Origin of the sequence: Paracoccus sp. SJTW-4 (genome assembly GCF_047716885.1) — a bacterium.
GTDB classification, from domain to species: domain Bacteria; phylum Pseudomonadota; class Alphaproteobacteria; order Rhodobacterales; family Rhodobacteraceae; genus Paracoccus; species Paracoccus solventivorans.
In genome coordinates this window covers 222,628-334,033 of sequence record NZ_CP136681.1, presented here as the reverse complement: position 1 = coordinate 334,033, position 111,406 = coordinate 222,628, and the positions used below count along the sequence as shown (strand labels likewise).

General features: G+C 67.4%; 110 protein-coding genes, 3 tRNA genes, 4 pseudogenes and 1 CRISPR repeat array (2 of these 118 running past the window's edge). Of the genes and pseudogenes, 41 read left to right on the top strand and 76 right to left on the bottom strand.

Annotated elements, in window-relative coordinates:
• A protein-coding gene (gene gloB / locus RSP45_RS01665) for a hydroxyacylglutathione hydrolase (RefSeq protein ID WP_415392971.1) crosses the window boundary here: on the top strand, nt 1-439 show its 3' portion. It extends 299 nt beyond the left edge of the window; only the last 439 of its 738 coding nucleotides appear in the window; its start codon lies beyond the left edge, outside the window; the stop codon is at nt 437-439.
• A gap of 187 nt (nt 440-626) precedes the next feature.
• Nucleotides 627-2,945 (top strand): ATP-dependent Clp protease ATP-binding subunit ClpA, encoded by a 2,319-nt coding sequence (gene clpA / locus RSP45_RS01660; protein WP_415392970.1) that lies wholly within the window; start codon nt 627-629, stop codon nt 2,943-2,945.
• Nucleotides 2,946-3,778: 833 nt separating this feature from the next.
• On the opposite strand, the gene RSP45_RS01655 is transcribed toward clpA, so the two are convergent.
• Nucleotides 3,779-4,213: a hypothetical protein gene (locus RSP45_RS01655; RefSeq protein ID WP_415392969.1), complete on the bottom strand. Its 435-nt coding sequence runs from the start codon at nt 4,211-4,213 to the stop codon at nt 3,779-3,781.
• A gap of 174 nt (nt 4,214-4,387) precedes the next feature.
• Between RSP45_RS01655 and RSP45_RS01650 the strand changes: the two are divergent.
• The 5 genes and pseudogenes from RSP45_RS01650 (at nt 4,388) to RSP45_RS01630 (ending at nt 7,197) form a co-directional block, all read left to right on the top strand.
• A pseudogene (locus RSP45_RS01650) lies at nt 4,388-5,481 on the top strand (recombinase family protein).
• Between the two features lie 63 nt (nt 5,482-5,544).
• Nucleotides 5,545-6,060 carry a hypothetical protein gene (locus RSP45_RS01645; protein ID WP_415392968.1) on the top strand — a complete coding sequence of 172 codons (516 nt, stop codon included), beginning with the start codon at nt 5,545-5,547 and terminating at the stop codon, nt 6,058-6,060.
• Nucleotides 6,061-6,080: 20 nt separating this feature from the next.
• Nucleotides 6,081-6,230, top strand: coding sequence for a hypothetical protein (locus tag RSP45_RS01640; RefSeq protein WP_415392967.1), 150 nt, complete (start codon nt 6,081-6,083; stop codon nt 6,228-6,230).
• Between the two features lie 345 nt (nt 6,231-6,575).
• Nucleotides 6,576-6,821, top strand: a complete 246-nt coding sequence (locus RSP45_RS01635; RefSeq protein ID WP_415392966.1) for a hypothetical protein — start codon at nt 6,576-6,578, stop codon at nt 6,819-6,821.
• Nucleotides 6,822-6,903: 82 nt separating this feature from the next.
• Nucleotides 6,904-7,197, top strand: a complete 294-nt coding sequence (locus RSP45_RS01630) for a hypothetical protein (protein WP_415392965.1) — start codon at nt 6,904-6,906, stop codon at nt 7,195-7,197.
• A 109-nt stretch (nt 7,198-7,306) separates the two neighbouring features.
• On the opposite strand, the gene RSP45_RS01625 is transcribed toward RSP45_RS01630, so the two are convergent.
• Nucleotides 7,307-7,396 (bottom strand) — tRNA-Ser (locus RSP45_RS01625).
• Between the two features lie 60 nt (nt 7,397-7,456).
• On the opposite strand from RSP45_RS01625, the gene RSP45_RS01620 reads away from it, so the two are divergent.
• Nucleotides 7,457-7,522 (top strand): hypothetical protein, encoded by a 66-nt coding sequence (locus RSP45_RS01620; protein ID WP_415393970.1) that lies wholly within the window; start codon nt 7,457-7,459, stop codon nt 7,520-7,522.
• A gap of 84 nt (nt 7,523-7,606) precedes the next feature.
• Here the strand turns inward: RSP45_RS01620 and RSP45_RS01615 are convergent, their stop codons facing one another.
• From RSP45_RS01615 to RSP45_RS01595, 5 genes are all read right to left on the bottom strand, one after another.
• Nucleotides 7,607-7,993, bottom strand: coding sequence for a hypothetical protein (locus tag RSP45_RS01615; protein ID WP_415392964.1), 387 nt, complete (start codon nt 7,991-7,993; stop codon nt 7,607-7,609).
• 266 nt (nt 7,994-8,259) lie between these two features.
• A tRNA-Glu gene (locus RSP45_RS01610) sits at nt 8,260-8,334 on the bottom strand.
• A 97-nt stretch (nt 8,335-8,431) separates the two neighbouring features.
• The gene (gene recJ, locus RSP45_RS01605) at nt 8,432-10,195 is read right to left on the bottom strand and encodes a single-stranded-DNA-specific exonuclease RecJ (RefSeq protein ID WP_415392963.1); all 1,764 of its coding nucleotides are present in this window, start codon (nt 10,193-10,195) and stop codon (nt 8,432-8,434) included.
• A 150-nt stretch (nt 10,196-10,345) separates the two neighbouring features.
• Nucleotides 10,346-11,314 (bottom strand): class II fructose-bisphosphatase, encoded by a 969-nt coding sequence (glpX, locus tag RSP45_RS01600; RefSeq protein ID WP_073065660.1) that lies wholly within the window; start codon nt 11,312-11,314, stop codon nt 10,346-10,348.
• A gap of 141 nt (nt 11,315-11,455) precedes the next feature.
• Nucleotides 11,456-11,716, bottom strand: a complete 261-nt coding sequence (locus tag RSP45_RS01595; protein ID WP_303730610.1) for a BolA family protein — start codon at nt 11,714-11,716, stop codon at nt 11,456-11,458.
• 73 nt (nt 11,717-11,789) lie between these two features.
• Here RSP45_RS01595 and RSP45_RS01590 point away from each other — a divergent pair, with 73 nt between their 5' ends.
• Entirely contained in the window at nt 11,790-12,416 is a 627-nt protein-coding gene (locus RSP45_RS01590; protein ID WP_415392962.1) for a DnaJ domain-containing protein, read from the top strand.
• Nucleotides 12,417-12,510: 94 nt separating this feature from the next.
• Here RSP45_RS01590 and RSP45_RS01585 read toward each other — a convergent pair whose 3' ends face one another.
• Nucleotides 12,511-13,458 carry a pirin family protein gene (locus RSP45_RS01585; RefSeq protein ID WP_415392961.1) on the bottom strand — a complete coding sequence of 316 codons (948 nt, stop codon included), beginning with the start codon at nt 13,456-13,458 and terminating at the stop codon, nt 12,511-12,513.
• 39 nt (nt 13,459-13,497) lie between these two features.
• The gene (locus RSP45_RS01580) at nt 13,498-14,163 is read right to left on the bottom strand and encodes a protein-L-isoaspartate(D-aspartate) O-methyltransferase (RefSeq protein WP_415392960.1); all 666 of its coding nucleotides are present in this window, start codon (nt 14,161-14,163) and stop codon (nt 13,498-13,500) included.
• A 177-nt stretch (nt 14,164-14,340) separates the two neighbouring features.
• On the opposite strand from RSP45_RS01580, the gene RSP45_RS01575 reads away from it, so the two are divergent.
• Together RSP45_RS01575 and grxD are read left to right on the top strand one after the other, a co-directional pair.
• Nucleotides 14,341-14,583 carry a BolA/IbaG family iron-sulfur metabolism protein gene (locus RSP45_RS01575; protein ID WP_073065647.1) on the top strand — a complete coding sequence of 81 codons (243 nt, stop codon included), beginning with the start codon at nt 14,341-14,343 and terminating at the stop codon, nt 14,581-14,583.
• Between the two features lie 30 nt (nt 14,584-14,613).
• The gene (gene grxD, locus RSP45_RS01570) at nt 14,614-14,976 is read left to right on the top strand and encodes a Grx4 family monothiol glutaredoxin (RefSeq protein ID WP_303731320.1); all 363 of its coding nucleotides are present in this window, start codon (nt 14,614-14,616) and stop codon (nt 14,974-14,976) included.
• A gap of 103 nt (nt 14,977-15,079) precedes the next feature.
• Here grxD and RSP45_RS01565 read toward each other — a convergent pair whose 3' ends face one another.
• The 6 genes from RSP45_RS01565 to RSP45_RS01540 all read right to left on the bottom strand — a co-directional run bounded on the left by RSP45_RS01565 (nt 15,080) and on the right by RSP45_RS01540 (nt 22,003).
• A complete protein-coding gene (locus RSP45_RS01565; RefSeq protein ID WP_415392959.1) occupies nt 15,080-15,838 on the bottom strand; it encodes a phage holin family protein in 759 nt (252 codons plus the stop codon).
• A 4-nt stretch (nt 15,839-15,842) separates the two neighbouring features.
• Nucleotides 15,843-16,274: a glycine zipper domain-containing protein gene (locus RSP45_RS01560; RefSeq protein WP_415392958.1), complete on the bottom strand. Its 432-nt coding sequence runs from the start codon at nt 16,272-16,274 to the stop codon at nt 15,843-15,845.
• A gap of 98 nt (nt 16,275-16,372) precedes the next feature.
• Entirely contained in the window at nt 16,373-18,814 is a 2,442-nt protein-coding gene (locus tag RSP45_RS01555; RefSeq protein WP_415392957.1) for a DUF3772 domain-containing protein, read from the bottom strand.
• Between the two features lie 4 nt (nt 18,815-18,818).
• Entirely contained in the window at nt 18,819-19,859 is a 1,041-nt protein-coding gene (locus RSP45_RS01550; RefSeq protein WP_415392956.1) for a cysteine synthase A, read from the bottom strand.
• A 153-nt stretch (nt 19,860-20,012) separates the two neighbouring features.
• Nucleotides 20,013-21,098 carry an NUDIX domain-containing protein gene (locus RSP45_RS01545; RefSeq protein ID WP_415392955.1) on the bottom strand — a complete coding sequence of 362 codons (1,086 nt, stop codon included), beginning with the start codon at nt 21,096-21,098 and terminating at the stop codon, nt 20,013-20,015.
• Nucleotides 21,092-22,003, bottom strand: a complete 912-nt coding sequence (locus tag RSP45_RS01540; RefSeq protein WP_415392954.1) for a hypothetical protein — start codon at nt 22,001-22,003, stop codon at nt 21,092-21,094. The genes RSP45_RS01545 and RSP45_RS01540 overlap by 7 nt, the downstream gene beginning before the upstream one ends.
• Nucleotides 22,004-22,419: 416 nt before the next feature.
• Here RSP45_RS01540 and RSP45_RS01535 point away from each other — a divergent pair.
• Nucleotides 22,420-22,509: transfer RNA gene (locus tag RSP45_RS01535), tRNA-Ser, on the top strand.
• Here the strand turns inward: RSP45_RS01535 and RSP45_RS01530 are convergent.
• The 32 genes and pseudogenes from RSP45_RS01530 to RSP45_RS01375 form a co-directional block, all read right to left on the bottom strand.
• Entirely contained in the window at nt 22,471-24,126 is a 1,656-nt protein-coding gene (locus RSP45_RS01530) for a recombinase family protein (protein ID WP_415392953.1), read from the bottom strand. The genes RSP45_RS01535 and RSP45_RS01530 overlap by 39 nt on opposite strands.
• The gene (locus RSP45_RS01525) at nt 24,123-24,512 is read right to left on the bottom strand and encodes a transcriptional regulator (RefSeq protein ID WP_242221581.1); all 390 of its coding nucleotides are present in this window, start codon (nt 24,510-24,512) and stop codon (nt 24,123-24,125) included. The genes RSP45_RS01530 and RSP45_RS01525 overlap by 4 nt, the downstream gene beginning before the upstream one ends.
• Nucleotides 24,500-24,862, bottom strand: coding sequence for a toxin-antitoxin system TumE family protein (locus tag RSP45_RS01520; protein ID WP_242221579.1), 363 nt, complete (start codon nt 24,860-24,862; stop codon nt 24,500-24,502). Before RSP45_RS01520 ends, RSP45_RS01525 begins: the two co-directional genes overlap by 13 nt.
• On the bottom strand, nt 24,859-25,179 hold the full coding sequence (locus RSP45_RS01515; RefSeq protein WP_029074222.1) for a hypothetical protein: 321 nt from the start codon (nt 25,177-25,179) through the stop codon (nt 24,859-24,861). Before RSP45_RS01515 ends, RSP45_RS01520 begins: the two co-directional genes overlap by 4 nt.
• A gap of 135 nt (nt 25,180-25,314) precedes the next feature.
• Nucleotides 25,315-25,536: a DUF2274 domain-containing protein gene (locus tag RSP45_RS01510; RefSeq protein WP_029074221.1), complete on the bottom strand. Its 222-nt coding sequence runs from the start codon at nt 25,534-25,536 to the stop codon at nt 25,315-25,317.
• A gap of 2 nt (nt 25,537-25,538) precedes the next feature.
• Entirely contained in the window at nt 25,539-26,675 is a 1,137-nt protein-coding gene (locus RSP45_RS01505) for a TrbI/VirB10 family protein (protein ID WP_029074220.1), read from the bottom strand.
• Nucleotides 26,672-27,673, bottom strand: coding sequence for a P-type conjugative transfer protein TrbG (gene trbG, locus RSP45_RS01500; RefSeq protein ID WP_029074219.1), 1,002 nt, complete (start codon nt 27,671-27,673; stop codon nt 26,672-26,674). The genes RSP45_RS01505 and trbG overlap by 4 nt, the downstream gene beginning before the upstream one ends.
• Complete coding sequence (trbF, locus tag RSP45_RS01495) at nt 27,670-28,359, bottom strand: conjugal transfer protein TrbF (RefSeq protein ID WP_029074218.1); 690 nt, start codon at nt 28,357-28,359, stop codon at nt 27,670-27,672. Before trbF ends, trbG begins: the two co-directional genes overlap by 4 nt.
• Nucleotides 28,356-29,717, bottom strand: a complete 1,362-nt coding sequence (trbL, locus tag RSP45_RS01490; protein WP_029074217.1) for a P-type conjugative transfer protein TrbL — start codon at nt 29,715-29,717, stop codon at nt 28,356-28,358. Before trbL ends, trbF begins: the two co-directional genes overlap by 4 nt.
• A gap of 2 nt (nt 29,718-29,719) precedes the next feature.
• Complete coding sequence (gene trbK-alt / locus RSP45_RS01485) at nt 29,720-29,986, bottom strand: putative entry exclusion protein TrbK-alt (protein WP_029074216.1); 267 nt, start codon at nt 29,984-29,986, stop codon at nt 29,720-29,722.
• A 14-nt stretch (nt 29,987-30,000) separates the two neighbouring features.
• The gene (trbJ, locus tag RSP45_RS01480) at nt 30,001-30,777 is read right to left on the bottom strand and encodes a P-type conjugative transfer protein TrbJ (protein ID WP_029074215.1); all 777 of its coding nucleotides are present in this window, start codon (nt 30,775-30,777) and stop codon (nt 30,001-30,003) included.
• Nucleotides 30,774-33,266, bottom strand: coding sequence for a conjugal transfer protein TrbE (gene trbE / locus RSP45_RS01475; protein ID WP_415392952.1), 2,493 nt, complete (start codon nt 33,264-33,266; stop codon nt 30,774-30,776). Before trbE ends, trbJ begins: the two co-directional genes overlap by 4 nt.
• A 13-nt stretch (nt 33,267-33,279) precedes the next feature.
• Nucleotides 33,280-33,561: a VirB3 family type IV secretion system protein gene (locus RSP45_RS01470; RefSeq protein ID WP_029074213.1), complete on the bottom strand. Its 282-nt coding sequence runs from the start codon at nt 33,559-33,561 to the stop codon at nt 33,280-33,282.
• Nucleotides 33,561-33,893 carry a TrbC/VirB2 family protein gene (locus tag RSP45_RS01465; protein ID WP_029074212.1) on the bottom strand — a complete coding sequence of 111 codons (333 nt, stop codon included), beginning with the start codon at nt 33,891-33,893 and terminating at the stop codon, nt 33,561-33,563. The genes RSP45_RS01470 and RSP45_RS01465 overlap by 1 nt, the downstream gene beginning before the upstream one ends.
• Nucleotides 33,890-34,885, bottom strand: coding sequence for a P-type conjugative transfer ATPase TrbB (gene trbB / locus RSP45_RS01460; protein WP_242221577.1), 996 nt, complete (start codon nt 34,883-34,885; stop codon nt 33,890-33,892). The genes RSP45_RS01465 and trbB overlap by 4 nt, the downstream gene beginning before the upstream one ends.
• A 321-nt stretch (nt 34,886-35,206) precedes the next feature.
• On the bottom strand, nt 35,207-36,049 hold the full coding sequence (locus RSP45_RS01455; protein WP_271114565.1) for an APH(3'') family aminoglycoside O-phosphotransferase: 843 nt from the start codon (nt 36,047-36,049) through the stop codon (nt 35,207-35,209).
• A 79-nt stretch (nt 36,050-36,128) separates the two neighbouring features.
• Nucleotides 36,129-36,596 (bottom strand): CopG family transcriptional regulator, encoded by a 468-nt coding sequence (locus RSP45_RS01450; protein ID WP_242221574.1) that lies wholly within the window; start codon nt 36,594-36,596, stop codon nt 36,129-36,131.
• 10 nt (nt 36,597-36,606) lie between these two features.
• Entirely contained in the window at nt 36,607-38,595 is a 1,989-nt protein-coding gene (locus RSP45_RS01445) for a conjugal transfer protein TraG (protein WP_029074209.1), read from the bottom strand.
• Between the two features lie 131 nt (nt 38,596-38,726).
• A complete protein-coding gene (locus tag RSP45_RS01440) occupies nt 38,727-39,407 on the bottom strand; it encodes a LysR family substrate-binding domain-containing protein (protein ID WP_261271202.1) in 681 nt (226 codons plus the stop codon).
• Between the two features lie 3 nt (nt 39,408-39,410).
• Nucleotides 39,411-39,710, bottom strand: a pseudogene (locus RSP45_RS01435) (LysR family transcriptional regulator); the annotation flags it as partial.
• 27 nt (nt 39,711-39,737) lie between these two features.
• Complete coding sequence (floR, locus tag RSP45_RS01430) at nt 39,738-40,952, bottom strand: chloramphenicol/florfenicol efflux MFS transporter FloR (protein ID WP_415392951.1); 1,215 nt, start codon at nt 40,950-40,952, stop codon at nt 39,738-39,740.
• A 315-nt stretch (nt 40,953-41,267) separates the two neighbouring features.
• On the bottom strand, nt 41,268-42,230 hold the full coding sequence (locus tag RSP45_RS01425) for a LysR family transcriptional regulator (protein ID WP_029074207.1): 963 nt from the start codon (nt 42,228-42,230) through the stop codon (nt 41,268-41,270).
• Nucleotides 42,231-42,242: 12 nt separating this feature from the next.
• Nucleotides 42,243-43,253: a 23S rRNA (adenine(2503)-C(2))-methyltransferase RlmN gene (rlmN, locus tag RSP45_RS01420; protein WP_232231057.1), complete on the bottom strand. Its 1,011-nt coding sequence runs from the start codon at nt 43,251-43,253 to the stop codon at nt 42,243-42,245.
• 354 nt (nt 43,254-43,607) lie between these two features.
• On the bottom strand, nt 43,608-44,030 hold the full coding sequence (locus RSP45_RS01415) for a TetR/AcrR family transcriptional regulator (protein WP_415392950.1): 423 nt from the start codon (nt 44,028-44,030) through the stop codon (nt 43,608-43,610).
• Nucleotides 44,031-44,083: 53 nt separating this feature from the next.
• A complete protein-coding gene (locus tag RSP45_RS01410) occupies nt 44,084-45,205 on the bottom strand; it encodes a DUF3363 domain-containing protein (protein ID WP_230999696.1) in 1,122 nt (373 codons plus the stop codon).
• Nucleotides 45,206-45,538: 333 nt separating this feature from the next.
• Nucleotides 45,539-45,991 (bottom strand): annotated as a pseudogene (locus RSP45_RS01405) (hypothetical protein); the annotation flags it as partial.
• Between the two features lie 460 nt (nt 45,992-46,451).
• On the bottom strand, nt 46,452-47,384 hold the full coding sequence (locus RSP45_RS01400; protein WP_278070709.1) for a lytic transglycosylase domain-containing protein: 933 nt from the start codon (nt 47,382-47,384) through the stop codon (nt 46,452-46,454).
• Nucleotides 47,381-47,716: a DUF736 domain-containing protein gene (locus RSP45_RS01395; protein WP_262922472.1), complete on the bottom strand. Its 336-nt coding sequence runs from the start codon at nt 47,714-47,716 to the stop codon at nt 47,381-47,383. The genes RSP45_RS01400 and RSP45_RS01395 overlap by 4 nt, the downstream gene beginning before the upstream one ends.
• Before the next feature lie 35 nt (nt 47,717-47,751).
• Nucleotides 47,752-48,297 (bottom strand): S26 family signal peptidase, encoded by a 546-nt coding sequence (locus RSP45_RS01390; protein WP_278070708.1) that lies wholly within the window; start codon nt 48,295-48,297, stop codon nt 47,752-47,754.
• Nucleotides 48,294-48,812 (bottom strand): DUF2840 domain-containing protein, encoded by a 519-nt coding sequence (locus RSP45_RS01385; RefSeq protein WP_278070707.1) that lies wholly within the window; start codon nt 48,810-48,812, stop codon nt 48,294-48,296. Before RSP45_RS01385 ends, RSP45_RS01390 begins: the two co-directional genes overlap by 4 nt.
• A gap of 58 nt (nt 48,813-48,870) precedes the next feature.
• A pseudogene (locus RSP45_RS01380) lies at nt 48,871-49,829 on the bottom strand (replication initiator protein A).
• A gap of 117 nt (nt 49,830-49,946) precedes the next feature.
• Complete coding sequence (locus tag RSP45_RS01375) at nt 49,947-50,216, bottom strand: helix-turn-helix transcriptional regulator (RefSeq protein WP_258124062.1); 270 nt, start codon at nt 50,214-50,216, stop codon at nt 49,947-49,949.
• A gap of 460 nt (nt 50,217-50,676) precedes the next feature.
• On the opposite strand from RSP45_RS01375, the gene RSP45_RS01370 reads away from it, so the two are divergent.
• A complete protein-coding gene (locus RSP45_RS01370) occupies nt 50,677-50,964 on the top strand; it encodes a DNA -binding domain-containing protein (protein ID WP_253120560.1) in 288 nt (95 codons plus the stop codon).
• A gap of 105 nt (nt 50,965-51,069) precedes the next feature.
• Nucleotides 51,070-51,882: an APH(3')-I family aminoglycoside O-phosphotransferase gene (locus tag RSP45_RS01365; protein ID WP_258124095.1), complete on the top strand. Its 813-nt coding sequence runs from the start codon at nt 51,070-51,072 to the stop codon at nt 51,880-51,882.
• A gap of 291 nt (nt 51,883-52,173) precedes the next feature.
• Here RSP45_RS01365 and RSP45_RS01360 read toward each other — a convergent pair whose 3' ends face one another.
• From RSP45_RS01360 to RSP45_RS01350, 3 genes are all read right to left on the bottom strand, one after another.
• Nucleotides 52,174-52,695, bottom strand: coding sequence for a DUF2285 domain-containing protein (locus RSP45_RS01360; protein ID WP_253120562.1), 522 nt, complete (start codon nt 52,693-52,695; stop codon nt 52,174-52,176).
• Between the two features lie 46 nt (nt 52,696-52,741).
• On the bottom strand, nt 52,742-52,957 hold the full coding sequence (locus RSP45_RS01355; RefSeq protein WP_231771260.1) for a transcriptional regulator domain-containing protein: 216 nt from the start codon (nt 52,955-52,957) through the stop codon (nt 52,742-52,744).
• A 193-nt stretch (nt 52,958-53,150) separates the two neighbouring features.
• Nucleotides 53,151-53,678, bottom strand: coding sequence for an antirestriction protein ArdA (locus tag RSP45_RS01350; protein ID WP_258124068.1), 528 nt, complete (start codon nt 53,676-53,678; stop codon nt 53,151-53,153).
• Between the two features lie 420 nt (nt 53,679-54,098).
• Between RSP45_RS01350 and RSP45_RS01345 the strand changes: the two genes are divergently transcribed.
• The 3 genes from RSP45_RS01345 (at nt 54,099) to RSP45_RS01335 (ending at nt 56,380) form a co-directional block, all read left to right on the top strand.
• Nucleotides 54,099-54,968 carry a DUF4231 domain-containing protein gene (locus RSP45_RS01345; RefSeq protein ID WP_231771262.1) on the top strand — a complete coding sequence of 290 codons (870 nt, stop codon included), beginning with the start codon at nt 54,099-54,101 and terminating at the stop codon, nt 54,966-54,968.
• 10 nt (nt 54,969-54,978) lie between these two features.
• Nucleotides 54,979-55,473 (top strand): TIR domain-containing protein, encoded by a 495-nt coding sequence (locus RSP45_RS01340; RefSeq protein ID WP_075657195.1) that lies wholly within the window; start codon nt 54,979-54,981, stop codon nt 55,471-55,473.
• A gap of 67 nt (nt 55,474-55,540) precedes the next feature.
• Nucleotides 55,541-56,380 carry a hypothetical protein gene (locus RSP45_RS01335; protein WP_253120565.1) on the top strand — a complete coding sequence of 280 codons (840 nt, stop codon included), beginning with the start codon at nt 55,541-55,543 and terminating at the stop codon, nt 56,378-56,380.
• A gap of 84 nt (nt 56,381-56,464) precedes the next feature.
• Here the strand turns inward: RSP45_RS01335 and RSP45_RS01330 are convergent, their stop codons facing one another.
• The 3 genes from RSP45_RS01330 to RSP45_RS01320 all read right to left on the bottom strand — a co-directional run bounded on the left by RSP45_RS01330 (nt 56,465) and on the right by RSP45_RS01320 (nt 60,611).
• Entirely contained in the window at nt 56,465-57,823 is a 1,359-nt protein-coding gene (locus tag RSP45_RS01330; protein WP_415392949.1) for a hypothetical protein, read from the bottom strand.
• Nucleotides 57,824-57,877: 54 nt separating this feature from the next.
• Nucleotides 57,878-59,563, bottom strand: a complete 1,686-nt coding sequence (locus tag RSP45_RS01325; protein WP_253120570.1) for a PIN domain-containing protein — start codon at nt 59,561-59,563, stop codon at nt 57,878-57,880.
• Nucleotides 59,564-60,116: 553 nt separating this feature from the next.
• A complete protein-coding gene (locus RSP45_RS01320) occupies nt 60,117-60,611 on the bottom strand; it encodes a hypothetical protein (RefSeq protein WP_415392948.1) in 495 nt (164 codons plus the stop codon).
• A gap of 329 nt (nt 60,612-60,940) precedes the next feature.
• Between RSP45_RS01320 and RSP45_RS01315 the strand changes: the two genes are divergently transcribed.
• Nucleotides 60,941-61,174: a hypothetical protein gene (locus tag RSP45_RS01315; RefSeq protein ID WP_415392947.1), complete on the top strand. Its 234-nt coding sequence runs from the start codon at nt 60,941-60,943 to the stop codon at nt 61,172-61,174.
• A gap of 133 nt (nt 61,175-61,307) precedes the next feature.
• Here RSP45_RS01315 and RSP45_RS01310 read toward each other — a convergent pair whose 3' ends face one another.
• The 17 genes from RSP45_RS01310 to RSP45_RS01230 form a co-directional block, all read right to left on the bottom strand.
• Nucleotides 61,308-62,459, bottom strand: a complete 1,152-nt coding sequence (locus tag RSP45_RS01310) for a hypothetical protein (RefSeq protein WP_415392946.1) — start codon at nt 62,457-62,459, stop codon at nt 61,308-61,310.
• A gap of 439 nt (nt 62,460-62,898) precedes the next feature.
• A complete protein-coding gene (locus RSP45_RS01305) occupies nt 62,899-65,586 on the bottom strand; it encodes a DNA primase family protein (protein WP_415392945.1) in 2,688 nt (895 codons plus the stop codon).
• A complete protein-coding gene (locus RSP45_RS01300) occupies nt 65,583-66,149 on the bottom strand; it encodes a hypothetical protein (RefSeq protein WP_415392944.1) in 567 nt (188 codons plus the stop codon). Before RSP45_RS01300 ends, RSP45_RS01305 begins: the two co-directional genes overlap by 4 nt.
• 165 nt (nt 66,150-66,314) lie before the next feature.
• On the bottom strand, nt 66,315-66,515 hold the full coding sequence (locus RSP45_RS01295) for a helix-turn-helix transcriptional regulator (RefSeq protein WP_415392943.1): 201 nt from the start codon (nt 66,513-66,515) through the stop codon (nt 66,315-66,317).
• Between the two features lie 91 nt (nt 66,516-66,606).
• The gene (locus tag RSP45_RS01290; RefSeq protein ID WP_415392942.1) at nt 66,607-67,479 is read right to left on the bottom strand and encodes a hypothetical protein; all 873 of its coding nucleotides are present in this window, start codon (nt 67,477-67,479) and stop codon (nt 66,607-66,609) included.
• 35 nt (nt 67,480-67,514) lie between these two features.
• Nucleotides 67,515-68,816, bottom strand: coding sequence for a tyrosine-type recombinase/integrase (locus RSP45_RS01285; protein ID WP_415393969.1), 1,302 nt, complete (start codon nt 68,814-68,816; stop codon nt 67,515-67,517).
• A gap of 872 nt (nt 68,817-69,688) precedes the next feature.
• A CRISPR array of direct repeats spans nt 69,689-73,786; the repeat unit is 32 nt; unit sequence GTTTCGACCCACGCCCCCGCGCGGGGGGCGAC.
• Nucleotides 73,787-73,975: 189 nt separating this feature from the next.
• The gene (gene cas2 / locus RSP45_RS01280) at nt 73,976-74,266 is read right to left on the bottom strand and encodes a CRISPR-associated endonuclease Cas2 (RefSeq protein WP_415392941.1); all 291 of its coding nucleotides are present in this window, start codon (nt 74,264-74,266) and stop codon (nt 73,976-73,978) included.
• A 1-nt stretch (nt 74,267) separates the two neighbouring features.
• Nucleotides 74,268-75,302, bottom strand: coding sequence for a type I-C CRISPR-associated endonuclease Cas1c (gene cas1c / locus RSP45_RS01275; protein WP_415392940.1), 1,035 nt, complete (start codon nt 75,300-75,302; stop codon nt 74,268-74,270).
• Entirely contained in the window at nt 75,299-75,931 is a 633-nt protein-coding gene (gene cas4 / locus RSP45_RS01270; protein ID WP_415392939.1) for a CRISPR-associated protein Cas4, read from the bottom strand. Before cas4 ends, cas1c begins: the two co-directional genes overlap by 4 nt.
• Nucleotides 75,932-76,169: 238 nt before the next feature.
• Nucleotides 76,170-76,337, bottom strand: coding sequence for a YegP family protein (locus RSP45_RS01265; RefSeq protein WP_415392938.1), 168 nt, complete (start codon nt 76,335-76,337; stop codon nt 76,170-76,172).
• 224 nt (nt 76,338-76,561) lie between these two features.
• On the bottom strand, nt 76,562-77,473 hold the full coding sequence (gene cas7c / locus RSP45_RS01260) for a type I-C CRISPR-associated protein Cas7/Csd2 (RefSeq protein ID WP_415392937.1): 912 nt from the start codon (nt 77,471-77,473) through the stop codon (nt 76,562-76,564).
• 7 nt (nt 77,474-77,480) lie between these two features.
• Nucleotides 77,481-79,343, bottom strand: coding sequence for a type I-C CRISPR-associated protein Cas8c/Csd1 (gene cas8c, locus RSP45_RS01255; RefSeq protein ID WP_415392936.1), 1,863 nt, complete (start codon nt 79,341-79,343; stop codon nt 77,481-77,483).
• Nucleotides 79,340-80,038, bottom strand: coding sequence for a type I-C CRISPR-associated protein Cas5c (cas5c, locus tag RSP45_RS01250; protein WP_415392935.1), 699 nt, complete (start codon nt 80,036-80,038; stop codon nt 79,340-79,342). Before cas5c ends, cas8c begins: the two co-directional genes overlap by 4 nt.
• A gap of 400 nt (nt 80,039-80,438) precedes the next feature.
• Entirely contained in the window at nt 80,439-82,667 is a 2,229-nt protein-coding gene (locus RSP45_RS01245) for a CRISPR-associated endonuclease Cas3'' (RefSeq protein WP_415392934.1), read from the bottom strand.
• A gap of 116 nt (nt 82,668-82,783) precedes the next feature.
• The gene (gene ssb / locus RSP45_RS01240) at nt 82,784-83,302 is read right to left on the bottom strand and encodes a single-stranded DNA-binding protein (RefSeq protein WP_415392933.1); all 519 of its coding nucleotides are present in this window, start codon (nt 83,300-83,302) and stop codon (nt 82,784-82,786) included.
• 66 nt (nt 83,303-83,368) lie between these two features.
• The gene (gene aroB, locus RSP45_RS01235; RefSeq protein ID WP_415392932.1) at nt 83,369-84,469 is read right to left on the bottom strand and encodes a 3-dehydroquinate synthase; all 1,101 of its coding nucleotides are present in this window, start codon (nt 84,467-84,469) and stop codon (nt 83,369-83,371) included.
• Nucleotides 84,469-85,017: a shikimate kinase gene (locus tag RSP45_RS01230; RefSeq protein ID WP_415392931.1), complete on the bottom strand. Its 549-nt coding sequence runs from the start codon at nt 85,015-85,017 to the stop codon at nt 84,469-84,471. Before RSP45_RS01230 ends, aroB begins: the two co-directional genes overlap by 1 nt.
• 198 nt (nt 85,018-85,215) lie before the next feature.
• On the opposite strand from RSP45_RS01230, the gene RSP45_RS01225 reads away from it, so the two are divergent.
• The 8 genes from RSP45_RS01225 (at nt 85,216) to accC (ending at nt 95,080) form a co-directional block, all read left to right on the top strand.
• The gene (locus RSP45_RS01225) at nt 85,216-85,446 is read left to right on the top strand and encodes a hypothetical protein (RefSeq protein WP_415392930.1); all 231 of its coding nucleotides are present in this window, start codon (nt 85,216-85,218) and stop codon (nt 85,444-85,446) included.
• Complete coding sequence (locus tag RSP45_RS01220) at nt 85,433-87,052, top strand: hypothetical protein (protein WP_415392929.1); 1,620 nt, start codon at nt 85,433-85,435, stop codon at nt 87,050-87,052. The genes RSP45_RS01225 and RSP45_RS01220 overlap by 14 nt, the downstream gene beginning before the upstream one ends.
• Nucleotides 87,053-87,068: 16 nt before the next feature.
• Nucleotides 87,069-88,373, top strand: coding sequence for a tyrosine recombinase (locus RSP45_RS01215; protein WP_415392928.1), 1,305 nt, complete (start codon nt 87,069-87,071; stop codon nt 88,371-88,373).
• A gap of 166 nt (nt 88,374-88,539) precedes the next feature.
• Nucleotides 88,540-90,561 carry a transketolase gene (gene tkt / locus RSP45_RS01210; RefSeq protein ID WP_415392927.1) on the top strand — a complete coding sequence of 674 codons (2,022 nt, stop codon included), beginning with the start codon at nt 88,540-88,542 and terminating at the stop codon, nt 90,559-90,561.
• Between the two features lie 655 nt (nt 90,562-91,216).
• On the top strand, nt 91,217-92,086 hold the full coding sequence (locus RSP45_RS01205) for a DMT family transporter (protein ID WP_415392926.1): 870 nt from the start codon (nt 91,217-91,219) through the stop codon (nt 92,084-92,086).
• The gene (locus RSP45_RS01200) at nt 92,083-93,087 is read left to right on the top strand and encodes a lysophospholipid acyltransferase family protein (RefSeq protein ID WP_415392925.1); all 1,005 of its coding nucleotides are present in this window, start codon (nt 92,083-92,085) and stop codon (nt 93,085-93,087) included. Before RSP45_RS01205 ends, RSP45_RS01200 begins: the two co-directional genes overlap by 4 nt.
• Before the next feature lie 123 nt (nt 93,088-93,210).
• Nucleotides 93,211-93,720, top strand: a complete 510-nt coding sequence (gene accB, locus RSP45_RS01195) for an acetyl-CoA carboxylase biotin carboxyl carrier protein (protein ID WP_073066285.1) — start codon at nt 93,211-93,213, stop codon at nt 93,718-93,720.
• 13 nt (nt 93,721-93,733) lie between these two features.
• Nucleotides 93,734-95,080: an acetyl-CoA carboxylase biotin carboxylase subunit gene (gene accC / locus RSP45_RS01190; protein WP_415392924.1), complete on the top strand. Its 1,347-nt coding sequence runs from the start codon at nt 93,734-93,736 to the stop codon at nt 95,078-95,080.
• Nucleotides 95,081-95,709: 629 nt separating this feature from the next.
• Here the strand turns inward: accC and RSP45_RS01185 are convergent.
• Both RSP45_RS01185 and gmk read right to left on the bottom strand, forming a co-directional pair.
• Nucleotides 95,710-96,231, bottom strand: a complete 522-nt coding sequence (locus RSP45_RS01185; RefSeq protein ID WP_415392923.1) for a gamma carbonic anhydrase family protein — start codon at nt 96,229-96,231, stop codon at nt 95,710-95,712.
• Nucleotides 96,228-96,857, bottom strand: coding sequence for a guanylate kinase (gene gmk / locus RSP45_RS01180; RefSeq protein ID WP_415392922.1), 630 nt, complete (start codon nt 96,855-96,857; stop codon nt 96,228-96,230). The genes RSP45_RS01185 and gmk overlap by 4 nt, the downstream gene beginning before the upstream one ends.
• 116 nt (nt 96,858-96,973) lie before the next feature.
• On the opposite strand from gmk, the gene ispH reads away from it, so the two are divergent.
• The 3 genes from ispH (at nt 96,974) to RSP45_RS01165 (ending at nt 99,184) form a co-directional block, all read left to right on the top strand.
• Complete coding sequence (ispH, locus tag RSP45_RS01175; protein WP_415392921.1) at nt 96,974-97,945, top strand: 4-hydroxy-3-methylbut-2-enyl diphosphate reductase; 972 nt, start codon at nt 96,974-96,976, stop codon at nt 97,943-97,945.
• A 142-nt stretch (nt 97,946-98,087) separates the two neighbouring features.
• Entirely contained in the window at nt 98,088-98,537 is a 450-nt protein-coding gene (gene rnhA, locus RSP45_RS01170; protein WP_415392920.1) for a ribonuclease HI, read from the top strand.
• The gene (locus RSP45_RS01165) at nt 98,534-99,184 is read left to right on the top strand and encodes a trimeric intracellular cation channel family protein (RefSeq protein ID WP_415392919.1); all 651 of its coding nucleotides are present in this window, start codon (nt 98,534-98,536) and stop codon (nt 99,182-99,184) included. The genes rnhA and RSP45_RS01165 overlap by 4 nt, the downstream gene beginning before the upstream one ends.
• A 336-nt stretch (nt 99,185-99,520) precedes the next feature.
• Here RSP45_RS01165 and tgt read toward each other — a convergent pair whose 3' ends face one another.
• Both tgt and RSP45_RS01155 read right to left on the bottom strand, forming a co-directional pair.
• Nucleotides 99,521-100,648, bottom strand: a complete 1,128-nt coding sequence (gene tgt / locus RSP45_RS01160) for a tRNA guanosine(34) transglycosylase Tgt (RefSeq protein ID WP_415392918.1) — start codon at nt 100,646-100,648, stop codon at nt 99,521-99,523.
• Nucleotides 100,649-100,761: 113 nt separating this feature from the next.
• Nucleotides 100,762-101,526: a GNAT family N-acetyltransferase gene (locus RSP45_RS01155; protein ID WP_415392917.1), complete on the bottom strand. Its 765-nt coding sequence runs from the start codon at nt 101,524-101,526 to the stop codon at nt 100,762-100,764.
• A 154-nt stretch (nt 101,527-101,680) separates the two neighbouring features.
• Here RSP45_RS01155 and msrB point away from each other — a divergent pair, with 154 nt between their 5' ends.
• Nucleotides 101,681-102,079, top strand: a complete 399-nt coding sequence (gene msrB / locus RSP45_RS01150) for a peptide-methionine (R)-S-oxide reductase MsrB (protein ID WP_415392916.1) — start codon at nt 101,681-101,683, stop codon at nt 102,077-102,079.
• A gap of 34 nt (nt 102,080-102,113) precedes the next feature.
• Here the strand turns inward: msrB and RSP45_RS01145 are convergent, their stop codons facing one another.
• Complete coding sequence (locus RSP45_RS01145; RefSeq protein ID WP_073066310.1) at nt 102,114-102,572, bottom strand: outer membrane protein assembly factor BamE; 459 nt, start codon at nt 102,570-102,572, stop codon at nt 102,114-102,116.
• 252 nt (nt 102,573-102,824) lie between these two features.
• Between RSP45_RS01145 and RSP45_RS01140 the strand changes: the two genes are divergently transcribed.
• The 11 genes from RSP45_RS01140 (at nt 102,825) to RSP45_RS01090 (ending at nt 111,274) form a co-directional block, all read left to right on the top strand.
• Nucleotides 102,825-103,373 (top strand): YceD family protein, encoded by a 549-nt coding sequence (locus RSP45_RS01140; RefSeq protein WP_415392915.1) that lies wholly within the window; start codon nt 102,825-102,827, stop codon nt 103,371-103,373.
• A gap of 152 nt (nt 103,374-103,525) precedes the next feature.
• Nucleotides 103,526-103,732: a 50S ribosomal protein L32 gene (gene rpmF, locus RSP45_RS01135; RefSeq protein ID WP_073066315.1), complete on the top strand. Its 207-nt coding sequence runs from the start codon at nt 103,526-103,528 to the stop codon at nt 103,730-103,732.
• A 19-nt stretch (nt 103,733-103,751) separates the two neighbouring features.
• The gene (gene plsX / locus RSP45_RS01130) at nt 103,752-104,945 is read left to right on the top strand and encodes a phosphate acyltransferase PlsX (protein WP_415392914.1); all 1,194 of its coding nucleotides are present in this window, start codon (nt 103,752-103,754) and stop codon (nt 104,943-104,945) included.
• On the top strand, nt 104,945-105,916 hold the full coding sequence (locus RSP45_RS01125) for a beta-ketoacyl-ACP synthase III (protein WP_073066321.1): 972 nt from the start codon (nt 104,945-104,947) through the stop codon (nt 105,914-105,916). The genes plsX and RSP45_RS01125 overlap by 1 nt, the downstream gene beginning before the upstream one ends.
• Nucleotides 105,917-106,328: 412 nt before the next feature.
• Nucleotides 106,329-107,090, top strand: a complete 762-nt coding sequence (hisF, locus tag RSP45_RS01120) for an imidazole glycerol phosphate synthase subunit HisF (protein WP_073066325.1) — start codon at nt 106,329-106,331, stop codon at nt 107,088-107,090.
• Nucleotides 107,087-107,401: a phosphoribosyl-ATP diphosphatase gene (locus tag RSP45_RS01115; RefSeq protein ID WP_415392913.1), complete on the top strand. Its 315-nt coding sequence runs from the start codon at nt 107,087-107,089 to the stop codon at nt 107,399-107,401. The genes hisF and RSP45_RS01115 overlap by 4 nt, the downstream gene beginning before the upstream one ends.
• A 34-nt stretch (nt 107,402-107,435) precedes the next feature.
• Nucleotides 107,436-107,969 (top strand): MgtC/SapB family protein, encoded by a 534-nt coding sequence (locus RSP45_RS01110; RefSeq protein ID WP_415392912.1) that lies wholly within the window; start codon nt 107,436-107,438, stop codon nt 107,967-107,969.
• A gap of 67 nt (nt 107,970-108,036) precedes the next feature.
• Complete coding sequence (locus RSP45_RS01105) at nt 108,037-108,693, top strand: sulfotransferase family 2 domain-containing protein (RefSeq protein ID WP_415392911.1); 657 nt, start codon at nt 108,037-108,039, stop codon at nt 108,691-108,693.
• A gap of 57 nt (nt 108,694-108,750) precedes the next feature.
• Nucleotides 108,751-109,479 (top strand): 5-oxoprolinase subunit B family protein, encoded by a 729-nt coding sequence (locus tag RSP45_RS01100; protein WP_415392910.1) that lies wholly within the window; start codon nt 108,751-108,753, stop codon nt 109,477-109,479.
• Complete coding sequence (locus RSP45_RS01095; protein ID WP_415392909.1) at nt 109,476-110,504, top strand: biotin-dependent carboxyltransferase family protein; 1,029 nt, start codon at nt 109,476-109,478, stop codon at nt 110,502-110,504. Before RSP45_RS01100 ends, RSP45_RS01095 begins: the two co-directional genes overlap by 4 nt.
• On the top strand, nt 110,501-111,274 hold the full coding sequence (locus tag RSP45_RS01090; RefSeq protein WP_415392908.1) for a LamB/YcsF family protein: 774 nt from the start codon (nt 110,501-110,503) through the stop codon (nt 111,272-111,274). The genes RSP45_RS01095 and RSP45_RS01090 overlap by 4 nt, the downstream gene beginning before the upstream one ends.
• 63 nt (nt 111,275-111,337) lie before the next feature.
• Here RSP45_RS01090 and RSP45_RS01085 read toward each other — a convergent pair whose 3' ends face one another.
• Nucleotides 111,338-111,406: the 3' portion of a Fur family transcriptional regulator gene (locus RSP45_RS01085; RefSeq protein ID WP_073066350.1), read on the bottom strand. 363 nt of this gene lie beyond the right edge of the window; only the last 69 of its 432 coding nucleotides appear in the window; its start codon lies off the right edge, out of view; it ends in the stop codon at nt 111,338-111,340.

The window sequence follows — 111,406 nt, the reverse complement described above, 5'->3', positions numbered from 1 at the left end:
CCAGCCGCTGCAGGTCATCGACGTGCCGGGCCATACCGTCGGCCATGTCGCCTATCACCTGCCGCAGGCGGGGCTGGCCTTTACCGCCGACAGCCTGATGGCGATGGGCTGCGGGCGGCTGTTCGAGGGCACGCCCGCGCAGATGTGGGAATCGCTTTCCCGGCTGGCGGCGCTGCCCGACGACACGCTGATCTGTTCGGGCCACGACTATGCGCGCGGCAACGGCGGTTTTGCCCTGGCGGTGGACCCGGGGAATCAGGCGCTCAAGGACCGGCTGGACGCGACGCTTTCCGGGCAGCGCCCCGCGGCGCCCGCGACGCTGGCCGAGGAAAAGGCCACGAATCCCTTTCTGCGCGCGCAGGCGCTGGCGCGGCCGGGCGAGGACGCGCTGGCCAGTTTCACCCGGCTGCGGGCCGAAAAGGATGCGTTCCGGGGCTGAGCGGCGCTTGAAACCGGGGCCGGTCGTGATCACATCCCGCTCAACCGCCGCAACTTCGGCCCCAACCTCGACGTTACCCCCTTGCGTCGCGCCGAAATGCACCAATTCTTAATGGTATCGTGACAGTCTGGTCAGGTGGGTCGAAACGCCCGGCCCAGACCGCCAGCCGACTGACAGGAGCAGTGAAGTGCCGTCCTTTTCGACCACCCTGGAACAGGCGATCCATGCCGCCTTGTCGCTGGCCAACCGACACCGCCATGAACTGGCGACGCTGGAACACCTGCTGCTGGCCCTGACCGAGGAACCCGACGCCCTGCGCGTGATGCGCGCCTGCAACGTCGATCTAGACCGGCTGCGCCAGATGCTGAACGACTTCATCGAGGACGACCTGTCCACGCTGATCACCGACGTCGACGGCTCCGAGGCCGTCCCCACCGCCGCCTTCCAGCGCGTGATCCAGCGCGCCGCCATCCACGTGCAAAGCTCGGGCCGCAACGAGGTCACGGGCGCAAACGTGCTGGTCGCGATCTTCGCGGAACGGGAATCGAATGCCGCGTTCTTCCTGCAGGAACTCGACATGACCCGCTATGACGCGGTGAACTTCATCGCCCATGGCGTCGCCAAGAATCCCTCGTTCTCCGAATCGCGCCGGGTGCAGGGGGCGGAAACCGAGCAGCCCGCCGCCGACGAGCGCCCGGGCGGGAAAGAGGATTCGGCGCTGGCGAAATACTGCGTCGACCTGAACGTCAAGGCGGCGCGCGGCGACGTCGACCCGCTGATCGGCCGCGCCGACGAGGTCGAGCGCTGCATCCAGGTGCTGTGCCGCCGGCGCAAGAACAACCCGCTGCTGGTCGGTGACCCCGGCGTCGGCAAGACCGCGATTGCGGAAGGTCTGGCGCTGAAGATCGTGCGTGGCGAGACGCCGGACGTGCTCAAGGGCGCCACCATCTATTCGCTGGACATGGGGGCGCTGCTGGCCGGCACCCGCTATCGCGGCGATTTCGAGGAGCGGCTGAAGGCCGTGGTGAAAGAGCTTGAGGACCACGACGACGCCATCCTGTTCATCGACGAGATCCACACCGTGATCGGCGCCGGCGCCACCTCGGGGGGGGCGATGGACGCCTCGAACCTGCTGAAACCGGCGCTGGCGGGCGGCAAGCTGCGCTGCATGGGCTCGACCACCTACAAGGAGTTCCGGCAGCATTTCGAAAAGGACCGCGCCCTGTCGCGGCGGTTCCAGAAGATCGACGTGAACGAACCCTCGGTCCCCGACGCGATCAAGATCCTGATGGGGCTGAAGCCCAGCTTCGAAAAACACCACGAGCTGCGCTATACCGCCGAGGCGATCCGCACCGCCGTCGAACTGGCCTCGCGCTATATCAACGACCGCAAGCTGCCCGATTCGGCGATCGACGTGATCGACGAGGCCGGGGCGGCCCAGCATGTCGTAGCCGAAAGCCGACGCAAGAAGGTGATCTCGCCCAAGGAGATCGAGGCCGTGGTGGCCAAGATCGCCCGCATCCCCCCGAAAAGCGTCAGCAAGGACGACGCCGAGGTGCTGCGCGACCTGGACAGGAACCTCAAGCGGCTGGTGTTCGGCCAGGATGCGGCGATCGAGGCGCTGGCCTCCTCGATCAAGCTGGCGCGCGCCGGGCTGCGCGAGCCGGAAAAGCCCATCGGCAACTACCTGTTCGCGGGCCCGACCGGCGTCGGCAAGACCGAGGTCGCCAAGCAGCTGGCCAACACCCTGGGGGTGGAGCTGCTGCGCTTCGACATGTCCGAATACATGGAGAAACACGCGGTCTCGCGCCTGATCGGGGCGCCCCCGGGTTATGTCGGCTTTGACCAGGGCGGCCTTCTGACCGACGGCGTCGACCAGCACCCGCATTGCGTGCTGCTGCTGGACGAGATCGAAAAGGCGCATCCGGATGTCTACAACATCCTGCTGCAGGTGATGGACCACGGCAAGCTGACCGACCACAACGGACGGCAGGTGGATTTCCGCAACGTGATCCTGATCATGACCTCGAACGCCGGCGCCGCCGACCAGGCCCGCGCGGCGATCGGCTTCGGCCGCGAACGCCGCGAGGGTGAGGACAAGGAGGCGATCGAGCGCACCTTCACGCCCGAGTTCCGCAACCGGCTGGACGCGGTGATCTCCTTCGCGCCGCTGTCGCGCGAGGTGATCGTGCAGGTGGTCGAAAAGTTCATCCTGCAGTTGGAAGCGCAGCTGATGGACCGCGGCGTCCATATCGAGCTGACCCCCGAGGCCGCCGACTGGCTGGCGCATCGCGGCTACGACGACCGCATGGGCGCCCGCCCGCTGGCCCGGGTGATCCAGGAGACGATCAAGAAACCCTTGGCCGAAGAGCTGCTGTTCGGCCGTCTGATCAAGGGCGGCATCGTCAAGGTCCGCATCGAGGACGACAAGCCGGTCTTCGACATCCAGGGCCCCGGCACCCCGCGGCTGGGCAAGGACAAGACCCCGCTGCTGACCGCGGAATGACCAAGGGGGCGCCACAAGCGCCCCTTTTTCATTGCCTTGGGTGAAGGGCGCTTGGGCAAAAGAGGAATGCCCCCGCCCTGCCAGGTCCGCAAAGCTTCGCAAAAAGCCCGGAGGGAGCCAACCTCGCACCCAACTCTCTCCTGGTGAAACCGCGCAGTTGCGGGCGCTCAAGCGAATGGCCGCGCACTCATTTTCAAGGGCATCGCTACGCCACTCGGCGGTCGGCGGCGCCGTCATCGCGTGTCTCGGCGGGGTCGTGATGGCACCGTCCGATCTCCCGCCGGGGCATCCTGACGGTCATCTTCCGCCCCACGCGCTTTTGGGTCTTCCTGACCGGGGTGCCAAAATGTAGGCACGTCTCATCGCATTGACATGACGGCAATTTTTTAAGGGCCGTGGTGGAGTCCGACAAGATGAATTCGACGTTCTCCCTCCTTCTGGTCTTTCTGGCCCGCTTCTTCATGCCCCGGCACGGCGCCTGCGCCATCCGATCAACCGGCAGAAATCGAAAACCACGAGCCTGCGCCAGATTGCGCGCAGCCTCGTACCGCTGCCTCGTGGGCGTCGCCCTGCTTCTGCAGCAACGCCGCGTCTTTACTGTCTTCGCGCGGGTCCGGTCCGAATGTCGGTCCTGAGAGACCGCTTCCGGGCCTTCTGGCACCAGGGCAGTGTTCAGCCCCACCCGCATAATCCCAGAAAACAACGGGAGAATCCGGCCGCAGCCGGACCCTGAGAACGCTTTTCAAGGGCAAGTGGCGGAGCGGCTGACTCAAGCGCCCAACTCTCTCCCGTGCCAAATCAAATGGCACGGGAGCGTCGCGAAATCCTGCGCGTCACTGGCGGATGGTAAAATCCGCCTCGTCGGGCGATGCCTCGGCGTCGTCGGGTTCATCGTCAACCGCCAGCCGGCGGACCGCCGCCAGTAGCTCCTCAATCGCCTGCTCTGCGGCCGCGAGCTTCACGGCCACCATCAGTTCCTCCCGCCCGGTCATTGCAAGGAACATCCCCAACACATCATCGGAGTGTCGCGCCAAGGCGATCAGATGCTCTCCGCTCGGACCGTATCTGCCGGCGAACCAGTTCTTCAACGTCTTCTCGTTGGCGCCGGTCCAGGAGGCGACGATCTTTGCCCCCGCCCGACTGTCTCCGAGTGATCGCTTCAGGGTTGATGCAATCTCAGCGGCGAACCAGTTGTCCGGCTCGTGACGACCATTCCCAGCATACCCGTTTTCTTTCGGAAAGAACTTGCCCTTTTTCGGAAACGACATTCCGGCCTCCCTCGCTTTACATGGACGAGGGGATTCAGCCGCAGCTTCACGCGGATTGGACGAATTTGCCTGGAATGACGAGGAGATGCGTGCTTGGGCGGTCGATGGACGACCAATTCGGATAGGAGCGACGGGCCACCCGAGAAGGACGTGCCTGCGGTCGCCTATGTCCGGATGTCGACCGACCACCAGAAATACTCGACCGAGAACCAGCTCGACGTCATCCGCAAATATGCATCGGATCGCGGTCTTGAGATCCTGCGCGTCTTCGAGGATTCCGGTCGGAGCGGGCTACGCCTCGACGGCCGCGAGGCGCTGCAGAGCCTGATGGCAGAGGTCGAATCCGGCAAGGCGGATTTCAAGGCGATCCTCGTCTACGACGTCAGCCGCTGGGGCCGGTTTCAGGATGCTGACGAAGGCGCCTATCACGAGCATGTCTGCTCGCGCGCCGGGATCCGCGTCCACTACTGCGGCGAGCAGTTCGAGAATGACGGCAGTATCGGCTCGAACCTGCTGAAGACCGTCAAGCGGGTCATGGCTGGCGAATACAGCCGCGAACTCTCGGTGAAGGTCTTTGCTGGCCAGTGCCGCCTCGTCGAACTCGGCTTCCGCCAGGGCGGTGCGCCCGGATACGGGCTGCGCCGGGTGCTGATCGACGAGCACGGCAATCCCAAGGGCGAGCTGTCACGCGGCGAGCAGAAGAGCCTTCAGACCGACAGGGTCATTCTCGTCCCCGGTCCCGAGGGCGAACAGGACGTCGTTCGGCGCATGTATCGCATGTTCGTGGAGGACGGCCGATCCGAGCGGGAGATCGCGGATGCCCTGAACGCCGACGGACTGCGCACAGATCTCGGACGGCTCTGGACGCGGGCGACGGTCCATCAGGTGCTGACCAACGAGAAATACATCGGCAACAACGTCTTCAACAAGATCTCGTTCAAGCTGAAGCAGCGTCGGGTCGTGAACCCGCGCGAGATGTGGATCCGGTCCGAGGGCGCCTATCCGGCCATCGTCGATGAGGCTCTGTTTCAGTATCGGTCGTGCTGTCGCGATACTTCGAGACCGCGGCGGGCTCGCTGCGCTGGCGCATTCGCCTCGACAGGGGGCTCTTGCCGGACATCACCATCGCCATACGCATGGACGAGCTGAACGCGGCGCCGCGCGACTATTACGTCCTCCCAAGCATCGACATGACCGCCGATCGGCTGCGGCTACCTTCAGCAGCTCATGCTTCGGGAGGGATGGAAGCCCGAAGACATCTTCCGTGACATCCTCGACAAGCTGTTTCAGAATTCCGACCGGCGCAATGCAAGGGTGACGACCGGACCGACATGGAGCGGCTGGCGCGGGGGGAGAAGCGCAAGCCACGCCGTGTTGCCAAAGAGCTGCGGGCATGTGCTACCTGCGGAGAGCCTCTGCCGCTCACCCTGCGCGAGGGCGCGATCTACTGTGGGCTGGCCTGCATGCAGCGGGCCAGCCGCACCCGTGGGCTCAAGACTGCTGTCGCCATCGAATGCGAATGCTGCGGGCAAGTGTTCAGTCCTGACAAGCTAAGCCGGCGCTTCTGCTCGCAGATGTGCTCTATCAATGCCCGGCGCCGGCGCCAGCACATCGCCTGTGCTCAGTGCAGCACGGTTTTCTATCCCCCGACGCACACGGCCTTGTTTTGCTCCCTGTCCTGTGCCGCCAAGGCAAAGCATGCGGCCGGGGTGCTGCGGCACTTCCCTCTCAAGCTGACGGCCCGCCGGGCTGACCAAATGTTCGAGAGGATGCGGCCAAAGCGGCGCTATCGGCGACGGCTCTCCGCAGCCCGCTTTGATGCCATGTTTATCGTGCAGGGACGATAAAGGTATCAGTCGCCTAAGCGATGACGACCCAATTCGGTGATGGCGATCCGGCGATCCCGTCCTTTGCCGAAATACTCAATCATTCCGGCAGCGTGAAGCTGATCAAGAACGATCCAGCCGATACCTGCACCGAGTTGGCCCTTGTCGAAGCTATCGAGGCCAACAACTGATGCCCATATCGGTTTCGACGCGAACCGCCTGCAATGCTTTTATCTGCCTAGGTGTCAGCATGCAGATAGCCTTTAGAACGCAGGTCAGCCGACAGAACCCGCTCGACATAAGACGCGACTGAACGTCCGTCGGCCTCGGCAGCCTTTTCAGCCGCCCGCTTTACCTTGTCCGACACGCGAACGGAAATTGCGGAAGTTTTTGCCATGTCTCTCAATGTGTGCAGTTAACATTCTTTAGCGATGAATGCATCATGCACTCAGTTGCACGCAATTGCCACGGGCCGAAGCGCAGTTGGCGCTGCGTCTCGGCCCTAACCGAAACCCTGATCTACGGAGGATCAGCGAATGGCTAACCATCGCCATAACACCCCCGGCTATCCTGACGCCACCCTGACGAGCGACCGCCGCCCTGCCGTCCTGACGCAAGACGAGTGGGACGAGCTGCACGATGCCTTGGAGCTGGCGCTGGACGCGCTGGGCGACGGCCCCCAGGCCGTGCACATGCCGTATCTGATCACCTCCATGATCCACCAGCGTGTCGCCCTGCGCCTCACCCACAGCAAGGCCCGCGACAACGGGAGGCCGTGCTGATGAACCGCCGCGCTTTCATCACCGCCGCGCCCTCTCTCGCGCTGTCCGCATCAGTGGCGACGAAATCGTCGGCACAACGGCTGTGGCTGCCGAGGCCGAAACCCCGGTCGCTACGCTGTTCAGGGAGTGGGAGCGGCTGCGTCAAGTGGCTCGCGCCCACTACCTGGCGAAAGAGGATGATGAATTCGAGCGTGCGCACGACGCGCGCTGGGCGCATGAGCAAATCCTGATCCACGTGCCCAGTCAGTGTGAACGCGACCTGTTGCTCAAGATCCTGGCATGGACCGACTACGGCGAAACCGATCTTGAGGCCGAGCGGGACAACTCGCACCTGTCCACCATCTGGGCCGAGGCCCGCGCGATGGATGCGGCATGAGTCGCTGACAGTCCCAAACTGTCCCGTTCACAGTGGGGAAGCAACGGCGGAACGGCGGGCTGCGGCTCGCCGTTTTATCTTTAAACTTCAATATCTTAAGCGGAATTAATGGCGGAGACGAAGGGATTCGAACCCTCGAGGCGGTTTCCCGCCTGCACCCTTAGCAGGGGTGTGCCTTCGACCACTCGGCCACGTCTCCGCGGCGGGGTCTAGCAGCAAGAAGGCAGGGGAAACAAGGGGAAATCGTGAACCAACGCCGATGGCTTACGGCGAAGTCTATTCCGCGCTGGAAACCGGGACGCTGGATGCGGTCGAGATAACCTGACCTCGATCGAAAGCGAGAAATATTATGAGATCGGCAAGGGCGTGACCCTGACCGGCCATTACTTCTGGCCTGGCTTCCTGCTGATCAACAGGCGAGGTTCACCGGCGTCGCGCTGGATCCGTCGAAATTGACCCGCGCGCGGCAGGCATAGACCGGCGCACCAGCCGCAATACCCAGAGCCGCCCGCACCGCCGCCGGGGTGACGGCCGCCGGCACCGTGGACACCCCAGCCCGCCACGTCGCATCGTCCGCCGTGTCCGCACTGGTCAGCAGCCAGCGCCACGGCCCCCCACGCGCCGTCATAGACCCGCTGCCACACTCGCCCGCCAGTTGCTGCAACAGCCGCGTGCTGGTCTGCCGCCAGAGCACCCCGCCGTCAGCCGCCACCACGCCCGCCGGGAACGTGCCCGCCGTGGCGCCGTCGTAGCGGCAGAAGCCGAAGAACACGCCATCCGCCGCCGCTTGGGCCATGTTGTTGCCGAATCCCTACCCCTCGGGCTGCGCTTTCGCCTGCTGGGCTGCCAGCTCACGCTTGGCGCGCTCGAGCAGCGCGGCTTTCAGAGGGACACTCGTCATTGTCCGAGGTCGAGCACTACACCAAGGCCGCGGAGAAGAAACGTCTGGTCGGCAAGCGGACCGGTCGCAACAGGTGGACATGCCGGGAACGTTGTATCACTCGGCTGTCTGATACAGTTTCACCCGTTAAGGGGATGTAATCACGGATGAAAAAATGAAATTGGCAGCCCGTAGGGGAGTCGAACCCCTCTTTCCAGGTTGAAAACCTGGCGTCCTAACCGATAGACGAACGGGCCACCTTTTGCGCTTGCAGCGTTGCTGCGTGGCGTGGAGCGGTATCTAGGCAATGCGCGCGGGGACCGCAAGCAGAAAATTTCGGCGCGCGCGATTTCTTCAATCGGCCCGGGGCGTTCCGTTGCCCGCGGGCTCGGCGGCGTCGTCTAGGCGCAGGCGCACCCGCTGGCGGCCGCCCCACAGCGACAGCTCCAGCCGGCCGGCCAGGTGGAAGCGCCGCCCGCGCGCGCGCAGCAGCGCCGGGCCAAGCGCGCCCTGCATCGCCCCCCAGGCGACCGCATCCAGCGCCCCGGCCCCGCTGCGGGCGCGCAGGCGCAGGTGGCCCTCGCCCATGGTGTCCACCTGTTCGAGAATCAGGTCGCTCAGCGCAAAGCGCGGCGCGGGGGCGCCGGCGCCGAAGGGACCGGCGCGCTCCAGCGCCTCGATCATCTCGGGGGTGGCGGCGCGCGCGTCGAGCAGGCCCGAGATTCGCAGCGCCCCGGCCGCCCTTCCCGCCAGCGCCGCCGCCGCCAGCTCGGACAGCCGCGCCATGGCGGGGGCGATCTGCGCGGGCTCGACCGTCAGCCCTGCGGCCATGGCGTGGCCGCCGCCGCGGGTGACCAGCCCCTCAGCCTGAAGCCGCTGCACCGCGCGGCCGATGTCGAAGCCGGGGACCGAGCGGGCCGAGCCCTTGCCTACGCCGCCCGCGACGCCGATCACCACCGACGGCCGGCCGGTTGCCTCTTTCAGCCGTGCCGCGACGATGCCGACGACGCCGGGGTGCCAGCCCTCGCCCGCGGCCCAGGACAGCGCCGGATCGCCATGCGATTCCGCCTGGGCAAAGGCGGCGTCGCGGACCAGCGCCTCGATCTCGCGGCGCTCTCGGTTCAGCGCATCCAGCTGGGCGGCCAGCGCCTCGGCCTCGGCGCGGTCGGTGGCCGAGAGGCAGCGCGCGCCCAGATCGGCGCGGCCGACGCGGCCGCCGGCGTTGATCCGCGGCCCCAACAGGAAGCCGAGGTGAAAGGCCGAGGGCGCCGAATCGAGCCGCGCCACGTCGGACAGCGCCACCAACCCGGGCCGGGCGCGGCGCGCCATGATCGCCAGCCCCTGCCGGACAAAGGCGCGGTTGACGCCCAGCAGCGGCGCCACGTCGGCCACCGTCGCCAGCGCCACCAGATCCAGCATCCCGATCAGGTCCGGCTCGGCCAGCCCACGCGCACGCAGGCCGCGGTTGGCCTGCACCAGCGTCAGGAACACCACCCCCGCGGCACAGAGATGCCCCAGCGCCCCGTCCTCATCGGCGCGGTTGGGGTTCACCACCGCCAGCACGGGGGGCAGGGTCTCGCCGCCCTGGTGGTGGTCCAGCACGATCACGTCGGCGCGGCCCTCGGCCACCGCCAGCGCCTCGTGGCTCAGCGTGCCGCAGTCGACGCAGACGATCAGCGCATGGTCGCGCGCAAGCTGCTCGATCGCGGCGGGGTTGGGGCCGTAGCCCTCGTCGATGCGGTCGGGGATATACAGCGTCGCCTCGCGCCCCTGCGCGCGCAGCCAACCCAGCAGCAGCGCCGCCGAGGCGCCGCCGTCCACGTCGTAATCGGCGAACACGGCAATCCGCTCGCCCCCAACCACGGCGGCGACCAGCCGCTCGGCCGCAAGCTCCATGTCGCGCAGGCGCAGCGGGTCGGGCAGCAGGTCGCGCAGCTTCGGCTCCAGATGACCCGCGGCCTCTTCGGCAGCCACGCCGCGCGCGGCCAGCACCCGCGCCACCGGCAGGGGCAGCAGCGCGGCCTGCGCCAGCCCCTCGGCCAGCCGCTCTTCCATGGGATCGGGACCGGCCCAGCGGCGGCCGGTCAGCGAGGATTCGACGTTCAGGAAAGCAGACATGGGCGCCTTGTCGCCACAGCCCGCCGCAAGGGCAAGATGCGAAAAGGCCGCCCACGCGGCGGACGGCCCCTCTTTGGTGGAAAATATCTTTGGTGGAAAAATATCCCGGGGGAGTCCCGAAGGGACGGGGGCAGCGCCCCCCCCCTGCCCTTACGCGCGAACCGGGTTGCGATAGATCATCCGCCGGACCGAGCCGGTCTTGGAGCGCATCAGGATGGTTTCGGTTTCAACGAAATGCGGCTCGCGGCGCAGGCCCTTGACGATCGAGCCGTTGGTGACCCCGGTCGCCGAAAAGATCACGTCGGCGGTGACCATCTCGTCGCGGGTATAGATGCGGTTCAGGTCGGTGATCCCGGCCTTGGCAGCACGGCCGCGTTCGTCGTCGTTGCGGAACAGCAGCCGGCCCCACATCTGCCCGCCCATGCATTTCAGCGCCGATGCCGCCAGCACGCCCTCGGGGGCGCCGCCCGAGCCCATGTACATGTCGATGCCGGTCTTGTCCGATTCGGCGACATGGATCACCCCGGCCACGTCGCCGTCGGTGATCAGCCGGATCGCGGCGCCGGTGGAACGCACCTCGGCGATCATCTCCTCGTGGCGGGGGCGCTCGAGGATGCAGACGGTGATGTCATAGGGCTTGACGCCGCCGGCGGCGGCCAGCGCCAGCACCCGCTCGCGCGGGGACATCTCCAGGCTGACCACGTCCTTGGGATAGCCCGGACCCACGGCCAGCTTGTCCATGTAGACGTCGGGCGCGTGCAGCAGGGTGCCGCGCGGGGCCATGGCGATCACGGTCAGCGCGTTCGGCATGTCCTTGGCGGTCAGGGTGGTGCCTTCCAGCGGGTCCAGCGCGATATCCACCTCGGGGCCGTTGCCGGTGCCGACCTCTTCGCCGATGAACAGCATCGGCGCCTCGTCGCGCTCGCCCTCGCCGATGACGACCGTGCCCTTGATGTCCAGCATGTTCAGCTGGTCGCGCATCGCGTTCACCGCCGCCTGGTCGGCGGCCTTTTCGTCGCCGCGCCCGACCAGCCGGGCCGAGGCATGGGCCGCGGCTTCGCTGACCCGGGCCAGGCCCAGCGAGAGCATGCGGTCGTTGAAATCCCTGGTGTCGGTCATCGGTCGATCCCTTGCTTGCAGCAGCCGTCCTGCCGGCTCTTAGGCCCCGCCCCGGGTGGCGTCCAGACTGTGTGCGCTAACGGCGGTTGCGCCCGCGCACCGCGGGGTTGAACCCGGGCGCCCGCGCGCCCACATCGGCGCTTACGGTTCCGACAGTTCCAGCGCCAGCGCGTGGATGCGCGGCACGATATCGCCCAGCGTGCGGTTGACCAGCCGGTGCCGCTCGACCCGGCTCAGCCCGGCAAAGACCGGGGCGGCCATGCGGATGCGGAAATGCGTCTGCCCGCCCTCGCGCCAGCCGGCATGGCCGCGGTGCAGTTCGCTTTCGTCGATCACCTCCAGCGCGGTCGGCGACAGTTCCGCCAGTCTTTTGTTCATTTCCTCGGCGATAGATCGCTGCATGATACCCTTCACCCCTTCCCAAGCGGTGCAAAACCCCTACACTTCCGGTCCCGAGTCGAAAAGAAGGCCTTGCATGACTACCAGCGACCCGTTCGATTTCGATATCTCCGCCGCCTCGGACAAGAAGCGGCGGTCCAGGGGGCGCCGCGGTATGTCGGGCGCCTTCGAGACGTCGACTCGCCAGTGCGACAAGTCGGGCTGCTCGCAGCCGGGCCAGTATCGCGCGCCCAAATCGCCCAAGCAGCTCGACGACTATTACTGGTTCTGCAAGGAGCATGTGCGCGAGTACAACACCAACTGGAATTACTTCCAGGGCCAGTCCGAGGCCGAGTTCCAGGAATTCCTGGACAACGCCACGGTGTGGGAACGCCCGACCCGCCCCTTTGGCCGGGCGGCGCAGGAACAGGCTTGGGCCCGACACGGGGTCAGCGACCCGCTGGAAATCCTGGGCGCCAACGGCACCAACCCCGAACAGCGGCTGCGCACCGCCCGCAAGCTGCCCCCGACCGAGCGCCGCGCGCTCGAGATACTCGACGCCAAGGACACCTGGACCAAGGTGGAAATCCGCAAGCAATACAAGTCGCTGGTCAAGGATCTTCATCCCGACATGAATGGCGGCGACCGCTCGGACGAGGATCGGCTGCAAGAGGTCGTCTGGGCCTGGGACCAGATCAAGGACAGCCGCAGCTTCAAGGACTGACCGCCTGGGGGCACCCGGCCGCCCTTTCACCGTGCCGCAAATATCCTGGGGGAGGCCCGGAACGGGCCGGGGGCAAAGCCCCCCGCCGCCGCGATCAGCGCCCCGGCCCGCCCGGATAGGGCACGAACTCTGCATCGTCGCCCGGGGGCAGCCGGAAACGACCGTGCTCGAAATCGCCCGCCTTCCAGGCCTCGCGCGCCGCCTCCAGCCGTTCGCGGGACGAGGCGACGAAGTTCCACATGATGTAGCGCGGCCCGTTCAGCGTCTCGCCGCCCAGTGCCACGAAGCGCGCGCCCTGCTCGCCCGCCGTCACGGTGATCTCGTCGCCGGGGCGGAACACCATCATGCGGCCGGCGGGAAACTCGTCCCCCGCGATCAGCACCGAGCCCTCGGTGACGTAAAGCCCGCGGTCCTCGTGGTCGCGCGGCAGCGGCAGGCGGGCGCCGGGGGCCAGCACCGCATCGGCATAGAACAGGTCGCTGTGCACGGTCACCGGCGCCCGCGCCCCCCAGCCGCGCCCGGCGATCAGCCGCAGCTGCTTGCCCTCGGCCTCCAGCACCGGCAGCGCATCCGCGCCGTGATGCTCGAAACTGCCGGGCGCGTCCTCCTGCGCCTCGGGCAGCGCCACCCAGGTCTGGATGCCGAACAGCGTGTGCGGCGCGGCGCGGGTGGCGGCGTCGGTGCGTTCGGAATGGGTAACGCCGTTGCCCGCCACCATCCAGTTGACCGCGCCGGGCTGGATCATCTGGTCCGAACCCAGGCTGTCGCGGTGCTGGAAGGCGCCGCGGAACAGATAGGTCAGCGTCGCCAGCCCGATATGCGGATGCGGGCGCACGTCGATGCCGCCGCCGTGGATGAACTCGGCCGGGCCCATCTGGTCGAAGAAGATGAACGGGCCGACCATCTGCCGCCGGGGCGCGGGCAGCGCGCGGCGCACCTCGAAGCCGCCGATGTCGCGGGCGCGCGGCACGATCAGCAGCTCGATATCGTCCAGCGCCCCGGCATCCGGGCAGACGGGTTCCAGGTCGGGCATCCAGCTCATCTCGGGTCTCCTGCAAGGACCAACAGCGGGCGGAAGCGGTCAGCCGGGCGCGGCCCCGTCATCGGCATAGCCGGCCGCGCCGATCAGGGGGACAAAGACCACCGCGCCCAGATCCTCGTGGCGGTCGCCTTCGGGCGTGCGGCGGATGCGGGTCAGCCGCTGCGCCTCGCCCCGCGGTCCCACCGGCATCACCAGCCGCCCGCCGGGGGCCAGCTGCGCCAGCAGCGGCGCCGGGACCTCGGGGCCCGCGGCGGCGACCAGGATCACGTCGAAGCTGCCGCCGCCGGGCCAGCCGCCGGTGCCGTCGTCGTGGCGAACCTCGACAGTGCCGTAGCCCAGCCGCGCCAGCCGCGCGGCCGCGGCCCGGGCCAGATCGCCGATACGCTCGACCGCGCAGACGCTGGCCGCCAGCCGGCTGGCCACCGCCGCCGCATAGCCAGAGCCGGCGCCGATCTCGAGCACGCGGTCCTCGGGCGCGATCTCGGCCGCTTCCAGCATCATCCCCACGATATAGGGCTGCGAGATGGTCTGCCCCGAGCCGATCGGCAGCGGGTGGTCGGCATAGGCATCGGCGCGCTGCGCCGGCGGCACGAACTCCTCGCGCGGGACGCTGCGCATGGCGTCGAGCACCCTGGCGTCGGCGACGCCCCGCGGCGCGATCTGGCTGGCCACCATAAGCTGGCGGTCGCTGCTGCGGTCCGGCATGGCGCACACCCCCAAGTGGTTCCCCGCACTTTGCCCGCGATCCTAGCACGAACCGCCCTGCCCGGCCAATGTTCCCGCCCCTTTGCCCCGCAGCAGGCCCGCATTCCCCGCCGCCGGGCTTGCGCCCCCATCGCCCGCGTCCTAAGTCAGGCACTGGCAAGCTACGGAGGATGCGTCATGGCGATTGAAGCCTTTGAGATCGAGGCGTTGATCCGCGAGGCTTTTCCCGACGCCCGCATCACCATCACCGACCTGGCGGGCGACGGTAACCACTATGCCGCCGAGGTCGTGGACGAAAGTTTCCGCGGCAAGAACCGGGTCCAGCAGCAGCGGATGGTCTATGCGGCGCTTCAGGGCCGGATGGACGGGCCCGCCGGGGCACTGCACGCGCTGGCGCTGACCACCCGCGTGCCCGACTGAATGCAACCAATCTCTGGGGATACACCCGAAATGACCGACACCCGCACCGAGATCCAGGAACTCATCGACGGCAATGACGTCGTGCTGTTCATGAAGGGCACGCGCGACGTCCCGCAATGCGGATTTTCCAGCCGCGTGGCGGGGGTGCTGAACTACATGGGCGTCGCCTATCGCGACGTGAACGTGCTGGCCAGCGACGAGATGCGCCAGGGCATCAAGGATTTCTCGGACTGGCCGACCGTGCCGCAGCTTTACGTCAAGGGCGAGTTCGTCGGCGGCTGCGACATCGTGACCGAGATGACCCTGTCGGGCGAGCTCGACCAGCTGTTCGACCGCACCGGCGTCGCCTATGACAAGGACGCCGCCAACAAGATCCGCGAAGCCAACAGCTGAGCGCCGGTCCGGGGCCAGCGCCTCGGCAGCGGGGACATATGAAAAAGGGCTGCGGATTCCGCGGCCCTTTTTCGTTCTGCTGTGCCCGCCTGGGCGCCCCGGCTCAGGCGTAGCGGTCGCCGTCATGGGGTTCGTCGGGGGGATAGGGGTTGCCGTAGGGATCGTCCCACTGCTCTTCCCACTCCCTGTCCCAGGCGCTGTCATCCTCTGCCCCGGCATCGTCGCCGTGGCGCCAGGATTGCAGGCGGTTGGCCAGCGCGATGCCCACGGCGAAGGCCCCGACCAGCGGCGGGATGGTGGCGGCGTTCGAGTGGCGGAACCGTTCGGCCCCTGACTTGACCCGCGCCTCGGCGCGCGCCACCCGCTGGGGCGTCAGGCCGACCTTTTCGGCGGCCTTCCCGGCCTGGCCGGCGATGCTGCTGGCAAAGCCCTGCACCCGCGCCTCGGCGCTGTCGGCGAAGCGGTTGGCCTTGTGGGCCACCTCGTCGACCACCGAGTGCACGCGGTTTTCCACCGTGTCCACCACCTCGGTCGCCTTCAGCCGCGCCTTTTCCAGCGCCGCGTCGGTGGCCAGCTCCAGCCGGGTCTCGATCTCGGCCTTCAGCTCGTCGGTGGTGGGCACCGGGTGCTTGACCTCGTGCGAACTGGCCAGCAGCGCGATGCCCGCGCCCACGAACACCACCCCGATCAGCAGCGAGGCGACCAGCGGCCCCCAGCCCAGCGTGCGCGCAAGGAACGTCCACAGCGCCGCCAGCAGGAACCCGGCGCCCAGCATCACCGCGCCGCCGGCAGCCGCCTTGATGGCGACCCTGCGGCCGGTGTCCTGGGCGGCGAGCTTCAGGTTGCGCGCATAGTCGAACATGGGTTCAGCGCCGCGCCAGGATCAGGCCGACCAGGAAGCCGACGCCGGCCGCGATCCCCAGCGCCTGCGCGGGGCGGCGGCGCACCATGTCGGACAGCTCGTCGTAATATTCCTCGGCGTGGTCTGCGACCTCGTGGACGCGGCGGTCGGCGGCGCGATACAGGCGGTCGGCCTCGTGCCGGGCGCGCTCGACATATTCGGTCCCCTTCTCGCGGGCGGCCTCGACCGCCTCGGCGCCCTTGTCGCGCACGGTCTGCGCCATCTCCGAGGCATCCTGCTTGAGCCGCTGGGCGGTCGAGCCCTCGGTCGCCTCGTCCCAGGCCTCCTTCGCGCCGCTGGCCAGCTTCGAGGCGCCCTGCTTCAGATCGTCCGCAGCATCCCGCGCGGTGTCCTTGATGGTCTTGCCGGCGTTCGAGGCGTTGTCTTGATTGGCCATTTCATCTTCCTTTCCACGAAGGGATTTGCTTATGGCATCCGAACCCGGTCGTGGCGGCAATCGTTCCATCGCCCGCGAAAACTTGTGTCCGGGGCGGTCTAGCGCTGGTCGGCGCCCTCGGCCTCCTCGTCGCCCCCGGCGCTGCCCGCCTCGGCCGGCGGCGCTGGCTTGGAGGGCACGCCAAAGACGGCGCCATCGCCGCTGACGATGCGCACCTGCCGGTTGGTGAAGGGAATCGCCAGCCCCTCGGCGGCGAAGCGCTCGACGATCTGGTGGCGGATCTCCGAGGCGACGGTGACGCCCTGGTTGATGTCGGACAGCACCGCCCGGACCTCGAAATCCAGGCTGTCGGTGCCGAAACCGGCCAGCACCACCACCGGCGCGGGGTTGATCAGCACGGTGGGCTGGTCCTCGGCGATCTCGGTCAGGATCTGCGCCACCCGGCGGGAATCGCAACCGTAAGCCACCCGCACCGGCACGATGATCCGCCCCTGCAGGTTGCCGCGTGTCCAATTCACCACCTCTTTCGAGATCAAGTCCGAGTTCGGCACGATCACATCGGTGCGGTCGAAGGTCTGGATGCGGGTCGAACGCACCGAGATGCTGCGCACATAGCCCTGCGCGCCGCCGACCTGGATCCAGTCGCCCACCGCCACCGGCCGCTCCACCAGCAGGATGATGCCGCTGACGAAGTTCGAGACGATGTTCTGCAGGCCGAAACCGATCCCCACCGACAGCGCCCCGGCGACGATGGCCAGGCTCGACATGTCGATCCCGGCCGAGGTGATCGCGAACAGCGCCGCCAGCACGATGCCGACATAGCCCAGCCCGGCCACGGCGGCGTTCTGCGCGCCCTCGTCCAGGCGCGTGCGGGGCAGGATGGTGTTGCGCACCGTGCCCTGCAGCAGCCGCGTCGCCATGTACCCCAGCGCGAACACGACGACGAAGGTCAGGATCGCCCCCGGCGACAGCCGGATCCCGCCCAGCGAGATCCCCTGTCGCACCCGGGTCCAGGTCTCGGTCAGGTCGGTGACGCTGGCGCCCCAGATCATCGCGAACAGCGGCAGCGACAGCAGCACCATGGCAAAGCCGATCAGCACCGGCGCCAGCTCGTTGCGCGAGCCGTCGCGGTTGCGCGTCACCAGCACCCACAGGTCGGCCACGAACTCCTGCAGCACCACCAGCAGCGCCAGCAGCCCCAGCGTCATCGCGGTCGGCCACAGGATCGCATTGGCCATGGTGACGAAGCCGACCAGCACCAGCGCCGGCGCCACCAGCGCCACGAAGCGCCCGGCATGTCCCAGCAGCGCCAGCGCCGCGTCGCCGTAATCGGGGGTATTGGTGTTGGTGAACTCGCGGGCGCGGCGCAGGATATGGCTTAGCCGGAACAGCATCACCGCGCCCAGCACCACCAGCGGCAGGTGGAACACCGCCGCCGCGCCCGGGTCGATCTCGAGCGGGATGCGGCTGTCCTGCGGCCCGCCGCCCCGCGTCCCCGACAGCGGCAGCAGCGCCCGGGCCGCGACATGGTGCAGCGCCAGCGCCAGCGCCAGCCCGGTGCCGTAAAGCCGCCCGCGCAGCCGCATCGGCTCGGGGAAGCAGACCGGCGGGTCGCCGCTGGCCGGGAACAGCCGCCGCGCCAGCCAGCGGCCCCCGAACAGGATCAGCGCCGCCACCGGCAGCGCCATCAGGATCGGCCGCGCCCAGGGGCCGGCCAGCCCCGTCGCATCCAGCGCCCGCACCAGCAGATAGGCGCCCGCGGTCGGGATGGCGATCTGCCCCAGCGAGGCCGCGAACCCCACCGCGTCGCGGGCATAGTCGCTGGCCCGCTCCGACATCCGACGCGGCAGCGCCTCCACCCAGCCGCGGGCAAACACCAGCAGCCCCAGCGCCAGCGCCAGATACAGCGCCACCTCGGGCAGGCGGGCGGGCAGGGTTTCCCCCGAGGGGCCGACCCAGCGCTCGCGCACATCCGCGGCGATGCCGCGCGCCAGCTGCACCGCCGCGGACACCGCCTCGGCCCAGCTGCCGGGCAAGAGCGGCGAGGGGCCGTGGCGCAGCAGCGCGCTGGTCTGGCGGGTGCGCAGCTCGTCGTCGATGCCGCGCACCAGGCTGTCGGCGCGGCTGTAGGCCTCGACCGCGCGCAGCCCCGGCGCCTGCAATTCCGACAGCTGCTCGTTCAGGGTGCGGCGGCGGGCGGCGATGTCCTCGGCCTCGGTCTCGCCCTCGGCCGGCGCGGGGCCAAGCGCGCCGATCTGTTCGCGCAGCGTGGCGATGCGGGTGCCGTTCAGCGTCTGCGCCTGCTGGAACTGGTCGCGCCAGGCGACGATTTCCGCCCGCACCGCCCCCAGCACGTCCGGAGGGGTGTCGCTGGCCTCGACCAGTTCTTCGGCGCGGCTGGCTTCGCGTTCCCAGTCGGCATAATCGGGCTCGGTGGCGGCGGATTGCGCCAGCACCGCCACCGCCAGCGCCAGCCACAGCAGCGCGGCCAGCAGCACCGGCCGCAGCCGCCCGGCCTGCGGGATGCGGGCGCCCTGCATCGGCTCAGCCCTCGGTCACGTCCGGCAGCGCCGCCGGGGCGCCGGCGTCACGGTCCAGCCAATGCGGCACCGGCAGGCCCTTGTCGCGCAGGAACACCGGGTTCCACAGCTTGGTCTGATAGCGGTTGCCGTAATCGGCCAGCACGGTGACGATGGTCTTGCCCGGCCCCATCTCGCGCGCCATGCGGATCGCGCCGGCGACGTTGATCCCGGACGAGCCGCCCAGGCACAGCCCCTCGAACTCGAGCAGGTCGAAGATCACCGGCAGCGCCTCGGCGTCCGGGATGCGCCAGCTGAAATCGGGGGTGAAGCCCTCGAGGTTGGCGGTGATGCGGCCCTGGCCGATGCCCTCGGTGATCGAGCTGCCGGGGCTGTCGAACTGGCCGGTGGTGTAATAGGCGTGCAGCGCCGCGCCCTCGGGGTCGGCCAGCCCGATCTTGACGCCGCGGGGCTGCAGCGCCGCCGCCACCCCCGCCAGCGTGCCCCCTGACCCCACCGCGCAGACAAAGCCGTCGACGCGGCCCTGGGTCTGTTCCCAGATCTCGGGGCCGGTGGTTTCCTCATGCGCCTGCCGGTTGGCGGTGTTGTCGAACTGGTTGGCCCAGATCGCGCCGCCCGGCAGAGTGCCGGCCAGCGCCGCGGCCAGCCGCCCGGAATAGCGCACATAGTTGTTGGGGTTCTTGTAGGGGGCGGCGGGCACCTCGACCAGCTCGGCGCCGGCCAGCCGCAGCATGTCCTTTTTTTCCTGGCTCTGGGTTTCCGGGATCACGATGACCGAGCGGAACCCCATCGAAGCCCCGACCAGCGCCAGCCCGATCCCGGTATTGCCGGCCGTACCCTCAACGATGGTGCCGCCCGGGCGCAGCTCGCCCCGCGCCACCGCGTCGCGGATGATGTAGAGCGCCGCGCGGTCCTTGACCGACTGGCCGGGGTTCATGAACTCGGCCTTGCCCCAGATCTCGCAGCCCGTCGCCTCCGAGGCGCGGTTGAGGCGGATCAGCGGGGTGTGGCCGATGGCGGCGGCCAGGTCGGGGCAGTTGCGCATGGTCGGGCCTTTCCTCTTGCCCTGCCGTTAAACCAGCGGGGGCGGGATCAGGCAACCCTGCGGCGGGGGCGGCGGTTGCACGGCTGCGGGCGGGGGCTTCGCGCCCCCGCCCCCCGCGGGATATTGGGGCAAGGAAGAAAGCGGCGGGGCGCGTCAGGGGGTCAGGTCGCGGCGCAGCCGCCCGGCCATGCGGTCGAGCCACAGCGCCAGGATCAGCAGCGGCGCGTTCACGATCTGCCCGGCCAGCGCCATTTCGGTCAGCCGGGCGCGGTCGAGCACATGGCTGCGGATATCCTCGGATTCCGACTCGAGCCCCGCGATCCCAGCCGCCCCGTCCGGCAGCTCGGCGATGCCGATAAAGGCGTAGATATATTCGGCCACGCTGCCCGGCGAGGGGTAGCTGCCCGGCACCGGAATCAGCCGCGACAGCGTCAGCCCGGCTTCCTCCCCGGCCTCGCGGCGCGCGGTTTCGGCCGGGGTGTCGCCGGGGTCGATGCGGCCGGCGACGGGTTCGAGCAGCCAGGGCTGCGGGTCGCCGCGCGCGGCGGGGCCGGCGCGGAACTGCTCGACCAGCAGCACCCGGTCGCGGCCCGGATCCCAGGGCAGCACCACCACTGCATCGCCCGAGATGAACACCGCCCGCTCAATCTCCCCGCTCCAGCCGCCGCGGTGCAGAAGGTGGCGCAGGCGCAGCTGTTCGACGGCGAAATGGCCCAGATAGGGGGTGGAGCGGTGTTCGATGCGCAGCCGGTCGGGGGCAGGCTCGGCGGGCGCGAGCTCGCCGCGGCGTGGCGCGCCACGTGCGCGGCGCCGCGAATCCGCCCGCCAGGCGATCCCCGGCAGATGCGCCCGCAGCAGCTCTGCCGGGATCGCCGGGTCGAGGGCCAGCAGTTCCGCCGCCACCCCTGCGGCCAGCGCCGGATCGGGGGACCGGGTGGGCTCAGGGTCGGCGTCGCCGGTCGGGCGGGTGCCGAGCACCCTGCCCTGCCCGGTCTCGACCGGCGCAAGCCCCATGATCGCGGCATAGCGCGCCAGCTGCGGGTTGGGCGTGACCGGGGTTGCCGCCACCATCCCCGCCGCGTCGCGGTCCCACTGCGGCCAACCCCCGGCGCCGGTCCCCGCGCCGCCGCCGCGCAGCGCCCCGGGCAGCGCGATGTCGAGCCCCGCCGGCGCCAGCCCCAGCGCCGCCAGCATCTCGGGCGCCGCCAGCACCCCGACCAGCAGCACCGGGCCTACCACGGCGCCCCCCGCCCGCGCCGCGCCGAGGCAAGCCCGAGATCGCGGGCGATCTCGGCGAACACCCCCGCCGCCGCCTGTTGCAGGATCGCGTTGAGCCGGTGGTGCCCGGGCCGCCCGGCCGCCCGGACCAGCAGCGCCATCTCGGCATCGCTCAGCGGCCCGGTGGCGACATGGAGCAGCGCCTCGATCCAGCCGGACTGGTCGGCGCGGATGGCGGGTTCCTGCGCCCAGGCCCGGCGCAGCAGCGTATCGCGGTCGACCGGCCGGCGCTCGGCCTGCGCCACCCCTTCCAGCAGCGCCACGCTCATGTTCAGCGCGGCGGCGACCGCCGGCTCGACCAGATCGCCCGCGGCAACCAGCGCGCGCACCTGTTCGGCCCGCGGATGGTTGCGCGCCGCGGCGCCGGCGAAATCGGCGCGGGCGGCGGCCTCGAACCCCGGGGCGATCATCGCCTCGCGCGCGGCCAGTTCCAGCAGGATCACCCGCCGGCCCAGCGGCGCTTCCCAGAAGCTCAGCGCCTCGGCCACCGCCGCCCGCTGCGCTTGCTGATCCAGCGCCGCCAGCCCCTCGGCCACGCCCGCGCGCAGCCCGGCCAGGATCCGCTGCGGCGAGGCGACGCGGGCCGCGATCGCCTGCCAGCGCGGATCGCGCACGCCGGGGGGGAGCGGGCGCAGCGGGTCGCCCGCCGCCGCGATCTCGGCCGCCAGCACCGTTGCCAGCAGGTCGAGCCGCATCGCCTGTTCGACCCGCGCGGGGTCGACGCCGCGAAACTCGGCAGGAGGCTGGGCGGGCAGATCCGGCTGCTGCGCGGCGGCGCGTCCCGGCGCCACCGGAATGCCGGGCATGGCGAGCAGCCCCGACAACGCCGCGGCAATGCAAACAGCCCTGACGGTGGATCTGCTCATCCCAGCCCCTGTGCCCTACCCGCCACCGTCCCGCAAGCCGCGGAAGGTCGCAGGCGCGCCGGTCCGGCCCGATTCCGCCAGTCCGCCGGCCGTGCGGGTTCGGGTGCTGAGAGAGCCGCCTCGGAAACCTCCCGGAGCCGCCGTCCCGTCCTCGCGGGTCGAGGCTGGACCGGCACCCGCTGGCGGGGGCCGGCTTGAGCTGACGCCCCGCCCGCACGGGCTTGAGCGACGTCCGAGCAGCGGAAGGTCAGCGACGAGACCTGTCTTCCCGCCCGACTGCACGGGCTTGAGCCGCCACGGGTCCCGCAGCCGGCCGCCGTCCTGCAGCGTCCCCGAAGGTGGCAAGATATTTGCGAAATCCCCCTTGCGCTTCGCCCACCGCACCGATAAATCCCGCCCTCACCACCCCAAAGCGCGGAGAGGTGCCGGAGTGGTCGAACGGGGCGGTCTCGAAAACCGTTGAGCCTTCACGGGTTCCGTGGGTTCGAATCCCACCCTCTCCGCCACTTCGGAACAAAACCGGGAACGCCGATTCCCGCCGATTTCCCTCCCTTGGCGGCTACCAGCGTCCTCAACAGGACGTTTTTGCTTCCTTTGATGTAGATCGCGTCGTCTGCGACCTCGACGTGTTGGGCGAAGGCCCGGACGTGTTCCCGCCGATAGCCGCCCTTTCCAAGCCGCAGTCGGGTGCGTGCTTCGCTCGCCAGTTCCCGCACGGCTGCCCCGGTGAGGCGCTGGTGGGTAGAGCTTGCGAGCATGGCTTCGATCCGCGTGGCATCGGCCCGCGCCTGATCCCGAAGCGCCGTGAGGCCCGCGATGCGCTCGCCAAGGGAAGACTCGGCCGGGTCGAGCGAACCGGCTTCAATGGCATCGTAGAGGCGCTTGAGGCGGTTGTCGGCCTCGGCCGCGCGATGGTTCAACTCGGCAATATGCTGGCTGCGCCGCTCGACGCCTTCCTGCCGGCGATCCAGAAGCGAGGCGAGAACGTCTTCGATCCGCTCGGGGTCGAGAAGCCTTTCCTCGATATGCGTCACCACCATGCGGTCGAGCTTATCCATCGGGATCGCGCGGCCCTTGCAGCCTGTGTCGCCCTGCCGTGCCCGAATCGAGCAAGCATAGTAGCGATACCGGCCGTTCTTGCCGGTGCGCAGCGTCATTGCGCCTCCGCAATTGCCGCAATGGCAGATGCCGGTCAGCAGGTTCGGGCCGCTGACGACGCGCGGCGGCGTCACCTTCGGATTGTTGACCTTCAAGCGATTCTGCACGGCCTCGAATATCTCAAGGTCGATCAGCGGCGGCACGGCGACGGTGACGATTTCCTCCTCCGGCTTCACCACGCCCTTATTGGAGCGGCGATTGAAGCGATGCTCGCCGATATAGGTGCGCCGGGTCAGGACACGGTGAAGCTGGCCGATGCCCCAACGCCCGCCGTTGCGGGTAAACATGCGGTGCTTGTTCAGGTGATTGACGATGTTCTTGACGCCCATGGGGCCGGACGTGCCGTCGCCTTCCGATGCAAGGCGGAAAATCAGCCGCACGGTGTCGGCATGGAGCGGGTCGATCTCCAGCTTCTTCTTCATCTTCGCGCCGCGCTGCTCGGCATCGACGACACGGTAGCCGATGGGCGGCAGGGAGCCGTTCCAGAAGCCTTGCCGGGCGTTCTCCTTCAAGGCGCGCATGACGTGCTTGCCGTTCTCCTTCGACTGGTATTCGTCGAACAGCGCCATGATCTGCCGCATCATGACGTGCATGGGGTCGTCGCCCATCTCCTGCGTGATGGACACCAGCTTGACGCCGTTCTTGGCGAGCTTCCTGACGTTGAACTCCAGCTCGAAGTGATCGCGGAAGAACCGGCTGAACGAATGGACCACGACGACATCGAAGGGCGCGGGCTTGGACGTGCCGGCCTCGATCATCCGTTGGAACTCGGGGCGGCGGTCATTGGTGGCCGAAGCGCCGGCTTCCACGAAGGTTTCGACAAGCTGGTAGCCGCGCGAGACACAATAAGCCTCGCCCTGCTTGCGCTGGTCGGGGATCGACACGTCATGCTCGGCCTGCCGCGTGGTGGAAACGCGCAGGTAGAGCGCGGCGCGCAGCGCAACATGGGGACTTTGCATATTCATGACCGGACTCCTTCCGCCGTGCGACGTTCTATCAGCGGCAATTCCAGCTCCACGCGGTCATGCAGCACCTTAGGGACGAGCTTCTGGCCCTCGCCGGGGTCCATACGGATCAGGCCGTAGCTCGCCATCTTCTTGAGGGTTCGGGACAGGTTAGGCTTCGCCCGTCCCGTGATCCGCGACAGTTCCTCCAGCGAACCGGGTGACTGCTCGTCGATGACGCGCAGCAACTCGCGGTTCCCGCTCGAAAGGAGCTGCGCGAAGGATTCCATGGATGTGAACCACACCTTCGGATCGTCGGGTGCGGGCTTTTCCTCGCCTTTGGCGATCCGCATGGTGCGCGCCTTCATCTCGTCGTAGTCGGCAATCCCGACTTTCAATGTGGCCATGTTACGCCTCGTTCCTTCAACACCGCGTCCGCCGCCTGCCAGAAGTCGGCCAGCAGCGTGGCCGCATCCTCGTAGGCGTAGGGCTTCACGGTCTGGAGGCGATGCCGGTGGTCCATCGGCTCGCCCCGCCTTCCTCGGCCGACCGGATGGGCGTTATCGAATCCGACCAACCGTTCGCCCGAAGGCCCGTGAAGCGTGAGCGAATAATCGAGGCCGTGCGGCTTTTCCGGCGAGGCCGGAACGCGGGTGACGACGAACTTCACCCAATGGCCGCCCTCGGGATCGACAACGAGCACCTGTCCGTCGAGGTCCAGAAGCGTGTCGAGGCTCGGGTCACGATCCTCGCTCATGGCTTAGTGTTATCATCGGAGGATAACCGTTGCAAGTCCTGATTGCCAGGATCGTCGATTGGGCCGAACAGTCGGTCGAGCACGTCACCGAAATACCGCTCGAAGATTTGCAGTTCTTCCTCGGTGATCGGCACCTTCTCGGGCCAGTCGTCGAAGACAGGCAACGACACCACATCGACGATGCGAAGCGGCGACCTGCGGCGCTCCCGGCCGTCCGGCGTAGGTTCGTCGGCATAGTCGAAAAGATCGTCGGGAAGTGTCTCGGGGACCGGCTGTCGCGGTCGCCCTTTGCGGGCGCGACGGCGCTCTGCACACATGGAATCCTCCTTGGTTCTGGTGGATTCCGGGGCGCTGTAGGCCCCGGAATTGGGCGAACCATGGAGGGCAGTCGGCGGGCTGTAGCGTGCCGCATTTGCGTCTATGCGCTGGCGGCACCCCTGCCGGGATGGGACTCAGTTGGCGGCTCGCCGTGCCTTGGCGAAGCCGCGATCCGTGGCGATGAACCGCTCCAGCATGGGCACGATGAGCCTGACGGGATCGGCGACGGGCTGGCCGCTCTCGCGGGCCAGCACCTCGGCATAGGCGGTCAGATCGCGGTGAAGCGGCGCGGGTAGCTCCACCGTCACCTTCACGGGCTTGTCGTCGGGAAGCGGGCCGAGTTTCAGCTTGGTCATGGTCAACCTCCTGCCGGCTCAAATACAAGGTCGCGGGTGACGATGATCCTGACCGGGAAGCCGGGCCGGATGGTGAGAGTCGGCGCAACCTGCAACTGGCGCTGCACGATCTGCTGGCCCGCCTGATTGACGGTATCCTGCGCCCCGTCGCGGATAGCTCGAACAAGCCGGTCCTCGTCGCTGGTCGCCAGCTCCGTGCCGACTGCGAGCAGCGTGGACAGCCCTGCGGCCTTCATCAGATCCCACCAATGGTAATCAACCCCGTCTTCCAGCCCGGCATAGCCGCTGGCGTCCGCGCCCGGCAGGCGCTCAAGGACGATGGAACGGCCACCGGGCAGGATCAGGCGATTCCACACCAAGAGCACCCTGCGCTGGCCGAAGGTCACGCCGTCATCGTATTGACCGATGATGCGCGTCCCTTGCGGGATCAGGAGCAGGCTGCCGGTCGGGCTGTCATAGACGTTCTCGGTCACTTGCGCCGTGATCTGGCCCGGCAGGTCCGAGCGGATGCCGGTGATGAGCGCGGCGGGGATCACGGCCCCGGCCTGAAGGATGTAGGGCGATGCCGGCGGCGCGACGCGATCCGGCGCGATGGTCTGCCGGTCCACGGGTCCGTTGAGGAAAGCCGCGTGCCGGTCTTGCGTCGCGGGCTGTCCGCCGAGGCCGAGTCCTGCAAGGCCGGGCATGGACGTTCCTGCCGGCGCTCCCGTGCGTGGGCCGGACTGGAAAAACACGTTGCTCAAGCGCGCGGCTTCTTCCTCGGCGCGGCGGCGTTCTTCTTCGGGATCGACGGCGGGCGTCGTCATGACGGGCGGCGCGACCGGCTGTCCCCTGTTCTGCGCGTCGAGGATCGGACGGCCGAGGTCGCCGGGCAGCGCCGGGCCGAGCACCGGCCCCGTATAGTCGCGCGGCAAGCCGGACAGGCCGTCCGCCGTTGGGCGGTTCTCGGTCGAATAGAGTTCTTCGCCTCCCGGCCCTGCATCGCGGATCTGGAGCGCGTAGATCAGTGCGCCGCCGATGCCGAGCAAGGCGACCGCGCCGACGCCTGCCAGCATCTTGCGAGACAGGCGGGTGACGCGCGGCGGTTCGGCGCGCAGGCGCATGGGCGCGATGGTGTCGCTGATGGTGTTGTCGGTCATGACGGGGAGCCTCCGGTCGCGCTGGCGGGCTGTGCGGCAGCGGCCTGCGTCGGGTTGATGCGAACGATCCTGACGACCTGCTGGCGGTTGCCGTTGCCAAGGCGCAGCTCGGCCGCGCCGAACAGGCGGTCCACGATCAGGACGTTCTGGTGGACTCGGCTGTTGACGATCTGCGGTTCGCCATTCGTGCCGAGCACGAAAATCGGCGGCATTTCGCCCTGCACGATCCCGGCCGGGAAGACGACATAGACGCGCCGGCCATCGTCGAACACGGAAGCCGGCCGCCATGGCGGGTTGTCGCCCTGCACGTGCAATGCATAGCGGTAGTTCCGCGCAGCCTCGGCCGGGATGATCGGTGCGGCTGGAACGGTGTGACGCTGGCCGGCAGGCGGTGCGGGATAGGCCCATGCGACGGCCGGCATGTAGAGTGATTCCCGCGCGCGCAACTCGATCATGTAGGTGCGCCGGTCGGTGGTGACGACAAGGTTGGTGGAAATGTCAGGTCGCGTCGGTTTCACGAGGATATGGACGCGGCGGTTCGCACCGCTGCCGCTCTCGGTGTCGCCTATGATCCAGCGGGCGGTGTCGCCGGCCGCAATCGGCCCCGCGCCTGTCAGGCTCTCGCCCGGCTCCAGCGCAATGGTCGTGATCTGCCCGACTGCGGCATAGACCTGATAGAGCGCGCCTTCCGACCACGGATAAATCTGGATTGCATTGTAGTAGCCTTCCCGGCGCGGCTCGACGCGGGCGGCTGCATTGGCGTTCTCGACGCGGCCGGCCGGCGTCCCTGCGGCGGTTCCTCCACGCGCGACGGTCCATGCAGGGGGCACACGCAAAGGCCGGGGCGTGTTATCGGTTGCCGCCGCCTGCACGGTTGGCAGCGGGGGTACGCTGGCGTCATAGCTGAATTGCGGCGTCCGGTTGGTGGCGCAGCCTGCGAGCATGGTGGCAGAAAGCAGCACGGCCGCGATTGTGGGGGTGCGGGTGATCGTCCTCATTGGCTCATCTCCCGCGACCACGAAATTGCGTTGACGTAGATGCCGAGCGGATTGGCGCGCAGCCGTTCGGCATCGCGCGGCGGCTGGATGGCGATGGTCAGGATCGCGGTCCATCGTTCCGTGCTGGAAAGCTGGCCGTTCTCGAAATGGCGTTCGGTCCACGCGACGCGGAAGCTGTTGGGGGACGCCCGGATGACGCTAGACACCTCGACGGCGACCTGTTGACGGCCGACCTTGGCGAAAGGATCATTGGCGCGGGCGTAGTCGTTGAGCGCCGCCGCCCCGCGATCCGTGGTCCATTCGTAGGCGCGAAGCCAGTTCTGGCGGACAATGATCGCGTCGGCCGGGATCGCGCGGACCTGCTCGATGAATCGGCCGAGATGGAAAGCGATCTGCGGGTCGGTCGGGCGATAATCGGCGGCGGCCGGCGCGACGGTCTGCGCCTGTCCAAGATTGTCCACCTGCACCACCCACGGCACCACGGTCCCGCGCGCGGATTGCCAGACCAGCGCCGAGGCGAAGCCGGCCGACAGGATCAGGGAACCGAAGGCCATATAACGCCAGTTCCTCGCCTGCACGCGGGCCGAGCCGATACGCTCGTCCCATGCCTGCGCGGCCTTCTGATAGGGCGTCTCGGGTTCCGGCGATTTGCCGTAGTGGGTTGCTGGTCGTTTGAAGATGCTCATGAGCGGTCACTTTCGGAAAGGTTGATGGAGGAACCGGAGCCGTGGCTGTCGCCGGAGCGCACCGCATGGGCGGCCATGGTCGTGCCGTGGTTCATGGCCTGCGAGCGCCGCATCCGTTGCGCCCATGCGGGCGGGCTGCCGGCCGGGCCGGATGCTGCTGCGGTGGGATCGGCGCTCGCGCCGCCGACCGTGCCTGCGGTGGATGAGCCGCCGGTCACACCGAAGGCGGCGCGTGCGCCACCGGAAAAGCTGGACTTGACGCTCTCGGTGGCTTTCGAGACGGCGCGCTTCAAGGGAGAGACGGCGGCCGAGCCTGCGGCGCGGGCAACACCACCAAGGCCGGAAGCAACACCGACCGCGCCGGACTGGCCGAGCGCGCCGACGCTATAGGCTGCGGTTGCCGCGCCCGCGGCGGTCGCACCGCCGCGGACGGCCGCGGCCCCACCGGAGAGGGCGGCAGCACCGCCCTTGGCCGCAAGCATAGCCCCGCCGCCAGCGGCGACACCTGCACCTGCGACCGCAAGGCCGGTTCCCACGGCCGCGCCCGCGCCGAGCTGCGGGCCGCCAGAGACGATGCCGTTGGCGATGCCGGGGCCGAAGATGCCGAGGCCGAGCAGCGACAGGGCTGCCAGCACAATCGCCATGGCGTCGTCGATGGTCGGGGTTGCCCCGCCGAAACCGGCCGTGAATTGCGAAAATAAGGTGCTGCCGATGCCGATGATGACGGCGAGCACCAAGACCTTGATGCCGGACGACACCACATTGCCCAAGACCTTCTCGGCCATGAAGGCGGTCTTGCCGAACAGGCCGAAGGGGATCAGGACGAAGCCGGCGAGCGTGGTCAGCTTGAACTCGATCAGCGTCACGAAAAGCTGGATGGCGAGGATGAAGAAGGCCAGCACCACCAGCGCCCATGCAAACAGCAGGCACGCGATCTGGATGAAGTTCTCGAAGAAGCTGATCCAGCCCATCAGGTCGGAAATGGAATCGAGAAGCGGACGGCCGGCGTCGAGGCCGGTCTGCGCCACGCGGCCCGGCCGCATCAGATCGGTGACGGAAAAGCCGGTGCCCGAGGCCATGAGGCCGAGGCCGGCGAAACTCTCGAAGACGATGCGGGCGAGGTTGTTCCAATTGCCGATGATGTAGGCGAAGACGCCGATGAACAGCGTCTTTTTGACCAGCCGCGCGATAATGTCGTCATCCGCGCCCCATGCCCAAAAGAGCGCGGCGAGCGTCACGTCGATGACGATCAGCGTTGTGGCGATGAAGGCGACCTCGCCGCCGAGCAGCCCAAAACCACTGTCGATGTAGGAGGTGAAGACTCCGAGGAAATTGTCGATGACGCCCGTGTTGCCCATGGTCAGCGCGCCTCGCTGCGGTCACGGCCGAGGAAGCGGTCGCGGGATTCAGCCCAAGCGGCGAGGCAGTCGGCATCGCTTGCGGCGGCCTCGCCGAGCTGCTGGCAACGGCGCAGGCTGGCGCGCAGGGGATCGGGCGGCGGCTGGAGGGCCGAGGCCGGGAGCGGCGCGGAAGGTTCATCCTTCCGCGCCATGTCGATTGCGGTCACTGTCAAGGCAATCGCAACGAACACCACGGCCCCGAGCCGGGCCAGCATCTTGCCGTCCATGGCGAGCCTCCCGGTCAGTTGTTGCCGTTGTTGAACATCTGCGCGTTGCCCGGCAGGTAGCCGGTGCCGGGTGTCAGGAACCGCTCGCGCTGGATGCGGCCCTGTTCAGCAGCGGTCGCGCGCTCGGCCTCGGTCAGCGCGTCGGCCCGGCCATTGGCCGAGATGACCGCGATCAGGTCGGAAAGCTGCTGCGACTGGAGGGCGAGAAGCTGGTTGCCGGCCTGCGTGGCTTGCAGCGCGCCGGTCGCGCCTTGGCTCTGGCCGACCAGCGCGGCCATTTCGGCGCGGTTGCTGTCGATATTGCCGACCGCTCCCGCCTGCACGCGCATGGCGTCCTGCAAGCTGCCGACCGTGTTCTCCCACCGGCTGCGCGCATCGGCGACAAGCTGGGCGTCGGTCGCCGAAAGCGAGACATTGCCATATTGCTTCTGGAACGCTTGGTCGATCTGGCCGACCTCGAAGGCGATGTTCTGTGCCTGCCCGAGAAGCTGCTGCGTGCGCTGGACGCTCTGCTGGAGCTGCTGGAGCGAGGAATATGGCAGGCTCGCCAGATTGCGGGCCTGATTGATGAGCATCTGCGCCTCGTTCTGGAGGCTCTGAATCTGGTTGTTGATCTGCTCCAGCGTGCGCGCGGCGGTAAGCAGGTTTTGCGCATAGTTGGTCGGGTCATAGACGATCCGGCCGAAGCCGAATTGTGCATGGGCCGGGCTTGCCAGCATGGGCGAAAGCGCGACGGGCATGGCGAGCGCCAGCGCGAGGGCCGAGGCCCCAACGATCTTGGGATAGGTCATGGAAGAATCTCCTGTGTGGGGTGGCTATCGAGCGGGGCCGGCGCGGCGGATTCCGGCCGGTCGGCAAGATTGGTGAGGTTCGGGATCAGGTCGGCCGCCCAATCGACGCCGCGCTCGCGCAGCCATGCGGCGAGGAAGCCGTCGCGGCCGCGTTCGGCGACGATCTGCGCAATGAGGGTCTGGTCGGATTTGGCGGATGCGGCGCAGAGGGCGAGGCCGACTTCGGACAGGCCAAGCTCGAACAGGCGATTGCCGCGCCGTGACTGGCAGTAATAATCCCGCTTGGGCGTGGCCCGTGCGAGGATTTCGATCTGCCTGTCATTGAGGCCGAAGCGGCGATAGATGGCCGTGATCTGCGGCTCGATGGCGCGCTCGTTCGGCAGCAAGAGTCGCGTCGGGCAGCTCTCGATAATCGCGGGCGCGATGTTGCTGCCGTCAATGTCGGACAGGCTTTGTGTGGCGAAGATGACGCTGGCGTTCTTCTTGCGCAGCGTTTTCAGCCACTCACGGAGCTGGCCGGCGAAACCCTCGTCGTCCAGCGCAAGCCAGCCTTCATCTATGATGAGCAGCGTGGGGCGGCCATCGAGCCGGTCGCCGATACGATGGAACAGATAAGCAAGCACGGCAGGGGCCGCGCCGGTCCCGACAAGGCCCTCGATCTCGAAGGCTTGCACGTCCGCCGATCCCAAATGCTCTGTCTCGGCGTCGAGCAGCCGGCCATAGGCACCGCCGACGCAGAACGGACGGAGCGCCTGTTTCAGATCGTTGGATTGCAACAGCACCGCAAGGCCGGTGATGGTCCGTTCCTCGACCGGCGCGGAAGCGAGCGAAGTCAGCGCCGTCCAAAGGTGTTCCTTGACCTCGGGCGTGATCGCCAGCCCCTCGCGCATGAGGATGGCCGCAATCCAGTCCGCCGCCCATGCGCGTTCATAGGTGTCGTGGATGCGGGCAAGTGGCTGGAGCGAAACGGACGCCTCATCTCCTTCCGTGAGGCCACCGCCCAAATCGTGCCAATCCCCGCCCATGGCGAGCGCGGCGGCGCGGATGCTGCCGCCGAAGTCGAAGGCGAAAACCTGCGATCCCGCATAGCGCCGGAACTGCAAGGCCATGAGCGCCAGCAGCACGGATTTGCCCGCGCCGGTCGGGCCAACGACAAGGGTGTGTCCTACGTCGCCGACATGGAGACTTAGCCGGAACGGGGTTGAGCCTTCAGTCTTTCCAAAGAGCAAAGGGGGTGCACCGAAATGCTCGTCCCGTTCCGGCCCCGCCCACACCGCTGAAAGCGGGATCATGTGGGCGAGATTCAAAGTGCTGATGGGCGGCTGGCGGACATTGGCGTAGGCGTGTCCGGGCAGACTGCCGAGCCATGCGTCAACCGCGTTGACGCTCTCGGGCATGACGGTGAAGTCACGGCCCTGAACGATCTTCTCGACCAGGCGCAGCTTCTCTTGCGCCACGCGCGGGTCGGCATCCCATACGGTGACGGTCGCCGTGACGTAGGCCATGCCCGCCACGTCTGCCCCAAGCTCCTGCAACGCCATGTCGGCGTCGAGCGCCTTGTTCGCCGCGTCGGTGTCCACAAGGGCGGACGCCTCGTTGGTCATCACCTCTTTCAAGATCGCCGCGATGCTCTTGCGCTTAGCGAACCATTGGCGACGGATGCGGGTCAGCAACCGGGTCGCATCGGTCTTGTCGAGCAGGATCGCGCGCGTGCCCCACCTGTAGGGGAACGGCAGCCGGTTCATCTCGTCGAGCAGGCCCGGCATCGTTGCGGTCGGGAATCCCACGATGGTCAGGACGCGCAGATGTGTGTCGCCAAGGCGCGGCTCCAGCCCGCCAGTCAACGGCTGGTCGGCGAGCAGCGCGTCGAGGTGCATCGGCACCTCGGGCACGCGCACGCGATGGCGGTTGGTTGAGATGGTGGAATGGAGGTAGGTCAGCGTTGCGCCGTCATCCATCCAACGGCACTCGGGCATGAAGCCGTCGAGCAGCGCCAGCACGCGGTCGGTGCGGTCGATGAAGCCGCGCATCAGCTCCCACGGGTCCACGCCGGTTTTCTCGCGGCCCTCATAGAGCCATGCCTCAGTGCGGGCGGCTTCCTCGGCCGGGGGCAGCCAGAGGAAGGTCAGGAAATAGCCCGACACGAAATGCGTGCCTGCTTCCTCGAACCCGGCTTTGCGCTCGGCATCGACCAGCGCCGATGCCGCATCGGGAAAGGTGCTGTCGGGATAGGTCGCGGCCTCGCTGCGCTGCGCCTCAACAAAGATGCTCCAGCCGGAGCCGAGGCGGCGCACGGCGTTATTGATGCGGCCGGCGACGGCGACCAGCTCGGCCGCGACGGCGGAATCCAGATCGGGACCGCGAAACTTCGCGGTCCTCTGAAAACTCCCATCCTTGTTCAAGACGACGCCGGAGCCGACCAGTGCCGCCCATGGCAGATAGTCGGCGAGTCGGGTGGCGGTGCTGCGGTATTCGGCAAGGTTCATCATCGACGCGCCTCCCTCACACCGCCAGATGGCCGGGGATGCGCAGATGCCGCCGCCCGACCTCGACAAAGAGGGGATCGCGCTTTGCCGCCCACACGGCCGCGAAATGACCGATGGCCCAGATGGCGATGCCGACCAGCCAGAGGCGCAGGCCGAGGCCCACGGCCCCGGCCAGCGTGCCGTTCAGAATCGCGATGGAGCGCGGTGCGCCGCCGAGCAAAATATGCTCGGTCAGCGCCCGATGGACCGGGACCGTGAACCCCGGCACCGCGTCGAGCTGTTCGAGGCCGCCCGCCATCAGATGAGCGCCCCGCCGCCGAACGAGAAGAACGACAGGAAGAAGCTCGACGCCGCGAAGGCGATGGACAGGCCGAACACGATCTGGATCAGCTTGCGAAAGCCGCCGCCCGTATCGCCGAAGGCCAAAGTCAGGCCGGTCACGATGATGATGATGACGGCGATGATCTTGGCGACCGGCCCTTCGATGGACTGGAGGATGCTTTGGAGCGGTGCTTCCCACGGCATCGACGAACCGGACGCATGGGCGGCCGGGGCGAGCATGAAGCTGATGACAAGGGTGGATGCGGCGGTCGCGGCGAAGCGATAGCCGCGCGAAATCGTGCGGATCATGAAGATTCTCCTGTGCTGGTGGGGATTGCCAAAGGGATGGGATGCGTGATGCGGTAGTCGCCGTCCGGTCCCAGCCCTTCGACGCGGGCGAGTTCGGCCAGCCGGCGCGCGGAACCGCGCCCGGAAAGGACGGCAACGAGGTCGATTGTCTCGGCGATCAGGGCGCGCGGGACGGTGACGACAGCCTCTTGGATGAGCTGTTCAAGGCGGCGCAGCGCGCCGATGCCGGTGCCTGCATGAATGGTGCCGATCCCGCCCGGATGGCCGGTGCCCCATGCTTTGAGCAGGTCGAGGGCTTCCGATCCGCGCACCTCGCCGATAGGGATGCGGTCGGGGCGCAGGCGCAGCGAGGACCGGACCAGATCGGAAAGCGTCGCCACGCCGTCTTTCGTCCGCATGGCGACAAGGTTGGGCGCGGCGCATTGCAGCTCGCGCGTGTCCTCGATGATGACGACGCGATCCGCCGTCTTCGCCACCTCGGCGAGCAGCGCATTGGTCAGCGTGGTTTTGCCGGTGCTGGTGCCGCCCGCTACCAAGATATTGGCGCGGGATGCGACGGCTTCGCGCAGCGTTTCCGCCTGATCGGTGGACATGATGCCCGCCGCCACATAGTCGTCGAGCGTGAACACCGCGACGGCGGGCTTGCGGATGGCGAAGGTCGGGGCAGCGACCACGGGCGGCAATAGCCCTTCAAACCGCTCCCCGCTCTCGGGCAGTTCGGCCGAGACGCGGGGGCTGCGGGCATGAACCTCCGCGCCGACATGATGCGCGACTAGCCGAACGATGCGTTCGCCATCGGCGGCGGACAGTCGCTCGCCCGTGTCGGAAAGCCCTTCGGATAGCCGGTCCACCCAAAGGCGACCATCCGGGTTCAGCATCACCTCGACCACGGCCGGGTCTTCGAGCAGCCGGGCAATGGCTGGGCCGAGCGCGGTGCGCAACATGCGCGCGCCGCGCGCAATGGCTTCCGGCTTTTGGTGATTGGTGGTCATGTCGGCCCCGTTTCTTCATGGGGCGCGACAGGCGATCCCCGGATCGGGGTCGATTAAGAGAGGCCGAAATCCGGCCGGTTCAACAAGTATCTAGCTGCGTGCGGTGATCGGCGGCGAACGGCGGTAAATAGGATGGGTGGCATCTAAGATGGGGTGGAGAATGGAATGGCAGCTTCCGGGCCGACAGAGGGTGAAGCGGTCGTTCAGTGTCGCAAAAATCTGTCGCGCAAGTTAGATTTTCATGCCTGATTGTCGCGACAGCTTTTTCCCTACAAAATCAGCGCCGGCGATTTTGTCGCAAAACTTAGGATTTCTGCGACACTAGCCCCAAGTCAGCGGGTCAAGGCGCAGATAGAAAGCAAGGCGTTCGCGATCTGGCGCGTTGATCCCCAGTATGTCGAGCAGGATGGCGAAAGCGCGCTCCGCTTCATGCGGCGCTGCCCAACTCTCCCCGGCGTTGGCGACCATAAGCGCCAGATCGGCGTAGCGGTCTGCCGTTCCGAGCCGCCCCAAGTCGATCACTCCCGAACATCGCAGGCTTTGAGGGTCCACTATGAAATTGGGCATACAGGGGTCGCCATGACAGACGACCATATCGGCGCTCTCTTGGTCGAGCCGAACCGTCAACTCTTGTTCTACACGCGCCAAGAGCTCCTGCTGTGGTTTGGTTTTGTCCTCATCGGGCAGGAAGTCGGGATTGACGGCGTTCCGGGATACCACATCCACGGCGCACGCGAACATTCGCGACAAACTGCGTTCGAATGGACATTGAGCGACCGGCAGGTTGTGCATGATGCCAAGCTGCTGCGCCATTGAAGGCCACGCTTTGAGCAGATCGACTCCCGATAGATCGGCCGCCGGCACTCCGGGAATTGCCGTCATCATCAAACAAGCCCCTTCCTCCGTCTCTCGCCAGGCGATTATTTCGGGGCAGGCTACGCCTCTGCCGTGCAGCCAAGCGAGGCGGTCGCGCTCGCCCGCAAGGTCTGCAATCCGCACGCGCGAGGCTATCTTTGCGTAGGCCAGATCATCGTGACGGCGATAGAGGAAATCACCGGATTCCCCGCTCCTGATGGGAACCCATGCACGAGAATCTTCAAGCAATCCGTATTCCAAATTTAAATACACACCTTCGTCGCGAAAATCCCAAAATCTGCGGCACATTTTTTTCTGCCATTCTATACTCGGTTTGGGGCGCTGCGATCAAGCCAATGAACGACAGCAGTAGGGTCGAAACCCAACACTAATCCCTGTCGGTTTCATCAAAGTCGGTTGGGATCTGATCGGGAACGATATCGCGCGACAGCTCCTTGAGGAACCTGTCCCCCGTCGCCAGACGCCGGCCGAGGTTCTGCATGAAGCCCTCGAACCGTTCCGCGCCTTTCGCGCGAGCAGCGGATTGTGCAGCTCCCGTTAGTGGTGGAGTGATGGTCATCCAGAAAAGGATGAACTGCGCGACCGTCTCGCCAAGCACGGCGAGATCCAGGTCGAGCGTGTCGATCTGGCGGCCGAGCTTGTCCATGCGGCGCGACATGGCGGCTTCAAGCTGGTCGTCGGCATCGCCGGACAGGTAAGATATGACCGCCGCCTCCACGATGGCGGATTTTGAGACATTACGGCGCAGCGCCACCGAGCGGCGCAGCGCCATCGCTTCGATCTGCGGAATGAGCGCGGGGTCGAAATAGAGATTCAGGCGGGTTCTGGTTGCCATGGTCGTGTCCTCAAAGGTCGATTCCGTCATCGGGGTTCAATGCGACCTGCCGCGCGACCATCCTCATACGTTGGCGCATGGCGCGGGCCTTGGCCGCGTCAACGTCCGGCTCGTCGTCCACAAACTCGAACTCCTGTTCGGGTGATGGCGGCGGGGCGACGATTTCCTCATGCTCAGGCAGCTCCGGCTCGCGGCGGATGCCAGCATTGGCCGGATCGCCCTCGGCCCCGTGTGCGGCGTCGGTCGCGGAATGGCTTTCCGCCGCGACCACACGGCCGGACCAATCATCGGCGGATGGACTGGGCGCCAGCGGAGCGGCGACCAGATCGGGCGGGGTCAGGATGCGTTCCTGCAACCGCGCGTCCTCGAAATAGCGGGCCTTGGTCGCGCGGATCGGCGGTGTGCCCGCGACCATCACGATTTCGTCGGTGGGCGGAAGCTGCATGATTTCGCCCGGCGTGAGTAGCGGGCGGGCCGTCTCCTGCCGTGAAACCATGAGATGCCCAAGCCACGGGGCCAATCTGTGCCCGGCGTAGTTGGTGGAGTCGCGCAGTTCGGTCGCGGTGCCGAGTGCGTCGCTCACCCGCTTGGCCGTCCTTTCGTCGTTCGTGGCGAAGCTGACGCGCACATGGCAGTTGTCGAGGATCGCGTTGTTCGGGCCATAGGCGCGCTCGATCTGGTTGAGGCTCTGCGCGATCAGGAAGCCTTTGATTCCATACCCCGCCATGAAGGCGAGCGCCGATTCAAAGAAGTCGAGCCGGCCGAGCGCCGGAAACTCGTCCAGCATCAACAGCAGCCGATGGCGCTTGCCGGAGGTGGTCAGTTCCTCGGTCAACCGCCTGCCGATCTGGTTGAGGATCAGGCGAATGAGCGGCTTGGTGCGGTTTATGTCGGATGGCGGCACGACCAGATAGAGCGTGACGGGCTGGCGGCTGCCGACCAGGTCGGCAATGCGCCAGTCGCACCGCGCCGTCACCCGCGCCACCACGGGATCGCGGTAGAGGCCGAGAAACGACATGGCGGTGGAGAGCACGCCCGACCGCTCGTTCTCGGATTTGTTCAACAGTTCGCGGGCGGACGACGCGATGACGGGATGAGCGCCTGCTTCGCCGAGATGCGGCGTGTCCATCATCGCGCGCAAGGTTGCCTCGACCGGGCGGCGGGGATCGGACAGGAAGTTGGCGACGCCCGCCAAGGTCTTGTCCTTCTCCGCATAGAGAACATGCAGGATCGCGCCGACCAGCAAGCTATGGCTGGTCTTTTCCCAATGGTTGCGCTTGTCGAGACTGCCTTCGGGATCGACCAGAATATCCGCGATATTCTGCACGTCGCGGACTTCCCATTCCCCTTGCCGGACCTCCAGCAGCGGGTTGTAGGCCGACGATCTGGCGTTGGTCGGATCGAACAGCAGCACGCGGCCATGCTTCGCGCGGAAGCCCGCTGTCAGCGTCCAGTTCTCGCCTTTTATGTCGTGAACGATGGCGGATGCCGGCCATGTCAGCAGCGTCGGCACCACCAGCCCGACGCCTTTGCCGCTACGCGTCGGGGCAAAGCATAGGACATGCTCGGGACCGTCATGGCGCAGATAGTCCCGGTCGTATCGGCCGAGCAAGACGCCATCGGGGCCGAGCAATCCGGCCGCACGGATTTCCCGGTCCTCAGCCCATCGCGCCGATCCGTAGGTGGCGACGTTGCGCGCCTCCCGCGCCCGGATGATCGACATGAAGATGGCGGCGGCGATGGCGAGGAAGCCGCCCGATACCGCGATGATGCCGCCCTCGACGAAGATCGCGGGCGCGTAGGCGTCGAACGAAAACCACCACCAGAAGAAGGCGGGCGGATAATAGACCGGCAGGCCCGCCAGCTCGAACCATGGTGCTCCAAGCTGCGGCTGGAAGCCGAGGCGGAACGCCGTCCATTGCGTCGCTGCCCACACCATCACCAGAACGATGGTGAAGACGGCACCAATCTGCCCCCAAAGGATTCGGCCTCCGCGCATACAGGCTCCAGTCGGCAAAAAAAGACGGAGCCGATCAGAGAGTAGGCAAAATCGGGACGGGCAACAGGAAAGAGGATGCCGGAGGGCTGCCGGATACTATCGGCGGCAAATAGGACGGGTCGCCTTTGCCGTTATCGTGCCGGTCGAGTGCCATCGAGGAAACGATTGGGCGAATCGCCGTCACGCTTCATTTTGCCTGCGAGGTTGAGTAGATTTTTCAGTGCGGAGCTGCGATTGAACGGCGACCAGACGGCTGTAAAGGCAACCGGCTCCGGTTCATCGAGGAAGGGCAGGAAGACGATGCCGGTCGTCGGCAATAATGACGTGGCCTCGCCGACGATAGTGATGCCGAAGCCTTGTCCGACCATAGATAGCAGCGTGCCGCGCCCCACATCAAAGCGCAGGATCGACGGTGCGGGCCAACGCCCGGCAAGGCGCAGCACGATATGGTCATGGACCTGCGGGCCGGTGCCACCATAGCGAACAATGAAAGTCTCGCCGACCAGATCGGACCAAGTGATTGCGGACTGCCCGGCGAGGCGATGCCCATCCGATAGCACCACCACCAGCGGTTCGGTCCAGATCGGTCGGGTATGGCAGTCGGGCATCTCGGGCTTGCCCGCGACGAACGCCACGTCGAGCTGGTCAGCACGAAGCTGCATCACCGCATCGCGGGCCGTGCCTTCGGTTATCTCGACCTCAATGCCGGTATGGGCTTCCCGATAATGACGGATCAGCTCCGTGAGAAAGCTGCGTGGGATCAAGGCATGGATGCCGATGCGAAGCCGGCCACATTCTCCTTGAGCTGTCATGCCGGCGGTCTTCACCGCGTGATCGAGTTGATCGACACCCGCCGTGACACGCTCCATGAAGTGCCTGCCTGCGTCTGTTAGCCGAACGCCCCGCGCATGGCGCTCAAACAGCAGGATACCAAGGTTATCCTCCAGCGCTTTCACACGCGCGCTGACGCTCGACTGGCTGACGCCGAGTGCCTTGGCCGCATGCCGAAAATTCAGATGCTCGGCGACGGCGATGAACTGAACAAGGGAAATGAGCGGTATCCTGCCAGACAGGATACCGCCATTCACGAGGTTTCGATGGTTAGTGCGCCGCATCGGAGCGGGCCTGCCACCAGTCGTCGGTTAGACGACTGGCGACTTCTCGGTGGCAGTCCCACGGAGCCGAAGGAGCGCCAGCCCCAACGACACCAGCACTGCCATCGCCGTGGCGTAACAGATCACCGGCCACGCTGTGTCACCGTTTAAAAGTGCCACCGCCAATGTCCCGACAATGCTGACTATCAGGCTTTGAACGCAGAAGTAGAACGCGACCGCTGATCCCGCGATGTCGTCGAACTCTGCCAAAGCGCCGTTCGCGGTAACGGACACCGTGAAGACAATACCGACCGCGACAACCCACATCGGTAGGATGAAGGTGAGGAATGACGGCGAGCCGTAAAGTTCGCCGATCCCCAACAGGACCGCTCCGCAAACAAGCAACGCCATCCCACGCGCCACGCATCCTGCGATGCCCCATCTGGCGACAAAGGACTTCGCGAAACGGGTTGTCACGATCATTACAAGCGCGACAGTGGCGAAGGCAAAGCTGAATCCGATCTCGGAATATTCCGCTTGGCCTATGAGCACACGGGGAGCCGTCGAGAAGAAGACGAAGTAGGTGCCCATACCGGCGCTAAAGCCGACAGTGTAAACCCAAAAAGCCGGACTCGCGAAGATCGGCAAGACAGATCGGCGCGTCTTGACTTGATCCAGAGGGCGGGTTTCGTGCCACCTGAAACCCGCATTTAGGAGTGCGAGCATCGCCAGTATAGCCAAAGTAATGAATATCGCCTGCCATCCCAAGAACTCGCCGATCAATACTCCGGCGATAGGGCCGAGCGCAGGCACGAACGCCAGCATCGAACTGAAAAGGCCGTAGATGACGACACCCTCAGGACGGTTGGCATAAACGTCGCGAACCGTCGCGAACGTCGCCACCAGCATGGCCGACGCGCCCACTGCTTGAAGTAGACGGAAAGCGACAAAGGCCGGTGCAGTTGAAGACCAAGCTGCTCCCAGAGACGCAATGACGAAAGCCGTTGCGCCCGCAAGTAGAATTGGCCGTCGCCCGATTCTGTCTGAGAGCGGACCAAAAATCACCTGGCCCACGCCGAGCATCACCATATAGAGGCTCAACGTGAGTTGGATCATAGCGGGCGTCGTGTTCAGGATGCCGGGCATCGCTGGAACGACAGGGAGATAAATATCCATCGCCAGTGAAGCGAGGATGTCGAAGGGAGCCATCAGCAGTAGGGCTGCCGGCAGCGTATAGGCCCATGCAGGGCGTGTGATGGTCATGATAAGTCAACCGCTCGATTAAGAAATCTCGGGCGGCGTCTGCACATCAGCAATCACATGGGATTGGTCTCACAGAGCGCCGCAACAACAATTTTGCTGTTGCGGCTTACTTGTCTGCTGACTTTGGATTTCCCATGCTGACCACTCCACGATCACAAATTTGACTAGCTATCACTTATACGATCAGCTGTTGCCTCGCAATGCCGTATCGCTGGCTCGTAGCCACCCAATCCCCCGCTGTTGACGTTCCCGTCATTCTTGGCCGTATGAAACCCCTATGCCTTGCTTTGGCGGTTGGCTGGAACGGGCAGAGGTTCAGTCGACGCGGATCAGCCGACCCATTTCTTTTGCGAGAGAGAGCAGATCACGGAGCGCGGCGCTTCGATTGAACGGCGACCAGACGGCGGTAAAGGCAACCGGCTCTGGCTCATCGGCGAAAGGCAGGAAGGTGATGCCGGCAGTCGGCAGCAGTGCCGTCGCTGCCCCGACGATGGTAATGCCGAATCCCTGTCCGACCATGGATAGTAGCGTGCCACGTCCTACGTCGAAGCGCAGTATCGAAGGCGCGGGCCAGCGCCCGGCAAGGCGCAGCACGATATGGTCATGAACCTGCGGGCCAGTGCCACCATAGCGGACAAGGAAGGTTTCGCCGACCAGATCGGCCCAAGTGATTGCCGGCTGCCCGGCAAGACGATGCCTATCCGGTAGCACCGCTACCAGCGATTCAGTCCAGACCGGCCGTGTATGGCAGTCGGGCAGCTCTGGTGTGCCAGCGACGAACGCCACGTCCAGCCGGTCGGCACGAAGCTGCATGACCGCATCGCGGGCCGTGCCTTCGGTGATTTCGACCTCGATGCCGGGATGGTTTTCCCGATACTGCCCGATCAGATCGGCGAGGAAGCTGCGCGGAATCAAGGCATGGACGCCGATGCGCAGGCGGCCCCATTCCCCCGTCGCCGCCATGCCTGCGGTCTTCACCGCATGGTCGAGTTGATCGACGCCGGCTGCGATCCGCTCGACGAAGTGGCGTCCGGCTTCGGTCAACCGAACGCCACGCGCACGACGCTCGAACAGGAGGATGCCAAGGTCTTCTTCCAGCGCCTTCACGCGGGCGCTGACGCTGGATTGTGCAACCCCGAGTGCGTTCGCTGCGTGGCGGAAGTTGAGATATTCAGCGACCGCAAGCGTCTGGATCAGCGACAAGAGAGGTATGCGCGACCCGAGCAGCGTTTCACTTGATCGGAAGGCATCGTTCGCATGTCTTTTCGAACGCCGCATCCTAAGCTCCCGCTAGGCGGCCTTTTTTGTGGCTCCGCGTTTTTCGACCGGGATTCCGCGCAGATCGCGCAACCAGAGCTGACCGCATGCCGCCGAAATATCCCGCCCCTGTGTATCCCGCACCACGACCGGCACACCGGCGCGATCCAGCACTTCACGGAAAAGTCCGAGGCTGCGGTCGCCGGTTCGATCAAGCGCGATGCCATCGACAGGATTCCAGCGCATAAGGTTCACACGCGCCCTTCGCTTGTTCATGAGACCGGCAAGCCGTTTCGCATCAGCAAGCGTGTCGTTGATGCCGGGGAGGACCAGATAGACAAAGGTGACGATCCGGTTGTGCCGTTCCGCCCATGACGAAGCGCGCGCGATGACTTCCTTGATGTCGTGCTTACGCGATCCGGGGATGAGACGGTCGCGAACTTCCTGCGTCGTCGCATGCAGCGATATAGTCAGATTGATCGCCAGATGCTCTTCTCGCAATTGCGCTAGAGCCTTCGGTATGCCGATGGTCGAAAGCGTGATTCCCGTGGTGGGAAAATTCATCCCTCGCCGGTCGCGCAGGATACGAATCGCCTTCATCACCTGCTCGTAGTTGTTCAAAGGCTCGCCGATGCCCATGAACACGATCCGGTTGACCTTCGGCCCGAGTTGAACGACCTGTTCGACAATCTCGCCCGCCGAAAGGTTGCGCTTGAGGCCGGCTTGGCCGGAAGCGCAGAACTGGCAGGCGAAGGCACATCCAACCTGTGACGAAATACAGGCGGTGTGTCCGTCGTGACGACGGATCAGAACGCTTTCAACGGCATAACCGTCATGAAGGCCGAAAAGCACCTTCTGCGACCGACCGCCGCGCTCATGCGTGATTTTGCGAAGGCTCCGCAACTGGACGCCCCGAGCCTCTGACCAGTTCCGCAAGGCGCGCGGCAGGTCCATGTGTGGGCAGAACAGGTCGCGATAAGCGATTTGCGGCCCGCTGCTCGCGTTCAACGCATCGAACTCGTCGGCCATGAGGTTCAGCGCCAAGGTTGGCGCAGGCAGTGCTTTTTGTCGTTCGCCCCCCAACGGGCTGGGTTCTTGTATAGGCATGATAGTCGTTCCGGGTTTCCGTGCCCGGCGATACCGTGGCGCACGCCTTATAAATAACCGACACGACTGTTATAAACAACCCTCCAGATGGTGTTACCCGAACACATGGTCGGGATAGAGGACGGACAGAAGCATGTGGGTGCGCTTGGTCATGAAAGCCGCTAGCTCGCCTTCCGGCTCAACGAGCCATTGCATGCAAGACCCCTGAATGACCGTCTGAATCAAGCCGGCGGTATGCTCGGGTGGGCGCGGCCCGGCGGGCAGTCGTGCCTCGATAGCTTTCAGGACCAGTCAGTTCCGCTCCGCCGCAAGGGCGCGAAGCGACGGCTCCTGAACGTCTCCCCACAATAGAAGAAGGTAGCCTTCCGTTCCGGCACCGTCACCCATACCGGCGATGAGGTCCTTGAGCATCGCCCACAGCGGATCGAGGCCCTTTTCGGGACTCGCACCCGCGAAATAGTCGCGCACCTCCTGCGTGTTGCGCTCCATGACCTTTAGATGCAGCGTCGCCTTGTCTTTGAACCGCTGGATCAGTGCAGCCCGCGAGATGCCGACCGCTTCCGCAACATCGGAGAGGGTGAAGGCCGATGGACCTTTCTGAAGAAGGATGCCTAGCGCGGTATCTAGAATGAACTCATCGCTATGAAGTTTCGGTCTCGGCATATCTTCTTTTCTACTGCTCGCTTGAATGATGGCCCCTACAATAGCCGGCATCCAGCGTGAGATACACGGGGCATGATAGATACCGGATGAAACACGCGTATGTGCTAAAGGCCAAGGTCATGCCTTCGCCCCAACTGCCACGACACCGATCCGCCCTGCACGACGCCAGTGATCTCGCGGCCGAGCTGGCGGTCGATCACCGGCCGCCACGGGACAAGCGTGAACTCATGGCTCTTTTCCACCACGGCGAACTTGCCGCTCGATAGCTGAACGGTCCCGGTGAACTTGCCGCTGACGTTCTCGCCGTCCGTGGCGGCACGGAACGGCAACCCCTTGCCCTCGGCCATCTCCGCGCCAATGCGGGCAACCTCCCGCTCGCGCAAGGTGGCGAGAAGGCTGCGCCGGTAGAAGATGCGGCCGTTCCGTGCTCGGGTGGCATCGCCCTGTTCGATGTGATGCTCGCGCCGCTGGTCCATCGCCTCACGCACCTGCTGGCCGAAGCCGGCCGGCGCAAGGTCGGCCGTTTCGCCATGGACCAATCGCCGGTCCAGCCATGTCGTGCCGTCCGATCCGATCTGCTTGCCTAGATCGACCGGGGAAAGGATGCGAACGCTGGCCTGCCGGTCACGGCCGGCGTCATAGGCGGCGGCGCGGCTGACCAGATCATCGGGGATGCGCCATTGGTCGGCGTCGATCCTCTCGACGATCCCGGCGCGGCGCAATGCCTCCAGTCGCCGGACATGGGCATCGACATAGCCCTCATAATCGCCGCCCGGAACGCGGCCCTCGAACTTCGCCTGCTCCAGATGGCGGCTCGGACGATAGATGCCGTCCTCGGTGATGGCGGCAATGGCGCGTTCGGACGGTCGGGCGGTCGCCTCGGCCGGGCCGATCTGGACGACGCTGCAAACGCGGGCGTCCTCCAGCCGCTCGGGCGCGATGCCTGCGATGTGGTGCGTCCTGCCGTCGATCCCGTCCACCACAATGGTCAGGTTCTCGCCCAGCTCGTCCGACAGGTGCTTGTCCACGACGCGGCCGACGATGGGTGTCTCTGGCGCTCCGTCATGGATTTGAAAGCTCATGGGATCGCGTTCGCCTCCCTGCGGGCCGAGCGCCTTCTGCATGGTGCGGATAATGTCGCCGCGCTCGCCCAACTCGCGCAGGGCCGGCTCCATGTCCTTGCTCAACTCCCAAACGCCGGGCGCGTGCTCGGTCGCCAGTCCCATCTTCTCCAGCTTGGCGAGACGGCGCAGGCGTAAGGTGCGCTCGAACTGGCGGCGCGGTGCGGCCGGTTCATGGCGCAGGTCGAGGAACCGGGCATCGGCTTCCTCGGCCATGGCGCGGTCAATCTGGGTGAAACGGTCCTGGTCTATCTCGGCCGACAGCTTGCGGGTCTGCTCGATTTCGGTGACGGGGCCGAGTTCCAGACTGGCAAGCTCGCTGGCGCGCTCCCGTAGGCCGTTGGCGAGGTAGTCGCCATTGATGATTAGATCCTCGCCCATCTCGTCGCGGCCGTTGACGATGACATGCACATGGGGATGGCCGGTGTTGTAGTGGTTGACGGCGACCCAATCGAGTTTCGTGCCGAGGTCGGCTTCCACCTGCTTCATGAAATCGCGGGTGTAGGCCGTGAGGTCCGATAGCTCCGCGCCATCCTCGGGCGAGACGATGAATCTGAACTGGTGGCGGTCGTCCTTGCCGCGATCAAGGAAGGCGTCGCCATCGGCGCGGTCCTCGGTCGCCGAATAGAGCCGGCCCCGCTCGCCGTCGCGTGACGTGCCGTCGCGCTGGACATAGCGCAGATGCGCGCGGGCGCGTGCGCCCTTCCACGCGGCCCGAACGCTGCGCTGCTTGACGATCACGCGGCGGCTGCCGGGCTGGCGATGATGCCATTGGCCGGAGATGTTCCGAGCGCGCACGAAGCTCGCGCCCCGGCCGCGCTTCACGCCCTTGCCGCTGGCGACCACGGCACGGGACCGCCCCGGCGATGACGGGCGAGCGGATGACGGCATGGAAGGATCGCGGGAGGCTGCTGCCTGATGCTGCCGGGTGATCTTCTTGACCTGCGTGAAAAAGCTCTTGGTCTTGCCGGCCTTCGGTGTGTCGGATCGGATACGGCCCGGCTTCGGACGGAAGCGGTTTTCGTCGTCGGCGCTCAAGGGCGCGACTCCAGCCAAAACCGCCGACAACAGGCCGATATGGGCCTATGGTGCCGCTCGAAACCCTGCAAAGCCAAGGCTTTGCGCGAAATCGCGGCACGCGGCCCCTCAAAACCATGGTGCCGGAACCGGCCACCTAACCAGTGTGCAGACAACAACAATTTCCAGAAGCGGCCCGATATGGTGCCGTCTTCTTTAATCTTGCCCTCCGCCCTTTCTGCCTTTTCTGCCCCTCCTGCCGGTAAACCTGCCGGGCGTAAACCTGACCGACCGGATGCCAAAACCAAAGCGGCCGAACGCGGGAACGCCGCGCTCATGGCGTTTCCCCGTCGCTGGCGCTCGCCACGAAAATGCTACCGTCCTGCGGCTCCGCACGGGCGGGGTCGCGCGCCGGAATGGCAGCGTGGCCGTCGCCTGATTGCGCCTCGGACGGCGGTGCGGCGGCAGCTCGCGTGTCGTCGGGGCGCATGACGAATAGCGGTGCCTCGCGCCAATCGGGCGGCGGTGCCGGCTGTGGGGATAGCGTATCCGATGGAGCCGCGCCGCCAAGGATCGGGGCGAGCGCGGCGACATAGGCGCGCGTCTCGGCGGGAAGCGGTCGGCCTGTCGCGCTGTGCTCGTTGTAGCGGCCGGGACCGGCATTGTAGGCCGCCAGCATCGCCGCGACATTGCCGTAGCGGTCGAACATTTCGCGCAGATAGGCGGTGCCGGCGAGGATGTTGTCGCGCGGGTCATAGGGATCACGGCCGAGGCCATGGCGGACGCGCAGGCCCGCCCATGTGTCGGGCATCACCTGCATCAATCCCATCGCCCCGGCCGCCGAAACCGCGCGCACGTCGCCCGCGCTTTCGGCGCGCAGCACGGCGCGAATCCAGTGCTCGGGGATGCCGAAACGCTGCGACGCCTCGGCGATGTTGGCCGCATAGGGATGGGCTGCGGCCGGCCGCTCGACGGGCGCGGATTGCGCGACAGCGACGCCCGATCCGATGCAGGCGGAAAGTGCGCCGGCCAGCAACAGGATTGCACAACGCCATGCCTGCCTTTCTCCGCTTCGCCACCAGCCTGCCAGCGTGCTCGCTGCGCTCAAGGGCAAGGCGCAAGCGCCGGCCGATGGCCGCCCTTGACCTTCGCTGCGCGCGCCGGCCGTCTGGTCGCCGAGCGGGACGAAGGGATGAGACGGCTTTCCCGCGAACAAAGGGATGCCGATCTTTGATCGGATGGCTGGCCGGACGCGCGCGGCCGTCACTCCTCGTCCTCGACTTTCCGGGGGTGCTTCCAACGCAGGGTCCAGACAGAAGGGTCGTCATTGGACTGGAACAGCTTGGCGCGGATCGGGAACGGGAAGATCGGTCCCTCCAGCCTCATCGACACGAAGTCGCCGGCATTTTCGCTGGCGTCCTTCCATGCCGCGCCGGCGTCCGGGCCGTCCTCGCTATCGAGGTGCAGGCGATAGTCGGGCGCGTTTTTCACGTCGCTCGGCTTGGCCGGGACGATGAAGAGCTTTTCGTGGAGGCCGAACGAATGAAGCTCTCCGGCATAGCCGGTTTCGGTGCGGGTGAAGGTGCCTATTTCTGCCATTGAAATCTCCTGTGATTGGCTTTCGGGGGATGGTTTCAGTGCGTCGGCGCGCGCCACTCGTACCGGCCGACGCCTTCCTCATCGGTCCAGAGCGGGACCGCTCGACCGATGACGGAAGCTGCGGGGATGGGTCCGAAATAGCGGCCGTCGAGGCTGTCGCGGACTTCCCAATTCATGAGGAAAAGCTGGTCGTCGCCGATGACGCGGCACCCCTGCCAGACGGGCAGATCGCGGCCGAGGCTGTCGCGCTCCAGCGCCTCGCCCATCTCGATCTCATCAACCGTGATCGTGCGGCCGGCGCGGCAAACCCGCTGTCCGGGCAGGCCCAAAACGCGCTTCAAGAGCGGGACGCCTCGCGCGATATAGCCGCGCTCGACCATGAAGGCGGCGAGCGGTTCGGGCGGCATGATGGCGACTAGCTCGGGCACGTCGATCCGGTCGGCCCGCTCAACGGTGTAGAACCCGACTGGCGCGCTGGCCGTGGCGTTCCAGATGAGCCTCAAAGGCCAATCGACGGCGCTTGCGGCGGCGATGCCGATGACGGCGAGCACCGTCACCGTGAGGGTGCGGCGGCGCGTCATGGGCCGATCCTTCGGCGATGAAGCCAAGCGGCGTGGCGCTCGGGGGTGTAGGCGTGCGGCTCCAGATTGGCGGTCAGACGGTTGTGGACGTGCCGCCAGTGATCCGGCGAGGCATCGGCCGGATCGAGGCCGAGCGCATCCACGGCGTCGATGGCTGCAAGCGCGCGCTGCACCTTGGGCCAGCTATCGAGGCGCAACAGGATTTCGCCGCCGGGTCGGACGAAGGGCAATGTCTGGAACGGTTCGCCCCGGCCGATGGCGCGCACAATGTCGATGCGCGAAACGACCGTGCCATGCTCGCCGCTCGCCCATCGCACAAAGGCGAAAACGCTGCTCGGTGCGAAGCCGACGACACTGCGGCGGCGGTCGATGATCTGTTCGTAGCTCTTGTGGCCGAACCGTATCCAGTGCTCAACCTTGCGTTTCTCGAAGGTCAGCTCGACCAATGTGGTGAAGGGCGCCGGCCCGTCCGGCAGCGGACGGCCGTGCGCGCTGCGGCGGGCGCGACGAGTCATTGTTCGTCTCCGGTGATGTGCTGGGGGCTGCGCGGGCGCAGTGCGTCGGGCGCGGCCGTCATGGTTCGCCCCTTCGGGCAGAACCGGCACCACGCTTCGCCTGCGCGCGCGTCAAAGAATAAGAGTTAGATTCTCTGTTAGATAAGTTAGCAGTCGGATTCCGCGTTTCAGGCCAAAGCGTTAGCTGCGGTTCGTGCGCCTGATGTGCCGATAGTGATGCGCCTGATGTGCCGATACCCCGTGCGCCGGATGTGCCGATGGCATTAACAGGGTTATCAACAGTGCCTGTTGATAAGTTTCCGGGGCGGATGCGCAGCAACTCACGGCCGTCTTCCCGCTCGATCTGGAGCAGGTAGCCGGGGAGCTGCTGGCGGGCCGCGATCCGGCGCAGGTCGAGCGCAAAGTCGGACGGCCGCGCGAGGCTGCCGGATTTCTGGTGAAGATGCGCAATCTCGAAAATCCAGCCGTGGCGCTGGTGCCCGGCGTGCTTTCGGGCGACGCGATAAAGCCATCGCTCAATGCCGCCAGTCAGCCGGAAATAGGCCGGGTCGATGGTCAGGACCAGCGAACGGTCGATGACGCTGTTGTAGAACCATTCGGGCAGGACGAACTCCATGCCCTCGACGCGGCCGGCGCGCGTCGTCATTTCCTCCCACTCGTTGATCCAAGAGAACTGCCGGCGACGCCAATGCGGGCCGTTGCGGATCGTGGTGGCGATGACGGTCGATTGCAGCCGCGCCAGCGCGGCTTTCAAAGCCGGTATTGGTGATTGCCGGTCGGGCGGCCGATGGCGCGCAACAGATGGTAGGGCGTGAAGCGGATAAAGCGCGAAGTGGCGAGGCCGGTGTTCTCGGCCGCGACAATCTGCGAGGCCGCCCATATCAGCACATCGGCGTCCCATATGGTCGCCATGCCGTGCTCGGGCATCCCGAACACCTGCACTTCTATGTCAGCGGCCTTGTAGAGAATCGGCTTGGTGCGTGGGGTCTTCGCCAGCGAGAAGAACGGCCGTTCCATCAAATCGCGCTGGTCGCGCGACGGCGCGTCGCCGGTCGCCACCACGAATGGGTCTAGGCGGCTGCGCTCGCTGTCCTCGGTCGGCTGCGCGGGGTCGTGCCCGTCCTCGCGCAGCATCTAGCAGTCGCCCCGTTCTTCGGGGGTGAGCGGACGCGCGGGAAACACGATGCCGGCGGTCTTGTCGCGGGTGGACTTACGCTCACCGACCGCGCTCCAGTCTTCCAGATCGCGGACGGTGTAGAGGACGCGGCCGCCGACCTTGCGATAGGTCGGGCCGGTGCCATAGGTGCGATGCTTCTCAAGGGTGCGGACGGATATGCCGAGGAAGCGCGCGGCTTCCTTGGTGCGCAACAGGCGCGGCGGCAGGCCCGCAAGCGGGTTGGGCATGGATCACCTCCAGTCGGAATTGGGCTGCCGGGGGCGGCAGCGGACTGTGGCGAACCATGGCGAGGCATCGGCGGCGCGTAGCGTGCCGCATTTGCGCCTATGCGCTGACGGCACCCCCTGCGGGCGTGTTTCGGGCTAATAACGGAAGGATTTCAGCGGCTCATCGCCTGCCGGGCCGAATAGGCGAAGACATTCGCACGCGGTTCGGCTAAGAATGTCGGTGGAGCAGACGCGCTGCTCCGGGGCGTCGAAACCCCTCACGAATGGCTGGTGCTGGCCAGAACGGCACCAACTCCTTGACCTATGGTCGGGGAGCCTGTGGCGTATACAACAGGCTTTCCGAGCTAAAGGCCATGGGGCCGTTTCGTGACGGTTTCGAACTCCCCGATCACCAAGAGTCAGAGAGAATCGTTTGCGGGGGCGCACCGCAGACAAGCTCTCTCGGATACGGGGAATGACTATGCGGGTTCCGGTCGAACTCGATCCCGATGTGGACGACATCGCGCCGACAGGCGACAACATAACCGTCTATGACGAACGGCATTTCGTGACGTATCTGCGCCTTCTCGATGCGAAGGCCGAAGATGCGGACTGGAAGGAGGTCGCGCGGATCGTGCTGCACCGCGATCCGGTCGCCGAGGAACTTCGGACCTATCGTTGTTGGCAAAGCCATCTCGAACGCGCGCAATGGCTGTCGCGTGAAGGCTATCGGAAGATTCTGGAGCAGGCGGTAGCCAACAAGGTATGAAGATCGGAGATAATTTCAGCTTGTTTCTTGTCGCAGATTTCGGGATTGTTGCGACAACTACCCGCAAGTAGGTTCACGCAAGCTATGGATGAATATAGGCAAGCTATGGATGAATATAGGGAAGTAAACTGCGCGGAGATGCCAGTGCCGGCGGGTTTATCGGAAGAGGTGAAGGGATATTCGTGGGCGCGGAATAATGTCGGTGAGTCCGGGGGAGTGGTATATCGGCTCTACGGCAAGGCAGGTGCACCCGATCTCTTCCTGAAGCATGGTCGCGATACCGTTGCCAATGATCTCGTGGATGAGATGGTTAGACTGCGTTGGATGGCCAACCACATAGCGGTTCCCACCGTCACGCATTTCGTCAGCACTACCGACGAAGCCTGGCTCCTTATGACGGCCTTGGCAGGTGAAACCGCATATCAGGCTCTGGAAGCGCGTCCAGAGGAGAGAACGACCATTATTGATGCGCTGGCGGACTTCCTTCGGACGCTACATGCAATTCCGATCAGCGAATGTCCATTTACCAGCGATCATAGCTATCGACTCGGACTGGCGCGCAAACGGATCGACGCCGGCTTGGTCGAAGAAGACGATTTCGATGAGGAACGCGAAGGCTGGACAGCAGAACAGGTTTGGCAGGAAATGCATCGGCACCTGCCTTTCATGGCCGATCAGGTTGTCACACATGGGGACTTCTCGCTCGACAACCTTCTTATGGTGGATGGTGTGGTAATCGGCTGTATCGACGCAGGCCGTGTCGGTATTGCCGACCGCTACCAAGATTTGGCGATACTCTGGAACTGTCTCGGAGAGTTCGATGAGGCGTTACAGGACAGGTTTCTCGCCCGGTACGGCGTTCCTAAGCCAGATCCAAGCAAGCTGCTATTCCACCTGATGTTGGACGAGCTTTTTTGATATTAGACGACAGCTACCACGGCAAATGAAACACAGGCTGGCAGTGGCAGAACCACCAAACTCCGTCATTCTCGAAATTGCATCCCTTGCGAGATAGGGGGCGAGAAGCGTAAGTGCTATTTTAACGGCCCCTATTGATCTGACCGGCAAATACCATCACCGTCACGCAATTTCTAAAATTCTCCAACAGATCGGCCGGTCTCGGAGAAGCAGGGTTTCCGTGCTGCATGTCTTTGTCGTAAGCGGCACAAATTTGCGACATGATTTTCGACAGATAGCGCTCGCAAACGATTAACGCTTGCAGGGTTTGATCGGGTAATGAAGTAACAGGCGATAGCCGCCGCGCATCATCTTGATGCCATGCGCAACTAGGCGGCGGGCCTTGTTCTTGCGCGGGTCGTTCTCAAAATCCTCCTTCCTGCCGCGAAAGCCGAGCAGGACTTTGGCGATGGTGCGGTAGCTTTCGCCGCGCAACCGTGCGTCGAGCGCACGCAGGGACAGGATGTGCCATAGCCGAAGCTGGGCGGGGATCGCCCGGAAGTCGGGACCGGGCGCGCGGCCATTGAGGGACCGCCAGAATCGACGGACAGCGTGAGCGCGCAGCTCCAGAAAGGCGTCCATCGGTAGCGTGACGGCGTAAAACGCGGCGGTGTCCGGCACGGCCACGGGTAGCCAGAATTGATGCGCAACGCCGTCCGCCTGCCAGATGCCGTGCCAGCCATCGGCAGCGCGGCGCATATCGAGGCCGTCGAGATGCGCCAACGTCAGTACCGGTTCGGTGTCGTCGTCCTTGTGATTGACTGGCGACAACATCACGGCTTGCGGTTGAAGGCGCGGACTCCAGATCGGCGATTGCCGATCATGCGGCGCGTCGGGATCGCACGGGAAATCGCAAACCCCAGCGATGCGCGAACTCTTCGAGGTCGCGGGCAGCCGCCCCTCCGGTCAATGCGATGGTCTGGCAGTCCCGGCGATATTCGTCGTTGCGGCGCAGGTATTCCCAAGCGAACCCAGCGGCAGGGATGTGCTTTGTGTGCCCGTATGCCGCCGGTGATCGCCAATCGATGTTGAGCATGGCGTCACCTCCCCGAGCCGGGATGCTGGGCAGCGCCCGGCAAGAAGAGGTTCAATCATCACTGGAAATATAGAAGCCGCTCAAAGCAGATACCTTAAGCGGCTAACCCGATCATTTTTGGTATTTTTGGCTTGGCGACAGCCGGTGATTCCGCGACGCGTGCCCGTATGAGCACGAACACGCAGTCATGTTTTCACCTGTTGGAAAACACATGCACCTCACCGTGCGCAGTTTCGACGGTGAACAGGTCGCCGGCCATCTCAGCGTCGCGCGCCATCGCCTGCCAATCGACATAGTAGCGTAGTGCCTCGGGGATCGTGACGCTCTCGGTGGTCAATTCCTCCATGTAGTCGGCGAGGCTGGCGAACTGACCATGATAGCAGTCCTGCAAAGCGGTTTCGGCTTGGTCTATGTCGCCCCTGAACTGCTCCAACAGGCCGGCGCCGAGTGTGCCATGTTCTGCGATGAAAGCGGCCATCCTCGCCACCCTGTCGATGTCGGCATATTCCGAGATGTCGACGCCCTCGAAGCCCTCATAGTCGTGAATGGCGTATTCCTCCGCATCCTCAACGGGGGAACGGGCAAGCATCGCGGCAATCCCGTCCCTGATCTCGTCGGCGGCCTGATCCGCGTCGATCCAAGCCCCGTGCAGATAGCCGTTATTGTAGGCGGCAAGGCAGGCAACATAGATGCGGGGTTTGCTGTCGGATACCTTGGTCATGTCTCTGATCCTCGGGTCTGAAGGTCAGCGAAGCGGAACGCCGCGCCTGACCTTCTGGCCGTCGCCGAGACTGGGGTAGCAACGAGCAAGGGCGGTCGGGGCGGAGGGGGATCACCCGGCCTGCACAAGCGGAAGCGCGGAAGGCTGGGGATACCGCCCCGGACGGTTCCACTTACCTTGCTGGCGCGAGGGCAAAGCCCTTAGCAAACCTGTTGAGGGTCATGCGGCGATAGCCGCGCCTGCCCGGAGGCGAACGCGCTTCCATATTGCGCCGTAGAGAGCCGGAGGGCAGCCAGCGGCGCGGAGCGCCGGGGGATGGACATGCCAGAATCTTCTGGCATTTCTAGGGGACTGTCGCGATGGCGCTTGCCTCTGCGCGCAGGACGCAACAATAATATTTGCGACGGTGACGGGAGGGGCATGATGAAGCACGACGATTACCCTGCGCTGTTTCTAGACGCAGACAACGCTTCCAATATGTATCAAAGAACGTTTCTGCGGCTCATACGTGGCGAATACGTTGCGTTGTTTTTTGCAGCTATATTTTCTATGAGCTTCATGAATGATATCATCTACTACGTGCTTTACGCGGGAGTTTTTGTTGTTGGACTAGTCATCCTCATAGCTCGCGCACAAAGTAAACCGGAGCAGTGGTGGTATAGGTGTCGTGCATTAGCCGAAAGCGTCAAAACATTGACTTGGCGGTATATGATGCACGCCGCGCCGTTCGAGGGAGAAGATGCACAAGCAAGGGTGCAGTTTCGAGACCAGTTGAATGCAATTTTTCGCGAAAACATAGAAACCGCGAAACGCATCACGGACGATTGGTCTGGAAATGACCAAATCACCCGGGCTATGGACGCCGTGCGAGTTAAAACTCGCGAAGACAGAATGGCGTATTATATAAAGCATCGTGTCGAGGATCAGCGGAGTTGGTATAGGCGAAAATCTAAGGCTAATCGCAATGCTTCCCGGATGTGGGTATGGGTGAGTGGTGCCTGTTACGTCATCGCGGGTTCGATGGCCTTGAGTCGTATCGCTTTACCAAGTTGGCAGTATTGGCCAATAGAGCCGCTCATTGTCGTCGCAGCTTCAATCGTAGGGTGGATGCAAATTAAAAAATTTAATGAGTTATCTGCCGCTTACACAGTAACCGCACATGAAATCGGCTTGATTAAAGCACTAATAGACGACATGAAATCTGATGGCCAGTTCTCAGAATTTGTGAATGATGCGGAAAAAGCATTTTCAAGAGAACATACCTTGTGGCTTGCAAGGCAATCGGACTAAGGGGGAATAGATGTCTGGCGCTGCTTATGTCGTATTTGACGGCGACAATGATAAATGGGCGTACGCCTATATGAACGGCTGGAAGGCCAACAGAAATATAGATTTCACGTATCAGAATGCGCACGATCTGGATACAATGACGGGTCGCGCCCAAGATGAGCAATACGTCAAGTCGAAGCTGCGCGAGAGAATGAGGCAGTCGTCCGCTGTTGTTGTCTTGATAGGTGAAAAAACAAAAAATCTATACAAGTATGTGCGATGGGAATTGGAGCTTGCCCTTGAGCTTGGCCTGCCGATCATTGCGGCAAATTTGAATGAAACCAATCGACAAGATAGCAACAGATGTCCCGCAATCATTCGCGACAAGGGCTGTGTCGTTCACATCCCATATAAGCTTTCTGCATTGAAGCACGCGATGGCTAACTGGCCGAGCGAGTTTAGCCGGCTCAGCTACGCTGATAGGAACGGTGGCGCTAGGCACTATGCGCAGTTCGATGCAAGCTGATTGGATCAGGGCAGGCCTCTACAAGAAGCGTTGAAGCTAAGCCCATTCCAAATTGCTTGGGGGAGCAATGTTCAATCTCTTGATGTTCAACGTCGATTGGCACTCGGGCAGAGTCACCGTTCCGGTGGGGCGGATGTTTGAATACACGGATGACCACATAACCGAACAGTTCCGTGAAGGCGGGAACCCTCTTCTAGATCGTCTCGCCGCTCTGCCGTGTTTGTTCTGCGAAGAGGGCACGACGGATGAAGCCGCTTATGTCGGTCAGATCAACCGCGCGCGCATCGTCGGCAGGGATGTGTCTCTTGAAGTCAGCTTCGACGGGGAAGTGCCACCGCTACAAAACAGCATGATTCATGCGAACCGGGCAGAGTTGCACATGCCTCACGACTTCGAGTTTTCGCGGAATCACTGGGCGGTGAAGGACGTAGACCTCTACCGATTCTTGCTCCGCAACGTGCGTCCCCGCCGTCAGCGCCCGGCCGTGTTCCAAATCCCCGAACATGAAAACATCGAGCCTGCCTTAGCATCAGTGATGATGCCGTTCGATGCGGGCTTCAATGATGTCTATGCTGCCATCCAACTTGGTGCTGGCAATGCTGGCCTTCGTTGCAGGCGGGCGGACGATATTTGGGAGAACCCGGCAATCATTCAGGACGTGGTTTCCCTCATCGACCGTTCGCGCGTCGTTGTATGCGACTGCACCGGCAGAAACCCAAACGTGTTCTATGAGGCGGGCATTGCGCACACGCTTGGGCGTGAGGTGATTCTTATCACGCAGAGCGAGCACGATATTCCGTTCGATCTACGACACCTTCGCCATGTCCGTTACCTTAACAATGTCGAAGGGCGCGGCGCTCTAACTGCTACGCTTCAAGGCAGGATGCAGACCATCCTAGGGCACTAGACGAAAATGGGCTGGTTGAACGTTGGATTACGCATTCGGCCGCCTAAAGGCTGACGAGCAAGACACCACGCAATATCGATCACTTTAACGTACCCTCAACTGCGCCGGATCATCACCTGACGCGTTCTTTTCGAACCAGTTTAGGCAGCCTAGCAACGCCAGCCGGGAAAGGGTTTCTGCCAGCCCGCGCATTTCCGACCAATCCTGCGCCAACCGTTCGCTGGTTCCATGGACAGTTCGGCTGCGCCCTTCGCCATATAGCCGGGCGACAGCTTGCTTCAATGTGGGTCCGCCGCTCCTGTAGATGTTGTCGTCATCGTCCCATCCCACTCGTGCCGTTAACAGTGCTCGAATCTCTGGCTCGCCGTTGCCACAGGCCAGCCCATCCAGTACCGCGACAAACTTGACGACTGCCATTGCATCGACAGCTTCACGGCATGCTTCGTGAAACCAGAGTACCGCCTGCATGAGGAGCACATTGTTCAGGGCGGGGCGAGAAACCCGCCCTGTCGCGTGAGTAACGAAGTCCAACACTTCGCCCGCAGCACCAAACAGCGGGGCCAGCCTCTTGGCCTGAACTTGCCATTCACCGGGCTTGAAAGTGTACCCCGAAGGTAGATGCGAGAGCTTTGAGCCAGCGAGCGTGATCTTGCCCGGTTCAAATGTCAGGACACGAACCTGCCGGAAATTCTGGTCGATAAGGAGCCGGAACCCGTCAAGAGCCGAAGAGGGTTTGTCCCAAGCAAGGGCGACAATGGCGAGTGCCATTCGCGCCGCAGTGATCGCCTTCTGCTTTCCGGATTCGGGCGGAAGTCCCTTGGTCTTTACACTACACACGAATGGGCATGCACCGACGACAGCTAGAACGTCCTTCTCCCTGATCTGGTCAACGACATCCTTCCGCTTGGCGAGCTTGCCACCCGCCCACTTTCTCCTGATCCTTTTGGCCGTAACCTTGCCGATTTTCTGCTCGGTCTCCATGCGGCCCAGCCACTGGTGGCGAGCCTCAATAACAACCGGGCCGACGCGGATGGGCTCGATGTCATCGTTGCTTTCAAACAGCGTGCAGCCTACCGCGTATTCCCGATCCCCATTCTTCGACCTTGCCTCGTCCAGTGCCTTACGCAACTCCTTCCTCACGGTGTCAACCGCAAGGGGATCGTCCAGGTCAATCGACGCCAAAGGCGGCCCGAGCGACTTCCGAACCAGCGCTCGCCATTCGGCATTGGAAAATTGACGCGTTGCGGCGGTATCGTTCTCAAGAAGCAACTTCGATAGTTCGGTGATTGAACGCTCAATGTTTTCGTTCACGAGCAGCGAGCCACGGTCGCCCCCGTCAATCAGGCCGGGAAATCCGTGATTTGGGCCGGGAAATTCGTCCTCAACCTGTATCGCTTTCAATTCGGCGATTATGCTGCCGATGATATCTTTGAGTCCTGCCAACGCTTCCCCCAGAATCGGTTACTTCAGTAGCGGGCGAGCAAGATAAGGAGCGAACTAGCGGCCGCAGTGCTCGACGATCTCATCCGCAATCACCATGAGATTGTATGCTTCAACCTTTCTGCTGACAGGGATCAGAAGCTCCACCGGTTTAGTGAGGTTTTCGGCTTCGACTGTACACCGCACTGCGCCAGTGACGTCTCCTTCGTCAGGAAACAGTACGTCGATCTCGAAAAACTCCTCTCCGCGCTGATGGCGGAACAGATCACAAGTCAGAGCGCCACGCTTGGTCGGCTTCCCTTTTGGCCACCGGTCGTAGTAAAATCCCTCCGGATCGTGCTTCTCGGGCATCAACGGCATACGGAAAGCAGGGACATCGATATATGTTGACCTAGCAATGCCGGTGGGTTGAATAAGCGATCTACGCAGGCGGTCATGCTCCTCTGCCATTCTCATGATGTCCGACATTGGCCCTATGCCACGCGCTAGGTCAGCGAGCGCTCCTGTGCCGTGAAGGTTGTCAAACATCGACTGCGCGCTACGTATCGCTGCCAGTTGGGGACCGAGACCGCTCATCACTCCGCGCGAAGCCTTCTCCAACTCAGAAATCCTCAGACCACTGCCGGGCATTCTCAGTGTAGCGATATCAACACCTTTCGTCGCAGAAGGCGGCCGCTTCACGATGCGTCGAACCGCTGGCGGAACAGGCGGTGCGGGCAGCCTAGGAATGGGGGGAAGTGTGGGTTGCCCATCGTCATCATTCCCATCCTCATGATCGTCTGGATCATCTGCGTCACGGCTCAAATCGATGTTGCCGACAGCCTCAAACGAGACGCGCATCTTCGAGGCCGGTCGAGTTCCACCGTTGGCGACCCCAAATGTTAGCGCCACTTCGGCCTCAGGTTCGACGCGGCCCTTATGCAGCGATTCAAAGATTGAGCGGCACGCGTCGATCCATTTTGGGTAGGCTGCGGAAGAGTATTTCCTGATCGCTTCAGCATCCGGCGCTTCGTAGGAAATTTCGGTTCCATCGGCCTGAATCTCGGCTTCCGGAGCAGAGAAATCCTCCGTTGGGGGGTGACGCGCTTTTAGTTTGTCGATCAGTCGGTCAATTTCGGAGGGCTCAAGTGCCAATGCGATCCGGCGGACCACATTAGCCGCTGTTGCCTCGCCTGAGACGTTCGCGATGCTAATGACAGGCTCCTGCGATCTATAGATCGATAGATCTTTTTCGAGTTCCTTGATCCGCTTTGCTTCGGTCGTCTGTTCCGGCGGTCGCTTCCAACTCTCCGGGATCAGAAAGAAGGAAACCCCAAGTCCCTGCGCGGTGGACGCCGCAACACTGTCATCTGTGAGCATCTTGACGGAGGCGAATGTTTCGTCCTTCGAAAGGGTGGCGACAGTTCCGACGATCCGGTCGTCGTTGATGCCGTAGTCAAGTGAGCTCGCGAGTTCGGGGGCGGGCTGGATGATGGGCATCAGCCGGAGCAGGACGCGTGGTCCGGCTTCCTGAATAACGACTTCCGGCGGAAGGGCCGCAAGCATTCCACGTATGCGCCCCGAAATCTCGATTGCCCGCTTGCGTGTTCTGCCGCCGCCCTTTTTGTGCTTGTCGATCTCCGCCAAAACGGGTTTGGTCAGTGCGATCACAACCGGATCTACGGCGAGGTCAGACCAAGGAAGCTCTTCTAGGCGCTTGCACTCGAAAAAGAGATTCGTATCGGCTACAAGCACATGCTCCATTCGCCCCTCGCACACGCGGAAATGATGGTGAACCAATCGCCTGTGCGGAGTTCACCGTTTCTGTCGCTGTATAGAGAAGTCAGAACATTTCCGCAACAAAACTACCTACTGAACTCGTAGCGCGGAACATCGACAATCAAGCTTTGGCTGCTGAGCGGCTGGCCTCGCTGTCGCAAATATCGTTGTGTTGCCTACGAGGCCGTAAACCAGATGACGGGCTGCCGACCCTACGCAGCAGCCTGAAGCCTGCCGACCGCTTCGCACTCCACCGGAGCCATTCGCTCGGGCCTTATTTAGAGGGTTATAGCGTAGGTGTAGTTCTCCGTTTCGTCGGCTTCGGCCCGCCATTTACTCCCATTAACATTCTGATTCTTAATATAAGAACACCAAGACGCCGGGATGCGTCCCCCTTGTCGTCCCCCTATCAGCCATGGCTACGAGGCGCGCCCGCTGGTCGTTGACGCCGCCCGCCTGCTTCTTGTCTTCCGATAGTAGAGGCGGCATCAGAATTTCTTTTGATGAGCGGCATAGCGGCGCAATGCGCATCGTGGGCTTACTTCTCGTCCGACCGGGAGCGTTCTGTTTCGTCCGGGTGAGCGATGGCGCTTGATTTACTCTCGGCCCAGTCTTGGCGCGTCTTATGAACCGCTACGAACCTACAAAATTCTGTCGCGCGGTACGCACTATCGGCCCGCGCCTTAATGGCGCCAGCCTCAATCGCACCCTGAAGGCCGAACTCCTCCACTAACCGGACGTCAACACTGCGGGGTTCGGGAGTGTAGTGATCCCAGCTCTGAAATTCGTTATAGTATTCATAATTTATTTCATAAACCCTGTCCCTAACCCGCAACTCCTCTTCCGTGAACGACGAATAGTCAACGGGGCAACGAGCAGAAAGCCACTCTTCATAAAATGGCACAGCGACAAACTCAGACATTTTGTCGCTAGGAATAAGCTCGATCTGTGAAGCAGGGGTGGACATCGACAGCCGGACAAATTCTTCCGTTGCACCCATCGACGACAGAAACTCCGCCATATCGTCCAACATGCGCGTATAGGCGTGCTGAGCCTCGCGGGGGGGAAGACGTCCAAACATATCCCCCACGAACGCTGGCCGGTGCACACCGATCGTGGGTATCCTGATAATGTTCCCCTCGGATCGCGCGTCGGCATTGTCTGTGGGCGTGTGCACTACTCCGCTGACGAAAAGGAGTGTGCAGGGCGCTCCAACATTTCGGAAGCTCAGGAAGCGGCTCTCCCAGATAAATATATTCGGAAAGAAATGTGGCCAAACCACCCGAAATCGGCCCCCGCGAACTATGCTCCGGAAGCATCACATCTGCTCTGAAAGTCGTGGTTTCTGCCAATACAGCCCGTATGGTCTCGCCCATCTTCATCGCCTCACCGACATTTCCGCCGGGGCTATTCAAGGCGATTACCAGCCTTTCAAATGGCGACGAAACGATTGCCGCGCGGACCGCTCCATCGAAACGGGCCGCATCTCCTCTCTCGATAATTCCTTCAACAGTGACAAGGCTGCGCTTAGCTGAATCGACGCTGGGTGGAATTACCCTGAACTCGGCTGATGATGCCCCCGTGCTGGACATGTAGCCTATCAACAAACTTGTCAGCAACGAGGGGACGAGTTTTTTGGCTATTGTCATGCGGTTTCCTGCGCGTTGACCGATCAATTCTACTGTAGATGAATTCTTCATACATCTTGGCATCTCTTGCTACCCGGAAGTTACAGCGCGCGTCGCGAGATGGCCACCGTGCGCCGTGAGCGCCCAAGACCATCGAGGTCGAGCGGCGGCAGCGAGCGCAGGGGCTCGGATACGCGCCAGCGGCCGGTGGACGGTGGCGCGTATGCGCACTGGCCATGCCCCGGCGGCCATTCCAGCCAGCCGATGTCCGCGAGCCGGCAGAGGTCGTCCGGCGTGACGCCGGCGACGCCACAGGTGGTTCTCGCCACCGTGGGTGGGCGGGTGCGCAGGATCGCGCGCGCAAGCCGGAGCGCGGGCGTCCACGGCAGCGGTCGGACGCGCGCGTGAAAGGCAACGCAGTCGCGGAACGCGACGTGTGTCAGGTCGTCTGCGGCGTCTGTCGCCTCCCAAGGCTCCAGTGCTGTACCTCCCCAAGCATCGGCCAGCGCTGCGGTGAGGACGCGCAGGCGGCGGTAGAGGAAGGGCAGGACTTTTGCGGCCGACCAGGCGGGCGGGGGCAACAGGTCGTCAAGGCGCGCCAGCGACCCTCCCACGGCGGCGAACAGCGCCCCGTGGGTGGAAGGAGCGCCGTCCGGCAGGTGGCCGTCTCGGAGGGCACCCCATGCCTCCAGCCGCGCACGCAGAGCGCCGGCGGGGGGTGTGGGCTCGCCACCGGGGGGTGGTGGCGGCTGCGGCCCGCACAATACCGGCCACCAGCCCGGCGGAAGCGCCTGCTCGCCTTCATCAGCGCGGCCCCGGATGGCGAAGGCGCGCAGAAGCCGGTCGTCAGGCAGACGGCCGCACAAGCGCTGGACGAGGCCGAGAACCGCCTCGGACCCCGGCCCGAACAGGGCGACCCGGAACGGCTGCGGTGGCGCAGGAGAGGCGCCCCACAAGCCCTGCGGCAGGAAGCCGTCCACCGCCGCGAGGGTGGCGAGCACCGCCGCCGGGGTTTGCCGACGGAGCGGCTGCGGCAGACCTGCCTGCGTGTAGACATCCATAGTCGTACGCGGCGGGAATACCCCGAGGATGTCCAGCGGCAGCGGGCCGTCCCAAGCGGCGGCGACAGGCCGGTCAGGCCATCGCCAGCGAGGGGTGTAGTGCGGCCGGTCGGCGCGGCGCGCAGGGTCGCCGTCTGGGGTGGTGGTGGTGGCGTGGGCCGGGGTGGGCATGGCTTCAACGGTGCCGGGCATTACAATCTCCTGTGGATCGCGAGCGGCAGTGGCGCGAGTGCGATCGCCGCCGGGGTGGCGCCCGCTGGCGCGGCGCGATGACACGGATGACGCGATGACGGGAGATTACCGAAAGTTTCTTCCCTATATATACGCACCTATCTATTCTATCCCTCTATGTGTTCTTATTATGTTCTTTTTATTTTTACATATTAAACTCTAAAGAAAATCCCGTCACTCCTGTCATTATTCGTAGCAAATAACTGTAAAATAATCTTAAAAAGAGGTGCCGGGAACCTGCTTTCATCCGTCGCCACCCCGACACTCGCGACACCCGCAGCAGCCAAAAACCCCGGCGGCGGTATTGTGGAATACCGCAGCAGCCCCGAACGAGAACGTACGGGGCTGCGACCGGAGGCAGTGACCGGAATACAAGAAGGTTGTGACGGAAGGGCGGCGGTCATTCTCGGCTAGCGTGGCCACCGTCGCGCCCGCCGACGACAGTGAGCCGACCGACCCCGCCGGCGATACGGTCAAGGGCTGAAGCGCGCTCCTCGTCGTCGATCAGCAGCCGTTCGATCTCGTATCCGCGCTGCGCACGGGTACGCTTCGGGGCAAGGCCGTACCGCTCCGCGCCAGCTGTCAGTTGCTTGCCGAAGGTCGTCTTCGTCCATTGCCGATGGCCGTTATCCTCAGCCCACCGCCGGAACTCACGATAAAGCGCGTCGGAGGCGATGAACCCGCCAGCGGCCCAGCTACCCGGGTTCGCCAGTTGCCGGTCGGTCAGGAACTGCCGGAGAATGTCTTCCTCCTCCGCGTACTGCCGCCCCGCCGCCAGCACGTCGGGCGGAATAGCCAGCCCTTCCCGGCCACCCCCGGCGGCGATCCACGCCGCGGCTCCTTCGATCATCCACCGCAGGACCGCAGGCCCTTCCGCCAGCAGCTTGCCGGCCAGCCCGGGGTCGATCTCCTGCGGCCCGAACCTCCGCCGGAGTTCGACCAGTACCATGCGCCTTGCCATCGCCTCGTCGGCGCTGGTGAAGGATGGGCGATGGTTACCGGTCACGATCACTGTTGCCTGCGGGGTGAAGCTGAACGGATCGCCATACATGCGCCGCGCCGAAATCGCCTCGCCGCCGGTGATGTCCTTGAGCAGTTCGTCGTTCCAGACCCGGCCCTGCGGCAGTTCACTGACCAGCGCCAGTCTTGCCCCGGCGAGGTTGGCTAGCCCCGTCGGGTGCTGCGTCCCGCCCGAGCGCAGGAACACCTCGGAGGAGGCCGTCCGGCCGTAGCCGTCACCGACAACCCCGCGCAGCACCTCGCGCAGCACCGACTTGCCGTTGCTGCCATGCCCGTACAGGAAGAAAATCGACTGCGCGTCTGTCGAACCGGTCAGGGCATAGCCCGCCAGCCGTTGCAGGAATACCGCCCAGTCCTCGCGCCCGTCAGCGATCTGGTCGATGAAGCGCAACCACCGCTCCGGCCCCACCCCCGGCGGCGATGGGGCGACCGCCGTCGAGAGGCTCACCCGGTCCTCCGGCCGCCCCTCGCGCGCCTCGCCCGTCCGCAGGTCAACCACCATGCCGCCGGTGACGCCCAGTAAGTACGGGTCGGCGTCGAAGCTGTCAGCCGGAGCCCGCACCGCCACCGCGCGGGCCTGCCGGAAGACGGCCTCCAGTTGCGCAGTGGAGCGCAGCCGGGTCCGCAGCAACCGCACCTTGCCGAACGCCTTGAGGTCGCTCTCGCCCTCCTCCAGCGCCGCCTCTGCCGCAGCCGTCTTCACGTCGGCCACCGCGCACAGCCAGCGAGAGAGTGCCGCCCGAACACCGTCGTCGTCGAGGCGGTGCCAGTGGCCGCCATCGAAGCGCCGCCAGCGGCCGTCGTCGGCCAGCACCAGCCGCGCGCCCTCATCCTTCAACCAGCCAGCGGCCAGCGATGCGTCGTCGCTCTCGACCGCACCCAGCGCCGCCAGCCTTTCGACCTCTGCCGCATCGTCCGTAGCCTCACCCCCGGCGGCGGCGCCCCGTTTCCGCAGCACCGCCTCTGCCGCCGCACGATTGCGCGCGTTGTCGCACTCACCCCTCCACGCCGCCAAGGCAACGTTCTCGTCGCCGCCATGGGCGTAATGCACGAACAGGTCGAAGGCATCGCCCCAGCGGCCGGAAGCGCTACCACTGCCAAGTCCAGCCCTCCTGTCGCTGTCAGAAAGCGAAACCCAATACTCGCTGCCGTCGCTCTCATCCTCGAAGACGCGCGTAGCGTACGATCCAGACTGCTGGTGAGGCGACCGCCAAAGCTCGCCCCATCCTTGGCCGCCGTCGTTCCTGTTCACGTAGCCGTAGCGTTGCAACAAGTCCGTCAACACATGGGCGCGGTTGAAGCGCTCTATCAGCGATGTGCGCGGATCGGCCTCTCTCTCCTGCCGGCGGCGTTGCCGCTCGACCGCCGCCCCGTCGCTGGCGGCCTTAGCCACGGCTCGGCGCTCCTCCCTGATGCGGATGATCGGGTGACCGCCATCGAGGACCAGCGCCCTCACCTCCTCCGGCCCGATCTCCCGCCGCTGGTAGAACGGCGCGCTGCCGTCCTCTGGCGCGTCGGGCAGGTTCGGCAGAAAGCTGATCTGGCCGGGGCGGCATACCGCCCTGTCGGGTGCGACGGCGCCCCCGGAGACCGCAGCAATCCTCTCGCACAGTGCCTCCGTGGTATCGGCGTAATCGGCCCCCGCGAGTGGCTCCTGCAACGGCACCACGATCCGCCACCGTGGGTCGGCAGCGGTGGCGCTCTTGGTCGAGTAGATCAGCGCGGTGGCATCCCCGCCCAACGCCTCCCCCAGAGCCTTCCCGATGCGGTCGAGCGAATGCCCGCCCTCGTCAATGTCGAGCACGAGGGCGCCGAACTCGCCCCTGTCGCGCTGGGCCGCGTGGATGCGCGCGTCGGCGCCGCCCAGCGCGCTCGGGATGAACCACCCGGCGTCCGCCTTCGGGACGCAGCGGGGAGGATCGTCGAACGCCAAATCCGCCAGTTCGGCATAGGTGATCGTACCGATTGCCGCGCCCCTGAGGGTGCGGCCCGTCGCCATCGGGTAGGCGAAGGGATCGCCACCGGGGGAGTTCGAGGCAAATTGAGCGGAACGCGGTGCCGTATTCATTTCTCGCTCCCCCCGTTCACCGCCCGTGGGCCACCCCGACGCCCGCGGCGGCGATGGCTGGCCTCCAACTTCGCCGCGCGTAGTCCGGCATCGGCGCGCTTGCGCACCTCAAGCTCTTCCCGCGAGCACAGGACGTCTGCCGCCTCCGCTTCGATCTGCCTCTTCAGGCGACTACCCGGGCTCTGGAAGGCGGCCGCGTTGGCTCGCAGCAAGCGGCGGAAGCATTCGTCCGCCGGCGGCCGGCCTTCCGCCCATTCGCGCGCGACCTCGCGGCCCTCAGACCCGAGCGAACCGTAAGCCAGATAGTCCGACATGTAAGATGGTCCGATGCAGGCGGTTATGGCCGGGCCTAGTATGGTCTCGGCAAGGGCCACCCGGTCGCCGGCCGCGAGGCTTAGGTCGAGCACGTCAATCAGGAGACGTTTGCAAGTCTCCCGACCCAGCCCTTCGCGATAGCCGCGGTCGTGGCGGGCGGAGCGGACCGCTTGCTGGATGGTCGCTAACGCAGAACACAGCGCTGCGGTGGTGGGCGCATTGCCCGGTCGTTCATAGTCGGTCGGCATGATGCCAATCCTTCTTTGCCAATGCCGACGTTTTGCGCTATCCTGCGGATGTACCACGACAGTTCAGCACACCGCCGCCGGCGGGTTGCGGGACCGGGGCGCAGCCCGCGCCCCGGTTACTCCTTTGCTGCATTGGCGTGAGGAATGAGGCAGTCAGTCCGACCGTCAGGCGTCGGCGGCGGCGATCTTTTCGTCGATCCAGCGCTGAACGGCGCTGGCTGGCCAAGCGACGTTGCGCTCGCTGATCTTCACCGGCCGGGGGAACTCGCCCTTGGCCATCATTTCATAGATTTTCGCGGTGGACAGGGTGACGCGCTCGCGCACCTGCGGGAGCCGCAGCAGCTTCTCTTGGGTCGGTATCGCCATCGAGGCATCCTCCAGTAGAAAAGCCCAGATGGGCCGAATACCTACTGGAATAAGAAAGAAGGCTGGGTGCCTCTACGCCCCAACTGGAGAATTAAATCGCCGAACGGATCAGGGGCTGCCCTCGGAGGCGATCCCGGCGGGAGCCATCCTCCGCGGCGCGCCGCCAATGCTCGCGGTCGATGCCAAGCGCCTCCAGCGCGCCCGCGACCGCCTTGCAATAGGCGTTGGCTGGCCCCCGTGCGGGATCGGACTGCCCCTGTCGGGCAAAGCGGACGTGATGCCCAGCGCCGGCGGCGTCGAACAGGTCCGCCACGACAGCCGCCACCGTGCGTGCAAACGCCGCCCTGCCCCGGCTGGTGTCGTTCTCCGCGCACCAGTCATCTACATCCGCCACCAGCCTACGGCAGTCCACCGCCAGCGCCGCGGCGGCGGCAGCGACAGCGGAGCGCTCCGCTGGATCGACGCTGGGGGTGCCCAGAAGCCGTTCCGGCGTCAGCCGGTCGGGATCGGGCAAGAGCAACGGCTGGCCGGTCAGAGCAGGGTCCGGCGGCAGGCAGGATAATTTGTGAGCAGCATCCTGCGCTGCCGCGGCGTCGGCCGGCGACCGGCTGAACGCCTCAAGGGCTTCCGCAATGCGCAGGTGGGCAACGCGCCAACGCTTCACCTTTCCCTCCCGTTGAGCACCGTCGATAGCACGCAGCCGCGGCAGGTTCCGGGACAGCAGCCAGCGCTCGACCGCCTCGTGTCCGCGGCCGCCTGCGCGGCGCTGTTCTCGCCCGTCGGTGTCGCGATAGCGCACCCAGTCCGCTGTGGGAAACATCCTCTCGGCAAGCGCTTCTCCGAGCAGGTTGCGGCCGTTCGCTGGTTCGCCCAGTTTGACCGCTGCCAGTGTGGACACGAGGCGATCCCACACCGTTCGATCATACGGCTGCGCTGCGAAGGGATCACCACCGATGGGTTTCATGGGCCGCCCTCGCGAGGGCTTTGGGCGATTGGCCGTCATTGGCTCCGCCCCCGTAGCGGCACAACCGTGCCGGCCGGAGGGTCGCCGGTCAGCAGATCGGCCCACGCGGCCATCATCGCGCGCCGGCGCTCCAGCATGTCGCTGCGGCGATAGGCGCGCTCAACCTCGCTGCCCACGGTGTGCGCGAGGGCGATCTCCGCCATGTCGCGCTCATAGCCGTGCTCGGCCGCCCAATCGCGGAAGGTCGAGCGCAGCCCGTGCGGCACCGCCGGGCGGCCGGATCGCGCGTCGAGATAGCCCTGCCCGCCGGCGGCGATGGCGGCAGCGTGAACGCGCCGCATGGTCGCCGAGAGCGCCATGTCGGACAGCGCACCGCCGCCGGGTGCGGGAAAGACGAATTGCTCCCTGCCCGCTGGGAGCCCGCGGGCAGCGTCGAGGATCGCCACCGCCGGGGCCGTAAGCGGCACCCGGTGGTCGCGGCCCGCCTTCATCCGTTCGGCCGGAACGGTCCAGATGCGCGCCTCAAGGTCGATCTCTGACCAGAGCGCGCCGCGCACCTCGCCCGAGCGGGCGCCGGTGAGCGCGGCAAAGCGCAACGCCAGCGAGGCTGCGCCGGGGCGCTGGGCCACCTCGGCAAACCACGGGGGCGCGTCCGAGAGCGCCAGCGCCGGGTGGTTGCCGCTGCGAGCGACCCTGCCGGGCTTTGGGAGCAACTCGGACAGGTTGCCCTTCCACCGCGCCGGATTCTCGCCGGTGCGGTGGCCCGCGACGGTCGCCCACGACAGCACCGCCTCGATACGTCCCCGCAGGCGCGAGGCGGTCTCGGTCTTGGCCAGCCAGATCGGCTCCAACACCCGCAGCACGTCGGCGACGGCAATCTGGGAGACCGGCAGGACGCCGAGCACCGGCCCAGCGTAGCTGTCGAGGGTGCTGCGCCACTGCGCCTTGTGCTTCTCGTTGCGGAACTCGTCCAGCTTCGACGCGAGGTAACGCTCAACGGCTTGAGCGAAGGTCAGCGTCTCGCGCCGCCGCCGGCGCTCCTCGATCGGGTCGAGACCCTCGCGGGCGGAGCGGGCGTTTGCCAGTGCCGCCTCGCGCGCCATCGCCAGCGACACCACCGGCGGCGCGCCGAGGCCGATCTCCCGCCGCCGTCCGCCAATGGTCAGGCGCTGCACCCAGCGCTTCGAGCCAGTCGGCTCGACGCGGAGTAGCAGACCGAGACCACCGCCATCGTGGTACTTGCCCGGTTTTGAAACGGTGCGGACGAAAGCCGCCGTGAGTGGGCGGCCGCCGCCGGGGGCGGCGCGGGCTACCCTCCTGCCGCGAGCGGGCGCCAGTGGGTCGACTGTGGCACTCTATCCCCCTCAATATGGTGGAAGTCGAAAGAGGCCACAAGAACTAAGAGGAAGAAAAATACGTGCAACCCGTTGTTGTATCGTAAATTTACCGGAAGCTGTGGGGTCGCTCTGGAGGACAAGTTGGCGGCCACCCTCTCCGCCACCTTGGTATAAAACCGGGAACGCCGATTCCCGCCGATTTCCCTCCCTTAGTGGCTATCAGCGTCCTCAACAGCGTGTTTTTGTTGCCATTGATGTAGATCGCATCATCCGCGACCTCGACATGCTGGGCGAAAGCCCGGACGTGATCCCGCCGATAGCCGCCCTTTCCGAGCCGAAGCCCGATGCGCGCGCGCCAGTTCCGCACAGCCGCGCCTGTGAGGCCTTTAGGGGCCGAGTTTTTCAGCATGGCCTCGGTCCTTAGCGTCGGCCCGTGCCTGATCCCGTATCCCCGCGCAGGGGGACGAGTGGGCCTCGATCTGAACGATGTATTGAGGGGTGTTTCGACCCACGCCCCGCAGGGGGCGACCTTGCCGCCGAACGCCGTGCGCTGGAGGTAGAGGTTTCGACCCACGCCCCCGCGCGGGGGGCGACGCCCCGTCCATAGGGGCGAGTTCGTGTTCGATCAGGTTTCGACCCACGCTCCCGATACAAGGACGATTATCCGGCGGGTTTCGACCCACGCCCCCGCGCAGGGGGCGACGACCTGCGCTTCAACCCCGCCGACCAGCCGGTTGTCGTTTCGAACCACGCCCCCGCGCAGGGGGCGACCGGCCAGGACGAGGAGGTGATCGAGGTGTGGGCCGTGTTTCGACCCACGCCCCGCGCAGGGGGCGACGCGGTGATCACCAGCATGTGGTTGAGCGATTCGGTGTTTCGACCCACGCCCCCGCGCAGGGGGCGGCCAGGGCTGCTTCCTCGAGGACCTGTCGGTGGTCGCGTTTCGACCCACGCCCCCGCGCAGGGGGCGACGTGCCAGACCCCCTCGATCACGTAGTCATCCGGGTTTCGACCCACGCCCCCGCGCAGGGGGCGACGGCCATGCAGATCATCGTCTGATCGTTTAATAGCTGTTTCGACCCACGCCCCCGCGCAGGGGGCGACCATCGGCGCGGTGGCCGCCGTGGTCAGCATCGGCAAGTTTCGACCCACGCCCCCGCGCAGGGGGCGACCGGCAGCCTCCGCGTCCTTGGCGATTTGCGCCTTGTTTCGACCCACGCCCCCGCGCGGGGGGCGACGGCGCTGCGCTGTGGCTCTGGGGCGGTTATAGTGTTTCGACCCACGCCCCCGCGCGGGGGGCGACAGGCGCAGATCGTGACCTCGATCCGGTCCGCCTGGTTTCGACCCACGCCCCCGCGCGGGGGGCGACCTCGATCTCGCGGCCCTCAGCGAGATACGCGTCCATGTTTCGACCCACGCCCCCGCGCGGGGGGCGACCGAGACGCCGCTGATAGACCGGCGCGGCGCTGGTGTTTCGACCCACGCCCCCGCGCGGGGGGCGACCCGGGGTTTAGGCTTCCCCGGATGTTAAGGGCGCCTGTTTCGACCCACGCCCCCGCGCGGGGGGCGACGATCTCGCGGCCCTCAGCGAGATACGCGTCCATGTTTCGACCCACGCCCCCGCGCGGGGGGCGACGGTCCTCGAGAAAGCAGCCCTGCCGGACCCGCAGGTTTCGACCCACGCCCCCGCGCGGGGGGCGACTGGAGTTCTTGAAAAAAGCTAGGCGACCGTCATTGGTTTCGACCCACGCCCCCGCGCGGGGGGCGACAGCGCGTCTTTCTGGCCGACCTGGAGGCGTGGCTGTTTCGACCCACGCCCCCGCGCGGGGGGCGACAAGATAGCTGTCATGTCGGATACGGTCTTCAGGTGTTTCGACCCACGCCCCCGCGCGGGGGGCGACCACCCGTCGCGCCCTCGTATTCGCACAGCGCGTTGGTTTCGACCCACGCCCCCGCGCGGGGGGCGACGCCCGGACCGATTATGGGGGCGGTTTGGGTGTATGTTTCGACCCACGCCCCCGCGCGGGGGGCGACGGTTCGGGCAGCGCGCGGATGGCTTGAACGGGATTGTTTCGACCCACGCCCCCGCGCGGGGGGCGACCTCATATCCGAGAGACCTTACGAGACCCGCGGCCCGTTTCGACCCACGCCCCCGCGCGGGGGGCGACTCGCAGCATTGGCGGCGGCGCTGGAACTACCCGACGTTTCGACCCACGCCCCCGCGCGGGGGGCGACCACCACCCTGACCTATGAGGTCAACAAGGTCGAGTTTCGACCCACGCCCCCGCGCGGGGGGCGACGGCCTCTGTGCGCTCGCCCTCCCAAGGTCCGACGTTTCGACCCACGCCCCCGCGCGGGGGGCGACTCCCTGCCGGACCCCAGTAGACCTAAGATATTCGCGTTTCGACCCACGCCCCCGCGCGGGGGGCGACCCGTCCGAAGAGTTCTCACGCTGGGACGAGATGGTTTCGACCCACGCCCCCGCGCGGGGGGCGACCGGGGCTATCCAGTCCAACCTGATAGAACATTTCATGTTTCGACCCACGCCCCCGCGCGGGGGGCGACACCACAGAAGCCGCAAAGACCGCAGAGCTGCTCAAGTTTCGACCCACGCCCCCGCGCGGGGGGCGACGTGCCAAAAACAATTTGGCAGTTGCCTATTGACAGTTTCGACCCACGCCCCCGCGCGGGGGGCGACCCTATCCTGTCCATATCGCCCCCTTGCCAGATGAGTTTCGACCCACGCCCCCGCGCGGGGGGCGACGCTCGGGCGACAGCACCTCGTGGATCTCGCGCAAGTTTCGACCCACGCCCCCGCGCGGGGGGCGACGTGTTCGGATCACGCAGTCTGGTTCGACAGCAGAGTTTCGACCCACGCCCCCGCGCGGGGGGCGACTTCAGCGACCCGTCGCGCCGCATGGTTTCTTGGTTGTTTCGACCCACGCCCCCGCGCGGGGGGCGACCGCGGGCCTTCCTCTCCCTGCAGATACCCGTACATGTTTCGACCCACGCCCCCGCGCGGGGGGCGACGGCCCAACGGAGCCGAGCTTGAGGCCGCATAGCGGTTTCGACCCACGCCCCCGCGCGGGGGGCGACCGCGCGCTTGGCGTTCGGGCTGTCCCAGAGCATGGAGTTTCGACCCACGCCCCCGCGCGGGGGGCGACAGGGCGCGGGCACCACGCCCTCGTGCGCCACCAGGTTTCGACCCACGCCCCCGCGCGGGGGGCGACGGACAATCTCGATGCTGCCGCCGACGGCAAAAACGTTTCGATCCACGCCCCCGCGCAGGGGGCGACGCGCCGACACAACCCGCTTCCGAGCCTCGGTTTGTTTCGATCCACGCCCCCGCGCAGGGGGCGACAAGGCAGCGCATCATCGAGGGCGTCAACAGTCTTGTTTCGACCCACGCCCCCGCGCAGGGGGCGACCAGCCCCGCAGGCTTGGCCCAGGTCCCGGACGCGGTGTTTCGACCCACGCCCCCGCGCAGGGGGCGACTCCGGAGGGCTATGACCCGGTCACCGGTGCTGAGTTTCGACCCACGCCCCCGCGCAGGGGGCGACTGGTGTATGATGCTCTTTGGCCTAAAAGTGCTTGGGTTTCGACCCACGCCCCCGCGCAGGGGGCGACTGACCGACCATCATCTGATGGATGCCCCATGGGAGTTTCGACCCACGCCCCCGCGCAGGGGGCGACGGTCATTCCTCGCCGGGCTGCCGCCGCAGGTGGCGCAGTTTCGACCCACGCCCCCGCGCAGGGGGCGACCGTCACCCCTTTAAGTTTGGCGTTGCTCACGGCGGCGGAGTTTCGACCCACGCCCCCGCGCAGGGGGCGACGTAGCCCGGTTTCCCGCTGCCCGAGCAGCGGCACGATGTTTCGACCCACGCCCCCGCGCAGGGGGCGACGACCGATCACGATCCGGGAGCTGCCCGCGCTGGCGTTTCGACCCACGCCCCCGCGCAGGGGGCGACGTGGCCGATATGGGCGTGGTTTTTGTGCTGGCGGGTTTCGACCCACGCCCCCGCGCAGGGGGCGACCCAGCGCACCGATGTCGGCATACCCGCGCGGCAAGTTTCGACCCACGCCCCCGCGCAGGGGGCGACGCTCGAGGTCGCAGGACCAGACATCATGCCCCAGCGCGGTTTCGACCCACGCCCCCGCGCAGGGGGCGACGCGACCTGGTGATGATTGACCGATCCAAGAGCGACCTGTTTCGACCCACGCCCCCGCGCAGGGGGCGACATGATCGCCCGGCCGCGGCTGAGCGTGCTGTCGAAGTTTCGACCCACGCCCCCGCGCAGGGGGCGACAACGCCGGCTCGCCCCGCCAGCCGCGGCGCCAGACGTTTCGACCCACGCCCCCGCGCAGGGGGCGACGAATGTTCATCGGATCGGCCATAGCCTTCTCGGTGTTTCGACCCACGCCCCCGCGCAGGGGGCGACGATGGCGGCGCAGCCCGGTCATGGGCAGGCCGGTGTTTCGACCCACGCCCCCGCGCAGGGGGCGACCGCAGTGAGTTGCGAGACGGCCCACCCATGTAAACGGTTTCGACCCACGCCCCCGCGCAGGGGGCGACGACATGATCCGCGAGGACCCATCGCTCGGCATCAAGTTTCGACCCACGCCCCCGCGCAGGGGGCGACCGTTACCTACGACGGTGTTGTAGCTCCCGTAGAGGTTTCGACCCACGCCCCCGCGCAGGGGGCGACGGTTGCGGTGCGCCCCGCCCGCGACAAAGATGCCGTTTCGACCCACGCCCCCGCGCAGGGGGCGACATGATGCTGGTTATGTATTTCCGGGTTTCGGCCGGTTTCGACCCACGCCCCCGCGCAGGGGGCGACGGCATCATGCTCTCCGTTTTGCTTGGGTTGCCTGGTTTCGACCCACGCCCCCGCGCAGGGGGCGACTTCTGCCGGCCTCCTGGCCTTACCTGATAGCTGTGTTTCGACCCACGCCCCCGCGCAGGGGGCGACATACCCCTCTATACCGCGCTGTTTTTCCTCCGCAATCGCGGCCCGTGCTGCGGAGCAAGCGAGATCCTCCACGCCGGGCAGCCACCCCCTGCAGGGGCGTCGGAATATGTACAACGATTTCAAACAGCAGACCCTGGTGCGAAGCTTGCCGGGGATGGCGGCACGCTTGGGGTTCGCAGGCGGGCGGGGCTAGAGGATCAGCGGGGCGTTCAGGTCGGTGGCGGGCTTGGCGCCGACATGCTCGACCCGGCGGGACCAGTTCGCGCCCAGGTAGTAATAACGCAGGCTGTCCAGCTCGGGGCGGATGATGCCTTCCAGCCGCGCCTTCAGCCGGGTCCATTGCGCCGGGTCGACCTCGATCTCGAACACCGAGAACTGCACCCGCTGGCCGTAATCCTCGCAGGCGCGGGCCACCTGGCGCAAGCGCTTTCGGCCGGCCGCGTCCATGGTGTTCACGTCATAGGTGACCAGCACCAGCATCTCAGCTCCAGAACCAGGGGGGATAGGCGTCGAGATCGCCGCGCAGGTGGCGGGCCAGCATCTGCGCCTGCAGATAGGGGACCAGCCCGAAGGGAGCCTTTTCCTGCAGGAACGGGTGCAGCCGCTCTTCCTTCTTGCGCTCTTGCCACGCGGTCAGCACGGTGCGGCGGGCGTCGTCGGACAGCAGCACCGCGCCGCCGTCCATGCGGCGGAAATCGCCGGCGCGCAGCTGGCGGCGGTTGACCAGCGACAGCGCCAGCCGGTCGGCCAGCGGCGCGCGCAGCTCTTCCATCAGGTCCAGCGCCAGGCTGGGGCGGCCGGGGCGATCGCGGTGCAGGAACCCCACCGCCGGGTCCAGCCCCACCGCCTCGCAGGCCGAGCGGCAGTCATGGGTCAGCAGCGTATAGAGAAAGGACAGCAGCGCATTCATCGGGTCGAGCGGCGGCCGGCGCGAGCGGCCGGTCCAGCGCAGCTCGGCATCGGGCGAGCGGATCAGATGGTCGAAGGCGCCGAAATACAGCACCGCCGCCTCGCCTTCCGAGCCGCGCAGCAGATCGACGCTGTCGTCGGCCAGCTGCACCCGGCGCAGGATCGCGGCCATGCGGTCGCTGGCCCGCTCCAGCGCCTCGCGCGCCGGGGGTGCCATCTCGCTGCCGTAATCGCGCAGGCCGCGGCGCAGCACCGCGCGCTGGTTGGCGATCTTGCCCAGCACCAGCGAGCGCACCACATCCACCGCCGCGTCGGCGACGCGGTATTGCGCCCGCCGCAGCAGGACATTGCCCGACACCGGCCCCTCGACCCGGGCCTGGAAGCGGCCGGCGCTTTCCAGCAGCACCACCGAGATCCCGCGCCCGGCACAGGCGCCGATCAGCGCCGGCGACAGCAGGATCGGACCGAAGGCGACGACCGAGGCGAGCATGTGCATCGGCACCCGCGCCTTTTCGACGCCCTCGACCTCGGCCACCAGATTCTCGCCGTCCTTCTTCAGGGCGGTGCCCTCGGTGGTGACATAGACGGTGTTGAGCAGTTTCTTCATTCCAGCGCCCTTGCCAGCATCCGGTCGCGCCATTGCCGGACCGGGCGCGCAACCGCCTGCGGCCGGCACAGATCGAGCAGCGAGCAGGCGCGGCAGCGGGATTTATGCGGGGTCGGCGGCGGAGTGACGCCGCTGTCCAGAACCTGCGCCAGATCGGCGGCGGTGGCCTCGGTCAGGGCGCGCAGATCGGCGTCGAAGGGCACGATGACGCGGCGTCTGGTCTGGGCATAGAACAGCGCCCCCTGCGGCACCGGGCGGCCGGTCATCTCCTCCAGGCACAGCGCCTGCGCACACAGCTGCACCTCGTCGGCACGGTGCAGCTTGGGCTTGCCGCGCTTGTATTCGACGGGAAAGGCGGTCTCTCCGTCCGGGCCGGGGATGAACTCGACCAGATCGGCGGTGCCGGCCAGGTTCAGCCGGCGGCAGGCGAGCGGCAGCACCAGCACCCGCCGCACCCCGCGCGCCTTGCGGCTGCCGCCCTTGTCGGCCACCGCATGCAGCACGTCGCCCTCGGCGGTGAAGCGGTTCTCGGCCCAGAGCCGCTCGAGGTGGATCAGCGCCGCCTGCCGCAGGCAATAGACCGCATGTTGCAGCGCCGACAGGGGGATGGGGTCGTTCAACTCAGTCACCACTCCGCCCTTCGAAAAACTTGTGGCTCGCCCATCGGGCAGAACCACAAGCTGAGCACAAAAAAAGCCACAAACTGAGTTTCTATCCACGCCCCTGCGAGAGGGGCGACACCAGATATTACCGATGCGAGGGCCACAGCCGCAACCGCGCTCGTGGAAGATGCGAAACGCCCCCGCGATTCCGCGGGGGCGTGCGCCTGGTCAGGGACGCAGTGCCTGCCCTGCGCAGTGGGACCTGTCAGGTCAGATCCACGGTGGGTGCTGACGGCGCAAGCTGCTGGACAGCCGCGATTGCGTTCAGCGCCGACTGCTTGGTGGTGAGCATCTCGGAGTGACAGAGTATTTCGCCATTGCGCGCCTTGAGGCGCCACCAATAGCCGGCAGCGCTGTTTCGGATTTCGAACATGATCAAGTCTCCTTGGCGGGCAAGATGCCCGGTTGCGATTGGAGACCGGCAGGGCTACGCTGAACATCTGACGCGCGTTAACCAAGCCAGCCTTGGGCGTGTTGAACCGGGCGCACGTGACTGCGTCCGGTTCTTTCATTGTTACCCAAGTCTAACTTCTGGTCAACTACCACAGCTGCCACATAAACATCCCCATACTGAGAACCACCTTTATTCACCGTGCCTCAGATGAGGATCTTCACTTCAACCCCTTCGGGCAGCCCCGCTTCGTCCACGCGCACGATGTAATCCGAGAACTTCCGCGCGGGGGGCAGGTTGTCCGAGCGGCGGTCGCCGATCTCGCGGAACTCGCCCTGGTCGTTGCGGCCGATCTGCACCCGATCGAACAGACGGTGCGCGGGGGCGTTGCCAAGCGCGCTGTCGTGGCGGAAGACGATCAGCTGCTGGGTGTTCATCTCCATCCGGGCGGCCGAGCGGTCGTGCTCGAACATGTTGCACAGCGCCTCGAACAGCAGGTCGAGGTCCTCTTGCGAAAACCCGGTGCCCTTGGTCGCGTCCCCCGCCAGGCTGGCCGAGACGAAGCCGTGACAGCGATAAAGCCCGTAGGGCACGATATACTTGCGCCCCATCGTGCGTTCCTTGGCGGCGTCCTTTTCGTTGGTGACCGAGGAGCGGGTGATCGTCACCTCCTGCGGCAGGATCGGCTCGACCGATTCCGAGAACGACAGCTGCACCGGGCCGCGCACCTGGCCGGCATTGACCTCGGTGGTCATCACGGCGCCGAAGCTGCGGATGTCGTAGAAATTGTCGCACATCCAGCGGGTGATGTTGCGCCCTTCTTCTTCCTTGGGCAGCTTCTTGGCGTCGGGCTTGACGCCAAGCGCGGCATAGGCCTCGGCGTGGGTCTGGTTCAGGATCGCCTTTTCGCGCATGTAGATGCGGTTCGGCGGCGCGCCGGCGTGTTTCAGCTCGACATAGTTGCGGATCTTGCGCTTGAGCGCGACGTCGGTGACCAGCCCCTTCTGGGTGTCGTTGTCGATCCGCGGCATGTTGCCGTTGTCGGGGTCGCCGTTGGGATTGCCGTTCCTGATGTCGAAGAGAAAGACGAAATCGTAGCGGTTGGTGATCGGCGTCATCTGGCCTTTACTCCTCGGTGTCGTTTTCTGCGGGGCCGGGCTCTTCGCCGGGGGTCCCGGTGTCGCGCCTGGCGTAGCGTTCCTGGTAATAGCCGACCAGGAACAGCCCCTGTTCCTCGGTCGAGTGCTGCAGGGGGGCAGCGTCGGAAAGACTGGCCCAAAGCTGGCCGATGTCGCGGCCCAGCCCGGCGGCAACGCGCCTGGCGTGGTCGGCGTCCTTGATCCAGTCGGCGTCGGAATGGCCGTTGCGCAACCGTTTCAGGTGGTGGTTCTCGGCATTCATCAGCAGGTTCGGGAACACCCGCCCCGGGGTGGCGGCGGCGGCGGCCAGGAACTTGTCCTTGACCGTCGCATTGATGCCGTCGCCCAGCGCGGCCAGCTGCGCCCGTTCGATCAGCGCGAACAGGCGGCCAAGGCGGCGGGCGGGGTTGGGGTCGTCGGGATCGGCACGCATCAGGTAATCCTTGTTGTCAGAGCCATCGGCGTTCTTGGGCAGGCGGCCGTCCAGCCGCATGTCGCGCAGGATCAGCCCCTTGATCAGCGAGATACGGATGCGGTCCAGCACGTGGTCGCTGCGCACCCGCAGCACCAGCAGGCCAAGCAGAGCGCGGGGAAAGCGGGCGCCGCTGATGATCGCCCGCAAGAGCTCGCCCGACAGCAGCGGCGACACCCGGTCGCCGTCGTATTTCAGCTGGCCGTTGCGGATCTCGGCCGGGGCGGTGCGCAGCGTCGCGGCCCGGATCGAGAACACCGGCCGCGCCGGCGCCGGCTCCATCGCGACGTCGCGCAGGTAATCGGCATAGTGCTGCGCCAGCGTGCCGAAATCCCCTTCCCAGTAGAAGCGCACCGACAGCCGCGCCGCATTGGGGGAAAGCCCCAGCAGGAAGATGCGCACCCCTTGGGCCAGCCGCGGCGCGATCTCGCGCAGGGGCTTGCCGTCGCGCAGGGCCAGAAGATTGTTCTCGATCTGGCTCTCGACGAGGGTTTCGGCGTCGCCGGCCTTGCTGCGGGCACCCAGCATCTTGCCGGCCCACAGCTCGGCAAGCCCGGCCAGATCTTCCTCCGAACAGTCCGCCCAGAACACCGTCGAGGCGTCGCCGATCTGGATGCGGTGGCCGCTGTCCCTGTCCAGGTAGCGGTTCAGCACCGTGGCATAGGCAAAGGCCGCGGCCTCGGACACCGGGGCGTTGTCGCCCTGTTCGTGGCCGTAGGAGGTGAAGGCGTCGAGGTTGAACGAGACCAGGCTCGCCCCCGAGGATTGCGCCCCCCACACCCCCTTGACCGAGGGGTGCAGCCGCGCGACCGGGGCGGCGTCGCCGGTGACCAGGCAGGTCTGCGGGTCCGAGGCGCCCGCGGCCCCGATCCGGCGCCACAGCGCCCGGGCGGCGGGGCGGTCGTGCAGGAAACCCTCGCGATAGCCGTCCGCCAGCGCAAAGACGATGTTCTGGTCGCGGATTTCCTCGGGCCACAGCGGCGGGGTGAAGGTGTCGGGCAGCCAGCGCTCGAGGAACCGCGCCAGCGCCAGCAGGCCGCGGTCGTCGCTGTCCGCAAGCCATTCGGCGTGGCGGGCGCGGAAGGCAGCGTGAACATCGCCTACCCGCTTAGCATCCTCTCCGGCTATACCGAGAACATATGACGATTTATCCCACAGGAAGTTCGGCGCAATATTAGAAGCCCGCTTGACCGCCTGCGGCACCAGCAGCATCCGCGGGCTGCGCTTCTTGTCGTCGCCGCGCAGGTCCTCGACCGCGGCGACCGAGCCGTCGTCGTTCAGCACCACGCAGAACCCGATCTTTTCCGCGGAAAACCCAAAGGGCGGCGCGTCGGGCAGGCGGTCATAGGCCCGCACCAGCGAAGCGAGCATGCTCATCCCTTCACCTCCGGGCTGCCGGGCTGCGGCACCTCCATCACCCCGTCGACCAGCCCGGCACGAAAGAACAGCGAGGGGCGGCCGGGGCGGTCATGGTCGATGTCCCACAGCATGAAGCCCAGGTCGCGCGGGGTCCCGAAGCCATGTTCGGCGGTCAGCGTCGCGGGGTTGCGCGGGGGCGGCGGCGCGCCTTGGGGCAGCAGCTCGAAATCGGCGGCAAACTCGCGCGTGCCCAGGCAGGGCTGGTGGAAGCACTGCCCGCGCCCGGCGCGGCGGTTGAAGATGTCCAGGTGCTTGCCCTCGGTATCGTCGGGGCCGGCCTGCGGGGTCAGCCGGAAATGCGCCTCGATCACATAGCGGGGCGCGACCAGCACGGTCGAGGCGCGCTGCTGGCGGTCCTCGTCGACCAGCAGCTGCAACCCCTCGAGATCGCCGCGCTTCATCGCCTGCTTCACCTTGCCGGCCGGGGCGCGGTGGCCGACCTCGTTGCGGCGGATCGACTGGAAGCGGATCGGTTCCAGCACATGGATGCGGTCGATCACCCAGCGGATCGCCGGCTTCCAGTGGATCGCCTCGAGGATGCCGCGCGCGGCCGAGGGCGTCATCACGTCATAGGACACCCGCTCGACCTTGAGTTCCGGCCGGGTGAACAGCCCATGCTGCCCCCGGACCAGCAAGCGTATACCGTAAGCCATCGTATTCCCTCGTATTTACGAGAGACTATCGCCCCCGCCCCCCGAGACAAGCATCATTTCGCCGCAGGGCTGACGAAGGGTGAACGATGCCAGTCAGGCACCCTCTCGATGGAAACATATTCAGGGTTTCGACCCGCGCCGCAGCACAGGGGGCGACCTCGCCCGAGTACACGCCGTTCAGCAGGTTGCTCTTGTTTCGACCCATGCCCCGCGCAGGGGGGACGTCGTGCCGCCGATCAACTCGAACTCGATCTGGCGTTTCGACCCACGCCGCCGCACAGCGGGCGACATCTATATCGGAAAGTCACGGGCAGCCGCCGGGCAAGCGCAAGACACTCCGGCGCCTGTCCAGGGCAACGGTCCTGTCGGCGAATATTCGGAACAGCACCCGATTGCCGCCTCACAACAGCCAGGATTCCTCGCCCAGATACTCCGCATGCTCCCACCACAGCCCGGTCTCCGGGTGGTAAAGCGAGTGGTTGTCCAGCACGCAGAACTGGTCGCCGCGCAGCTGGGGGTGGTGGAAACTGGCGTGGCCGTTGCGGATCAGCAGCTCGCGGGCGCGGGCCGGGATCTGCACGGCATAGGGCTGCAGCGCCCGCGCCAGCTGGGCCGGTGGGATCGTCTCGACCCCCAGCGCGTCGACCGATTTCTGCGCCGCCGCGTCGCCGCGGATGATGATCGGAACCATGGCGGTCTCGATCATCCGGTATTCCGCGGCCGTGGTGCGAAAGGGGAAGTTGGTGGCTTTCCCGTCCGAAACCATCGACTCGGCCATCTTTCGGCCCAGATGCTCGGGGCCGGTATTCCAGTACATGTCCTCGAACCAGTCGCGGATCGCGGCCGGGGCCAGCAGGTCGCCGCCCTTGGCCGCGTGCCTGGCGGCGACGTTGCGCATGGTGCTGGCCGCCTTTTCGACCTCGCGCGGGACCGGGCGGCCGGGGGCGGAAAACACCGTCAGGGTACTGTCCTCGACCGGCCAGATGCCTTCGCGGTTGACGCGGCCGGCGGCCTGTACGCAGCTATCCAGCCCGGCCTCGGCCCGCCAGCCGCGGGGGAAGGACAGGTCCACCCCGGCCTCGATCAGGCTGGTGGCGATCAGCCGGCAGGGGGCGCCGGATTTCAGCCGCTCGCGGATCTCGGCGATGATGGCGCGGCGGTGCGCGGGATACTGGCGGGTGGTCAGGTGGATCAGCCCGTCCAGCCCCTCGGCGCGGGCGGCGTTGAACAGCTCCAGCGCGTGGGCGCGGCTGTTGACGATCACCATCCCCTGCGGCGTCTCGCGCAGCGCCGCGACCAGCGCGGGATCGTCCATCTCGCCGCCCTGCACGATGCGGGCGCGGCGCAGGCGGCGGGCCAGCGCCTCGGGGTCGGGGGCCAGTTCGCGCCCTTCCAGCAGCAGGCCCTGTTTCAGCTGCCGGCTGTCGAAGGCCGGCTGCGTCGCCGTGCACAGCACCACCGAGCAGCGGTAATGCGCGCAGAGCGCCTCGAGCATCCGCAGCGTCGGCAGCAGCAGCTTGCGCGGCAGGCATTGCGCCTCGTCCAGGATGATGACTGAGCCGGCAATGTTGTGCAGCTTGCGGCAGCGCGAGGGGCGGGCGGCGAACAGGCTTTCGAGCAGCTGCACATTGGTGGTAACCACCAGCGGCGCCGCCCAGTCCTCCATCGCCAGCCGCAGCTTTTCCTTGCCCTCGGGCGCGGGCTTCTCGTCGTCGATGGCAGAGTGATGTTCCAGCACCCCGTCGCCCAGCAGCTCGCGGAAGATCCCGGCGGCCTGCTCCGTCACGGAAGTGTATGGAATCGCATAGATAATTCTCCGTTTCCCGTGCTGCGCGGCGTGGTCCAGCGCAAAGCCCAGCGAGGCCAGGGTCTTGCCGCCTCCGGTCGGCACGGTCAGGGTGAACAGGCCGGGCGGCAGCGTGGCGCCCCCGCGCACATGCGACAGGATATCGGCGCGCAGGCGGTTGAGGTCGCTGTTCGGGGCAAAGCCCGCCATATGGGCGTCGAAGCGGCGGCGCCAGTCGGGCAGCAGCTGGGCCAGCGTCGGCCAGTCGCGGTCGGGGATGCGGCCGTTCAGCTGCGCGTAATACGCCTCGGTATCGCGGTAATCGGCGTCGACCACGCAGGAAAACAGCATCCGCGTGGCCAGCGACAGATCAAAGCCCAGCGACTCGCCGCGCACCCGCGCCACCAGCTCGTGGGCGGCGGGGGTAAGATCGGGGGTCTCGGCCGCGGTGATCGCGGGGTCGATCGGGTCGCGGAAGGCGGCCAGCCGCCGCTCCATGCTGCTGTCGGCGCCGGTGCGGTCGGGCAGCCCGGCGTGGTGGCCCAGGATCGGGTAACATAATACCTCACTCACCAGCCGCATCGCGCCCGAGGCACGGGCGTGCAGCAGCGCGGCCCCGGCGGTGGAGTGGTCGACCCGGACGTTGCCGCCGTTCAGCACCCGGTCGAAGGCGGGGTCGTATTTGCCGAAATCATGGTAGCGCCCGATCAGGGACGCCGCGGCCGCCAGCCCCAGAGGCTCGGCCCGTTCCGCCGCCAGCCGGGCGGTATTGTCCAGATGGTCGGGCAGCAGCTGCCAGTCGCTGCGGTCGGGCTGCTTGCCGGAATGGGCATAGAATGTCATGGCGGCGCGATCCTTCCGCTGCATGTTGCAATGGTGGCATCACAGCCGCCATTTGCCTGAAATGCAACGAAAAACCCCGCCGGGAACCGGCGGGGTCGTCTGCGATGGGCGATTGCTCAGAACGGGATCTCGTCGTCGAAATCCGGGCCGCCGCGGCTGCCGCCGGCGCTGCCGCCCTGCCCGCCGCCGGCGCCGCCACCTTGGCCGCCGCCATAACCGCCGTCGTCATAACCGCCGCGCGAGCCGCCGCCATAGCTGCCGCCACCAGCACCGCCGCCGCCGCCGCGGCTGTCGAGCATGTGCAGCTCGCTGCGGAAGGGGCGCAGCGCCACCTCGGTCGAATAGCGGTCGGCGCCGGACTGGTCCTGCCATTTGCGGGTTTCCAGCTGGCCCTCGACATAGACCTTGGAGCCCTTTTTCAGATATTGTTCGGCCACCCGCACCAGCGGCTCGGAATGGATCACCACCGTGTGCCACTCGGTCCGCTCGCGGCGTTCGCCGGTGTTGCGGTCCTTCCAGGTTTCCGAGGTGGCGATGCGCAGGTTGGCGATCTTGCCGCCGTTCTGGAAGGTGCGGATTTCCGGGTCCTGGCCCAGATTGCCGACCAGGATGACCTTGTTGACGCTGCCTGCCATATACGTTTCCCCGCGGGTTGAGTTCGGCCCCTTTACTAGCCCGGGCGGCGCCGCGGCGGCAAGCCGTCAGCGCGACCCCGCTAGCACCGCGGCGATGGCCTCGGGCGCCACATCGTCGGCGACAAAGGCACGGCCGATGCCACGGGCCAGGATCAGCCGCAGCCGCCCGTCCACCACCTTCTTGTCCTGCCCCATCAGCGCCACCAGCCCGGCATCGTCGGGAAGCCCGCCGGGAATGTCGGCCAGCCGCGCCGGCATCTCCATCGCCGCCAGATGCGCGGCCACGCGCGAGGGGTCTTCCTGCGCGCAGAGCCCCAGCCGCGCCGACAGGTCGAAGGCCAGCGCACAGCCGATCCCCACCCCTTCGCCATGCAGCAGCCGCGCGGAATAATGGGTCGCGGATTCCAGCGCGTGTCCGAAGGTATGGCCGAGGTTCAGCAGCGCGCGGTCGCCCTGTTCGGTTTCGTCGCGGGCCACGATATCGGCCTTCATCCCCACGGAATGGGCGACCGCGTGCAGCAGCGCGTCCGGGTCGCTGCGCAGGGTGGGGCCATGGGTTTCCAGCCATTCGAAGAAGCCGGCGTCCCCCAGCAGCCCGTATTTCATCACCTCGCCATAGCCCGCGCGGAAATCACGCTCGGGCAGGGTCGCCAGCGCGTCGGTGTCAGCCAGCACCAGGCTGGGCTGGTGAAAGGCCCCGATCAGGTTCTTGCCCTGCGGCGAGTTGATGCCGGTCTTGCCCCCGACCGAACTGTCCACCTGCGCCAGCAGCGTGGTCGGGATCTGCACGAAGCGCACGCCGCGGCGCAGGATGGCGGCGGCGAAACCGGCCAGATCGCCGATCACCCCGCCCCCCAGCGCGATCACGATGTCGCGACGCTCGATCCGCTCGGCGATCAGCCATTCGACGGCGCGGCCCAGCTGCTCCCAGGATTTGGTGGCCTCGCCCGCGGGCAGCGCCAGCGCGGTGACGGCGATGCCCTCGGCTGCCAGCGCCGCCTGCAGCGCGGGCAGGTGCAGGGCGGCGACGGTCTCATCCGTCAGCACGGCGACCCGCGGACGGGCCAGCAGCGGCGCGATCTCGGCCCCGGCGCGGGCGATGAGGCCGGGGCCGATGCGGACCTGATAGGAACGGTCGCCCAGGGCGACGGGGACGATGCGGGTCATCATAGCTCCTGCGCAGGGGAAATGGCGGGTGCGGCCTGCTGGGCGCGCACGGCCTCGAGCACGCGGCTGGCGGTAGTCTCGATCGAATCGCCCTCGCGCACGGGGATGGTGACCTCGGCCAGCGCATAGGTCGGGCCGCGCTCGGCCAAGAGCCGGGTCAGCGTGCCCAGCGGGTCCTGGGTCTGCAGCAGCGGCCGGGTCGGCTTGTGGCGCACCCGGTGCCACAGCAGCGCCAGCGGGCAATCGAGCCAGACCGAGACCCCCGCCCCCGCCACCAGCGCCCGGTTTTCCGGCCGCATCCAGGCGCCGCCGCCGGTCGAAACCACCGCCGGCGGGCCGCGCAGCACCCGGCCCAGCACCTCGGTTTCGCGGGCGCGAAAGAAATCCTCGCCGTCGCGGGCGAAGATCTCGGGGATGGTGGCGGCGGCGGCGCAAGTGATCTCGGCGTCGGTGTCCAGATGCGGCACGCCCAGCCGGCGGGCGAGTTCCGCCCCGACCGCGGATTTCCCCGCCCCCATCATCCCGACCAGCACGATGCTGCGCTTCATCCGTCCGCCCCTTTTGCCCGATCCGGCCCGCATCCCCCGTGAATGGCGCCAGTTTCGCGGAATTGCCATAGGGCGCGCGCGATCACGATGCGCGGGCAGCGGCTTTCGCCGCGCGGCCTTACCGGCTATTCCAAGGGAAAACCCCCGCCCGGCCCATTGTCGGGAATGCACCGGGGAACCGAGAGGATCGAGGGACCGATGCGGCTGTTGCGAGTCATTGTCTTTCTGCTGGTGGCGGCGCTGCTCGCCCTGACCGGCTATGCCTATTTCGGCGACATGAGCGCCGATCCCCGCCCGACCCGGGTGCCGGTGCGGCTGGATCTGGGGACCGCCCCGCCCGCGCCCCCTGCCCCGGCAGCACCGGTCGAGGCGCCTCTGGACCCCGCGGCCGAGGCGGATGCGCCGGGCGATCCCGATGCGCTGGACTGAGCGCCGGTCCCCCCGCCGCGCCGCACGACTGGCGCTGCCGGCGGCGATGTGCATGGCGCTGGCCGCGCTGCCCGCCGCGGCACAGGTGGCGACCGGCGGCGCGCCGATCTCGGCCAACGACTGGCTGAAGACCGGCAAGCCGCCGCTGCCCCCCGCCACCGCCTGGCGGCCGGGCGACGCGATCCCGCCCGATGCGCAGATCCTGCGCGCGCCCGAGATGCCGCCCGCCCAGGCGCTGCCCGCGACCGGCCTGCCGCCGGCGGTGGGCGTCACCCGGCTGGCCGAGGGCAACCCCGACGGCAAGGGCGCGATCCCGGCGCAATCCGCGCGGCTGCCGCGCGACCTCTGGGGCCCTGCCCCCGCGGGCGAGATCGCACAGGCCATCGCCCAAGCGCAGCCGCGGCTGTCGGCCGGACGCTGGCTGTTGCAGCGGATGCTGACCGCGCAGCTCGACCCGCCCGCCGGCACCGCGCAGGGTGACGAGGGCCGGCTGTTTCTGGCCCGGGTCGACCGGCTGATCGCGCTGGGGCGGCTGGACGACGCCGAATCGCTGCTGCACGCGGCGGGGTGGAAGGACCGCGCCCGCTTCCAGCGCCGCTTCGACATCGCGCTTCTGCGCGACGAGGCCGAAGAGGTCTGCCACGCCATCGCCGAGACCCCGGGCCTTGCCCCCGATCTGGCGGCGCGGATCTATTGCCTGGCCCGCGCCGGCGACTGGTCGGCGGCGGCGCTGACCCTGCACGGCGCGCAGGCGGGCGGGCTGCTGGAACCGCAGACAGCGGCGCTGCTGGAACGCTTCCTCGACGACGGCTCGGCCGATCTCTCCGCCGACCTGCCGCCGCCGGTGCAGGTCTCGCCGCTGGAGTTCCGGCTGTTCGAGGCGATCGGGCAGCCGCTGGCCACCGGCGACCTGGATCCGGGCTTCGCCTGGTCCGACCTGACCGGCAACGCCGGCTGGAAGGCGCGGATCGAGGCGGCCGAGCGGCTGTCGCGCGCCGGCGCCATCGACCCGGCACTGCTGGCGGCGACCTATCTGGAACAGGCGCCGGCGGCCTCGGGCGGGGTCTGGGACCGGGCGGCGGCGTTCCAGCGGCTGGACACGGCGCTGGCCGCGGGCGATTCGGCCGCCGTGTCGGCGGCGCTGCCCGAGGCGACGGCGCTGTTTGCCCGCGCCGGGCTGGCGATGCCGCTGGCGCGGCTGGTGGGGCCGCAGCTCGACGGGCTGGCGCTGGCGCCCTCGGCCGCCGAAACCGCCGCGCATCTGCGGCTGCTGACCGGGCTGCCCGGCGTGGACCGCGACGCCCTGCCCCCCGAGGACCGCGCCCTGATCGCGCTGGCCGCGGGCGAGCCGGCAGAGTTCCCCGAGGACAGCCCCGGCGCCGCCTATGCCGCGGCGCTGACCGCCACGCCGCAGGACGCCGCCCCCCCCGAGGGCCGCGGGCTGGCGCTGCTGTCCGCCATCGCCGATGTCGACGCCGGGCTTGACGGCGACACCGGCCGCGCCAGCGCCGGGCTGCGCCGGATGGTGGAACTCGGCCAGCCCGCCGACGCCCGCATGGCCGCGGTCGAACTGCTGCTGGGCGAGCACATGGGCCTGCGGCGATGACCCGCCCGGCACGGCCATGACCCGCAGGGCTGCCGGTCCCGCCGGGGCGAATCGCCGGCCATTGGGCGCCGCTGCGGGGGTGCGCCCCGGAACACAAGACGGCCCCGCAGACGCGCAGCCGCCGCGCTGCGAGGGCACCACGCCCACCGGCACGCAACCACCTGCCTCGGCCCCTGCGCATTCCGGCGCTCTCCACGCAGCCCCCGACGATGCCCCCGACGACTCCGCCGATTCCGAAACGGCCCCCGTTGCCCCCGCTGCCGCATCCGCACTCGCCGCTTCCGGCACCCCCGCAGCTACCGAACACCCACCGCGCCCCGACAGCACGGCTGCACCCGCCCCCAGCCGCCGCACCCGCAGGACGCCGCCAGCCGCCAACACCCCCGACCTGCGGCAGATCAGCGCCTTCCTCGACGCGCAGGCGGCCGAGGCCGGGGCGGCGCGCAACACCCTGCTGGCCTACGGGCGCGACCTTGCCGATTTCGCCGCCTTTACCGCGCATCGCGGCCTGACCCTGGCCACCGTCGCCCGCGAGGACATCGAGACCTATCTGTCCCGCTGCGAGGCCGAAGGCCTGTCGCGCGCCACCCGCGCCCGGCGGCTGTCGGCGATCCGCCAGTTCACCCGCTTTGCGCTGGAGGAGGGCTGGCGCGACGACGATCCGGCGATCCGCCTGACGGGGCCCGGGCGCAGCCAGCGCCTGCCGCGGGTGCTGTCGCAGCCCGAGATCGCGCGGCTGTTCGACGCCGCCGGCCAGCATGGCGCCACGCCAGAGGAGCGCGCCCGCAACCTGGCGGCGCTGGAACTCGCCTATGCGACGGGGATGCGGGTGTCCGAACTGGTGTCGCTGCCCGCCGGCAACCTGCGCGGCGACCCCGAGCTGCTGCTGATCCGCGGCAAGGGCGGGCGTGAACGCATGGTGCCGCTGACCGCCCCCGCCCGCCGCGCCACCGCCGCCTGGCTGGCGCTGCGCGATGCCGCCCCGCCGGACAGCCCGCTGGGCCGGCTGGTGGCCGGCAAGGGCGGGCGCTGGCTGTTTCCCGCGGCCGGCGCCGAGGGCCACATGACCCGGCAGGCGTTCCACGCGATGCTGGCCAGCCTCGCCGCCGCCGCGGGGTTTCCGGCCGGCAAGGTCACCCCGCATGTGCTGCGCCACGCTTTCGCCACCCATCTGCTGGAAGGCGGCGCCGACCTGCGCGCCATCCAGGCGCTGCTGGGCCACGCCGATCTCGGCACCACCGAAATCTACACCCATGTGCTGGACGAGCGGCTGCGCGAGCTGGTGCTGACCCGCCACCCGCTGGCGCAGCCCTCCTCCTGACTCCTTCTTCCTTGCCCAAATATCCCGGGGTGCGGGGCTGGCCCCGCTCCGTCGGCGCATCTTTTTACCCGCACACCTCTTTACAACCGCCGCCGCTTGCAACCGCCCCGGCCTCTGCCTATCACCCGGGCGACCCCCGAACCGTCCTTGCCCCGGAGCCGCCCCCATGCCCCTGACCGCGCGCCGCCTTGCCGATCCCGACCATTGGAGCCTTGCCAGCGCGATCCGCGTCCTGTCGATGGATGCGGTCGAACAGGCCAATTCCGGCCATCCCGGAATGCCGATGGGCATGGCCGATGTCGCCACCGTGCTGTGGCGCAAGCATCTCAAGTTCGACGCCTCGGCGCCGAACTGGTTCGACCGCGACCGCTTCATCCTGTCGGCGGGCCACGGCTCGATGCTGATCTATTCGCTGCTGCACCTGACCGGGTTCGAGCAGATGAGCCTCGACCAGCTGCGCAATTTCCGCCAGTGGGGCGCCGCCACCGCCGGCCATCCCGAATACGGCCACGCCGAGGGGATCGAGACCACCACCGGCCCGCTGGGTCAGGGGCTGGCGACCTCGGTCGGCTTTGCCATGGCCGAGGCAAAGATGCGCGCCGAATTCGGCGAAGAGCTTTGCGACCACCGCACCTGGGTGATTGCCGGCGACGGCTGCCTGATGGAGGGCATCAGCCAGGAAGCCATCGCGCTGGCCGGCCATCTGCGGCTGGGCCGGCTGATCGTGCTGTGGGACGACAACAAGATCACCATCGACGGTGCGGTGTCACTGTCGGATTCGACCGACCAGCTGAAGCGCTTCGAGGCGTCGGGCTGGCGCACGCTCAGCTGCGACGGCCATGACCCGGCCGACATCGACCGCGCCCTGACCGCGGCGGCGCAGGACGACGGCCGCCCGGTGCTGGTCGCCTGCCGCACCGTCATCGGCTTTGGTTCGGCGAAAAAGGGCGGCACCTCGGGGGTGCATGGCTCGCCGCTGGGCGCGGACGAGATCGCCGCCACCCGCAGCGCCTATGCCTGGGAACACGCCCCCTTCGAGCTGCCCGAGGAGATCACCGCCCGCTGGCGCGAGATCGGCGCCCGCGGCGCTGCCGCGCGCGAGGCCTGGGCCGCCCGCGTCGACGCGCTGCCCGAGGACCGGCGCGAGGCCTTTGCCGCCCGCGTCTCGGGCGAGACCAGCGACAAGCTGGCCCCCGCCATCGCCGCGCTGAAACAGAAGGCCAGCACTGAGGCGCCCAAGGTCGCGACCCGCAAGGCGTCCGAACTGGTGCTCGAGGTCGTCAACCCGATCCTGCCCGAAACCATCGGCGGCTCGGCCGACCTGACCGGCTCGAACAACACCAAGACCGCCGATCTGGGCATCTTCGACGCCCAGAACCGCGCCGGGCGCTATGTGCATTACGGCATCCGCGAACACGGCATGGCGGCGGCAATGAACGGGCTGGCGCTGCACGGGGGCTTCCGCCCCTATGGCGGCACCTTCATGGCCTTCACCGACTATGCCCGCGGCGCCATGCGGCTGTCGGCGCTGATGGGGGTGCCGGTGGTCTATGTGATGACCCACGACTCCATCGGCCTGGGCGAGGACGGTCCCACCCACCAGCCGGTCGAGCATCTGGCGATGCTGCGCGCCACGCCCAACACCTGGACCTTCCGCCCCGCCGATCTGGTGGAAACCGCCGAGGCGTGGGAACTGGCGCTGACCGCGGACAGCACCCCCTCGGTGCTGGCGCTGTCGCGGCAGAACCTGCCGACGCTGCGGCTGGACCATACCGACGACAACCTGACCGCCCGCGGCGCCTATGTGCTGCGCGAGGCGTCCGGGGCGCCGCAGGCGATCCTGATGGCCTCGGGGTCGGAGGTCGAGATCGCCGTCAAGGCCGCCGAGGCGCTGGAAGCCGAAGGTATCCCGACCCGCGTGGTCTCGGTCCCCTGCATGGAGCTGTTCCGCGACCAGCCCGAGGACTACCGCGCCAACGTCCTGCCCGAGGGCCCGGTCCGCGTCGCGGTCGAGGCCGCGGTGCGCCAGCCCTGGGACTGGCTGCTGATGGGCGAGCGCGGCGCGGAAAAACGCGCGGGCTTCATCGGGATGACCGGCTTTGGCGCCTCGGCCCCGGCTGACCGGCTGTACAAGGAGTTCGGGATCACCCCCGAGGCCACGGTGGCAAAGGTCAAGGCGCTGCTGTGATCCCTGCCGCGCCCCCGGTCCGCCCCCCAGCGACCGGGGCGCCCACCCGCGCCCGGGCATCCTCGCCCCGGCGCGCCGCACCGGGGCGCCCTGCGCCCCGCCGCCGCCGCCGCATTGCCCAACGCCGGGCGATTTGCCGACCCGTGGCGCATCGCCGCAGCCCGGTGGCTTTCAGGGCTTCCGCCATCAGCGCCGCCACCGCCCATATACCCACGACGCTTCCGTGCCGACGAAGCCTTCCCCGCGGAGCGTCCGGCCCTGCCTGCACACCCGCCGCCGATAGCCGCAGCGCGGCACGACCCGCTGCTCCCGCGGCCGCCCTCTACGTCGCCGCAATCGGCGCCTCGGCTGCCTACACCCGCGGCGCCGCTTCCCGCTCCCCGGCTCTTCTTCTTCCTTGCCCAAGTATCCCGCGCGAAGCGTCCGGCAACGCCGCCTCCCACGCCGCCGACAACCGCAGCGCGACGCGTCTCGGGGACCCCGCGGCCTCCCCCTACGCCGCCATGTTCCGCGCCCCGGCTGTCCACATCGCCACGACCGGAACCCGCACCCGCGCCGCTGCCCGTCTTCCTTGTCCAAATATCCCCCGCGGAGCGTCCGGCAGCGCCACCGGGCACCCCCGGTTCCGGTTATGAGCGCGCCGCCCCTTCCTCCGATGCCACTGCCCCGGCAGTCGCTGGGGGTGCTGGCGCTTTTGGCGTCGGTGTTCTGCTTCACGGTGATGGATGCGCTTGGCAAGCATCTGACCTTGCAGGGGTATCACCCCGGGCAGATCGTCTGGGTGCGGATGGCGCTGAACCTGGGGCTGGTGCTGCTGGTGCTGGCGCCGCGGCTGCGGGTGGTGGTGCGGTCGGCCTCACCGCTGCTGCAGGTCGGGCGGGGGGTGATGCAGCTGGCCTCGATCGGGCTGTTCTTCACCGCGCTGCAGTTCATCGGCCTGGCCGAGGCCACCGCGATCATGGACATCAACCCGGTGCTGATCACCTTGGGCGCGGCGCTGTTCCTGGGCGAGCGGATCGGCCCGCGCCGCATAGCCGGGATCGCGGCGGCACTGCTGGGGGCGATGATCGTGATCCGCCCCGGCGCGGGGGTGTTCCACCCGGCGGCGCTGCTGGCGCTGCTGGGGGCGGTGTCCTATGCGGCGGGCGCGGTGATGACGCGGCTGGTACGGGGGGACGGCACCGCCACCTCGATCCTGTGGTCGACGGGGGTGGCGACGCTGTTCGCCTCGGCCGTGGTGCCGTTCGTCTGGCAGCCGGTGGCGCCGGGCGACCTGTGGGCGTTCCTGGCGCTGGGGCTGATCGGCACCGTCGCGCAGGCGCTGCTGATCCAGGCCTTCGCCATGGCCGAGGCCGCCGCCATCGCCCCGTTTGGCTATACCGGGCTGGTCTGGGCCTCGCTCTGGGGCTGGCTGTTCTTTGGCGCGGTGCCGGATCGGTGGACGATCGTCGGCGCCGTCATCATCGTGACCGCCGGGATCTATGTCTGGGCGCGCGAGGCGCAGGCGATGCGGGCTGCACGATGAACGAGCCCGACCCCATCCCCCTGAAGGACCGGGCCAGCAGCGCGCTGTTTCGCCTGCTGGTGGGGGCGTTCCTGCTGCTGCCCTATCGCTGGCGCGTCCCGGCGATGGGCTGGGTGTTCGCGCATCTGCTGGCGCCGGTGGCGGGCTGGCGGCGGCGCATCCGCGACAATCTGGCGCTGGCCCGCCCCGAGCTGCCGGCGGCTGAGATCCGCCGCCTGACCCGCACCGTCCCCGACAACGCCGGCCGCGCCCTGATCGAGATCTATTCGGGCGCCGAGTTCACCGCCCGCATCCGCGCCGGCGCCCCGCTGTCCGGCCCCGGGCTGCCGGCGCTGGAACAGGCGCAGGCAGCGGAGCGGCCGGTGATCCTCGCCTGCGCGCATTTCGGCAATTACGACGCCATGCGGGCGGCGCTGGCGGGACGGGGCTGGCAGGTGGGGGCGCTTTACCGGCCGATGAACAACCGCGCCTTCAACCGCCATTATGTGCCGGCGATTGAGGCGATCGCCCAGCCGCTGTTTCCCCGCGGCCGCGCCGGGCTGGCCGGGATGCTGCGCTTTCTGCGCGGCGGCGGGATGCTGTGCCTGGGCTTTGACCAGTACGACCACCACGGCGCGATGCTGCGGTTCTTCGGCCTGCCCAGCCGCACGGTGCTGACCCCGGCCGAGCTGGCGCTGCGTTACGAGGCGCTGCTGCTGCCCATCGCCGGCATCCGCCAGCCGGACGGGCTGAGCTTCCGGGTCGAGGTCGGCGCCCCGATCCCGCCCGGCGACCCCGCAGCCATGATGCAGGCGCTGAACGACGACCTTGAATCGCTGGTGCGCGCGCATATGGGGCAGTGGTTCTGGATCCACCGCCGCTGGAAGAACCTGCGCGCCCGCCCGGATGCCGGGCAGGATGCAGGGTCCGACGATACGCATGACGACGACACGCCGGACGACGGGCCGCACCCCGCGCTAGCCGGCGGCCCGGCCAGCGCGCCGCCGCTGCCGCCGCCCTGACCCCCATCCCGACCCTCATCCCTGCCCCATCCCGACCGAAACGATTTCCCTTGCGGCGCCCAAGCGTCTATAAGCCCCGCGAAACGCCGCGTTCCCAGAACGGCCCTCCAAGGCAGAAAGATCATGAGCGACAAAGACCCGACCCGGCACCACGCGGAAGACACCGCCTTCATCCAGGCGCTGGCCGAGCTTCTGAACCGCAACGAGCTGACCGAACTGAAGGTCGAGCGTGAATATGGCGAGGACGACCGGCTGACGGTCGAGCTGTCCAAGCACGGCCGCCAGGTGATGGTGCAATCCGCCCCCGCCTATGCGCCGCAGGCCCCGCAGGCACCCGCCGCCGCCCCTGCCGCACCGGCCGCCGCCGCGCCCGCCCCCGCCAGCGACCCGGCCAACCACCCCGGCGCCGTGCCCTCGCCCATGGTCGGGACCGCGTATCTGTCGCCCGAACCCGGCGCCGCGCCCTTCGTCACCGTCGGCCAGCAGGTGGCTGAGGGCGACACGCTGATGATCGTCGAGGCGATGAAGACCATGAACCACATCCCCGCCCCCCGCGCCGGCACCGTGCGCCGGGTGCTGGTCGAGGATGGCACGCCGGTCGAGTTCGGCACCACGCTGATGATCGTCGAATAAGGCGGGCCGGGCCATGTTCGACAAGATCCTGATCGCCAACCGCGGCGAAATCGCCCTGCGGGTCATCCGCGCCTGCAGCGAGATGGGCATCGCCTCGGTGGCGGTGCATTCCACCGCCGACAGCGACGCCATGCATGTGCGCATGGCCGACGAATCGATCTGCATCGGCCCGCCGCCCTCGACAGCATCCTACCTGCACATGCCCGCGATCCTGTCGGCCTGCGAGATCACCGGCGCGCAGGCGATCCACCCGGGCTACGGGTTCCTGTCGGAAAACGCGCAATTCGTGCAGATGGTCGAGGATCACGGCCTGACCTTCATCGGCCCGCGCGCGGAACATATCCGGCTGATGGGCGACAAGATCACCGCCAAGGAAACCGCGAAATCGCTGGGCATCCCGGTGGTGCCGGGCTCCGAAGGGGGTGTGGCCGACATCGACACCGCCCGCCGCGTCGCGGCCGGGATCGGCTATCCGGTCATCATCAAGGCCACCGCCGGCGGCGGCGGCCGCGGGATGAAGGTGGCGCTGGACGATGCCGCGCTCGAGGTCGCCTTCCGCACCGCCCGCTCTGAGGCCAAGGCCGCCTTTGGCAATGACGAGGTATATATCGAGAAATACCTCCAGCGCCCGCGGCATATCGAGATCCAGGTGTTCGGCGACGGCCGCGGCGGCGCGGTGCATCTGGGCGAACGCGACTGCTCGCTGCAGCGCCGCCACCAGAAGGTGCTCGAGGAAGCCCCCGGCCCCGCCATCAGCCCCGAACAGCGCGACCGCATCGGCGGCATCTGCGCCGACGCCATCGCCCGGCTGCAATACGCCGGCGCCGGCACTATCGAGTTCCTGTTCGAGGACGGCGAGTTCTATTTCATCGAGATGAACACCCGCCTGCAGGTCGAACACCCGGTGACCGAGGCGATCTATGGCGTCGACCTAGTGCGCGAACAGATCCTGGTCGCCGCCGGCCAGGGGATGAGCCTGCGCCAGGAGGACCTGTCGATCCGCGGCCACGCCATCGAGGCCCGGATCAACGCCGAGCGCCTGCCCAATTTCGCGCCCTCGCCCGGGCGGGTCAGCCAGTACCACGCCCCCGGCGGGCTGGGGGTGCGGATGGATTCGGCGGTCTACGACGGCTATGTGATCCCGCCCTATTACGACAGCCTGATCGGCAAGCTGATCGTCCACGGCCGCGACCGCGACGAGGCGCTGGCGCGGATGCGCCGCGCCCTGGGCGAGCTGATCATCGACGGGGTGGACACCACCGTGCCGCTGTTCGACCGCCTGCTGCGCGACCCCGAAATCCAGCGCGGCGACTATTCGATCCACTGGCTGGAGCGCTGGCTGGCCGAGAACATGGGCTGACTTGGGGCCGCCCGCTGCGGGCGGCCTGCAGGGACGGGTGGCAGCGCTTTTGCGGGATGAACTGACGGCGGCCCTCTCCGAGGGCAACCGAAGCGCTGCGATAGCTTTCCTTGATTTTTCCGACCGTCAGCCCGCCGCACGATCCTGCGAGAGCAAGGGACTATCCGTCCTTTGACCACTCAGGGCAAAGCTGGCGTCCCCCCGCTGCCCCCGAATGGCGTCTGCTCCGTGATGCACGCAGGCCCATGAGCTGACACCGGCGGTGTCTCCACCGTCAAATAGACTTTTCTTCCATCCGAGGTCGCCTTGGGCCGGCTGGGTCAAGCTCAGCCGGCATCCGTCTCCCGCACTGCAGTTGGGGAACGCGGAAACGCCTTGTCCTTCCCGCCCGCCGGAACGGAAGATATGCCCGGCTTCATCAGCGGCCCCTTAACCCGCGCAGGCCGCTCTCCTGCGCCCCGGCTTCGCCAGCCGCAACGGACGCGTGCCACGTCGCCGCGGCGAAACCGATCACCCCCGACCGGCACCGCCGCCACACCCACCAGCCGCGGCCTCCCTGCCGCCACCAACCCGTCTTTGGTGTAAAAATATCCCGCCGGAGGCAGGCCGGGCACCTGCCCGGCCTTCTCTTACTCCACCCGCCGCAGCCCGGCGCGGAATCGCGCGGCGTTCTCGCGGTAATGCGCGGCGGACTGGCGCAGCTTGGCGACGGCCTCGTCGTCGAGTTGCCGCACCACCCGGCCCGGCGCCCCCATCACCAGCGCGCCCGGGGGGATTTCCTTGCCCTCGGCGATCAGGGCGCCAGCGCCGATCAGCGCGCCCGCGCCGATCCTGGCGCCGTTCAGCACCGTCGCCCCCATCCCGATCAGCGCGCCGTCGCCGATGGTGCAGCCGTGCAGCATGGCGCGGTGGCCGATGGTCACGTCGCGGCCGATGGTCAGCGGATAGCCGGGGTCGGTATGGAACACGCTCAGCTCCTGCACGTTCGAGCCGCGGCCGACGCGGATTTCCTCGTTGTCGCCGCGCAGGACGGCGCCCCACCAGATGCTCGCCTCATCCTCGAGCACCACGCGGCCGATCAGCTGCGCGTCGGGGGCGACCCAGGCGCTGGCGGCGATTTCGGGGGCGATTCCGTCAAGTTCCCAGATCATGCTGCATCCTCCATCAGCTTGCGGACAAACCCGCCCAGGGCGGGGCGGCGGTCGCGGCGCAGCCGCTCGGCGGTCAGGATCGCCCGCAGCTCGGCCTCGGTCGCGTCCAGATCGTCGTTGACCAGCACATAGTCGTATTCGGCCCAGTGGCTGATCTCGTCGCGGCTTTTCCGCATCCGCCCGGCGATCACCTCGTCGCTGTCCTGGCCGCGGGCGCGCAGGCGGCGTTCCAGCTCGGCCAGGCTGGGGGGCAGGATGAAGATCGACACCACCTGCTGGCCCAGATGCGAGGCGCGGATCTGCTGCCCGCCCTGCCAGTCCACGTCGAACAGCGTGTCGCGGCCCTCGCTGATCGCGGTCTCGACCGGGGCGGCGGGGCTGCCGTAGAGATTGCCGAACACCTCGGCATGTTCCAGCATCCTTCCGTCCGCCACCATCGCCTGGAACGCGGCGCGGTCGGTGAAATGATAATGCTGCCCGTCCACCTCGCCCGGCCGCGGCGGCCTTGTGGTGGCCGAGACCGAGAACCGCAGGCTCGGGTCCCATTCCATCAGCCGGCGCGCCAGCGTGGATTTTCCCGCCCCCGAGGGCGAGGAGATGATGATCAGCAAGCCGCTGCGCTGCATATGTCCCGCTTTCCTTTTTGCCCGACAGTTGCCCCGAGCGGCGGGATGGCGTCAAGCGCGCGCCCCCTCGCGCCGCTTTGCATGGACCTTGCCCGCCCGGCGCGGTAATCGGGGGCATGTCCGAATCCCAGCCCATCAAGCCGCCCCTGACCCTGTATCTGGCCGCGCCGCGCGGGTTCTGCGCGGGCGTGGACCGGGCCGTGCAGATCGTGGAACTCGCGCTGCAGAAATGGGGCGCACCGGTCTATGTGCGCCACGAGATCGTGCACAACCGCTTCGTGGTCGACGGGCTGCGGGAAAAGGGCGCGGTGTTCGTGGACGAACTGGACGAGGTGCCCGACGACCGCCCGGTGATCTTTTCCGCGCATGGGGTGCCGAAATCGGTGCCGGCCGAGGCGCGGCGGCGCGAGATGATCTTTGTCGATGCCACCTGCCCGCTGGTCAGCAAGGTCCATGTCGAAGCCGAGCGCCACCACGCCGAAGGGTTGCAGATGGTCATGGTCGGCCATGCCGGCCACCCCGAGGTGCTGGGCACCATGGGCCAACTGCCGGCGGGCGAGGTGATCCTGGTCGAGACGGTCGAGGATGTCGCCCGCGTCACCCCCCGCGACCCCGAGCGGCTGGCCTGGATCACCCAGACCACGCTATCGGTGGACGATACCGCCGAAATCGTGGCGGCGTTGCAGGCGCGGTTCCCGGCAATCGTCGGCCCGGCCAAGGACGACATCTGCTATGCGACCACCAACCGGCAGGCCGCAGTCAAGGCGATCGCGCCGAAGATCGACGCGCTGCTGGTGATCGGGGCGCCGAACAGCTCGAACTCGCGCCGGCTGGTCGAGGTCGGGCGCTCGGCCGGTTGCGCCTATGCGCAGCTGGTGATGCGGGCGGCGGATATCGACTGGCGGGCGCTGGAGGGTATTCGTTCGGTCGGCGTCACCGCCGGCGCCAGCGCCCCCGAAGTGCTGGTGGACGAGGTGATCGCCGCCTTTGCCGGGCGCTACGAGCTGACGGTCGAGCTGGTGGAAACCGCGCGCGAGCGGGTCGAGTTCAAGGTGCCCCGCATCCTGCGCGAGCCCGCGTCGGGTTGAGAGGCCGCGACCGGGTGCGCTTCGCCCCCCCGGACCCCCCGAGGGTATTTCGACCAGAAAGAAATCTTCGGCCACAGCGCAGCCGCAGCAGCATTTGTCGCAGGCTGCCCGGGACGGCCAGGACCTGCCTTGGAGACCACTGATGCCTGAACTTCATGCCTGGACCGACGGCGCCTGCAGCGGCAATCCCGGCCCCGGGGGCTGGGGGGTGGTGATGCGCGCCGTTGACGGCGGGCGCATCGTCAAGGAACGCGAGCTGTCCGGCGGCGAGCCCGCCACCACCAACAACCGCATGGAGCTGATGGCGGCGATTTCCGCGCTCGAGGCGCTGACCCGGCCCAGCGCCATCACCATCACCACCGATTCGGCCTATGTGAAGAATGGCGTCACCGGCTGGATCCACGGCTGGAAGCGCAACGGCTGGAAGACCGCGGACCGCAAGCCGGTCAAGAACGTCGACCTGTGGCAGCGGCTCGAGGCCGCCGCCGCCGCGCATCAGGTGACGTGGGAGTGGATCAAGGGCCACGCCGGCCACCCTGAAAACGAGCGCGCGGATGAGCTGGCCCGCGCCGGCATGGCGCCGTTCAAGTGACGGGCGGGCTGGCCGCCAACCTGCCGGCGCTGGTCTGGCTGCTGGATTACGGCTCGGTGCTGGTGTTTGCGCTGACCGGGGCGCTGGTGGCCAGCCGGCTGCAGCTGGACCCGGTCGGCTTCATCTTCATGGCGGTGATGACCGCGGTCGGCGGCGGCACGCTGCGCGACCTGGTGCTGGGGCGGGATGCGGTGTTCTGGGTGGACCGCCCCTCGCTGGTGCTGCTGGCGGCAGCGGCGGCGATGCTGGTGTTCTGGGGCGCGCATCTGCTGGACAGCCGGGCGCGCTGGATCCGCTGGCTGGACGCGCTGGCGCTGGCCGCCGCCGTGCCCGCCGGCGTCGGCGTCGCGCTGGAGGCCGGAGTCTCGCCGGTGGTGGTGGTCATCATGGGCGTGTTCACCGGCACCTTCGGCGGCCTGATGCGCGACGTGGTCGGCAACGAGCTGCCGATGGTGCTGAAGCAGGGCGAGCTTTACGTCACCGCCGCCTTTGGCGGCGCGCTGGCGGCGGTGCTGCTGATCGCGCTGGGGCTGGACCGCACGCTGGCCGTGGCCGCCTGCGGCGCAGTCACGCTGGTGCTGCGGCTGGGCAGCATGGCCTTCGGCTGGCAGCTGCCGGTCTATCGCCCGCGCCCGCCGCGGCGCTAGGGCGGCGGGATATCGGCTCCCGGCACGCATCGTGGAAGCCAGCGGCCCAGGTGTCCAAGGTCCTCGCCGCCGCTACCTCGCGCATCTGCTGCGTGATCTGCGGGTAATGGGTCCGGGCGATAGGCCCCGTTCGGCTCGTCGCTCGCGGGCAAACGCCGGCGCTAGATCGGTAGAATATCGCCCTCGGCGCGCTCTGCATGGAAGCCGGCGACCCAGGCATCCAGAGCCCCGCCGCGAACGCCTCGCGCATCCGCTGCGTGATCTGCGCGTAATAGTGCCGGTTGGGCCCGGCCATCAGCACCCGCTCGGCTGGCAGCTCACACTCAAGCCCCCACCCTAGAGCGGCTCGATATCCCCTCCAGCGCGCTCTGCGTGGAAGCCGGCCACCCAGACGTCCAAGGTCCCCGCCGCGATCGCCTCGCGCATCTGCTGCATGATCTGCTGATAGTAATGCAGGTTGTGCCAGGTCAGCAGCATGCCGGAGATCATCTCTCCGGCGCGGAACACATGGTGCAGATAGGCGCGGGAATAGCCGGTGCAGGCGGGGCAGGTGCAGGCCTCGTCCAGGGGCCTTGGGTCGTCGGCGTGGCGGGCGTTCTTGATGTTGATCTGCCCGCGCCGCGTCCACGCCTGCCCGGTGCGCCCGGAACGCGAGGGCAACACGCAGTCCATCATGTCCACCCCGCGCTGCACTGCGCCGACGATGTCGTCGGGCTTGCCCACCCCCATCAGGTAGCGCGGCTGCTCGGCGGGCAGCAGGTCGGTCGCATAATCGAGCACGCCCAGCATCGCCGCCTGCCCCTCGCCCACGGCCAGCCCGCCGATGGCGTAGCCGTCGAAACCGATGCGGCGCAGGGCTGCGGCCGATTCCTCGCGCAGGTCGCGTTCCACGCCCCCCTGCATGATCCCGAACAGCGCATGGCCGGGGCGGTCGCCGAAGGCGTCGCGCGAGCGTTGCGCCCAGCGCATCGACAGGCGCATCGCCTCGGCCTGCCGCTCATGCGTGGCGGGCAGCGCCGGGCATTCGTCAAAGGCCATCACGATGTCCGAGCCCAGCAGCCGCTGGATCTCCACGCTGGTTTCCGGCGACAGGAAATGGCGAGAGCCGTCGACATGGCTGGAAAAGGTCACGCCGTCCTCGGTCAACTTGCGCAGCTCGGACAGGCTCATCACCTGGAAGCCGCCGGAATCGGTCAGGATCGGGCGGGACCAGTTCATGAACCGGTGCAGGCCGCCCAGCCGGGCGATGCGCTCGGCCCCCGGGCGCAGCATCAGGTGATAGGTGTTGCCCAGCAGGATGTCGGCGCCGGTGGCGCGCACCGATTCCGGCAGCATCGCCTTGACCGTGCCGGCGGTGCCCACGGGCATGAAGGCCGGGGTGCGGATCTCGCCCCGCGGGGTGCGGATGACGCCGCTGCGGGCGCGCCCGTCGGTGGCGTTCAGGGTAAAGGAAAAGCCGCTCATCGCCCGGCTTCTAGCCCCCCGTCGCGCAGGCGGCAACCGCGGCTGCTTTCATCTTGCCCCAAATATCCCGCGGGGGTGCGCCGGCGCGAAGCCCCCGCTGCGACAGCGCCATCTCAGCCCGCCAGCCGCCGCAGGGCGCGCACCCGCGCGGGCGGGATCAGCCGCACCTCGACCCCGGTGAACACATGCATGGTGCGCAGCTCGCGGTCCAGCACCGCGTGGTCGCTGACCCAGCCCCCCATCGCCAGATAGCTGCGCAGCAGCGGCGGCAGCCCGGCGCGGGCGCTTGCGGGGTCGGCGGCAGCCGGCAGGGCGGCAAAGCGGCAGACCTCGGGCGCCTTGATGCCGGGGCGCCAGCGCGGCGGCGCCCGGTGGCGGTCGCGCAGCAGCGCAAAGGCGCGCGCATGGCCGCCCGCGTCCAGCCCGGAGAAGGACGAGCAGCCGAACAGCAGCCCCGCCCCGGTCTCGTCCACCTGCCGCGCCAGCGCCGCCCAGGCCAGGCGCAGGATCTCGGGGTGGGAATGGGCGGGATCGACGCAGAAGCGCCCGACCTCGATCATCGGCTCGGGGAAGTCGCGCAGCCGCGACAGCTCGTAATGCTGCGCCGAATAGCTGCGCCCGATCTCGGCCCCCGAGCCGAACGGCAGCCAGCGGAAACAGGCCGCCAGCCGTCCCGATTCGCGGTGCTCGACCAGCATGTGCCGGCAGTGCGCGTCCAGCGGGTCGGCGTCCTCGCCCGTCTCTGCCTCCGCCCCGGCCCAGGCGGACACCAGCGCGGGGGCGCGGAAACAGCGGAACCGCAGCTGCCGCGCCGCGCGCAGGTCGCAGGCGTCCGTGGCGATGCGGACCCGGTAGCGTCCGGTCTGAAGCTGGGGCATCGCGCCACTCTCCTGGGACGCCTGCCCCCGTTGCCGGGGCGGCGGGCCGCAAGGGCCCGCCCGCAGGCGCGCTTGTCTGGCCGCTTCATAGCCCTAAATTGGAACCGATGCACAATGGAAACGCCCGGGAAATCACCGGGGAAAGGGAAAACCGATGACAGAGAGGGTCACCCGCCCGGACGCCGAGTGGCGCGAGCTGCTGGACCCCGAGACCTATCGCGTGACGCGGCAGGCGGGGACCGAGCGGCCGTTCTCGCACCCCGGGTTTCCGCAGGGGCCGGGGCATTACGTCTGCGCCTGCTGCGGGGCGCGGCTGTTCGACGGCGACCAGAAGTTCGAAAGCCATTGCGGCTGGCCCAGCTTCAGCCGCGCCGGCGGCGCGATCGGGGAACACCGTGACACCAGCCACGGCATGATTCGCACCGAGGTCCGCTGCGAGCGCTGCGACGCGCATCTGGGGCATGTGTTCCCGGACGGGCCGCCGCCGACCGGGCTGCGCTACTGCATCAACGGGGTGGCGCTGCGCTTTGTCCCCGAGGCCGCGGCAGGCTGAGCCGCCCGGCCCGCGGCCCGGACCACCGGCCGAATCACTGGTTGAGGAAATCGCCGGGGTTGAAGCGGCCGATATTGCCCAGAAGCTGCCGCAGCAGCCCGGAATCGACCACGCCGGTATCGGTCACGCGCCGCGACAGGGTGACGACGCGGCCGCGTTCCAGCCCGAAACGCTCGATGTTGGAAACGGTGCCGTTCTGGTCGAAGCTGATCGCCACCACCTGCCGTTCCACCTCGCGCGGCTGGCGCACGCCGAAACGTTCCCAGCGCGAGCCGACGTAATACCAGCCCGCCCCGGTCAGCAGCCCCTGCGAGCTGGGCAGGCCGATCAGATATTCCAGTTCCTCTTGCCGGGTCTGGCCGACGACCACCTGCGCAAGCTCGTCGTCGGTCGGCAGATAGCCGTGGTTGCGATACATCCGCGTGCAGCCGGCCGCCGCCACCAGCGGGGCGGCCAGGGCCAGGGCGATCACCCGCCGGCGGGTCGTGGTCATCGTTGCCGTCCCTTCGTTCCACGCACCGCGCCCCCGTGATGATCGCCCCCGGGCCGTTCTGCCGGGCCTTTCGGGCGCAATCGGTGTCGCTGGCGCTGTCGGTGCCATGCCCGCCCCCCGTCAGGAACGACCCTGGCGGTTGACGGCGCCCGACCCGCTTAGCAAACTCGCCAGCGCCGCTCAAGAACATCGGGCGGGCGCGGCCCACTCCTCGGCCCCGCCGCCACAGCTCCAGACCCCAAGGCCCAAGACATGTCCCCTGCCCCCTATTCCCACAAGCTGAGGGTGTCGCAGCTGAACGCGCGCCGGCCCCTGGCGCTGGAGCTTGCCCCGGATGCCGAGGCGCGCGCCCGCATCGCCGCGCATCTGGGGCTGCTGGCGCTGCCGCAGCTGCGGCTGACCGGCTCGCTTTCCCCCGCCCCGAACGATTCCTGGCTGCTCGAGGGGCGGCTGACCGCGCAGGTGGAACAGGGCTGCGTGGTGACGCTGGCCCCGGTCGCGACCGCCATCGCCGAGGGCATCCGCCGGGTCTATTCCCCCCATGCCGCCGCCCCCGAGGGCGACGAGATCGAGATGCCCGACGACGAGATCGAGCCCCTGGGCCCGGTCATCGACCCCGGCGAGGTGCTGGTCGAGGAACTGTCGCTGGCGCTGCCGCTTTACCCGCGCGCCCCCGGCGCGGCGCTGCCCGACGATCCCGGCGCCGACGACGCGGCAAAGGACGAGGCGGGCGACACCCGCCGCCCCTTTGCCGGGCTGGCGGCGCTGCTGCGCAAGGACGGGGACGACAACGGCAACTGAGCCGTCCTCGCGCCGCAGCGGCGATCCACCGCATTTTTCCTTGGCCCTTGCGGCTTTCCGGTTTGTGCCGTATCTGCGCGGTTCGATCCGAAACATGACACGGCGGGAATCTGCGGATTCGCGCCGTCCATCTTGCCACCGAAGGTTGTCCCATGGCCGTCCCTCAGAACCGAGTTACCCGGTCCCGCCGCAACATGCGCCGCTCGCATGACGGCCTGTCCGCCGCGAACCCGAACGAATGCCCGAACTGCGGCGAGCTCAAGCGCCCGCATCACGTCTGCCCCTCGTGCGGTCACTATGCCGACCGCGAAGTCGTCGCGCAGGCGAACGACATCGACCTGGACGACGACGCAGCCTGATTGACCGCCGCAGGGTGCGATGACCACCGCGCTTGTCCAGTCTGATCCGACCCTGCCCGGCCCGCCCGGGTCGGTCGTGATTTCGGTCGATGCGATGGGGGGCGACCGCGGCCCGGCGGCCGTGATCGCCGGCATTGCGAAAAGCGCGCAGAAGAATCCGGACATCCGCTTCATCGTCCACGGCCCCGAGCCGGAACTGCGCCGCCTGATCGCCCGCCGCTCGAAACTGGCCGGGCGCTGCGACATCCGCCATGCCGAGGGCGTCGTCACCATGGACGACAAGCCCGGGCAGGTGGTGCGCTCGGCGCAGGGCACGTCGATGTGGTCGGCGGTCGAATCGGTCCGCAACGGCGAGGCGACGGTCGCGGTCAGCTGCGGCAACACCGGCGCGCTGATGGCGCTGTCGATGCTGCGGCTGCGCAAGCTGCCCGGGGTGAACCGGCCGGCCATCGCGGTGCTGTGGCCCTCGCGCGGGCCGCAGGGGTTCAACATCATCCTCGACGTGGGCGCCGACATCCGCGCCGACGCCACCGACCTGCTGCAATATGCGATGATGGGGGCGTCCTACGCCCGCAACGGGCTGGGGCTGACGCGGCCGCGCGTCGGGCTGCTGAACGTCGGGACCGAGGACCACAAGGGCCGCCCCGAGCTGAAAGAGGCCCACCGCCTGATCGCCGCCGCCGCCGCGGTCGAGGGCGCCAACATGGACTACGTCGGCTTCGTCGAGGGCGGCGACATGATGAGCGCCCGCGTGGATGTGATCGTCACCGACGGTTTCACCGGCAACGTAGCCTTGAAGACCGGCGAGGGGACGGCCAAGCTGGTCGGAGATTTTCTCAAGGACGCCTTCGCCAACTCGATCATGTCGAAATTCGCCGCTCTCCTGGCCATGACCTCGCTGAAGCGGCTGCAGAAGCGGATCGACCCGCGCCGGGTCAACGGTGGCGTGTTCCTGGGGCTGAACGGCACGGTGGTGAAATCCCACGGCGCCGCCGACGCCACCGGCGTCTCCGCGGCGGTCAAGCTGGCGTTCCAGCTGGCGCGCTCGGGGTTCAACGACCGGCTCAAGATGCGGGTGGCACAGGCGGCCGAGGCCGCGGAACAGGCGGGCCCGGCCGAAGGCTGGGCCGAGCAGCTCGCAGAACCGGCCGCCGGGCCGGCCCAACAGGACGCGGCATCGGGCCGTACCCCACAGGCAGAGGCAGGACATTGATGCGACGTTCGGTGGTACGCGGAACGGGGCATTACCTGCCCTCGCGCGTGGTCGAGAACAGCTTTTTCGAGCAGACGCTCGACACCACGGACGAATGGATCCGCACCCGCACCGGGATCGAGCGGCGGCATTTCGCGGCCGAGGACGAGTTCACCTCGGACCTGGCGCTGGCGGCGGCGCGCGACGCGCTGGACCGCGCCGGCATGACCGCCGACGACATCGACGCGATCGTGCTGGCGACCTCGACCCCCGACCTGACCTTCCCGGCGGTGGCGACGATGGTGCAGGCCGCGCTGGGAATGACCCGCGGCTTTGCCTATGACGTGCAGGCGGTCTGCGCCGGCTTCGTCTTTGCGCTGGCCAATGCCGACGGGCTGATCCGCACCGGCCAGGCCGACCGGGTGCTGGTGATCGGCGCCGAGACCTTCAGCCGGATCATGGACTGGACCGACCGCGGCACCTGCGTGCTGTTCGGCGACGGCGCCGGCGCCGTGATCCTGGAAGCCGCCGAGGGCAAGGGCGACAGCAGCGACCGCGGGATCCTCGCCTGCGACCTCAACAGCGACGGCAAGCTGCGCGACCTGCTTTACGTGGACGGCGGCGTCAGCCGCACCGGCACCGCGGGCGTGCTGCGGATGCAGGGCAACCTGGTGTTCCGCCACGCAGTGGAAAAACTCGCCGCCACCGCCAACCGGGTGCTGGACAAGGCCGGGCTGGCGCCGGCGGACGTGGACTGGCTGGTCCCGCACCAGGCCAATCTGCGCATCATCACCGGCACCGCGCAAAAGATGGGCCTGCCGGTCGAACGGGTGGTGCTGACCGTGGCCGACCACGGCAACACCTCGGCCGCCTCGATCCCGCTGGCGCTGTCGGTCGCCGACCGCGAGGGCCGCTTCAAACCGGGCGACGTGGTGCTGACCGAGGCCATCGGTGGCGGCATGAGCTGGGGCAGCGTCGTCCTGCGCTGGTAATGGCGCAGCCACGCTGCCTCGCTCATCCAGCCCAGACGCCGCACGGGCTCCTGCTCCGGCTCTCTTTCATCCCGCTTCCGGTGGCGGGCGTTCTGCGGCGCGCGCGCCCGCTTCCCGGCTCTTCCATCTGGCTTCCAGTAGCGGGTGTGCTGCCGTCCGGGGCGCCCCCCTTCCCGGCTCTCCTTCATCCAGCTTCCAGTAATGGGCGTACTGCCCTCCGGGGCGCGCCCCGCTTCTCGGTGCCTTCATCTTGCTGCGAGTCGCGGGCGTGCGGTTGTCCCAGGTGCCCTCCCGGGCCCGTTCTTCATCACGAAAATATCCCACGGGGGTGCGGGGGTGTGAAACCCCCGCTGCAACCGCGCCCCCGCGCAAACCCGCTTTCCATGGCCCGCGCCCCGCGCTATCAGGCGCCATGCTCAAGATCCGCATCATTCCCTGCCTTGATGTCGCCGATGGCCGCGTGGTCAAGGGCGTCAATTTCGTCGATCTGATCGACGCCGGCGACCCGGTTCAGGCCGCTGCCGCCTATGACGCCGCCGGCGCCGACGAGCTGTGTTTCCTCGACATCCACGCCACCCATGAAAACCGCGGCACCATGTATGATCTGGTGTCGCGCACGGCGGAAAAATGCTTCATCCCGCTGACCGTGGGCGGCGGCGTGCGTACGCCCGACGACGTGCGGGCGCTGCTGCTGGCTGGGGCCGACAAGGTCAGCTTCAACTCGGCCGCCGTCGCCGATCCGGATGTGATCGCGGCCGCCGCCGACCGTTTCGGCAGCCAGTGCATCGTCTGCGCCATCGACGCCAAGACCGTGGCGCCGGGGAAATGGGAAATCTTCACCCATGGCGGGCGCAAGCCCACCGGCATCGACGCGGTGGAGTTTGCCCGCACGGTCGCCGCGAAAGGCGCGGGAGAGATCCTTTTGACCTCGATGGACCGCGACGGCACCCGCGACGGCTACAACATCCCGCTGACCCGGGCGGTGGCCGATGCGGTGGACATCCCCGTCATCGCCTCGGGCGGGGTCGGCACGCTCGACCATCTGGTCGAGGGCGTGACCGAGGGCCATGCCAGCGCGGTGCTGGCGGCCTCGATCTTCCATTTCGGCACCCACACCATCGCCGAGGCCAAGGCCCATATGGCCGCCGCCGGCATCCCGGTGCGGCTGGAATGAGCGCGCTGGAACGGCTGGCCGCCACCGTCGAATCCCGCCGCGGCGCCGACCCCGAGTCCAGCTGGACCGCGAAGCTCCTGTCCCGCGGCCCCGAGAAATGCGCCGAGAAATTCGGCGAGGAAGCCGTCGAGGCGATCATCGAGGCCGTGCGCGGCGACCGAGAACGCCTGACCTCGGAAGCCGCCGACGTTCTGTATCACCTGCTGGTCATGCTGGCCGCGCGCGGGGTGACGCTGGCCGAGGTGCTGGCGGAACTCGAACGCCGCGAGGGGGTTTCGGGGATCAAGGAAAAAGCCTCGCGCCCCGGCTGATCCCGGGCCGCCGCCACCAGCGGAAAGCCCGACCATGGACGCAATTACCGACGAACTGCTGCGCGCCTTCGACCCGGTCGGGGCGCTGCCCCTGCAGGTGGCCGCGATCCGGCTGGCGGCGGCGATGCTGTTGGGCGGCATCATCGGCTGGGAACGCGAGGTGCATTCCCGCGCCGCCGGGCTGCGCACCCACATGATGATCTCTCTCGCCGCCGCGGTATTCGCGATCCTGGCGATGGAGCTGGTGCATTTCGAGGCTGTCCCCGGGCAGCAGATGCGCGTCGATCCGCTGCGGCTGATCGAGGCGGTGACCTCGGGCGTGGCCTTCCTCGCCGCGGGGTCGATCGTGGTCAGCGGGGTCAGCGTGCGCGGGATCACCACGGGGGCCTCGATGTGGCTCTGCGGGGCGATCGGGCTCGCCTGCGGCATGGGCGACCTGTCGCTGGCGCTGCTGACCACGGCGCTGGCGATGACGGTGCTGTGGTTGATCCACCGGCTGATCAGCCCGATGGCGCACAAGCTGAAAAAGCCGCAGCCGCCCCCCTCCGCGCCTCCCGGCGACAGCTGACCGGCTTGACCCCGCCGCCGCGCCCCGGCAGGTGTGGCCAAGGGCGGTCATCCAGCCGGAGCCAGCAGTGATCATCTCGCGCGGGCGCGCCTATGTGTTCGTCCACATCCCCAAGACCGGCGGCACCGCGCTGAGCCTGGCGCTGGAAGCCCGCGCCATGCGCGACGACATCATCCTGGGCGACACCCCCAAGGCCCGCGCCCGCGCGCGGCGGCAAAGGACACTGCAGGCGGCGGGGCGGCTGCGCAAGCACGCGACGCTGGCCGACATCGACGGGCTGGTGACGCCGGACGAACTCGCGCGGATGTTCGTGGTGACGCTGGTGCGCAACCCGTGGGACCGGCTGGTCAGCTATTACCACTGGCTGCGCGTCCAGCGTTTCGACCACCCGGCGGTGGCGCTGGCGCAGGCGCTGGGGTTCGGCGAGTTCTTGCACCATCCGCAGACGCAGGAATCGTTCCGCGCCTGGCCCTATGGCGCCTGGCTGCGCGACCGCGACGGGGTGGAACGCTGCGACGCCTGGGTGCGGCTCGAGCATCTGGCCGAGGATCTGGCCCCGTTCGAGCGGCATCTGGGCTTTGCGCTGGCGATGGGCCGGGAAAATGCCTCTGACCGCGACCGCGACTGGCGGCGCTATTATTCCGACGCCGATGCGGCGCTGGTGGCGCGGCTTTGCGCGCCCGATATCGTGCGTTTCGGCTATCGCTTCGACCCGGGAGCATAGGCGGCGATGGACACCTGTGCACCGCTTTGCGATCCTGCGGCCTAAGGGGGTGCGACGGTGAGCGAGGATTACCCAAGGATCGCGCCGACCGGGGTGGACGGGCTGGTGGTCAGCTTTGCCGCGCGGCTGGACGAGCCCGCGAACCGCGCCGCCTTGGCACTGCGCGCCGCCATCGAGGGCGCCCGCTGGCCCGAGGTTCAGGAAACCGCCGCCACGCTGGTGTCCACCTATCTGCGGCTCGACCCGCTAGCCGATCCGGGGCCGGTGCTGGCGCGGCTGCGGGCGCTGGTGGCGTCGCGCGACTGGTGGGGGGCGGCGCTGCCGGCCGGGCGGCGGCTGCTGCGTATCCCGACCTGCTATGCGCCCGCCCAGGCCCCCGCTCTGGACGAAGCCGCAGCGCTGGCCGGGCTGAGCCGCGCGCAGGCCGTCGAGGCGCTCGCCTGCGCGCCCCTGCGGGTGCTGACCATCGGCTTTGCCCCCGGCCAGCCCTATATCGGCGAGCTTGGCCCCGAATGGGACATCCCCCGGCTGCGGGTGCTGACCCCGCGCGTGCAGCCGGGCGCGCTGACGCTGGCGATACGGCAGCTGGTGCTGTTCTCGGTCCCCTCGCAGACCGGCTGGCGGCAGGTCGGGCAGACCGCGGCGCGGCTGTTCGACCCGGGCGCGGCGCAGCCGTTCCTGCTGCGCGCCGGCGACGCGGTGGCGTTCCCGCCAGTCTCGGCCGAGCGTCTGGCAGAACTGGCCCGCAGCCCCGGCGGCGGGGTCTCGGTCGAGGCGCTGCCATGAGCCTGATCGTGCTGGCGGCCGGGCCGGGGATCACGGTGCAGGACCTGGGCCGCCCGGGGTTCCTGGCGCAGGGGCTGTCGCGCGGCGGCGCCGCCGATCCGGTGGCGCTGGCCGAGGGCGCGGCGCTGCTGGGACAGGACACCGGGCTGGCCGCCATCGAACTGGCCGGGACGCCCGCGCGGTTCCGCCTGACCGCACCCGCGCGCATCGCCCTGACCGGGGCGCCGTTCCGGGCGCTGCTGCGGGACGCGGGGGCCGAGACCCCGCTGGCCTGGAACGCCAGCCACGCGCTGCCGGCGGGCGCCGAGCTGGCGCTGTCGCCGCTGGCGGGCGGCTATGGCTATCTGGTCCCAAGCGGCGGCGTCGATGCGCCGCTGCTGCTGGGGGCGCGCTCGGCGCATCTGGCGGCGGGGATCGGGGCGGCGCTGGCGGAAGGGGACAGTCTGGCGCTGGGGCCGGACCCCGGCACGCAGGCAGAGCTGCTGATCGCCCCCCTGCCCCGCGATAGCACTGCCCCGATCCGGGTGGTGGCCTCGCTGCAGACCGCGCTGTTCCCGGCAGCCGAGATCGCCCGCTTCCAGCGCACCGCGTTCCGCCGCGACCCGCGCGGCAACCGCATGGGGCTGCGGCTGGATCAGGGCGATGCGCCGGGATTCGCGCCCTTTGGCGGGCTGTCGGTGGTGTCCGAGATCGTGCAGCCCGGCGACATCCAGATCACCGGCGACGGCACCGCGCTGGTGCTGCTGGCCGAATGTCAGACCACCGGCGGCTATCCCCGCATCGCCACCGTGCTGCCCTGCGATCTCTACCGCGTGGCGCAGGCCCCGCCCGGGGCCGCGCTGCGCTTTCGGCTGGTCGGGCAGGACGAGGCCCGCGCCGCCATGCAGGCCCATGCCAGCGCACTGGCCGGGCTGCGCGGCCGCATCACCCCTCGGCTGCGCGAGCCCTCCACCATGGCGGACCTGCTGTCCTACAACCTGATCGGCGGCGTGGTCAGCGCCACAGCGGAAGGAAGCGAGCGATGAGAACCGTCGATCTGAACGCCGATCTGGGCGAGAGCTTCGGGGCCTGGGAAATGGGCGACGACGCGGCGCTGCTGGGGGTCATCAGCTCGGCCAATGTCGCCTGCGGGGTCCATGCCGGCGACTGGGACGTGATGGCGCGGGTGATGCGCGAGGCGGTGGCCCGCGGCGTCGGCATCGGCGCGCATCCGGGGTTTCCCGACCTGCAAGGCTTCGGCCGCCGCGAGATGCAGTTCGCCCCCGACAGCGCCGCCAATCTGGTGCGCTGGCAGCTGGGCGCGGCGCAGGCGATGGCGCGCGCCGCGGGGGGCGCGGTGCGGCATCTGAAGCTGCACGGGGCGCTGGCCAACATGGCCGCGCGCGACGAGGCGCTGGCGCTGGCCTGTTTCCGCGGCGCGCTGTCCGTCGACCCGGCGCTGGTGCTGGTGGTGCTGGCCGGCACCGCACAGGAACGCGCGGCCCGGCAACTGGGCGCGCCTGCGGCCTGCGAGATCTTCGCCGACCGCGCCTATCGCGGCAACGGCACGCTGCTGGACCGCCGCCTTCCGGGCGCGGTGATCCACGATCCGCAGCTGGCCGCGCGCCGGGTGCTGGCGATGCTGCGCGCCGGCGCGATCCTACCCGAGGACGGCCCCGCGATCCCCACCCGCATCGACACGATCTGCCTGCACGGCGACACCCCCGGCGCCATCGGGATGGCGCAGGCGGTGCGCGCGACGCTGGAGGCGGAGGGGGTGGCGATCGCGGCGTTTCCGGGCGAGCCCCTGCGCTGAGCGGCGCTGTCGGAGCGGGGGCCAGCCCCCGCGCCCCCGGGGTATTTGAACCAGAAAGACGCCCTAGCCCTGCCCCGGCTTGCGGATGCGGCGGGCGCGGATCAGGGTGTTCTGGCTGACGATCTCGTAGCC

Coding starts and splice junctions, on each gene's coding strand:
- rnhA (WP_415392920.1), top strand. CDS start 98,088: ATGCCTGAACTTCATGCCTGGACCGACGGCGCCTGCAGCGGCAATCCC.
- RSP45_RS01410 (WP_230999696.1), bottom strand. CDS start 45,205: ATGGGACTGGCGACCGAGCACGCGCCCGGCGTTTGGGAGTTGAGCAAG.
- RSP45_RS01615 (WP_415392964.1), bottom strand. CDS start 7,993: ATGGCCCAAGCGGCGGCGGATGGCGTGTTCTTCGGCTTCTGCCGCTAC.
- ssb (WP_415392933.1), bottom strand. CDS start 83,302: ATGGCAGGCAGCGTCAACAAGGTCATCCTGGTCGGCAATCTGGGCCAG.
- RSP45_RS01440 (WP_261271202.1), bottom strand. CDS start 39,407: ATGACAGCTCAAGGAGAATGTGGCCGGCTTCGCATCGGCATCCATGCC.
- cas8c (WP_415392936.1), bottom strand. CDS start 79,343: ATGAGCATGCTCGCTTCGCTGGTGCGGGCCTATGACCGCCTGCCCGAC.
- RSP45_RS01385 (WP_278070707.1), bottom strand. CDS start 48,812: ATGACTCGTCGCGCCCGCCGCAGCGCGCACGGCCGTCCGCTGCCGGAC.
- RSP45_RS01645 (WP_415392968.1), top strand. CDS start 5,545: ATGGAGCGGCTGGCGCGGGGGGAGAAGCGCAAGCCACGCCGTGTTGCC.
- cas1c (WP_415392940.1), bottom strand. CDS start 75,302: ATGAAGAAACTGCTCAACACCGTCTATGTCACCACCGAGGGCACCGCC.
- RSP45_RS01230 (WP_415392931.1), bottom strand. CDS start 85,017: ATGAAGCGCAGCATCGTGCTGGTCGGGATGATGGGGGCGGGGAAATCC.
- RSP45_RS01320 (WP_415392948.1), bottom strand. CDS start 60,611: ATGTTGGACGATATGGCGGAGTTTCTGTCGTCGATGGGTGCAACGGAA.
- cas5c (WP_415392935.1), bottom strand. CDS start 80,038: ATGGCTTACGGTATACGCTTGCTGGTCCGGGGGCAGCATGGGCTGTTC.
- floR (WP_415392951.1), bottom strand. CDS start 40,952: ATGACCATCACACGCCCTGCATGGGCCTATACGCTGCCGGCAGCCCTA.
- RSP45_RS01370 (WP_253120560.1), top strand. CDS start 50,677: ATGCGGGTTCCGGTCGAACTCGATCCCGATGTGGACGACATCGCGCCG.
- RSP45_RS01575 (WP_073065647.1), top strand. CDS start 14,341: ATGGCGATTGAAGCCTTTGAGATCGAGGCGTTGATCCGCGAGGCTTTT.
- RSP45_RS01520 (WP_242221579.1), bottom strand. CDS start 24,862: ATGAGCGAGGATCGTGACCCGAGCCTCGACACGCTTCTGGACCTCGAC.
- RSP45_RS01220 (WP_415392929.1), top strand. CDS start 85,433: ATGCGCTGGACTGAGCGCCGGTCCCCCCGCCGCGCCGCACGACTGGCG.
- RSP45_RS01295 (WP_415392943.1), bottom strand. CDS start 66,515: ATGGCGATACCGACCCAAGAGAAGCTGCTGCGGCTCCCGCAGGTGCGC.
- trbK-alt (WP_029074216.1), bottom strand. CDS start 29,986: ATGGACGGCAAGATGCTGGCCCGGCTCGGGGCCGTGGTGTTCGTTGCG.
- RSP45_RS01155 (WP_415392917.1), bottom strand. CDS start 101,526: ATGCCCCAGCTTCAGACCGGACGCTACCGGGTCCGCATCGCCACGGAC.
- RSP45_RS01560 (WP_415392958.1), bottom strand. CDS start 16,274: ATGGCCAATCAAGACAACGCCTCGAACGCCGGCAAGACCATCAAGGAC.
- trbB (WP_242221577.1), bottom strand. CDS start 34,885: ATGACCACCAATCACCAAAAGCCGGAAGCCATTGCGCGCGGCGCGCGC.
- cas2 (WP_415392941.1), bottom strand. CDS start 74,266: ATGCTGGTGCTGGTCACCTATGACGTGAACACCATGGACGCGGCCGGC.
- RSP45_RS01640 (WP_415392967.1), top strand. CDS start 6,081: ATGACGACCCAATTCGGTGATGGCGATCCGGCGATCCCGTCCTTTGCC.
- RSP45_RS01510 (WP_029074221.1), bottom strand. CDS start 25,536: ATGACCAAGCTGAAACTCGGCCCGCTTCCCGACGACAAGCCCGTGAAG.
- cas7c (WP_415392937.1), bottom strand. CDS start 77,473: ATGACGCCGATCACCAACCGCTACGATTTCGTCTTTCTCTTCGACATC.
- RSP45_RS01425 (WP_029074207.1), bottom strand. CDS start 42,230: ATGCGGCGTTCGAAAAGACATGCGAACGATGCCTTCCGATCAAGTGAA.
- trbL (WP_029074217.1), bottom strand. CDS start 29,717: ATGGGCAACACGGGCGTCATCGACAATTTCCTCGGAGTCTTCACCTCC.
- RSP45_RS01595 (WP_303730610.1), bottom strand. CDS start 11,716: ATGCAGCGATCTATCGCCGAGGAAATGAACAAAAGACTGGCGGAACTG.
- RSP45_RS01205 (WP_415392926.1), top strand. CDS start 91,217: ATGCCACTGCCCCGGCAGTCGCTGGGGGTGCTGGCGCTTTTGGCGTCG.
- grxD (WP_303731320.1), top strand. CDS start 14,614: ATGACCGACACCCGCACCGAGATCCAGGAACTCATCGACGGCAATGAC.
- RSP45_RS01375 (WP_258124062.1), bottom strand. CDS start 50,216: ATGCCCAACCCGCTTGCGGGCCTGCCGCCGCGCCTGTTGCGCACCAAG.
- RSP45_RS01310 (WP_415392946.1), bottom strand. CDS start 62,459: ATGCCCGGCACCGTTGAAGCCATGCCCACCCCGGCCCACGCCACCACC.
- tgt (WP_415392918.1), bottom strand. CDS start 100,648: ATGAGCGGCTTTTCCTTTACCCTGAACGCCACCGACGGGCGCGCCCGC.
- RSP45_RS01090 (WP_415392908.1), top strand. CDS start 110,501: ATGAGAACCGTCGATCTGAACGCCGATCTGGGCGAGAGCTTCGGGGCC.
- gmk (WP_415392922.1), bottom strand. CDS start 96,857: ATGCAGCGCAGCGGCTTGCTGATCATCATCTCCTCGCCCTCGGGGGCG.
- RSP45_RS01450 (WP_242221574.1), bottom strand. CDS start 36,596: ATGGCAACCAGAACCCGCCTGAATCTCTATTTCGACCCCGCGCTCATT.
- msrB (WP_415392916.1), top strand. CDS start 101,681: ATGACAGAGAGGGTCACCCGCCCGGACGCCGAGTGGCGCGAGCTGCTG.
- RSP45_RS01390 (WP_278070708.1), bottom strand. CDS start 48,297: ATGACGCGCCGCCGCACCCTCACGGTGACGGTGCTCGCCGTCATCGGC.
- RSP45_RS01215 (WP_415392928.1), top strand. CDS start 87,069: ATGACCCGCAGGGCTGCCGGTCCCGCCGGGGCGAATCGCCGGCCATTG.
- hisF (WP_073066325.1), top strand. CDS start 106,329: ATGCTCAAGATCCGCATCATTCCCTGCCTTGATGTCGCCGATGGCCGC.
- RSP45_RS01140 (WP_415392915.1), top strand. CDS start 102,825: ATGTCCCCTGCCCCCTATTCCCACAAGCTGAGGGTGTCGCAGCTGAAC.
- accC (WP_415392924.1), top strand. CDS start 93,734: ATGTTCGACAAGATCCTGATCGCCAACCGCGGCGAAATCGCCCTGCGG.
- RSP45_RS01550 (WP_415392956.1), bottom strand. CDS start 19,859: ATGCGCAACTGCCCCGACCTGGCCGCCGCCATCGGCCACACCCCGCTG.
- RSP45_RS01355 (WP_231771260.1), bottom strand. CDS start 52,957: ATGCTCAACATCGATTGGCGATCACCGGCGGCATACGGGCACACAAAG.
- trbF (WP_029074218.1), bottom strand. CDS start 28,359: ATGAGCATCTTCAAACGACCAGCAACCCACTACGGCAAATCGCCGGAA.
- RSP45_RS01530 (WP_415392953.1), bottom strand. CDS start 24,126: ATGAATATGCAAAGTCCCCATGTTGCGCTGCGCGCCGCGCTCTACCTG.
- RSP45_RS01245 (WP_415392934.1), bottom strand. CDS start 82,667: ATGACATTCTATGCCCATTCCGGCAAGCAGCCCGACCGCAGCGACTGG.
- RSP45_RS01365 (WP_258124095.1), top strand. CDS start 51,070: ATGGATGAATATAGGGAAGTAAACTGCGCGGAGATGCCAGTGCCGGCG.
- RSP45_RS01515 (WP_029074222.1), bottom strand. CDS start 25,179: ATGTGTGCAGAGCGCCGTCGCGCCCGCAAAGGGCGACCGCGACAGCCG.
- RSP45_RS01290 (WP_415392942.1), bottom strand. CDS start 67,479: ATGAAACCCATCGGTGGTGATCCCTTCGCAGCGCAGCCGTATGATCGA.
- RSP45_RS01635 (WP_415392966.1), top strand. CDS start 6,576: ATGGCTAACCATCGCCATAACACCCCCGGCTATCCTGACGCCACCCTG.
- ispH (WP_415392921.1), top strand. CDS start 96,974: ATGTCCGAATCCCAGCCCATCAAGCCGCCCCTGACCCTGTATCTGGCC.
- RSP45_RS01585 (WP_415392961.1), bottom strand. CDS start 13,458: ATGAGCTGGATGCCCGACCTGGAACCCGTCTGCCCGGATGCCGGGGCG.
- trbJ (WP_029074215.1), bottom strand. CDS start 30,777: ATGACCTATCCCAAGATCGTTGGGGCCTCGGCCCTCGCGCTGGCGCTC.
- RSP45_RS01305 (WP_415392945.1), bottom strand. CDS start 65,586: ATGAATACGGCACCGCGTTCCGCTCAATTTGCCTCGAACTCCCCCGGT.
- RSP45_RS01555 (WP_415392957.1), bottom strand. CDS start 18,814: ATGCAGGGCGCCCGCATCCCGCAGGCCGGGCGGCTGCGGCCGGTGCTG.
- RSP45_RS01185 (WP_415392923.1), bottom strand. CDS start 96,231: ATGATCTGGGAACTTGACGGAATCGCCCCCGAAATCGCCGCCAGCGCC.
- trbG (WP_029074219.1), bottom strand. CDS start 27,673: ATGAGGACGATCACCCGCACCCCCACAATCGCGGCCGTGCTGCTTTCT.
- recJ (WP_415392963.1), bottom strand. CDS start 10,195: ATGTCTGCTTTCCTGAACGTCGAATCCTCGCTGACCGGCCGCCGCTGG.
- RSP45_RS01525 (WP_242221581.1), bottom strand. CDS start 24,512: ATGGCCACATTGAAAGTCGGGATTGCCGACTACGACGAGATGAAGGCG.
- RSP45_RS01465 (WP_029074212.1), bottom strand. CDS start 33,893: ATGATCCGCACGATTTCGCGCGGCTATCGCTTCGCCGCGACCGCCGCA.
- aroB (WP_415392932.1), bottom strand. CDS start 84,469: ATGACCCGCATCGTCCCCGTCGCCCTGGGCGACCGTTCCTATCAGGTC.
- trbE (WP_415392952.1), bottom strand. CDS start 33,266: ATGATGAACCTTGCCGAATACCGCAGCACCGCCACCCGACTCGCCGAC.
- rpmF (WP_073066315.1), top strand. CDS start 103,526: ATGGCCGTCCCTCAGAACCGAGTTACCCGGTCCCGCCGCAACATGCGC.
- RSP45_RS01145 (WP_073066310.1), bottom strand. CDS start 102,572: ATGACCACGACCCGCCGGCGGGTGATCGCCCTGGCCCTGGCCGCCCCG.
- RSP45_RS01340 (WP_075657195.1), top strand. CDS start 54,979: ATGTCTGGCGCTGCTTATGTCGTATTTGACGGCGACAATGATAAATGG.
- plsX (WP_415392914.1), top strand. CDS start 103,752: ATGACCACCGCGCTTGTCCAGTCTGATCCGACCCTGCCCGGCCCGCCC.
- RSP45_RS01125 (WP_073066321.1), top strand. CDS start 104,945: ATGCGACGTTCGGTGGTACGCGGAACGGGGCATTACCTGCCCTCGCGC.
- RSP45_RS01315 (WP_415392947.1), top strand. CDS start 60,941: ATGGTCTCGCCCATCTTCATCGCCTCACCGACATTTCCGCCGGGGCTA.
- RSP45_RS01115 (WP_415392913.1), top strand. CDS start 107,087: ATGAGCGCGCTGGAACGGCTGGCCGCCACCGTCGAATCCCGCCGCGGC.
- RSP45_RS01470 (WP_029074213.1), bottom strand. CDS start 33,561: ATGGCGGGCGGCCTCGAACAGCTCGACGCGGTGCCGGGGTTCACGGTC.
- RSP45_RS01565 (WP_415392959.1), bottom strand. CDS start 15,838: ATGTTCGACTATGCGCGCAACCTGAAGCTCGCCGCCCAGGACACCGGC.
- tkt (WP_415392927.1), top strand. CDS start 88,540: ATGCCCCTGACCGCGCGCCGCCTTGCCGATCCCGACCATTGGAGCCTT.
- RSP45_RS01580 (WP_415392960.1), bottom strand. CDS start 14,163: ATGCCGGACCGCAGCAGCGACCGCCAGCTTATGGTGGCCAGCCAGATC.
- RSP45_RS01345 (WP_231771262.1), top strand. CDS start 54,099: ATGATGAAGCACGACGATTACCCTGCGCTGTTTCTAGACGCAGACAAC.
- glpX (WP_073065660.1), bottom strand. CDS start 11,314: ATGACCGACACCAGGGATTTCAACGACCGCATGCTCTCGCTGGGCCTG.
- RSP45_RS01655 (WP_415392969.1), bottom strand. CDS start 4,213: ATGTCGTTTCCGAAAAAGGGCAAGTTCTTTCCGAAAGAAAACGGGTAT.
- RSP45_RS01110 (WP_415392912.1), top strand. CDS start 107,436: ATGGACGCAATTACCGACGAACTGCTGCGCGCCTTCGACCCGGTCGGG.
- RSP45_RS01360 (WP_253120562.1), bottom strand. CDS start 52,695: ATGTTGTCGCCAGTCAATCACAAGGACGACGACACCGAACCGGTACTG.
- RSP45_RS01415 (WP_415392950.1), bottom strand. CDS start 44,030: ATGCCGGCTATTGTAGGGGCCATCATTCAAGCGAGCAGTAGAAAAGAA.
- RSP45_RS01225 (WP_415392930.1), top strand. CDS start 85,216: ATGCGGCTGTTGCGAGTCATTGTCTTTCTGCTGGTGGCGGCGCTGCTC.
- RSP45_RS01505 (WP_029074220.1), bottom strand. CDS start 26,675: ATGACCGACAACACCATCAGCGACACCATCGCGCCCATGCGCCTGCGC.
- RSP45_RS01095 (WP_415392909.1), top strand. CDS start 109,476: ATGAGCCTGATCGTGCTGGCGGCCGGGCCGGGGATCACGGTGCAGGAC.
- RSP45_RS01445 (WP_029074209.1), bottom strand. CDS start 38,595: ATGCGCGGAGGCCGAATCCTTTGGGGGCAGATTGGTGCCGTCTTCACC.
- RSP45_RS01395 (WP_262922472.1), bottom strand. CDS start 47,716: ATGGCAGAAATAGGCACCTTCACCCGCACCGAAACCGGCTATGCCGGA.
- accB (WP_073066285.1), top strand. CDS start 93,211: ATGAGCGACAAAGACCCGACCCGGCACCACGCGGAAGACACCGCCTTC.
- RSP45_RS01590 (WP_415392962.1), top strand. CDS start 11,790: ATGACTACCAGCGACCCGTTCGATTTCGATATCTCCGCCGCCTCGGAC.
- RSP45_RS01300 (WP_415392944.1), bottom strand. CDS start 66,149: ATGCCGACCGACTATGAACGACCGGGCAATGCGCCCACCACCGCAGCG.
- RSP45_RS01350 (WP_258124068.1), bottom strand. CDS start 53,678: ATGACCAAGGTATCCGACAGCAAACCCCGCATCTATGTTGCCTGCCTT.
- RSP45_RS01455 (WP_271114565.1), bottom strand. CDS start 36,049: ATGTGCCGCAGATTTTGGGATTTTCGCGACGAAGGTGTGTATTTAAAT.
- RSP45_RS01540 (WP_415392954.1), bottom strand. CDS start 22,003: ATGAGCAGATCCACCGTCAGGGCTGTTTGCATTGCCGCGGCGTTGTCG.
- RSP45_RS01200 (WP_415392925.1), top strand. CDS start 92,083: ATGAACGAGCCCGACCCCATCCCCCTGAAGGACCGGGCCAGCAGCGCG.
- RSP45_RS01325 (WP_253120570.1), bottom strand. CDS start 59,563: ATGGAGCATGTGCTTGTAGCCGATACGAATCTCTTTTTCGAGTGCAAG.
- RSP45_RS01265 (WP_415392938.1), bottom strand. CDS start 76,337: ATGTTCGAAATCCGAAACAGCGCTGCCGGCTATTGGTGGCGCCTCAAG.
- RSP45_RS01335 (WP_253120565.1), top strand. CDS start 55,541: ATGTTCAATCTCTTGATGTTCAACGTCGATTGGCACTCGGGCAGAGTC.